105 protein-coding genes and 4 pseudogenes are annotated in these 111,002 nt (G+C 71.7%); 60 read left to right on the top strand and 49 right to left on the bottom strand.

The genetic code is table 11. The features are described 5' to 3' along the window. The first annotated feature begins 407 nt into the window (after positions 1–407). Both BEK98_RS40490 and BEK98_RS40495 read left to right on the top strand, forming a co-directional pair. On the top strand, positions 408–1,106 hold the full coding sequence (locus BEK98_RS40490; protein ID WP_425276654.1) for a MarR family winged helix-turn-helix transcriptional regulator: 699 nt from the start codon (positions 408–410) through the stop codon (positions 1,104–1,106). Between the two features lie 18 nt (positions 1,107–1,124). Beyond that, the gene (locus tag BEK98_RS40495) at positions 1,125–1,658 is read left to right on the top strand and encodes a DUF7919 family protein (protein WP_094221797.1); all 534 of its coding nucleotides are present in this window, start codon (positions 1,125–1,127) and stop codon (positions 1,656–1,658) included. A gap of 37 nt (positions 1,659–1,695) precedes the next feature. Here the strand turns inward: BEK98_RS40495 and BEK98_RS40500 are convergent, their stop codons facing one another. Next, positions 1,696–2,460, bottom strand: coding sequence for a VOC family protein (locus BEK98_RS40500; RefSeq protein WP_094221798.1), 765 nt, complete (start codon positions 2,458–2,460; stop codon positions 1,696–1,698). 158 nt (positions 2,461–2,618) lie between these two features. On the opposite strand from BEK98_RS40500, the gene BEK98_RS40505 reads away from it, so the two are divergent. Further along, positions 2,619–3,452: a class I SAM-dependent methyltransferase gene (locus tag BEK98_RS40505; RefSeq protein ID WP_094221799.1), complete on the top strand. Its 834-nt coding sequence runs from the start codon at positions 2,619–2,621 to the stop codon at positions 3,450–3,452. On the opposite strand, the gene BEK98_RS40510 is transcribed toward BEK98_RS40505, so the two are convergent. Next, the gene (locus tag BEK98_RS40510; protein WP_094221800.1) at positions 3,449–3,841 is read right to left on the bottom strand and encodes a VOC family protein; all 393 of its coding nucleotides are present in this window, start codon (positions 3,839–3,841) and stop codon (positions 3,449–3,451) included. The two genes, BEK98_RS40505 and BEK98_RS40510, sit on opposite strands and share 4 nt — an antisense overlap. A gap of 70 nt (positions 3,842–3,911) precedes the next feature. Here BEK98_RS40510 and BEK98_RS40515 point away from each other — a divergent pair, with 70 nt between their 5' ends. Then, on the top strand, positions 3,912–4,451 hold the full coding sequence (locus BEK98_RS40515) for a GNAT family N-acetyltransferase (protein ID WP_094221801.1): 540 nt from the start codon (positions 3,912–3,914) through the stop codon (positions 4,449–4,451). 27 nt (positions 4,452–4,478) lie between these two features. Here the strand turns inward: BEK98_RS40515 and BEK98_RS40520 are convergent, their stop codons facing one another. Beyond that, on the bottom strand, positions 4,479–5,162 hold the full coding sequence (locus BEK98_RS40520; protein WP_094221802.1) for a glycerophosphodiester phosphodiesterase: 684 nt from the start codon (positions 5,160–5,162) through the stop codon (positions 4,479–4,481). Positions 5,163–5,566: 404 nt separating this feature from the next. Here BEK98_RS40520 and BEK98_RS40525 point away from each other — a divergent pair, with 404 nt between their 5' ends. From BEK98_RS40525 to BEK98_RS40545, 5 genes are all read left to right on the top strand, one after another. Beyond that, a complete protein-coding gene (locus BEK98_RS40525; protein WP_094221803.1) occupies positions 5,567–6,964 on the top strand; it encodes a DUF6421 family protein in 1,398 nt (465 codons plus the stop codon). Positions 6,965–7,002: 38 nt separating this feature from the next. After that, positions 7,003–7,767 (top strand): SDR family NAD(P)-dependent oxidoreductase, encoded by a 765-nt coding sequence (locus BEK98_RS40530; RefSeq protein WP_094221804.1) that lies wholly within the window; start codon positions 7,003–7,005, stop codon positions 7,765–7,767. After that, a complete protein-coding gene (locus BEK98_RS40535; protein ID WP_094221805.1) occupies positions 7,764–8,834 on the top strand; it encodes a threonine aldolase family protein in 1,071 nt (356 codons plus the stop codon). Before BEK98_RS40530 ends, BEK98_RS40535 begins: the two co-directional genes overlap by 4 nt. Positions 8,835–8,912: 78 nt before the next feature. Continuing rightward, positions 8,913–9,506, top strand: coding sequence for a transglutaminase-like domain-containing protein (locus tag BEK98_RS40540; RefSeq protein ID WP_094221806.1), 594 nt, complete (start codon positions 8,913–8,915; stop codon positions 9,504–9,506). A gap of 10 nt (positions 9,507–9,516) precedes the next feature. Further along, positions 9,517–10,227 (top strand): B3/B4 domain-containing protein, encoded by a 711-nt coding sequence (locus tag BEK98_RS40545; protein WP_094221807.1) that lies wholly within the window; start codon positions 9,517–9,519, stop codon positions 10,225–10,227. A gap of 39 nt (positions 10,228–10,266) precedes the next feature. Here the strand turns inward: BEK98_RS40545 and BEK98_RS40550 are convergent, their stop codons facing one another. Beyond that, positions 10,267–10,995, bottom strand: coding sequence for a lysophospholipid acyltransferase family protein (locus BEK98_RS40550; protein WP_094221808.1), 729 nt, complete (start codon positions 10,993–10,995; stop codon positions 10,267–10,269). A gap of 190 nt (positions 10,996–11,185) precedes the next feature. After that, positions 11,186–11,602, bottom strand: coding sequence for a DUF4395 domain-containing protein (locus BEK98_RS40555; protein WP_094221809.1), 417 nt, complete (start codon positions 11,600–11,602; stop codon positions 11,186–11,188). 75 nt (positions 11,603–11,677) lie between these two features. Here BEK98_RS40555 and BEK98_RS40560 point away from each other — a divergent pair, with 75 nt between their 5' ends. The 5 genes from BEK98_RS40560 (at position 11,678) to BEK98_RS40575 (ending at position 14,836) form a co-directional block, all read left to right on the top strand. Next, positions 11,678–12,091 carry a thioredoxin family protein gene (locus BEK98_RS40560; protein ID WP_094221914.1) on the top strand — a complete coding sequence of 138 codons (414 nt, stop codon included), beginning with the start codon at positions 11,678–11,680 and terminating at the stop codon, positions 12,089–12,091. 83 nt (positions 12,092–12,174) lie between these two features. Next, entirely contained in the window at positions 12,175–12,255 is an 81-nt protein-coding gene (locus BEK98_RS51455) for a putative leader peptide (protein WP_373560402.1), read from the top strand. Between the two features lie 49 nt (positions 12,256–12,304). Further along, the gene (locus tag BEK98_RS40565; protein ID WP_094221810.1) at positions 12,305–12,814 is read left to right on the top strand and encodes a flavin reductase family protein; all 510 of its coding nucleotides are present in this window, start codon (positions 12,305–12,307) and stop codon (positions 12,812–12,814) included. 218 nt (positions 12,815–13,032) lie between these two features. Further along, positions 13,033–13,821: an electron transfer flavoprotein subunit beta/FixA family protein gene (locus BEK98_RS40570; RefSeq protein ID WP_094221811.1), complete on the top strand. Its 789-nt coding sequence runs from the start codon at positions 13,033–13,035 to the stop codon at positions 13,819–13,821. Between the two features lie 52 nt (positions 13,822–13,873). After that, positions 13,874–14,836 (top strand): electron transfer flavoprotein subunit alpha/FixB family protein, encoded by a 963-nt coding sequence (locus BEK98_RS40575; protein WP_094221812.1) that lies wholly within the window; start codon positions 13,874–13,876, stop codon positions 14,834–14,836. Positions 14,837–14,893: 57 nt separating this feature from the next. Here the strand turns inward: BEK98_RS40575 and BEK98_RS40580 are convergent, their stop codons facing one another. After that, positions 14,894–15,802, bottom strand: a complete 909-nt coding sequence (locus BEK98_RS40580; RefSeq protein WP_094221915.1) for an endonuclease/exonuclease/phosphatase family protein — start codon at positions 15,800–15,802, stop codon at positions 14,894–14,896. A 193-nt stretch (positions 15,803–15,995) separates the two neighbouring features. On the opposite strand from BEK98_RS40580, the gene BEK98_RS40585 reads away from it, so the two are divergent. Both BEK98_RS40585 and BEK98_RS40590 read left to right on the top strand, forming a co-directional pair. Then, complete coding sequence (locus BEK98_RS40585; RefSeq protein ID WP_094221813.1) at positions 15,996–17,294, top strand: DUF6986 family protein; 1,299 nt, start codon at positions 15,996–15,998, stop codon at positions 17,292–17,294. Between the two features lie 232 nt (positions 17,295–17,526). After that, complete coding sequence (locus BEK98_RS40590; RefSeq protein ID WP_094221814.1) at positions 17,527–19,050, top strand: InlB B-repeat-containing protein; 1,524 nt, start codon at positions 17,527–17,529, stop codon at positions 19,048–19,050. 36 nt (positions 19,051–19,086) lie between these two features. Here the strand turns inward: BEK98_RS40590 and BEK98_RS40595 are convergent, their stop codons facing one another. Together BEK98_RS40595 and BEK98_RS40600 are read right to left on the bottom strand one after the other, a co-directional pair. Further along, complete coding sequence (locus BEK98_RS40595) at positions 19,087–19,881, bottom strand: hypothetical protein (RefSeq protein ID WP_094221815.1); 795 nt, start codon at positions 19,879–19,881, stop codon at positions 19,087–19,089. 7 nt (positions 19,882–19,888) lie between these two features. Further along, positions 19,889–20,950 (bottom strand): LacI family DNA-binding transcriptional regulator, encoded by a 1,062-nt coding sequence (locus BEK98_RS40600; protein ID WP_094221916.1) that lies wholly within the window; start codon positions 20,948–20,950, stop codon positions 19,889–19,891. Positions 20,951–21,162: 212 nt separating this feature from the next. Between BEK98_RS40600 and BEK98_RS40605 the strand changes: the two genes are divergently transcribed. Then, positions 21,163–22,116, top strand: a complete 954-nt coding sequence (locus BEK98_RS40605; RefSeq protein WP_094221816.1) for an ROK family protein — start codon at positions 21,163–21,165, stop codon at positions 22,114–22,116. Between the two features lie 198 nt (positions 22,117–22,314). Here BEK98_RS40605 and BEK98_RS40610 read toward each other — a convergent pair whose 3' ends face one another. After that, positions 22,315–24,339, bottom strand: coding sequence for an NPCBM/NEW2 domain-containing protein (locus tag BEK98_RS40610; protein WP_208643370.1), 2,025 nt, complete (start codon positions 24,337–24,339; stop codon positions 22,315–22,317). A 209-nt stretch (positions 24,340–24,548) separates the two neighbouring features. Further along, the gene (locus BEK98_RS40615; protein WP_094221818.1) at positions 24,549–24,902 is read right to left on the bottom strand and encodes a hypothetical protein; all 354 of its coding nucleotides are present in this window, start codon (positions 24,900–24,902) and stop codon (positions 24,549–24,551) included. Positions 24,903–25,026: 124 nt separating this feature from the next. Here BEK98_RS40615 and BEK98_RS40620 point away from each other — a divergent pair, with 124 nt between their 5' ends. The 8 genes from BEK98_RS40620 to BEK98_RS40655 all read left to right on the top strand — a co-directional run bounded on the left by BEK98_RS40620 (position 25,027) and on the right by BEK98_RS40655 (position 32,975). Beyond that, on the top strand, positions 25,027–25,353 hold the full coding sequence (locus BEK98_RS40620; RefSeq protein WP_094221819.1) for a DUF6191 domain-containing protein: 327 nt from the start codon (positions 25,027–25,029) through the stop codon (positions 25,351–25,353). Between the two features lie 8 nt (positions 25,354–25,361). After that, complete coding sequence (locus BEK98_RS40625) at positions 25,362–25,565, top strand: hypothetical protein (RefSeq protein WP_208643371.1); 204 nt, start codon at positions 25,362–25,364, stop codon at positions 25,563–25,565. A gap of 144 nt (positions 25,566–25,709) precedes the next feature. Beyond that, the gene (locus tag BEK98_RS40630; protein WP_094221820.1) at positions 25,710–26,765 is read left to right on the top strand and encodes an NUDIX hydrolase; all 1,056 of its coding nucleotides are present in this window, start codon (positions 25,710–25,712) and stop codon (positions 26,763–26,765) included. Positions 26,766–27,012: 247 nt separating this feature from the next. Next, positions 27,013–28,827: an ABC transporter family substrate-binding protein gene (locus BEK98_RS40635; RefSeq protein WP_094221821.1), complete on the top strand. Its 1,815-nt coding sequence runs from the start codon at positions 27,013–27,015 to the stop codon at positions 28,825–28,827. A gap of 105 nt (positions 28,828–28,932) precedes the next feature. After that, the gene (locus tag BEK98_RS40640; protein WP_094221822.1) at positions 28,933–29,919 is read left to right on the top strand and encodes an ABC transporter permease; all 987 of its coding nucleotides are present in this window, start codon (positions 28,933–28,935) and stop codon (positions 29,917–29,919) included. Continuing rightward, entirely contained in the window at positions 29,912–30,820 is a 909-nt protein-coding gene (locus BEK98_RS40645; protein WP_094221823.1) for an ABC transporter permease, read from the top strand. Before BEK98_RS40640 ends, BEK98_RS40645 begins: the two co-directional genes overlap by 8 nt. Further along, positions 30,817–31,917, top strand: coding sequence for an ABC transporter ATP-binding protein (locus tag BEK98_RS40650; RefSeq protein WP_094221824.1), 1,101 nt, complete (start codon positions 30,817–30,819; stop codon positions 31,915–31,917). Before BEK98_RS40645 ends, BEK98_RS40650 begins: the two co-directional genes overlap by 4 nt. Continuing rightward, positions 31,914–32,975 (top strand): ABC transporter ATP-binding protein, encoded by a 1,062-nt coding sequence (locus BEK98_RS40655; RefSeq protein ID WP_094221825.1) that lies wholly within the window; start codon positions 31,914–31,916, stop codon positions 32,973–32,975. The genes BEK98_RS40650 and BEK98_RS40655 overlap by 4 nt, the downstream gene beginning before the upstream one ends. On the opposite strand, the gene BEK98_RS40660 is transcribed toward BEK98_RS40655, so the two are convergent. From BEK98_RS40660 to BEK98_RS40670, 3 genes are all read right to left on the bottom strand, one after another. Then, positions 32,948–33,994, bottom strand: a complete 1,047-nt coding sequence (locus tag BEK98_RS40660) for a BUD32 family EKC/KEOPS complex subunit (protein WP_094221826.1) — start codon at positions 33,992–33,994, stop codon at positions 32,948–32,950. The genes BEK98_RS40655 and BEK98_RS40660 overlap by 28 nt on opposite strands. Positions 33,995–34,004: 10 nt before the next feature. Then, positions 34,005–34,721 carry an MBL fold metallo-hydrolase gene (locus BEK98_RS40665; RefSeq protein WP_094221827.1) on the bottom strand — a complete coding sequence of 239 codons (717 nt, stop codon included), beginning with the start codon at positions 34,719–34,721 and terminating at the stop codon, positions 34,005–34,007. Positions 34,722–34,783: 62 nt separating this feature from the next. After that, entirely contained in the window at positions 34,784–36,139 is a 1,356-nt protein-coding gene (locus BEK98_RS40670) for a dipeptidase (RefSeq protein WP_094221828.1), read from the bottom strand. A 131-nt stretch (positions 36,140–36,270) separates the two neighbouring features. On the opposite strand from BEK98_RS40670, the gene BEK98_RS40675 reads away from it, so the two are divergent. After that, complete coding sequence (locus BEK98_RS40675) at positions 36,271–37,518, top strand: geranylgeranyl reductase family protein (RefSeq protein ID WP_094221829.1); 1,248 nt, start codon at positions 36,271–36,273, stop codon at positions 37,516–37,518. On the opposite strand, the gene BEK98_RS40680 is transcribed toward BEK98_RS40675, so the two are convergent. Beyond that, positions 37,508–37,963, bottom strand: coding sequence for a nitroreductase family deazaflavin-dependent oxidoreductase (locus tag BEK98_RS40680; protein ID WP_094221830.1), 456 nt, complete (start codon positions 37,961–37,963; stop codon positions 37,508–37,510). The two genes, BEK98_RS40675 and BEK98_RS40680, sit on opposite strands and share 11 nt — an antisense overlap. 149 nt (positions 37,964–38,112) lie before the next feature. Between BEK98_RS40680 and BEK98_RS40685 the strand changes: the two genes are divergently transcribed. After that, on the top strand, positions 38,113–38,802 hold the full coding sequence (locus BEK98_RS40685) for a TetR/AcrR family transcriptional regulator (RefSeq protein ID WP_094221831.1): 690 nt from the start codon (positions 38,113–38,115) through the stop codon (positions 38,800–38,802). Between the two features lie 33 nt (positions 38,803–38,835). Here BEK98_RS40685 and BEK98_RS40690 read toward each other — a convergent pair whose 3' ends face one another. Continuing rightward, entirely contained in the window at positions 38,836–39,873 is a 1,038-nt protein-coding gene (locus BEK98_RS40690; RefSeq protein ID WP_094221832.1) for a medium chain dehydrogenase/reductase family protein, read from the bottom strand. A gap of 181 nt (positions 39,874–40,054) precedes the next feature. Here BEK98_RS40690 and BEK98_RS40695 point away from each other — a divergent pair, with 181 nt between their 5' ends. The 3 genes from BEK98_RS40695 to BEK98_RS40705 all read left to right on the top strand — a co-directional run bounded on the left by BEK98_RS40695 (position 40,055) and on the right by BEK98_RS40705 (position 42,679). Then, positions 40,055–40,705, top strand: a complete 651-nt coding sequence (locus tag BEK98_RS40695) for a TetR/AcrR family transcriptional regulator (protein WP_094221833.1) — start codon at positions 40,055–40,057, stop codon at positions 40,703–40,705. 91 nt (positions 40,706–40,796) lie between these two features. Continuing rightward, on the top strand, positions 40,797–42,017 hold the full coding sequence (locus tag BEK98_RS40700; RefSeq protein WP_094221834.1) for a sensor histidine kinase: 1,221 nt from the start codon (positions 40,797–40,799) through the stop codon (positions 42,015–42,017). Beyond that, a complete protein-coding gene (locus BEK98_RS40705) occupies positions 42,014–42,679 on the top strand; it encodes a response regulator transcription factor (protein ID WP_094221835.1) in 666 nt (221 codons plus the stop codon). Before BEK98_RS40700 ends, BEK98_RS40705 begins: the two co-directional genes overlap by 4 nt. Here the strand turns inward: BEK98_RS40705 and BEK98_RS40710 are convergent. Further along, positions 42,640–42,924, bottom strand: a complete 285-nt coding sequence (locus BEK98_RS40710; RefSeq protein WP_094221836.1) for a DUF6332 family protein — start codon at positions 42,922–42,924, stop codon at positions 42,640–42,642. The two genes, BEK98_RS40705 and BEK98_RS40710, sit on opposite strands and share 40 nt — an antisense overlap. Before the next feature lie 148 nt (positions 42,925–43,072). Continuing rightward, positions 43,073–44,554 carry an MFS transporter gene (locus BEK98_RS40715; protein ID WP_094221837.1) on the bottom strand — a complete coding sequence of 494 codons (1,482 nt, stop codon included), beginning with the start codon at positions 44,552–44,554 and terminating at the stop codon, positions 43,073–43,075. A gap of 85 nt (positions 44,555–44,639) precedes the next feature. Between BEK98_RS40715 and BEK98_RS40720 the strand changes: the two genes are divergently transcribed. Then, positions 44,640–45,038, top strand: coding sequence for a MarR family winged helix-turn-helix transcriptional regulator (locus BEK98_RS40720; RefSeq protein ID WP_094221838.1), 399 nt, complete (start codon positions 44,640–44,642; stop codon positions 45,036–45,038). Positions 45,039–45,045: 7 nt separating this feature from the next. On the opposite strand, the gene BEK98_RS40725 is transcribed toward BEK98_RS40720, so the two are convergent. Both BEK98_RS40725 and BEK98_RS40730 read right to left on the bottom strand, forming a co-directional pair. Then, positions 45,046–45,789, bottom strand: a complete 744-nt coding sequence (locus tag BEK98_RS40725; protein WP_094221839.1) for a maleylpyruvate isomerase family mycothiol-dependent enzyme — start codon at positions 45,787–45,789, stop codon at positions 45,046–45,048. 49 nt (positions 45,790–45,838) lie between these two features. Then, a complete protein-coding gene (locus BEK98_RS40730; RefSeq protein ID WP_094221840.1) occupies positions 45,839–46,849 on the bottom strand; it encodes a sugar ABC transporter substrate-binding protein in 1,011 nt (336 codons plus the stop codon). A 163-nt stretch (positions 46,850–47,012) separates the two neighbouring features. On the opposite strand from BEK98_RS40730, the gene BEK98_RS40735 reads away from it, so the two are divergent. Further along, on the top strand, positions 47,013–48,059 hold the full coding sequence (locus BEK98_RS40735; protein WP_094221841.1) for a LacI family DNA-binding transcriptional regulator: 1,047 nt from the start codon (positions 47,013–47,015) through the stop codon (positions 48,057–48,059). A 57-nt stretch (positions 48,060–48,116) separates the two neighbouring features. Here the strand turns inward: BEK98_RS40735 and BEK98_RS40740 are convergent, their stop codons facing one another. From BEK98_RS40740 to BEK98_RS40760, 5 genes are all read right to left on the bottom strand, one after another. Then, on the bottom strand, positions 48,117–50,633 hold the full coding sequence (locus tag BEK98_RS40740) for a M48 family metalloprotease (protein WP_107428321.1): 2,517 nt from the start codon (positions 50,631–50,633) through the stop codon (positions 48,117–48,119). A gap of 15 nt (positions 50,634–50,648) precedes the next feature. After that, a complete protein-coding gene (locus BEK98_RS40745; protein WP_143684225.1) occupies positions 50,649–51,176 on the bottom strand; it encodes a hypothetical protein in 528 nt (175 codons plus the stop codon). A 191-nt stretch (positions 51,177–51,367) separates the two neighbouring features. Next, a complete protein-coding gene (locus BEK98_RS40750; RefSeq protein WP_208643372.1) occupies positions 51,368–51,610 on the bottom strand; it encodes a hypothetical protein in 243 nt (80 codons plus the stop codon). 90 nt (positions 51,611–51,700) lie between these two features. After that, a complete protein-coding gene (locus tag BEK98_RS40755; RefSeq protein WP_094221844.1) occupies positions 51,701–52,387 on the bottom strand; it encodes an SDR family oxidoreductase in 687 nt (228 codons plus the stop codon). A gap of 59 nt (positions 52,388–52,446) precedes the next feature. Further along, a complete protein-coding gene (locus tag BEK98_RS40760; protein WP_094221845.1) occupies positions 52,447–53,217 on the bottom strand; it encodes a DUF899 domain-containing protein in 771 nt (256 codons plus the stop codon). 307 nt (positions 53,218–53,524) lie between these two features. On the opposite strand from BEK98_RS40760, the gene BEK98_RS40765 reads away from it, so the two are divergent. Next, positions 53,525–54,196: a nuclear transport factor 2 family protein gene (locus BEK98_RS40765; protein WP_208643373.1), complete on the top strand. Its 672-nt coding sequence runs from the start codon at positions 53,525–53,527 to the stop codon at positions 54,194–54,196. A 37-nt stretch (positions 54,197–54,233) separates the two neighbouring features. Here the strand turns inward: BEK98_RS40765 and helR are convergent, their stop codons facing one another. After that, on the bottom strand, positions 54,234–56,387 hold the full coding sequence (helR, locus tag BEK98_RS40770; protein WP_094221847.1) for an RNA polymerase recycling motor ATPase HelR: 2,154 nt from the start codon (positions 56,385–56,387) through the stop codon (positions 54,234–54,236). A 312-nt stretch (positions 56,388–56,699) separates the two neighbouring features. On the opposite strand from helR, the gene BEK98_RS40775 reads away from it, so the two are divergent. Both BEK98_RS40775 and BEK98_RS40780 read left to right on the top strand, forming a co-directional pair. Beyond that, entirely contained in the window at positions 56,700–57,416 is a 717-nt protein-coding gene (locus BEK98_RS40775) for a DUF899 domain-containing protein (protein ID WP_167444371.1), read from the top strand. A 256-nt stretch (positions 57,417–57,672) separates the two neighbouring features. Further along, positions 57,673–58,068, top strand: coding sequence for a luciferase domain-containing protein (locus tag BEK98_RS40780; RefSeq protein ID WP_167444372.1), 396 nt, complete (start codon positions 57,673–57,675; stop codon positions 58,066–58,068). 17 nt (positions 58,069–58,085) lie between these two features. Here the strand turns inward: BEK98_RS40780 and BEK98_RS40785 are convergent, their stop codons facing one another. Beyond that, on the bottom strand, positions 58,086–58,865 hold the full coding sequence (locus tag BEK98_RS40785) for a DeoR/GlpR family DNA-binding transcription regulator (protein WP_067010898.1): 780 nt from the start codon (positions 58,863–58,865) through the stop codon (positions 58,086–58,088). A 123-nt stretch (positions 58,866–58,988) separates the two neighbouring features. Here BEK98_RS40785 and BEK98_RS40790 point away from each other — a divergent pair, with 123 nt between their 5' ends. Further along, on the top strand, positions 58,989–59,870 hold the full coding sequence (locus tag BEK98_RS40790; RefSeq protein WP_094221849.1) for an SIS domain-containing protein: 882 nt from the start codon (positions 58,989–58,991) through the stop codon (positions 59,868–59,870). 25 nt (positions 59,871–59,895) lie between these two features. Further along, positions 59,896–60,768, top strand: coding sequence for a class II fructose-bisphosphate aldolase (locus tag BEK98_RS40795; RefSeq protein ID WP_094221850.1), 873 nt, complete (start codon positions 59,896–59,898; stop codon positions 60,766–60,768). Here the strand turns inward: BEK98_RS40795 and BEK98_RS40800 are convergent. Next, positions 60,755–61,888: a methyltransferase gene (locus BEK98_RS40800; RefSeq protein WP_094221851.1), complete on the bottom strand. Its 1,134-nt coding sequence runs from the start codon at positions 61,886–61,888 to the stop codon at positions 60,755–60,757. The genes BEK98_RS40795 and BEK98_RS40800 overlap by 14 nt on opposite strands. Positions 61,889–61,966: 78 nt before the next feature. Here BEK98_RS40800 and BEK98_RS40805 point away from each other — a divergent pair, with 78 nt between their 5' ends. Further along, positions 61,967–62,689: an alpha-ketoglutarate-dependent dioxygenase AlkB family protein gene (locus BEK98_RS40805; RefSeq protein WP_094221852.1), complete on the top strand. Its 723-nt coding sequence runs from the start codon at positions 61,967–61,969 to the stop codon at positions 62,687–62,689. Between the two features lie 48 nt (positions 62,690–62,737). Next, positions 62,738–63,985, top strand: coding sequence for an ROK family protein (locus BEK98_RS40810; RefSeq protein ID WP_094221853.1), 1,248 nt, complete (start codon positions 62,738–62,740; stop codon positions 63,983–63,985). A 34-nt stretch (positions 63,986–64,019) separates the two neighbouring features. Here the strand turns inward: BEK98_RS40810 and BEK98_RS40815 are convergent, their stop codons facing one another. The 6 genes from BEK98_RS40815 to BEK98_RS40840 form a co-directional block, all read right to left on the bottom strand. Further along, on the bottom strand, positions 64,020–64,550 hold the full coding sequence (locus BEK98_RS40815) for an SMI1/KNR4 family protein (protein ID WP_094221854.1): 531 nt from the start codon (positions 64,548–64,550) through the stop codon (positions 64,020–64,022). Between the two features lie 46 nt (positions 64,551–64,596). Beyond that, a complete protein-coding gene (locus BEK98_RS40820; protein ID WP_094221855.1) occupies positions 64,597–64,779 on the bottom strand; it encodes a DUF1272 domain-containing protein in 183 nt (60 codons plus the stop codon). A gap of 119 nt (positions 64,780–64,898) precedes the next feature. After that, positions 64,899–65,807: a phosphotriesterase family protein gene (locus BEK98_RS40825; protein WP_094221920.1), complete on the bottom strand. Its 909-nt coding sequence runs from the start codon at positions 65,805–65,807 to the stop codon at positions 64,899–64,901. Then, positions 65,804–66,388 (bottom strand): DUF4865 family protein, encoded by a 585-nt coding sequence (locus BEK98_RS40830; protein WP_094221856.1) that lies wholly within the window; start codon positions 66,386–66,388, stop codon positions 65,804–65,806. The genes BEK98_RS40825 and BEK98_RS40830 overlap by 4 nt, the downstream gene beginning before the upstream one ends. 41 nt (positions 66,389–66,429) lie before the next feature. Beyond that, entirely contained in the window at positions 66,430–66,819 is a 390-nt protein-coding gene (locus BEK98_RS40835) for a (R)-mandelonitrile lyase (protein ID WP_094221857.1), read from the bottom strand. 17 nt (positions 66,820–66,836) lie between these two features. After that, positions 66,837–67,400, bottom strand: a complete 564-nt coding sequence (locus tag BEK98_RS40840; protein WP_244202195.1) for a TetR/AcrR family transcriptional regulator — start codon at positions 67,398–67,400, stop codon at positions 66,837–66,839. 182 nt (positions 67,401–67,582) lie between these two features. On the opposite strand from BEK98_RS40840, the gene BEK98_RS40845 reads away from it, so the two are divergent. The 3 genes from BEK98_RS40845 to BEK98_RS40855 are packed head-to-tail and all read left to right on the top strand — an operon-like array spanning position 67,583 to position 71,174. Next, positions 67,583–67,873, top strand: a complete 291-nt coding sequence (locus tag BEK98_RS40845) for an SHOCT domain-containing protein (protein ID WP_094221859.1) — start codon at positions 67,583–67,585, stop codon at positions 67,871–67,873. Then, a complete protein-coding gene (locus BEK98_RS40850; protein ID WP_094221860.1) occupies positions 67,870–68,616 on the top strand; it encodes an ABC transporter ATP-binding protein in 747 nt (248 codons plus the stop codon). The genes BEK98_RS40845 and BEK98_RS40850 overlap by 4 nt, the downstream gene beginning before the upstream one ends. Next, the gene (locus tag BEK98_RS40855) at positions 68,613–71,174 is read left to right on the top strand and encodes an ABC transporter permease (protein ID WP_094221861.1); all 2,562 of its coding nucleotides are present in this window, start codon (positions 68,613–68,615) and stop codon (positions 71,172–71,174) included. The genes BEK98_RS40850 and BEK98_RS40855 overlap by 4 nt, the downstream gene beginning before the upstream one ends. A gap of 71 nt (positions 71,175–71,245) precedes the next feature. Here the strand turns inward: BEK98_RS40855 and BEK98_RS40860 are convergent, their stop codons facing one another. Further along, positions 71,246–71,821: an ATP-binding protein gene (locus BEK98_RS40860; protein WP_094221862.1), complete on the bottom strand. Its 576-nt coding sequence runs from the start codon at positions 71,819–71,821 to the stop codon at positions 71,246–71,248. 216 nt (positions 71,822–72,037) lie between these two features. Next, positions 72,038–72,361, bottom strand: coding sequence for a hypothetical protein (locus BEK98_RS40865; protein ID WP_094221863.1), 324 nt, complete (start codon positions 72,359–72,361; stop codon positions 72,038–72,040). Positions 72,362–72,745: 384 nt separating this feature from the next. Between BEK98_RS40865 and BEK98_RS40870 the strand changes: the two genes are divergently transcribed. Continuing rightward, positions 72,746–73,870 carry a PLP-dependent cysteine synthase family protein gene (locus BEK98_RS40870; RefSeq protein ID WP_094221864.1) on the top strand — a complete coding sequence of 375 codons (1,125 nt, stop codon included), beginning with the start codon at positions 72,746–72,748 and terminating at the stop codon, positions 73,868–73,870. A 16-nt stretch (positions 73,871–73,886) separates the two neighbouring features. On the opposite strand, the gene BEK98_RS40875 is transcribed toward BEK98_RS40870, so the two are convergent. The 3 genes from BEK98_RS40875 to BEK98_RS40885 all read right to left on the bottom strand — a co-directional run bounded on the left by BEK98_RS40875 (position 73,887) and on the right by BEK98_RS40885 (position 76,361). Beyond that, positions 73,887–74,861: an alpha/beta hydrolase gene (locus BEK98_RS40875; protein ID WP_425276655.1), complete on the bottom strand. Its 975-nt coding sequence runs from the start codon at positions 74,859–74,861 to the stop codon at positions 73,887–73,889. Between the two features lie 145 nt (positions 74,862–75,006). After that, entirely contained in the window at positions 75,007–75,471 is a 465-nt protein-coding gene (locus BEK98_RS40880) for an SRPBCC family protein (RefSeq protein WP_094221865.1), read from the bottom strand. Between the two features lie 59 nt (positions 75,472–75,530). Next, positions 75,531–76,361: a DeoR/GlpR family DNA-binding transcription regulator gene (locus tag BEK98_RS40885; RefSeq protein ID WP_094221866.1), complete on the bottom strand. Its 831-nt coding sequence runs from the start codon at positions 76,359–76,361 to the stop codon at positions 75,531–75,533. 304 nt (positions 76,362–76,665) lie between these two features. Here BEK98_RS40885 and BEK98_RS40890 point away from each other — a divergent pair, with 304 nt between their 5' ends. Then, positions 76,666–79,002 carry a hypothetical protein gene (locus BEK98_RS40890; RefSeq protein WP_425276656.1) on the top strand — a complete coding sequence of 779 codons (2,337 nt, stop codon included), beginning with the start codon at positions 76,666–76,668 and terminating at the stop codon, positions 79,000–79,002. Here BEK98_RS40890 and BEK98_RS40895 read toward each other — a convergent pair. From BEK98_RS40895 to BEK98_RS40910, 4 genes are all read right to left on the bottom strand, one after another. Continuing rightward, on the bottom strand, positions 78,999–81,437 hold the full coding sequence (locus BEK98_RS40895) for a right-handed parallel beta-helix repeat-containing protein (protein ID WP_094221867.1): 2,439 nt from the start codon (positions 81,435–81,437) through the stop codon (positions 78,999–79,001). The genes BEK98_RS40890 and BEK98_RS40895 overlap by 4 nt on opposite strands. Positions 81,438–81,547: 110 nt before the next feature. Then, complete coding sequence (locus BEK98_RS40900; protein WP_094221868.1) at positions 81,548–82,153, bottom strand: Rv1733c family protein; 606 nt, start codon at positions 82,151–82,153, stop codon at positions 81,548–81,550. Between the two features lie 169 nt (positions 82,154–82,322). Further along, complete coding sequence (locus BEK98_RS40905) at positions 82,323–83,147, bottom strand: MOSC domain-containing protein (RefSeq protein WP_094221869.1); 825 nt, start codon at positions 83,145–83,147, stop codon at positions 82,323–82,325. Between the two features lie 67 nt (positions 83,148–83,214). Further along, on the bottom strand, positions 83,215–83,649 hold the full coding sequence (locus BEK98_RS40910; protein ID WP_094221870.1) for a DUF6643 family protein: 435 nt from the start codon (positions 83,647–83,649) through the stop codon (positions 83,215–83,217). Between the two features lie 296 nt (positions 83,650–83,945). Between BEK98_RS40910 and BEK98_RS40915 the strand changes: the two genes are divergently transcribed. Next, positions 83,946–85,271 carry a TerD family protein gene (locus BEK98_RS40915; RefSeq protein WP_425276657.1) on the top strand — a complete coding sequence of 442 codons (1,326 nt, stop codon included), beginning with the start codon at positions 83,946–83,948 and terminating at the stop codon, positions 85,269–85,271. Positions 85,272–85,276: 5 nt separating this feature from the next. On the opposite strand, the gene BEK98_RS40920 is transcribed toward BEK98_RS40915, so the two are convergent. Then, positions 85,277–86,452, bottom strand: coding sequence for a glycosyltransferase (locus BEK98_RS40920; RefSeq protein ID WP_094221872.1), 1,176 nt, complete (start codon positions 86,450–86,452; stop codon positions 85,277–85,279). A gap of 57 nt (positions 86,453–86,509) precedes the next feature. Here BEK98_RS40920 and BEK98_RS40925 point away from each other — a divergent pair, with 57 nt between their 5' ends. Together BEK98_RS40925 and BEK98_RS40930 are read left to right on the top strand one after the other, a co-directional pair. Then, positions 86,510–87,304, top strand: coding sequence for a glutamate racemase (locus BEK98_RS40925; RefSeq protein ID WP_094221873.1), 795 nt, complete (start codon positions 86,510–86,512; stop codon positions 87,302–87,304). Positions 87,305–87,398: 94 nt separating this feature from the next. Continuing rightward, positions 87,399–87,944: a hypothetical protein gene (locus BEK98_RS40930; RefSeq protein WP_094221874.1), complete on the top strand. Its 546-nt coding sequence runs from the start codon at positions 87,399–87,401 to the stop codon at positions 87,942–87,944. A 110-nt stretch (positions 87,945–88,054) separates the two neighbouring features. Here BEK98_RS40930 and BEK98_RS40935 read toward each other — a convergent pair whose 3' ends face one another. Beyond that, entirely contained in the window at positions 88,055–89,020 is a 966-nt protein-coding gene (locus BEK98_RS40935; protein ID WP_094221875.1) for an O-antigen ligase family protein, read from the bottom strand. Positions 89,021–89,319: 299 nt separating this feature from the next. Here BEK98_RS40935 and lnt point away from each other — a divergent pair, with 299 nt between their 5' ends. The 4 genes from lnt (at position 89,320) to BEK98_RS40955 (ending at position 94,361) form a co-directional block, all read left to right on the top strand. Beyond that, a complete protein-coding gene (lnt, locus tag BEK98_RS40940; RefSeq protein ID WP_094221876.1) occupies positions 89,320–90,930 on the top strand; it encodes an apolipoprotein N-acyltransferase in 1,611 nt (536 codons plus the stop codon). Between the two features lie 67 nt (positions 90,931–90,997). Further along, positions 90,998–91,477, top strand: coding sequence for an NUDIX hydrolase (locus tag BEK98_RS40945; protein WP_094221877.1), 480 nt, complete (start codon positions 90,998–91,000; stop codon positions 91,475–91,477). A 54-nt stretch (positions 91,478–91,531) separates the two neighbouring features. Further along, positions 91,532–92,332, top strand: a complete 801-nt coding sequence (locus BEK98_RS40950) for a 3-hydroxybutyrate dehydrogenase (RefSeq protein ID WP_094221878.1) — start codon at positions 91,532–91,534, stop codon at positions 92,330–92,332. Between the two features lie 76 nt (positions 92,333–92,408). Then, the gene (locus BEK98_RS40955; RefSeq protein ID WP_208643374.1) at positions 92,409–94,361 is read left to right on the top strand and encodes a helix-turn-helix domain-containing protein; all 1,953 of its coding nucleotides are present in this window, start codon (positions 92,409–92,411) and stop codon (positions 94,359–94,361) included. A 49-nt stretch (positions 94,362–94,410) separates the two neighbouring features. Here the strand turns inward: BEK98_RS40955 and BEK98_RS40960 are convergent, their stop codons facing one another. Then, positions 94,411–95,787 carry an MFS transporter gene (locus tag BEK98_RS40960; protein ID WP_167444373.1) on the bottom strand — a complete coding sequence of 459 codons (1,377 nt, stop codon included), beginning with the start codon at positions 95,785–95,787 and terminating at the stop codon, positions 94,411–94,413. 1,422 nt (positions 95,788–97,209) lie between these two features. On the opposite strand from BEK98_RS40960, the gene BEK98_RS40970 reads away from it, so the two are divergent. The 6 genes and pseudogenes from BEK98_RS40970 to BEK98_RS50405 form a co-directional block, all read left to right on the top strand. Next, positions 97,210–97,584, top strand: a complete 375-nt coding sequence (locus BEK98_RS40970) for a hypothetical protein (protein ID WP_094221880.1) — start codon at positions 97,210–97,212, stop codon at positions 97,582–97,584. A gap of 632 nt (positions 97,585–98,216) precedes the next feature. Then, a complete protein-coding gene (locus tag BEK98_RS49270; protein ID WP_167444375.1) occupies positions 98,217–98,357 on the top strand; it encodes a hypothetical protein in 141 nt (46 codons plus the stop codon). A 934-nt stretch (positions 98,358–99,291) separates the two neighbouring features. After that, positions 99,292–99,714 carry an ATP-binding protein gene (locus tag BEK98_RS40980; RefSeq protein ID WP_244202196.1) on the top strand — a complete coding sequence of 141 codons (423 nt, stop codon included), beginning with the start codon at positions 99,292–99,294 and terminating at the stop codon, positions 99,712–99,714. A gap of 592 nt (positions 99,715–100,306) precedes the next feature. Next, positions 100,307–101,584 (top strand): vanadium-dependent haloperoxidase, encoded by a 1,278-nt coding sequence (locus BEK98_RS48255; RefSeq protein WP_167444376.1) that lies wholly within the window; start codon positions 100,307–100,309, stop codon positions 101,582–101,584. 506 nt (positions 101,585–102,090) lie between these two features. After that, positions 102,091–102,663 carry a DUF6529 family protein gene (locus BEK98_RS40990; protein WP_208643375.1) on the top strand — a complete coding sequence of 191 codons (573 nt, stop codon included), beginning with the start codon at positions 102,091–102,093 and terminating at the stop codon, positions 102,661–102,663. Positions 102,664–102,740: 77 nt separating this feature from the next. Next, positions 102,741–103,278: pseudogene (locus BEK98_RS50405) on the top strand (IS5 family transposase); the annotation flags it as partial. An 18-nt stretch (positions 103,279–103,296) separates the two neighbouring features. Here the strand turns inward: BEK98_RS50405 and BEK98_RS51185 are convergent. Continuing rightward, a pseudogene (locus BEK98_RS51185) lies at positions 103,297–103,710 on the bottom strand (GNAT family N-acetyltransferase). Positions 103,711–103,973: 263 nt separating this feature from the next. After that, positions 103,974–104,756, bottom strand: coding sequence for a TIGR03084 family metal-binding protein (locus BEK98_RS41005; protein ID WP_094221881.1), 783 nt, complete (start codon positions 104,754–104,756; stop codon positions 103,974–103,976). 350 nt (positions 104,757–105,106) lie between these two features. On the opposite strand from BEK98_RS41005, the gene BEK98_RS41010 reads away from it, so the two are divergent. Continuing rightward, positions 105,107–105,769 carry a peptidylprolyl isomerase gene (locus BEK98_RS41010; protein ID WP_094221882.1) on the top strand — a complete coding sequence of 221 codons (663 nt, stop codon included), beginning with the start codon at positions 105,107–105,109 and terminating at the stop codon, positions 105,767–105,769. Between the two features lie 701 nt (positions 105,770–106,470). Next, positions 106,471–106,581 (top strand): annotated as a pseudogene (locus BEK98_RS50415) (short-chain fatty acyl-CoA regulator family protein); the annotation flags it as partial. A 148-nt stretch (positions 106,582–106,729) separates the two neighbouring features. Here the strand turns inward: BEK98_RS50415 and BEK98_RS51460 are convergent. Continuing rightward, positions 106,730–106,912 (bottom strand): annotated as a pseudogene (locus BEK98_RS51460) (Tn3 family transposase); the annotation flags it as partial. A 283-nt stretch (positions 106,913–107,195) separates the two neighbouring features. Between BEK98_RS51460 and BEK98_RS41030 the strand changes: the two are divergent. Beyond that, a complete protein-coding gene (locus BEK98_RS41030) occupies positions 107,196–108,380 on the top strand; it encodes a beta-ketoacyl-[acyl-carrier-protein] synthase family protein (RefSeq protein WP_094221884.1) in 1,185 nt (394 codons plus the stop codon). Positions 108,381–108,546: 166 nt separating this feature from the next. Here the strand turns inward: BEK98_RS41030 and BEK98_RS41035 are convergent, their stop codons facing one another. Then, on the bottom strand, positions 108,547–110,709 hold the full coding sequence (locus BEK98_RS41035) for an ATP-binding SpoIIE family protein phosphatase (protein ID WP_094221885.1): 2,163 nt from the start codon (positions 110,707–110,709) through the stop codon (positions 108,547–108,549). Between the last annotated feature and the right edge of the window lie 293 nt (positions 110,710–111,002).

The raw sequence follows: 111,002 nt of genomic DNA on the forward strand, positions 1-111,002 counted from the left end.
CGGGGGCCGGGGGTGCTGCGACGAGCGGACGGCCTACGGCTGAGCGGCGATCGACCTCCGAGGGTGGCCGGGCCGGCGGGCGGCCGGAGGGGCGGGGCGGTGCGGTTGAGGGGCGGTTGACGGCTGGGGGCGACGAGGTGGGTGTGAGGCACGGGACCGGGGGTGGCCCGGTTGAGGGGCGGTCGACGGCGGGGCGCGGCGAGGCGGGGGAGTGGCACGTGGCTGGGGGTGGCTCGGTCGGGGGGCGATTGACGGCTGGGGGCGGCGAGGCGGGTGTGAGGCACGGGACCGGGAATGACCCGGTCGAGGGGCGGTCGACGGCCGGGGGCGACGAGGCGGGAGAGTGGCACTTGCCTGGGGGCGGTGCGGTTGAGGGGCGGTCGACGGCCGGGGCCGACGACGGCGGTGTGCGGCACGAGGCTCGGGGCGATGCCCCCGAGGGGCAGTCGAAGGCCGGCGCCGACGAGGCGGACGGGCCGCAGGGGGCCGAGGGCAGTAGCGCTGAGGCGCACCCAAGTGCCGGAGAGGCCCCGGCGGACCGGCGGCCGGGAAGCGACAGCGAGGCCGGGTCTGACCCCAGGGCTTCCGAGAGCGGCCCAGCACGGGGCGACACCGTCGCCGCTGTCGTCCGGCAATGGCGCGCCGTGCACCCCGGGCTGGACACCGGCCCCATGGAGGTCATCGGCCGGATCAACCGCTGTGCCGCCCTCCTCCAGCAGGCCGAGGACGCCCCGCTGCGCCGGGCCGGGCTCAGCCGCCCGGAGTTCGACCTGCTCGGCGCACTGCGCCGCACCGGCCACGAGCTGACCCCGGGGGACCTGGCCCGGGAGACCTTCTCCTCCGGGGCCGCCGTCACCAAGCGGCTGAAGCACCTCACCGAACGCGGCCTGGTCGAGCGGCGCGGCGACACCCGTGACCGCCGGGTCGCCCACCTCCGCCTCACCGACGCCGGCCGCGACCTGGTGGACGGCATCCTCCCCGACCAACTCTCCTACGAGACCGCCGTGTTGTCCGTCCTCGCCCCCGAGGGCCAGGGCGAACTGGCCGCCCTACTCGCCGACCTGCTCAGCGGGCTGGAGGGGCGGATGGGTGCGCTGCGGGCGTGAAGGACAGGCTCTGACCGCATGTTCTACGAGGACCTGAGCCCCTACGCCTACTGGGACGAGGGCGACCAGTTCAGCGATGTCACCGACGGCATGCGCTTCGTCAGCTTCCGACCGCTCTACGCCCGACTCAACGTCGGATGGCTGGAAGCGGGCCGCCCCTGGTCCAGCGGCCCGGCGCCCCAGGACTTCACGGACAGGCTCCTGGCCATCCTCGGCGCCCAGGAAGTCAACGCCATGCTGGGCCTGCACGCATGCGACCTCTGCGCCACACCCCTGCCGGACTCCCACCCCTGGTACGTGCCCCGGCCCGGGCACCTGCGCGCCAGCGCCGGAACCGGTGAGATCCGCGTCCCCGGCCCCCGGGGAACCGCCTTCGCCGCGCCACTCCTCATCGGCCACTACGTCGCCGACCACGGCTACCTGCCGCCCCGGCCGTTCATCGACGCGGTGTTCGCCTTCGACCCGTACGGTCCCTGGCCGGCAAGGTTCCCGGGCATCCGGTTCCCCTGGATCCCCGACGACGCGGTGCTCCGTCACGTCGACGAGGAGTGACTCGGCGTCCCGACCGGGCCGACCGAAAGCCGACCGCTCAGCCCTCCTCGCCGGCCTGGTGCACGCCGAACGCCGCTCCCTGCGGGTCCCGCAGCACCGCGATGCGGGGGCCGTCCGGGACGGACGTGGGTGGCATGACGACGGCACCGCCCGCCTGCTGGGCGACCTCGGCCGTCGCGTCCACGTCGTCCACCGCGAAGTACGGCAGCCAGTGCGGCGACACCTCGGGCGGGAACCGGTCGCCCATGTCGGCCATCCCGCCGAAGTCCTCCCCGCCGATGCCCCACTGCGTGTACCACTGTGAGGCGTTGACGCTCCAGCCGAACACCGTGGTGTAGAAGTCCCGGGCCCGGCCGGTGTCCCGGGTCGCCAGTTCCACCCAGCCGAGCGTGCCGGGCGAGTTGAACAGGCCGGCGCCCGGGAAGGCCCGCGCCTGCCACAGCTGGAACGCCGCACCGGTCGGGTCGAGGGCCACCGCGAACCGGCCGACGTCGAAGACGTCCATCGGGCCGAGGATCACCGTCCCGCCGGCCTCCTCCACGCGCCGTGCCGCGTCGTCCGCGTCCGTCACCGCGAACGACACTTTCCAGGCGACCGGTTGGGACTCCTGGTACAGCGGGGTGAGTGCGGCGACCGCCGCGTCCCCCAGGTGTGCCACCGTGTACCCGCCCGCCTCCTGCCGCGGATCCGTCTCCGGCCGCCAGCCGAACAGTTCCGTGTAGAACCCCTTGGCCCCCTCCAGGTCGCTGGTCCCCAACTCGGTCCAGCAGGGGCCGCCGATCACCGGCTTGTCGAACTTCATGACAGCTCCTTCCGGTCGCTCGGGCCCGCTGTGTGAGAGGAGACCGAGGAGGCCCCTTCTCGCACGCTAGCCCCGGCCGCGGGCACCGGCCATCCGGAGACCACGCTCCCCCTCGAATTCGCTTGTCCGATCCCGGTACGAGAGGCGAGGCTGCCGGGATGGAGAGGGATCACGCAGCGGAAGCCGGGGCTCCCGCACTCGCCGAGGAGATCGCGGAGTACTACGAGCGGGACGGGGAGGACGGCCGGTTGCGCTCGGGCGTCGGACGCCTTGAGCTGTGGCGGACCCAGGACGTCCTGCGCCGCCTCCTGCCGCCCGCTCCGGCGCGGATCCTGGACGTCGGGGGCGGCAGCGGCGTCCACGCGGAGTGGCTCGCCGCCGACGGCCACGCGGTGGAACTCGTGGACCCGGTGTCCCTGCACGTCGAACGCGCGGCCCGTCTGCCCGGCGTGACCGCGCGCGTCGGCGACGCCCGTGCCCTGGCGGCGCCGGACGCGTCCGTGGACGTGGCCCTGCTCCTCGGACCCCTCTACCACCTGCTCGATCGGGAGGACCGGGTACGGGCACTCGCCGAGGCCCGCCGGGTGGTGCGGCCCGGAGGACTCGTGGTGGCCGCCACGATCAACCGGTACTCGGCCCTGCACGACAGCCTGAACACGGGGCGGTACTTCGACGCCGAGCGGCGGCCGCCGATCGAGGCGGCGGGCGGCGACGGCCGAATGCGACCGATCGGCGGGTCGAAGTCCCTGTTCACGACGGCCTACTTCCACGAGCCCGCCGACGTCCCGGCCGAGTTCTCGGACGCCGGCCTGACACCGCACGGGCAGTACGGCCTGGAAGGCGCCGCCTGGCTGATGGGCGACGTCTCCGACTGGCTCGACGACCCGGCCCGCCGGGACCTGGTCCTGCGAGCACTCCGACAGACCGAGTCGCAGCCGTCCCTGCTCGGCATCAGCGGCCACCTGCTCACGGCGGGCAGCAGGGCGGCCTAGATCCCCGGCCGATACCGCAACGGATGCTCCGCCGGCACCTCCACCAGCACGATCCGTGTGCCGTCCGGGTCACTGAGCCACATCTCGATCAGGCCCCAGGGTTCCCGCACCGGCGGCCGTACGATCTCGACGCCCTTGCTCAGCAGTTCCTCGTGCGCGGCGGTCACGTCCTCGACCTGCAGCCACAGCTGGACCGCCGGCGACGGCGGGGTCTGCGCGCGGCCGGAGACCTCCAGGAAGCCGCCGCCGAGGAAGTAGACGGTCCCGCGCTCCGGGCCCGTGCCGAACTCGCGGTAGACGGACAGGCCCAACTGCTCGCCGTAGAAGGCGCGGGAGCGTTCGGGGTCGGTGGGGCGGAGCAGGGTCCGGCTGCTCAGTACGTGCACCATGCATCCGGACTCTAGTGGCAGAGTTACCCTCATCCCTGGCTCAGCCGCGCCCGAGATCGGAGACCACCCCATGGACACCACCGCCACCGGACCGACGTTCCGCGACGCCACCGACGCCGATGTCGACGCGCTGGTCGGGCTGATCGAGTCGGCGTACCGGGGTGACGCCAGCCGCGCCGGGTGGACCACCGAGGCGGACATCCTGGAGGGGCAGCGGACCGATCCGGAGGGCGTGCTCCAGGTCATCAAGTCGCCGGACAGCCGGCTGCTGACCGTCGAGCAGGAAGGCCGGATCGTCGCCTGCTGCCAGCTCGAACACCGCGGCCGGCACGCCTACTTCGGCATGTTCGCGGTCAGCCCCACGCTGCAGGGCGCGGGCCTCGGCAAGGTCGTCATCGCCCAGGCGGAGCGGCTGGCCCAGGAGACCTGGGGCGTCACCGAGATGCACATGACCGTGATCTCGGTCCGTGACGACCTGATCGCCTGGTACGAGCGCCGCGGCTACCGCCGTACGGGAGAGATGACGCCCTTCCCGTACGGCGACGAGCGCTTCGGCATTCCGCAGCGCGCCGACCTGCAGTTCGAGCTGCTGGTCAAGCCCCTGGTGTGACGTTCAGCCGGGAGATCGGGCGCCGGGTCAGGCGGTGAAACGGCCCGTGCGTTTGATCTCCGGGTAGTCGGTCGTCGCGCCGTCCAGCTGGAGCGCGCGGGCGAGCCGCAGGTGGTCCTGTGTGTTGACCACCCAGCCGATGATGCTCAGCTCGGCCGCGCGCGCGTGTTCGGCGACCTCCAGGGTCAGCCGGCGGATGTTGAGACAGACCGCCTTGGCACCCACCGCGGTGGCGCGCTCCACCACGTCGGTGCCGTAGCGGCTCGCGATCAGCGCCGTGCGCACGCCCGGCACCAGCCGGGCGATCTCGGCGATCGCCTCGTCGTGGAACGAGGACACCTCGACCCGGGAGACCAGGTCCCGCCGGTGCATGACCTCGGCGAGCGCCCTGGCCGCCGCCACGTCCTTGATCTCCGCCTGCAGGGGTGTCTTCACCGCGTCCAGGACCTCCTCGAAGACCGGCACCCGCTCCCCGCGGCCCGCGTCCAGGGCGCGCAGCTCCGCGAGGGTCTTCTCGGCGATCGGGCCGGTGCCGTCGGTCGTGCGGTCCACCTCTGCGTCGTGCATGACGACCAGGGCGCCGTCCTTGCTCAGATGGAGATCGAGTTCGATCAGGTCGAGGCCGGCCTGCTGCGCGGCGACGAAGGAACGGAGGGTGTTCTCGGGCTCGACACCCATGACCCCGCGGTGACCGATGGTAAGGAAGTTCAAGGTTCAACTCGCTTCCGTCGACGGCGGCTCGGCGCCGGCGAACCCGACGGGACGTCGTCGTGCGCGCGGCAAGGCCGCAGCCTAATGGCCTGCTCCCGGGATGGACCCGCACCTGCGCGGCGGATCGGGGCGCGACGCATGCGGCGCCTGGCTCGTATGCGCCTGCCGGGTCACCCGGGGGTGGGCGAGTCCCCACGATATTGACCGGCTGGATCCGATCGGTCCCTCCGTAGCCGCACACCCTCCGCCCTCGCGACGAAAGTGACCGTCGTCACGGTTTCCGACAGGAAAAATGTCGGTGACCATGCGGATCGGCAGAATAATTTCCCGAGCTGCCTCTTGCTGGGAGAAACGGGGTATGCATACGGTGTCCATACGCGAGGTTCTCCCGTGGAGGATGGGATATGACGGAAATTCTTGTGCAGGCGGGTATCGAAGGGCAGGTTCCTTCGCTGACCAGGGTCGTTGAGCACCCGGCCTGGCCCGAGCTCAAGGATGCCGTGGAGCAGATCCGGCCATGGCAGTCGACGGACGGATCGATCGACTTCGACGCCGAGGGCGCCCCGCAGCGGGCCGAGGCCGAGGCGGCCGTGGGCCGTGTCGTCGAGGGGGTCGAGCGGCTCTCCCCGCTGCTTCCGCATGACGCCGCCTACCACGAGGCCCTCGTGAAGGACCTGCGGCGCTGGGCCGAGGGCGGCTTCCAGGTGCCGGACTTCCTCGACTCCCTGCTCCAGTTCCAGCCCGCGGCGGGCCGCGCGGACGGTCTGCAGCACCTGGTCGTCTTCCCGATGTACACGCAGAACGGCAACCCGGACCGCAACCTCGAGGCCGTCGTGCTGCGTATGGTGTGGCCGGACTGGCTGGCCGAGCTGGAGCGCACCCGCTACGACAACCCGCTCTTCTGCGGCATCAAGTTCGAGGACTTCACGGCGGGCTACGACACCAACTCCGCCGTCCTGTTCCCGGAGACCATCGCCGTGCGCGAGGCGCCGGAACGTTTCTCCTGGGGTGGCATCTTCTGCGACCGCGAGGCCGCCCGCTTCCGCCGGGTCACCGACGCGGCCGTGGACATCCTGGGCCTGGAGCTGCCCGAGGACATCGCCGCGATGGTCCACGACCAGAAGCGCTGCGAAGAGGCCTTCGTGCTGTGGGACATGGTCCACGACCGCACCCACAGCCACGGCGACCTGCCGTTCGACCCGTTCATGATCAAGCAGCGCCAGCCGTTCTGGATGTACGGCCTGGAGGAGCTGCGCTGTGACCTCACCGCCTTCAAGGAGGCCGTGAAGCTCCAGGCGGACGGCGTCCCGCAGGCCCGTGACGTGCAGTACGCGGTGCTCTTCGACCGCATGTTCCGCTTCCCGCTCACCGGTGACCGGGTGCGCAACTACGACGGCGTCGGCGGCCAGCTGCTCTTCGCCTACCTGCACAAGCACGACGTCATCCGCTGGACCGACAACAAGCTGACCATCGACTGGGAGCGCGCCCCGCAGGTCACCAACCAGCTGTGCGCCGAGATCGAGAAGCTGTACCGGGACGGCATCGACCGCCCCAAGCTCGTGCACTGGTTCGCGGGCTACGAGCTGGTCTCCACCTACCTCGCCCCGCACCCCGGCTCCAAGTGGGCCAAGGGTCCCGACGCCCTGGACCTGACCCAGCCGCCGCGCAAGCTCGTGGACGACGTGCTTCCGGACGAGTTTCCGCTGAGCATGTTCTTTGAGGCACTGTCCAAGAAGCTGAAGAACGTGATCGCCTCCACCAAGGGCATCACGGCGGACAGCGCCGAGCGGCTCGCCGCGTGAGCGGCCGCGTCCAGAACACTGCTTCAGAGGGGAAGATCATGGGGAACGGCGCGAACGGGGCGCTCAGTGGCGCGGTGATCGCGGTGGCCGGTGCGGGCGGACCCGCCGGGCGCGCGACGCTGCTGCGGCTGGCCGAGGCCGGTGCGACCGTCGTCGGGGCGGACAACGACCCGCAGCGTCTGTCGGAGGCCGTGGACGCGGCCCGGTACGCCTCCGGTGGCGCCACCGTCACCGGCGACACGGTGGACCTGCTCGACCTGCAGTCCACCCGGGACTGGGCCACCCACATCGAGAAGGACTTCGGGCGCGTGGACGGCCTGGTGCACCTGGTCGGCGGCTGGCGCGGCAGCGAGACCTTCGCCAAGACCAGCCTGGACGACTGGGACTTCCTGGAGCTGCTGCTCGTCAAGACCGTGCAGCACACCTCCCTCGCCTTCCACGAGGCGCTGCAGCGCAGCGACCGCGGTCGGTACGTCCTGATCAGCGCGGCCGGCGCGAGCAAGCCGACCGCGGGCAACGCCGCGTACTCCGCCGCCAAGGCCGCGGCCGAGGCGTGGACGCTGGCCATGGCCGACTACTTCCACAAGGCGGGGCTCTCCGAGGGCGCCGAGGGCCCCACCTCCGCGGCTACGATCCTGGTGGTGAAGGCGCTGGTGCACGACGCGATGCGCGCCGAACGCCCCAACGCGAAGTTCGCGGGCTTCACGGACGTCAAGGACCTGGCCGAGGCCATCGAGGGCGTCTGGAGCAAGTCCGCCGCCGAAGTGAACGGAAACCGTCTGTGGCTGACCGAGAAGCCGTGAACCCTCCCAGGACCGACGCGCGTCGCCACCACGACCCGCAGGTCCGCGGTTTCGCCAGCGACAACTACGCCGGGGCGCATCCGGAGGTGATGGCCGCCCTGGCCCTGGCCAACGGCGGCCACCAGGTGGCGTACGGCGAGGACGACTACACCGAGAACCTCCAGCGGATCATCCGCAGCCACTTCGGGGCCGGCGCGGAGGCCTTCCCGGTCTTCAACGGCACCGGCGCGAACGTCGTCGCGCTCCAGGCGGTCACCGACCGCTGGGGCGCGGTGATCTGCGCCGAGAGCGCGCACATCAACGTCGACGAGGGCGGCGCCCCCGAGCGTATGGGCGGCCTGAAGCTGCTCACCGTGCCCACGCCCGACGGCAAGCTCACGCCCGAGCTGATCGACCGGCAGGCGTGGGGCTGGGAGGACGAGCACCGGGCGATGCCCCAGGTCGTCTCGATCACCCAGAGCACGGAGCTGGGCACGCTCTACACGCCCGAGGAGATCCGGGCGATCTGCGAGCACGCCCACGCGCACGGCATGAAGGTGCACCTGGACGGTTCCCGGATAGCCAACGCGGCCGCGTCCCTGAACGTGCCCATGCGGACGTTCACCAACGCGGTCGGCGTCGACATCCTCTCGCTCGGCGGGACGAAGAACGGCGCCCTGTTCGGCGAGGCGGTCGTGGTCCTCAACCAGGACGCCGTCGGCCGCATGAAGCATCTGCGCAAGATGTCCATGCAGCTCGCCTCCAAGATGCGCTTTGTGTCGGTGCAGCTGGAGGCGCTGCTCGCCAAGGACCTGTGGCTGCGCAACGCCCGGCACGGCAACGAGATGGCCCAGCGGCTGGCCGAGGGTGTGCGCGCGGTGCACGGCGTGGAGATCCTCTACCCGGTGCAGGCCAACGGCGTGTTCGCCAAGCTCCCGCACGACGTGAGCGTGCGCCTGCAGAAGCGGTTCCGGTTCTACTTCTGGGACGAGACAGCCGGTGTCGTGCGCTGGATGTGCTCCTTCGACACCACGGAGGAGGACGTCGACACGTTCGTGGCGGCGCTCAAGGAGGAGATGGCGCGGTAGCCTCCGAACATGCATAGGTATGCGGTCACCTGAAAAGTCATTGACTGTCGGGTGATCGCATTCCTATGCTCTGGTGCCATGGGGCTGATCCAGAACACCGCCGACCTGTCCGCTTACCTGGCCGCCGACGAGGTCATCGACCATCACCATCCCGTGGTGCGGGAGACGGCCGCCCGACTGGCCGACGGGGTCGCGGACTCGTATGCCTATGCGCAAGCCGCATATGAATTCGTCCGTGACGTCATCCCGCACTCCGCCGACGTCGACGACCCGCGTGTCACCTGGCGTGCCTCGGACGTGCTGGAGCAGCGCACGGGCATCTGCTACGCCAAGTCGCACGCCCTGGCGGCCCTGCTGCGGGCCGAGGACATCCCCACGGCCCTGTGCTATCAACGGCTGCTGCACGACGACGGCAGCGGCCACGCCGTGCACGGCCTGGTCGCCGTACGCTTCCACGGGGCATGGCACCGGCAGGACCCGCGCGGCAACAAGCCAGGCGTGGACGCCCAGTTCTCCCTGGAGGGCGAGCGGCTGCCCTGGATCCCCGATCCGGCGTCCAATGAGGTGGACTATCCAGCCCTGTATGCTGAACCGCACCCGGCCGTCCTCAGTGCGTTGAAAGCGGCCCCGGACCGGTCGGCCCTGTGGAAGACGCTCCCCAGCACTCTCTGAGGCGAGGCAGATGACGCTCACTCTCACCGTGTCCGACGAGGTCCGCGCCCTCGCGCCCGGCTTCACCCACGTCGTGATCGAGGCGTACGACCTCGTCAACGGGCCCAGCACCGAAGCGAGTTCGGCGCTGCTGGACGACGCGGCCCGTCGGCTGGCCGCCCGCCTGGAGGGACGAGCGCCGCACGAGGACCCGCACATGGTCGCCTGGCGCGAGATGTACACCGCCTTCGGCTCCAAGCCGTCGCGCACCCGCAACTCGGCCGAAGCGCTGGCCAAGCGGGCCCTCGCCGACGGCGGCCTGCCCCGGATCAACCTGCTCGTGGACCTCTACAACGCCATCAGCGTCGCCCACCTGATCCCGGTCGGCGGCGAGGACATCGACCGCATCCAGGGCGGGATGCGGCTTGTGCGCGCCACGGGCGAGGAGGACTTCGTCACGGTCGCGGGCGGCGAGGAGGTCGTCGAACACCCCGACGCGGGCGAGGTCGTGTGGCGCGACGAGGCCGGCGTGACCTGCCGTCGCTGGAACTGGCGCCAGGGCCCGCGCACCCGCCTCACCGAGGAGACGGTCACCGGCGTCTTCCTGCTGGAGACCCTCGCCCCGATGCCGGTCCCGGAGGCGGAGGCGGCGGGTACCGAACTCGCCGAGCTGCTGGAGAAGTTCAGCCCCGGCGCCCGTATCGAGGTGCACGCTCCGGCCACGGCCGGGGCCTCCGCCTGACCGACGCGGAGTCGAAGCGGGCGGCGGCCGGTGCGGGCGTCAGCGCGCCTCGGCCGCCCGCAGCTGCTCGACCGTGGGTGCCGTACCTCCGAGGTGGGCCGGAAGCCACCAGGAGTCCTCCGTGCCCTTCGGGCGGGCGGGGTAGGCGCGCTGAGCGACGTCCAGCATGTCCTGGACGCGCTCGCGCAGGCGGCGGGTGATGGCGCCCGCGTACTGGTCGCGCGGGGCCTCGACCGGCTCGCCGACCCGGATGGTGATCGGGGTGTGGCTGCGCCGGAAGTTGCGCGGGTGCCCCTTGGTCCACAGCCGCTGCGTGCCCCACACCGCCATCGGGACGAGCGGGACGCCCGCTTCCTGGGCGAGGCGGGCCGCGCCCGACTTGAAGCTCTTCAGGGTGAAGGACTGCGAGATCGTGGCCTCCGGGAACACCCCGATGACCTCACCGGACTTCAGCGAGTCCAGCGCGTGCGCGAAGGCCGCCTCGCCCTGCTTGCGGTCCACCGGGATGTGCTTCATCCCGCGCATCAGCGGCCCGGACACCTTGTGCCGGAAGACGGACTCCTTCGCCATGAAGCGCACCAGACGCTTCTGCGGCAGGGCCGCCAGGCCGTTGAAGATGAAGTCCAGGTAGCTGATGTGATTGCTCACCAGGACGGCACCGCCCGAGCGCGGGATGTTCTCCGACCCCTCGCAGTCGATCTTCAGGTCCCAGGCCTTGAACAGCGTCTTGGCGAGACCGACGACGGGACGGTAGACCAGCTCTGCCATGGGCGGGGTGGGCCCTTTCTGCTCTGCTCGGGAAAGGGGGGGGCTCCCGGCGGGAAAGTTACGCAGCCGTAGGTTTACGGCGTCTCGCAGATCGTGCCCGAAGAACGGACGGGTAGCCAGTCCTGGTGCCCCGCGGCGGCGAGATCCTCGTCACGTCGGCCTAGTCCCTACCTCGGTCTTTAAGCCCCCTTTACTCCGTACGTACCGTGACCCTCTTCAGGAGCAGGAACATCTCGCACCCCAGGCAGTACCCGAACGCCGCGTTGAGGAAGGCGGCGGCGAGTGCGGCCCCGGTCGCCGCGAGCCCCAGCCAGGCCGGACCCAGCGTGAACCCGACGAGTCCGAGCCCGGCGAACAACAGGCCCACGGACTGCGCGAACCGCGGCGGTTCCGGCGCCTCGAACTCCGTCGGCGGTCCGAGCCGCGGCAGCACCAGCGTCCGGAACAGCCGGCCGTACGGCGACCGGCTCACCCCGCCCGCCGCGCCGAGCGCGAACGCCAGCGTCTGCCAGCCCAGTACCCAGGCGCTCTGCGTGATCAGCGCCAGCGCCAGTACGACGGTCGTCACGGCCGCCGCGAAGCGGGGCCCCCTCGCATCGATCTCCATGAATCAAGCATTCCGCAACGGAAACTCCATGGGGAGGCGGGAATCTTTGCAGTCTCATGAATGCTGGTGCAGAAGATGACCGGACTGATGGTGTGCGTGGCGGTGCTCGCCGTGGCGAGCGCCTACGGAGTGCTGCACAAGCGGCGGAGCGGGAGAGTGCGGGTGCGCGGGCGGGACGACGGCAGGCGGCTCGGAGCGGCCGAGCTGGGCGGCGAACTCGGTGAGCGGGCCACGCTCGTACAGTTCTCCAGTGCCTTCTGTGCACCCTGCCGGGCCACCCGGCGCGTCCTCGGCGAGGTCGCCGGACTGGTCCCCGGCGTCACCCACGTCGAGATCGACGCCGAGGCCCATCTGGACCTCGTACGCGAGCTGGAGATCCTCAAGACGCCCACCGTGCTGGTCCTGGACGCGGACGGCCGGGTGGTGCGGCGCGCCACCGGACAGCCGCGCAAGGCCGACGTGATCGCCGCCCTGGGGGAAGCGGTGTGAGGCCGCTCGGGCGCACGGTGAGGCATCTCCCAGATCCCGAAACGAACTTGACTGCGCACGCCACCTATCGTCAGCCTGACCCTATGCCGACCGAACTCCTTCTCTTCGGGCGGGTCCACGTCGACCTGGTCCGCACGTCGAGCGCGTGTTGTCCGCGCTGTTGACCGAAACAGCACCGGCCCCGCTCGTCACCCCTCGCAGAAGGACAACTCCATGACGGCCTCGCCCGATCTCGGCGCTTTCCAGCTCGCCTCGCCCGACCTGCTGCGCTCCACCTTCCGCCGGCACGCCGCCGGTGTCGCGGTGATCACCGCGCGCGGCGCCTCGGGCCCGGTCGGCTTCACCGCCACCTCTCTCACCTCCGTGTCCGCCGAACCCCCGCTGGTCTCCTTCGGCATCGGTACGGGCGCCTCCAGCTGGCCCGCCGTCGCCGAGAGGGAGCACATCGGCATCCACATACTCGGCGAGCACCAGAGCGACCTGGCCGCCACCTTCGCCCGCAGCGGCGCCGACCGTTTCGGCGCGCCCACGGCCTGGCGGGAGGGCCCGAACGGCGTACCCGTCCTGGACGACGTACTGGCGTGGCTCGTCTGCCGGATCGTCGGCCGCGTCCCGGCCGGTGACCACCGCATCGTGCTCGCCGAGGTGGTCCTCGGCGACTCCGCGGGCGCCGGGCGTCCCCTTCTCTACCACCAGGGCCGCTTCAACGGCCTGCGGGATTGATCACGCCCCTCCCGCCCTGCGAAGCCGTCGAGTTCCGGTTACGCTGCGTTGCGAAGGTCACAGTTCAAAGCGCTTGCTTAGCGGGCAGGAACTGGGTGTACTGACGAGTAATATTTCGGTCGGAGCGCGCGGACGCCCCGACCGGGATCGGCCGCTTGAGGCGCCTATGCTGCCTGCAAGAGGCAGCCCGGAAATGACGATGCAGTAGGAGAGCCGGCGTGAGCTTGAGGATCGTTGTCACTGTGAAGTACGTGCCCGACGCCACTGGCGACCGGCACTTCGCCGATGACCTGACCGTCGACCGCGACGACGTGGACGGTCTGCTCTCCGAGCTCGACGAGTACGCGGTCGAGCAGGCGCTGCAGATCTCCGAGAACTCGGACGACGACGTCGAGGTCACCGTTCTCACGGTCGGCCCGGAGGACGCCAAGGACGCGCTGCGCAAGGCGCTGTCGATGGGCGCCGACAAGGCCATCCACGTCGAGGACGACGACCTGCACGGCACCGACGCCATCGGCACCTCCCTGGTGCTGGCCAAGGCGATCGAGAAGGCCGGCTTCGACCTGGTCGTCTCCGGCATGGCGTCCACCGACGGCACCGGCGGTATCGTCCCGGCCCTGGTGGCCGAGCGGCTGGGCGTCCCGCAGGTCACCCTGCTCTCCGAGGTCTCGGTCGAGGACGGCACGGTCAAGGGCCGCCGTGACGGCGACGCCGCCAGCGAGCAGCTGGAGGCCTCCCTCCCGGCCGTCGTCTCCGTCACCGACCAGTCGGGCGAGGCGCGTTACCCGTCCTTCAAGGGCATCATGGCGGCCAAGAAGAAGCCGGTGGAGTCCTGGGACCTGTCCGACCTCGACATCGACGCCGAGGAGGTCGGTCTCGACGGCGCGTACACCAAGGTCGAGGCCGTGGCCGAGCGTCCGGCCCGCACGGCCGGCACCATCGTCAAGGACGAGGGCGAGGGCGGCAAGCAGCTCGCTGAGTTCCTCGCGAGCCAGAAGTTCATCTAAGGCTCGCACCCGCTGACCGCCCCTCAACTTCGTTACGCAGGAGAGCAATCCCATGGCTGAAGTCCTCGTCTACGTCGACCACGTGGACGGTGCCGTCCGCAAGCCCACCCTGGAGCTGCTGACCCTGGCCCGCCGCATCGGCGAGCCCGTCGCCGTCGCGCTGGGCAACGGCGCCGCCGACACCGCCGCCGCGCTCGCCGAGCACGGCGCGGTGAAGGTCCTCACCCACGAGGCCGCCGAGTACGCCGACTACCTGGTCGTCCCGAAGGTGGACGCCCTGCAGGCCGCCTACGAGGCCGTCTCCCCGGCCGCCGTGCTGGTCCCGTCCTCCGCCGAGGGCAAGGAGATCGCCGCCCGCCTGGCGCTGCGCATCGGCTCCGGCATCGTCACCGACGCCGTCGACCTCGAGGCCGGCGACGAGGGCCCGGTGGCCACCCAGTCGGTGTTCGCCGCGTCCTTCACCACCAAGTCCCGCGTCATCAAGGGCACCCCGGTCATCACGGTCAAGCCGAACTCGGCCGCCGTCGAGGCCGCCCCGGCCGCCGGTGCGGTCGAGGCCCTGGCCGTGTCCTTCTCGGACCAGGCCACCGGCACCAAGGTCACCGCCCGCACGCCGCGTGAGTCGACGGGCCGCCCGGAGCTGACCGAGGCCGCGATCGTGGTCTCCGGTGGCCGCGGTGTCAACGGCGCGGAGAACTTCTCGATCATCGAGGCCCTCGCCGACCAGCTCGGTGCGGCCGTCGGTGCCTCGCGTGCCGCGGTGGACGCCGGCTGGTACCCGCACACCAACCAGGTCGGCCAGACCGGTAAGTCGGTCTCCCCGCAGCTGTACATCGCCAACGGCATCTCCGGCGCCATCCAGCACCGTGCCGGTATGCAGACCTCGAAGACGATCGTGGCCGTCAACAAGGACCCCGAGGCCCCGATCTTCGACCTGGTCGACTACGGCGTCGTCGGCGACCTCTTCGACGTCGTCCCGCAGCTCACCGAGGAGATCAAGACCCGCAAGGGCTGATCGCCGCCAGGCTGTACGAGGCCCCCGTGACCGCGCGCCGGTCACGGGGGCCTCTGCTCATCCCAGGGTGACCCAGGCCTGCACGGGCAGGTGGTCGCTCGGGAACTGGCCGTCGCTGGAGAAGGTGTCGATCGCCGCCCGCCGGGTCGTGACCCCCGGCGTGGCCAGGATCCAGTCGATGCGGTCGCCGTTCGGGACGAGCGGCTTGTAGCCGTGGAACGTGCCGTACGGCGCGCCGCGCTCGGCGGCGGTGTCCCACGTGTCGACGAGACCGGCGCCGAGCATCGTGTCGTAGACCCGGTTCCTGTGCGCGGCGACGTTGAAGTCGCCGGTCACCACGACCGGCAGCGAACGGTCGAGGCCGGCGATCCGCTGGGCCATGAGGACGGCACTGTGCTCGCGCGCGGACTGCCTCGCGTGATCGAAGTGGGTGTTCAGGACGTAGAACTCCCGTCCGCCGTCGTCCAGGTCGCGGAAGCGCACCCAGGTGACGACGCGGGGGAACGCGGCTCGCCAGGTGTTCGAGCCGATCACTTCCGGGGTGCCGGAGAGCCAGAAGGTGTGGTGCTCGGCCGGGGACAGGCGGCGGGCGTCGTAGAAGATCGCCGAGAACTCGCCGCGGCTGCCGCCCTGGCGGCCGGTCCCGATCCAGTCGTAGCGCGGTCCGAGGTCGGAGTCGATGTCGCGCAGCTGCTGGTAGAGGCCTTCCTGGGTGCCCATGACATGAGGGTGTGCGCGGTGCAGCAGTGCGCGCATCACCGGTCTGCGGACGGCCCAGCTGTTGGGCTCGGCACTGCTCGCGAAACGCAGGTTGAAGGACATGACCCCCAGCGGGCGGGCCCGGTGTTCCTCGGCCGAGGCGGACGGGGCGGGCAGTGCTGTACTGGACAGGGGAGCGGTGACGGCGGCTGCGGCCAGTGCGGCCTTGAGGACCGGGCGGCGCGTGACTCGGCTGCGGTTCGGCACGGAGGCTCCTTCGACGGAACGGCCGGGCGAGTCGTGCGGGGAGAAGTGTGACATCGCGGCGTGAGAGGGGCGTGAACTCGGCGAGGTGTCGGAGTGGCGCCGCGTGGACATGGTGTTGACCAGCTCGAAGTCCCCGGATAACTTCATTCTACGGATTGTTGATTCCGTAGAGCGGAAATATGGAGGGTGTGGGATGGGTCAGCAGGAGAAGGTGGCGACGAGCCTCGCGGGCGCCGTCAGCGAGGAGATCAGCGCCTCCCTCGCGCCGGTCGACGCGGAACTGGAGCGCCGCTACCCCGGAGACCCCGGCACCCGGCAGCCCGTCCACACCGTGTACGTACCCGGTGACGCCTTCGCCGCAGACACCATCCGCTCCTGGGGCGACCAGGCCCTCGCCGCCCTCGACGAGCACGCCCCGGACGCGGCCTCCTTCGCGGCCGTCCTCGGCCTGTCCGACGACCTCGCCGAGCCCGTCTACTCCCGCGTCCGCGCCAAGCTGGAGCGCGAGCCGATCGAAGACCTGCGCGTCGACTTCGAGGACGGCTACGGTCCCCGCCCGGACGCCGAGGAGGACGCGACGGCCGCCCGCGCCGCCCGGCTGATCGCCGAGGCCTACAAGAACGGCACGGCGGCCCCGTACATGGGCATCCGCATGAAGTGCATGGAGGCCGCGGTACGCGACCGGGGCATCCGCACCCTCGACGTCTTCCTCACCGGCCTGATGGAGTCGGGCGGCCTGCCCGAGGGCCTGGTGCTGACGCTGCCGAAGGTGACGTACGCCGAGCAGGTCACGGCCTTCGTCCGCCTCCTGGAGGCCTTCGAGAAGGCGCACGGCCTGGAGGCCGGGCGGCTCGGCTTCGAGATCCAGATCGAGACCAGCCAGTCCATCCTGGCCACCGACGGCACCGCGACCGTCGCCCGCATGATCCAGGCCGCCGAGGGCCGCGCCACCGGCCTGCACTACGGCACCTTCGACTACAGCGCCTGCCTCGGCGTCTCCGCCGCCTACCAGGCCAGCGACCACCCCGCCGCCGACCACGCCAAGGCGATCATGCAGGTCGCCGCCGCCGGCACCGGCGTACGCGTCTCGGACGGCTCCACCAACGTCCTCCCGGTCGGCCCGACGGCGAAGGTCCACGACGCCTGGCGCCTGCACTACGGCCTGACGCGGCGGGCGCTCGCGCGCGCCTACTACCAGGGCTGGGACATGCACCCCGGCCACATCCCGACCCGCTACGCCGCCGTCTTCGCCTTCTACCGCGAGGGCTTCGAGCAGGCTGCGGGCCGGCTCGCGCGCTACGCCAACCGTGCGGGCGGCGACGTCATGGACGAGCCCGCCACCGCCAAGGCCCTCAGCGGCTACCTGCTGCGCGGCCTGGACTGCGGCGCCCTCGACATCGCCGAGGTCGCCCGCCTCACCGGCCTGACCCGGGCCGACCTGGAGGGCTTCGCGGCGCCCCGGCGCGGCGACCTGACGGCCTCGGCGAAGTAGCGGCGTCCCGCGACACGACGAGCCGCCCCCGGTGCCCGACGAGAAGGGCGACGGGGGCGGCTGCGCGTCCGGGCGGCGCCCCCCTGCGGCGCGCGACCCCGGTCGGGTCCGCAGGCGGCTGACCGGATGAACCTCCGGGCGACATCCCTCCCGCGACCCCGCGCTCGACGGCACGACGCGAACAGACGCTGATCATGGGGCACGTTCCCCCACAGAAAGGCTGACGTCCCCCATGCGTCGTTCCCTGCTGGTCGCCTGTACCGCGGCGACCGCTCTTCTCGCGCCCCTTCCCCTGGCCAAGGCCGCGCCGCCCGCGGACGGCGGGTACGGCCACGAGCCCTGGGTGGTGCGCACCGCCGTACTGCGCGCCAACGCCAAGGAGTTCGCGTCCCTGTGCCGTACGCAGAAGGAAGGCGTGCCGGAGACCCGTACGTTCCGGCTCTTCCCCGGCACCCGAGGCATCACCGCGATGCGCGACTACTACCACAAGGATGCGAACGGCACGATCTACTGGGACGGGTACGACCCGAAGAAGCCCGAGAACACGGTGTCCCTGTCCATCATCGGAGCCTGCACGCGCGGCGGCGGCCACACCACCCTCGACGGCGTCATCGAGATCGGCACCAAGGACTACCTGTTCACCCCCCTGCCCAAGCATCCGGGCAAGTACCGCCTGACAGAGATCGACACGCTGAAGCTGCCCCCCAGCGGACGGCCCGGCGACACCGTGACCCTGCCGCGAGCCGGCCGTCCCGGGCACCCGGAGAAGACGCCCAAGGCCGACAACAACAACCCGGTCGCGATCGACCTCCTCGTCCCCTACACCCCCGCGGCCGTCACCGAGCTCGGCGGGGTGCCGGAGGTCCAGGCCCGGATCCGCTACGGAGTGAGCCAGCTCAACAAGGCTTTCGCCACCAGCCATGTGCCGGCCAGCGTGCACGTCGTCCACTCGTACCAGACGTCGCCGTCCGGCGTCGCCAACGAGGACGCCAACACCGTGCTCAACAAGCTCAACAAGAGAGCCGATCTGACGCTGGGCGCCACGGCCCACGCGTTCCGGGACGACTTCGGCGCCGACCTGGTGGCCCTGCTCGCCTCCATCCCCGCCGAGAACAGCTCGGGCTCGGCCGATCTGCCGATTCCCGTGAGTTCGAGGACCAGCGAGAGCGCCTACTCCGTCACGAGCGTCCTGTCGGTGATGGACTGGGACAACCTGGGCCACGAGATCGGCCACAACCTGGGCATGCGGCACGACCGGAAGACCGTGGCGAACAACGGGGAGACGCCGCCGGGGCCGAACGACACCAACTTCGGCTGGATCACGTCCGACAACAAGTTCCACACGCTGATGGCCTACAACACGCCCTGCCTGCCCACGTGCAAGGTCATCAACCAGTACTCCAACACCGTCAACAAGACGGCCGACGGCAAGATCCTCGGCGACGCGAAGAACAACAACGCCGGCATCGCCCAGCTCGCCACCCCGCTCGTGTCCGACTACCGCGCCACGAAGGTGACCAACCGGCACACCCTCACGATGTCCGTCTCCCCGGCAGGCGGCGGCAGCATCACCGTCAGTGAGTTCGGGCCCTACGACCCCGGCACGCAGGTGACCCTCACCGCCCACCCGGCGGCCGGCTTCGTGTTCGCGGGCTGGGAGGTCGACGGCGTGAAGCAGAGCGACACCACCACCAACTACCAGATCACCATGGACAAGAACCGCAGCGTCGTCGCGCTCTTCAACCGGGCCACGTGAGCCCACGCGCGCCCCGTCACTCCTGACCGGCGGACATCACCCCGAGCAGCCGTCGGCCGTACCGGACACGGCCGACGGCCCCGGACCCGACGGCCGCGCGTACGGCTCCAGCCCCGACTCCGTCACCCACGCGTGTTCCGCGAACAGCCGGGTGCCCCGCGCGCACAGCGCGGCGTCCGCACGAGCCCGGGCGCAGAACTCCTCCGGGGTGGCACCGAATAGCTCCCGCAACGGGGCGGACTCCCCGAGGAGTTCGGTCAGCAGGGCGTGCTGGCCGGGATGCCGGCGCGGCGCACCGGCGTCGTTGTGCAGGACCCCGTGCCGGTTGACGTACGCGTACGCCCCGGGCAGCACCTGACCGTCCGTCGGCTCGATGCGTACGTCCGGTGCGGGCAGCCAGGCCCGGCGGAAGTTGCCGTCGGGCAGCGGTACGCCCTCGCTCGCGTCGATCACGGCCAGTTGCCCCGGGTCCAGCCAGATGACGAACAACTCGCGTAACGCGCTAGGAGACTTGACCGGGGAGGCGGAGACATAGCCCAGGCGGCTGACGTGCGCGGAGACGCCCACGTCGAGTCCGGTCACCCGCGTCCGCACCATCGGGATGGGTGAGTCGATCCCGGACTCCCGTAACTTGTGGCGCAGTTGACCGGGGCAGGCGTTGGAGCCGACCGCGAGGACCGGCACCCGGTCGTCGTACACCAGGCGGTCCAGCGGCAGCATGCGGTCGCCGTGCAGCAGCCCGGAGCCGGCGGGCCACGCGCCCGGATAGAGCAGCGGATGGTCGCGGGGTGCCTCGGCGAGGCCCAGTTCCTCCAGGGTGCGGCCGGTCACGGGCCGCTCACCCGGCGGGCGGCAGCTCGCCGGAGCCGCGGGTGATCAGACGGGTCGGCAGCTCGATGCGCTCCGGCTGGACGAGGGTGCCGTCCAGCTGGCGGAAGAGGCGCTCGGCGGCGGTCCGGCCGAGGGCGGCCGCGTCCTGGGCGACGACGGTGACGCCCGGCTGGAGCAGATCGGCCAGCTCGATGTCGTCGAAGCCGACGAGGGCGACCGGACGGGACTGCTCGGCGAGGACCCGGACCACGGTGACCGTCACCCGGTTGTTGCCCGCGAAGATCGCGGTGACGGGGGAGGGGCCCGCGAGCATCTCCTCGGCCGCCCGGCGCACCCGCACCGGATCGGTCGCCCCGAGCGACATCCACCGCTCCTCGACCGGTATCCCCGCGTCCTCCATGGCGGCCCTGTAGCCGCGCAGCCGCTCGGCCGCGGTGTGGATGCGGGGCATGTCGCCGATGAACCCGATCCGGCGGTGGCCGTGCGCGATCAGGTGGGCGACACCGTCGCGGGCGCCGCCGTAGTTGTCGGACAGCACGACGTCGGCGTCGATCTTCCCCGCGGGGCGGTCCACGAACACGGTGGCCACGCCCGCCCTGATCTCCGGCTCCAGGTACCGGTGGTCGTCACCGGCCGGGATCACCACCAGACCGTCCACCCGCCGGGCGCACAGTGCCAGCGCCAGCTCCTGCTCCCGCTCCGGGTCCTCGGCGCTTGAGCCGTTGATCAGCAGGGCGCCGTGCGCCCGGGCCACCTCCTCGACCGCGCGGCTCAGCGGGCCGTAGAACGGGTCCGCGAGGTCCTCCAGGACCAGGCCGATGCTGGCCGTACGGCCTTTGCGCAGGACGCGCGCGCTGTCGTTGCGGCGGAAGCCGAGCGCGTCGATCGCCTCCTGGACGCGGCGCTCGGTGTCCGGGGTGACGCCGGGCTCGCCGTTGACCACGCGGGACACCGTCTTCAGGCCGACCCCGGCGCGCGCGGCCACGTCCTTCATCGTGGGACGGTTGCCGTAACGCGTCCCGGAGAGGCGGTCGGCGGGGCGGTCTGCGCGGCGGGTGGTCTCGGGCACGATGCGGCGTCCTGTCCTGTCGTCCGGGTTGTCCACGGGGGTGATGCGGAGATCCGTCGTTTGTATGAGGATGTGGCGTCGAGCATAGAGCCTGGACAACGTTGTCAGATGCGCGAGAGACTGTCCACCGCTGTCTCCGGCCTGCGCCCCCACCGCTGGACCGGCCTGCCTCTTTTCTGGTTCTCAAGGTTCAACGGGGAGATCTGACTCTGATGCACACCGACCTCGTGGCGGCCCTGGACATCGGCGGCACCAAGATCGCCGGCGCGCTGGTGGACGGTCACGGACGGATCCAGGCACGCGCACAGCGTGCTACGCCCGCCCATCAGGACGGCGAAACGGTCATGCGGGCCGTCGAGGGGGTGCTCGGCGACCTCGCCGACTCGCCCCTGTGGGGACGCGCCGGCTCGATAGGCATCGGCAGTGCGGGCCCGGTGGACGCCTCCGCGGGCACCGTCAGTCCGGTGAACGTGCCGGGCTGGCGTGACTTCCCGCTGGTCGAGCGGGTGCGCGCGGCCACCGGGGGCCTGCCGGTCGAGCTGATCGGCGACGGGGTGGCGATCACCGCGGCCGAGCACTGGCAGGGCGCCGCGCGCGGCCACGACAACGCGCTGTGCATGGTGGTCTCGACGGGGGTCGGCGGCGGCCTGGTCCTCGGCGGGCAACTGCATCCCGGCCCGACCGGCAACGCCGGGCACATCGGGCACATCAGCGTCGACCTCGACGGCGACCCGTGCCCGTGCGGCTCGCGCGGCTGCGTCGAGCGCATCGCGAGCGGCCCCAACATCGCCCGCCGCGCCCTGGAGCAGGGCTGGCGGCCGGGCCCGGACGGCGACACCTCGGCCGCGGCGGTGGCGGCCGCCGCCCGGGAGGGCGACCCGGTCGCCGTTGCCTCCTTCGAGCGGGCCGCGCAGGCCCTGGCCGCCGGGATCGCGGCCACCGCGACCCTGGTGGAGATCGACATCGCGGTGATCGGCGGGGGCGTCGGCAAGGCCGGCGACATCCTCTTCACGCCCCTGCGCAAGGCCCTCACCGACTACGCGACCCTCTCCTTCGTCCAGCGTCTGACGGTCACGCCCGCGCAGATGGGCACGGACGCGGGTCTGGTCGGCGCCGCGGCAGCCGCGTTGGCTCGTAGGCCGGATGCGACTGCGGCGGGGGTTTGAGGGCGGTTCGGCGGCTGAGGGGTACGTCCGCGCGGATGGGTACGGTTGCGGGCTCGTCAGCGTCGCCGCGGCCGCGTTGGCCTGTAGGCCGGACGCGACCGCGGCAGGGGGCTGAGGCAGGCTCGGCGGCTGTGCCCGGCGTCCGTTCTCGGAGCCGCGGTCGGCAACCGAGCCCGGCGTGCGCGTTCTGAGCCGGGGTCAGCAGCTGAGCCGGGCGTCCGCCCAGTCCGCGTGGTCCGAGTCGATGCCGTCGCCGCCGTCGGTGACGACGAGGCGGACCACCTGGGCCCCGGTGACGTCGGCGGTGAGCGGCTGGGCGGGCTGCGCGTTGGTCAGCACACCGGTCGAGGCGACCTTGGTGCCGTCCGCCCAGATCTCGAAGGCGACGGTGCCCTTCGTGCCCTTCTCGTCGTCCACGCCGACGTCCGCGGTGACCTTGCCGCACGCCTTGCCGGTGTAGAAGGAGACCTCGCTCTCCGCGTGGACGCCGAGCCCCTTGGCGTACACCACACCGCCCAGGGTGATGGGGTGACCGTCGCCCGCGGCGCTCTCCCCGTTGCTGGTGTCGCGCTCGACCGGACCCCAGCCGCTGGTCGCCGACAGCCAGGGCAGATCGCTGAGGTACGACGTCCCGGTGGGCGGCGGCAGTACGACGGTCGCCGTCAGCGGGAGGGTGCTGGTGACGCTCTCTCCGGTGGGTGAGCGGTAACTCGCCTTGAGGACAAGGCCGTACGACCCCGTCGGCGTCCCCGCCGGGGCGTTCACCGTCCAGCCGGTGCGCAGGGACCTGCCGGTGGTGAGGACGGTCGCGGTGGTCGCCGAGGTCGCGCGTACGGTCCATCCGGCCGGGCCGGTCAGCGACACGGACACCCGGCGCGCGGGCGTCCGGCCCAGATCGGTGAAGTCGGTGGTCAGAGCCGCCGGGGTGCCCGTCTCCACGAACGGGCTCCCGTCCAGGCCGAGTTCCGCGGCCGGCGGGTGGGTGGCCCAGTCAGGGTCGGCCGAGACCCGCAGCAGGACCGTGCCGTGGGCCGGGACCGTGGCCGCGAGGGTGCCCGCGGTGTTGTAGCTGCGGTGCTGCCACAGGTCGCGCAGGGTGTAGGCGGGGGCGTCGGGCAGGCCGACGGCGCTCGCGGTCGTGGCGATCCGCTGGGCGGTGCCGGACTCGTTGAACAGGGCGACGGCGCGGCTGCCGTCCTTCATCTCCTTGGCGACGACCCAGCGCCCGCCCGCGGAGGACACGACGGTGCCCTGCTTGCCCAGCGGGTCCTGGTCGACGGCGATGACCTCCTTGTTGTCCAGGATGTCGAAGGTCGCCTGTGAGGCCGTGCGCAGGTCGGTGCCGATGAGCAGGGGCGCGGCCATGACGGACCAGAGGGAGAAGTGGGAGCGGTACTCGGTGTCCGTCATCCCGCCGTTGCCGACCTCCAGCATGTCGGGGTCGTTCCAGTGGCCGGGCCCGGCGTACGGCGCGAGCGGCAGGTTCTGCTTGAGGATCGACAGCATCGAGCCCCAGCTGTCGCTGATGTCACCGGTGGTCCGCCACAGGTGGCCGACATCCCCCGCCCACTCCCAGGGCTTGTTCTCGCCCCACTCGCAGATGCTGTAGACGATGGGCCGGCTGGTCGCCCTGAGCGCGTCGCGCATGGTCCGGTAGCGCAGCTTGGCGTCGACGCCGAGGTTGTTGCAGTTGTCGTACTTGAGGTAGTCGACGCCCCAGTCGGCGAACTGCTGCGCGTCGCTGTACTCGTGGCCGAGCGCACCCGGGAAGCCCGCGCTGTTGCAGGTCTTGATGCCGGCGCTGGTGTAGATGCCGAGCTTGAGGCCCTTGGCGTGGACGTAGTCGGCGACGGCCTTGATGCCGTTCGGGAAGCGGGCCGGGTCCGGCACCAGCTTGCCGTTCGCGTCCCGGTCGGGCAGGGCCCAGCAGTCGTCGAGGTTCACGTACTGGTATCCGGCGTCCTTGAGGCCCTTGTCCACGAAGAGGTCCGCGATCCCCTTGACCATGGCCTCGTTGAAGTCGGCACGGCAGTGCGTGGAATTCCAGTTGTTGAAGCCCATGGGCGGGGTGAGGGCGAGGCCGTCGGCCAGGGAGGGCGCGGCGACGGGGTGCCGGGCGGGGGCCGCGACGGCGGGGGCGGCCAGGCCCGCCGTGCACAGCAGCCCCGCGGTGAGCGCTCCGGCCACTCTTCGGCGGGTGGTGCGGGTGTGAGGGCGACGCATCGTTGACGTTCCTCCGGCTCGCGCGAGGTGGAATGACGGCATGTACGTGTCACCGGTGCGCGCTTACGGTAGGACGTGTCGGACTGTGTTGGAAGAGGTGCGTCAGAGTTGTTCGATACTCCGTCATATCCCTTGACGGCAGGGGGTTTCGGGGGACGGCGGAGAGGCCGGGCGTTCGGTTCTGTTGGTTCGTCCGGCCTCCCGCGGCCTCACCGGAACTCGTGCACGACCTCGATCCGGCCGACGATGTGGGCGTTGAACTCGTCCAGCTCCTCGGCGGGCACCCACAGCTCCAGGATCGTCTCGCCGCCGGCCCGCTGGACGGGGTAGCGGGCGACGAACTCCGCGTCGACCTCGAAGCGCGTCACGAACCCGGCACCGTCGTGCCGGACGTTCCAGTCCCGGGCGATCCTGATGGCGTAGTCCTCGTTGAGCACCGGGTAGAAGATCGGCTGCTCGGGCAGCCGCGGCGGCCACGCCCTCCAGTCCAGCTCCCGGACCAGGTCCAGCTCCTTGGGACCGGTGGGGCGCCAGAGGGTGGTCGTCGGGCGGGGGCTGGTCATGGCCGTCGTTCTCCTGGTCGTGGTCCGCCGGCTTCCGGTAGACCGGGAGCTGGACGATACCTGCGGCGTGATCACCGCGGCCACGGGGTTTCCACCGGGGCCGCGGCGCCCGGACACTCGGCCCATGGGGTTCGCCGTCTTCATGACCTTGCCGGGGCTGGTCATCCTGCTCACCGCCCTGGCCTTCGCCGACCAGCTGCTGCTCCGCGCCGGTCGTGCGGGCCTGCTGCCCTGGCGCAACGCGGCGCGGGCCGGGCAGATCTCGGCCACCGGATTCGAGCAGCTGCACGGGGCCCTGTCGCCGGGCAAGCAGCATGAACTCAAGGAGCGGCAGTCGGCGCTGGTGCTCCGGGACGACGAGGAGGACGGGGCACCGCCGCATCGGAGCACGGTCGATCCGACGACCGGAATCGCCGTGATCCGCGTGACCCCAGGGCCGTTCCACAGTTGATCCAGGGCATGAAGAAGCGCAGCATGCTCGCCATCGCCACCCTCGCCACCGGATTCGTCGTGGCCGCCGTCACCCCGTCGCACGCCGCGTCGCACACCCCGGACAAGGGGCCGCTCGGTGACCTCAACGTCTCCGGCACCCTCGACCACGTCGACCACCTCGTCAGCCGGGACAGCTTCGCCGTGGCCGACCACGCGCAGGGGCAGGAGTAGCCCGGCCCGGTCCCCGGGCCCCGTGCCGGTGTCCCCGACGTGCGGGACACCGGCACGCGCGTGTGCGCGCCCTCAACGGGATGTGGTTTCCGTGGCAGGGTGGAGCGGGCAAGCCACAGGGGGCCAACAGAAGAGGGGGAGTCCGTGACCGTCGTCTGGATCAACGGCGCGTTCGGTGCGGGGAAGACCGCCACCGCACGGGAACTGATCGAACTGATCCCGAACAGCGCGCTCTTCGACCCCGAGGTCATCGGGGGAGCGCTCTCGCACCTGCTGCCGCCCAAGCGCCTCGCCGAGGTCGGCGACTTCCAGGACCTGCCGATCTGGCGCCGGCTCGTGATCGACACGGCGGCCGCGATGCTCGCCGAGCTGGGCGGGACCCTGGTGGTCCCCATGACCCTGCTGCGCCAGGAGTACCGCGACGAGATCTTCGGCGGTCTCGCCGCCCGCCGGATCCCCGTACGGCATCTGCTCCTCGCCCCGGCGGAAACGATCCTGCGCGAGCGCATAGCCGGGCGGGAGATCCCGCCGGACCTGCCCGACGGCGAGATACGGCAGCGGCAGTGGGCGTACGACCACATCGAGCCCTACCGGGCCGCCCTCGCCTCCTGGCTCACCGCCGACGCCCACCTCGTGGACACCAGCGCCCTCACCCCGTACGAGACCGCCGTGCGCATCGCCGACGCCGTCGGCAGCGGCGCCGTGGGCCCCTGTGACATCGTGCAGACCCCCGAACCCACCGCCGAGACTCTCGCCGCCGGGGTGCTCCTCTTCGACGAGCAGGACCGGGTGCTGCTCGTGGACCCGACCTACAAGCCCGGCTGGGAGTTCCCCGGCGGGGTCGTCGAGCGCGGTGAGGCTCCCGCCCGCGCCGGGGTGCGCGAGGTCGCCGAGGAGACCGGGATACGGCTGCGGGAGGTGCCCCGGCTGCTCGTCGTGGACTGGGAGCGGCCCGCGCCCCCCGGCTACGGCGGGCTGCGCCTCCTCTTCGACGGCGGCCGCCTGGACTCCGCCGAGGCGGCCCGGGTGCTGCTGCCGGGGCCGGAGCTGCGCGCCTGGCGCTTCGCGACCGAACAGGAGGCCGCCGACATGCTGCCGCCGGTCCGCTACGAGCGGCTGCGCTGGGCGCTGCGGGCCCGAGAGCGCGGCGCCGCGCTCTATCTGGAGGCCGGCGTGCCGGTCGCCGGACAGGCTGCCTGACATACCGTCAGATCCCCGCCGCATCCGTGATGTTGGCGGGGATTTTGTCTTCTCTGGGTCGTGATCTCGCCTCTTTGCGCGAACTGGGAGGTTCCGAGGGGAAAGCGAGGGTGAATTGTCGCCGTCCCGGTATGAACAGGAACCTGAAGAAGGTACACAAGCGTTCTAACGTCGTTGCGCAGCTCAGTTTCCTCGCGGCCGCCGGCCGCTGTGAAAAGGCCGGGCAGCTCCCGGCCGGAGGAGGGACATGCGCGCGCAATCCTCGGCCCTCGCCAGGGGACTCACCCTGGCCGCCGGGCTCACCCTGATCCTCGCCGCCTGCAGCAGCGGTGGGAGCGGTACGCCGCACCAGGGCGGTTCGGCCGGTCTCGCGTCCTGCTCCACCCAGGGCAAGGCGAACACCTGCAACTCCGGCACCACCAAGGCCGGCGGAACGTTCACCTATGTGCTGGAGAAGAACATCCAGCAGTGGAACGTCCAGGACACCAACGGGAACACCTTCGAGAACGGCGAGGCCCTGGAGGTGGTCCTGCCCCAGGTCTTCGTGCCCCACCCGGACTTCACCGTCGCCGTCAACACCGACCTGGTGACCTCGGCGACCCAGACGGGCGCGAGCCCGCAGACCCTCGTCTACAAGATCAACCCGAAGGCCGCGTGGAACGACGGCACACCCATCACCGCCGACGACTTCGTCTACTACTGGCGCACCAACGACGGCAAGGACTGCCCGCCGCCGCCCGCGAGCGACTCCACCCAGACCAAGGGCTGTCTGCCGCAGTCCACCGCCGGATACGACCGCATCAAGTCCGTCACCGGCTCCGACGGCGGCAAGACCGTCACCGTCGTGATGAACAAACCTTTCTCCGACTGGAAGCAGCTCTTCGGCGCTGGCTACCCCCTCTACCCGGCCCACGTCGCCGAGAAGCTCTCCGGCGCCAAGGCGGGCGACGCCGCCCATATGACGGCCGCCCAGCTGACCCAGGGCTGGCAGTACTTCCAGAAGACCCCGCCCACCAAGTACGCGACGGCGGGCCCGTACAAGATGCAGGAGTGGGTCGACAACGACCACGCCACCTATGTCCCGGACCCCAAGTGGTGGGGTGCGAAGAAGGCTTCGCTGCAACGGCTGATCTTCAAGGTCATCACGGACGCCACCCAGGAACCGATCGCGCTGCGCAACAACGAGGTGCAGGGCATCTACCCGCAGCCCGAGGTCGACCTCGTCAACCAGGTCAAAGACATCCCCGGCGTCACCTACACCATCGGTAACGGGCTGACCTGGGAGCACTTCGACCTCAACCTGCACAACCCGGTGCTCGGCAAGTACACCGCGCTGCGGCAGGCGATGTTCACCGCGATCAGCATCAAGGACATCGTCGCCAAGACCGTCGGCCAGTTCGACCCGGCGGTCAAGCAGCTCGGCAACCACAACTTCGTTCCCGGTCAGGCCGGTTACCAGGACCTCGTCACGTCCACCGGGCAGGGCTCCGGTGACCTCGCCAAGGCGAAGAAGCTCCTCACCGACGCGAAGTTCACCGGGGTGGGGACCGCGCTGAAGACCCCGGACGGCAAGGCGGTCGGACCCTTCAACTGCCGCTACACCACCGGCAACCAGATCCGGCAGAGCGAGTGCCAGATCCTGCAGAGCGACCTCGGGAACCTCGGCGTCAAGGTCACCATCAAGCCGATCGGCGCCGCCGACCTCGGCACCGTGCTGGCCGGGCACCAGTACGACATCATCGTCTTCGCCTGGGTCGCCTCGCCCTTCCCGAGCGCCAACGCGCAGCAGACCTGGATGACCGGGGGCGGCGGCAACTACGGCGGCTACAGCGACAAGCAGGTCGACCAGCTGATCAACCAGGCCGTCGGCGAGACCGACCAGACCAAGTCCGCCGCCCTGCTCAACCAGGCGGACAAGATCATGGTGGACGCCGCCTATGTGCTCCCGCTGTACCAGAAGCCGACCTTCCTCGCCGCGCAGACACGGTTCGTGAACATGCGCAACAACTCGACGAACGTGGGCCCGGCGTACAACACCGGCGAGTGGGGCCTGAAGAAGTAACCCCCGCCCGCAGCCACCGTCGTGTCCCGGCCCCGGTCACCCCGGGGCCGGGACCGGGGCCCGCACTCCCGAGAACCGGGCCCGTCCTCCCGAGGGAAGAACCGCATGCTCGCCTACACCGTGCGCCGCATCCTGGTCTCCATACCCGTCCTGATCGTCTCGACGTTCATCGTGTTCCTGGTCGTCGTCAACTCCGGTGATCCGGTCGCCAACTTCGCCACCTCACGGCAGCCCGCCCCCAGCAAGGCCGCCGTCACCGCCTTCGCCCGGCACATCCACGCAGACCAGCCGGTCGTGGAGCGCTACTGGAACTGGATCACCGGAGTGCTGCACGGCGACTGGGGTCCGTCCGTGCAGACCAACCTGGACATCGGGCACGACCTGTTCACCCGCTTCCGGGTCACCGTCACCCTGGTCGCCGCCGCCATGCTGATCGCCCTCGTGCTGGCCGTGCTCTTCGGGGTGTTCAGCGCGCTCCGCCAGTACAGCGCCGCCGACTACACCATCACCTTCTTCGGCTTCCTGTTCCTCGCCATGCCGGTCTTCTGGTTCGCCGTGCTGCTCAAGCAGGCCGGGATCTGGATCAACGAGCAGACCGGCAGCCAGTTCCTCGGCACGATCGGCGAGAAGTCGCCGTACCTCGACGTCGACACCGGCTGGAACGAGTTCACCGACCGCATCGGTCATCTCGTCCTGCCCACCATCACCCTCGCCCTGGTCTCCTTCGCCTCCTGGACCCGCTACACCCGCGCCTCCATGCTCGAGGTGCTCGACAGCGACTACGTACGGCTCGCCCGCGCCAAGGGCCTGCGCCGGGCCCGGGTGATGACCCGGCACGCCCTGCGCACCGCCCTGATCCCGCTCGCCACGGTCACCGCGCTCGACATCGCCATCATCCTGGGCGGCGCCGTGATCACCGAGACGATCTTCCAGTGGCACGGCATGGGGGAGATGCTCGTCCAGGCGGCCACCACGCTCGACGTCTACCGGACCATGGCCTGGCTGCTGCTCTCCGCCGTCGTCGTCATCGGCTTCAACCTCGTCGCCGACCTCCTCTACGCCGTACTCGACCCGAGGATCCGCTATGACTGACACCGAGGCGGGCACCCAGCGACCGCGAGTGGACGGCGAGTTCACCGTACGGCAGCGCACCCAGACCCAGCTCGTGCTGCGCCGCTTCCTGCGCCACCGGGCCGCCATGATCAGCCTCGCCGTCTTCCTGCTGATCGTGCTGTGGGCGTTCGTCGGCCCGCACCTGTGGCACTACTCGTACCGCAAGTACACGCCCGACAACTCCCAACCCCCTTCCTGGAAGCACCCGTTCGGCACCGACGCCTCCGGTTACGACGCCTACGCGCAGATCATGCGCGGCACCCAGACCTCGCTGAAGATCGCCATCCTGATCGCCCTCGGCTCCACCCTGGTCGGCGCGGTCTGGGGCGCCGTCGCGGGCTTCTACCGGGGCTTCGTCGACGCGGTGATGATGCGCGTCGCCGACCTGGTGCTGACCCTGCCGCTGTTCGCGATCGCCCTGGTGATCTCCTCCCGCAGCGGCGGCTCCTGGTACTGGATCGCGGTGGTCATCGCGGGGCTGACCTGGGCGTATGTTGCGCGGGTCGTGCGCTCGAGCGTACTGTCGCTGCGGGAGAAGGAGTTCGTGGAGGCGGCCCGGGCCCTCGGCGCCTCGGACGCGCGGATCATCTTCCGGCACCTGCTGCCGAACGCCCTCGGCCCGATCATCGTCAACGCCACGGTCCTGGTCGCCACCGGCATCCTCACCGAGACCGCCCTGTCCTTCCTGGGCTTCGGTGTCCAGCCGCCCGACACCTCCCTCGGCCTGCTGGTCGCCCAGGCGCAGACGGCCGTGGACACCCGGCCCTGGCTCTTCTACATCCCCGGCGCGTTCATCATCGCCATCGCCCTGACCATCAACTTCATCGGCGACGGGCTGCGCGACGCCTTCGACCCCCGGCAGCAAAGGGTGCGACAGTGACGGTCATCGACCCAGGAGAAGAGTCCGGCGCGGTCCTCGACGTGACCGGCCTGAGCGTGGAGTTCCCGACCGAGGACGGGATCGTACGGGCCGTGCGCGGCGTCGGCTACCGGCTGGAGCGGGGCGAGTCCCTCGGCATCGTCGGCGAGTCCGGTTCGGGCAAGTCGGTGACCGCCCTCGCCGTGATGGGGCTGCTGCCCCGCTCGGCGCGGGTGCGCGGCTCGGTGCGGTTCGAGGGGGCCGAACTGCTCGGGCTGAGCGACAACCAGCTGTCGGACGTGCGGGGCCGCGGCATCGCGATGGTCTTCCAGGACCCGATGACCTCGCTCAACCCGGTGTATCCGGTCGGCTACCAGATCGCCGAGACGTTGCAGCGGCACCACCCGGACCTGACGAAGCGGGCAGCCCGCGAGCGGGCCGTCGAACTGCTCGGCACGGTGGGCATCCCGAGTCCCGAGCGGCGCGTCGACGCCTACCCGCACGAGATGTCCGGCGGGATGCGCCAGCGCGTCGTCATCGCCATCGCCATGGCCAATGACCCGGACGTGATCATCGCCGACGAACCGACGACCGCACTCGACGTCACCGTGCAGGCCCAGATCCTCGACGCGCTGGAGACCGCCCGCGCCGAGACCGGCGCGGCCCTCGTCCTGATCACACACGATCTGGGGGTGGTCGCCGGCCACACCGACCGGGTCGCCGTCATGTACGCCGGACGGATCGTGGAGACCGGCCCGGTCGAGGACATCTTCTACGCCCCGCGCATGCCCTACACCCTCGGCCTGCTCGGCTCCCTGCCCCGCCTCGACCGCGAGGAGGAGCGGCTGACCCCCATCACCGGCTCCCCGCCCTCCCTGCTGAACCTGCCCCCGGGCTGCCCCTTCGCCCCGCGCTGCCCGCTGCGCCGGGAGGTGTGCGACAGCACCGAGCCGCCGTTGCACCAGGCGGGACCCGTCGGCCACCTCAGCGCCTGCCACTTCGCCGCCGAGCTGGTGGGCGCCGGAGCGGACCAGGTCTTCGACGCGGTCGGCGCCGACGCCGAGGCGCTGGCCCGCTTCGCCGACACCGCCCCGAGCACCGAGGAGGACCCCGCATGACCGCGCCCGCCGCACTCCTTCCGCCGCTGCCGGGCCACGGCGGCACCGGGGAACCCGTCCTCCAGGTCCGGGACCTCGTCAAGCACTTCCCCGTCCTGTCCCGGGGAGTCGTCCGCCGCCGCGTCGGCGATGTGCACGCGGTGTGCGGGGTCTCCTTCGACCTGCACGAGAACGAGACCCTGGGCCTGGTCGGGGAGTCCGGCTCCGGCAAGACCACCCTCGCCCGTACGGTCCTCAACCTGGAGCGCGCCACCTCCGGCAGCGTGCGGTACGGCGGACGCGAACTGACCGAGCTGAGCCGACGCCGGATGCGGCCGCTGCGCCGGGACCTGCAGATCGTCTTCCAGGACCCGTACGCCTCCCTGGACCCCCGGATCTCCGTCCACGAGATCATCGCCGAACCCCTGCGGATCCACGGCCGGTACGGCACCCGGGGCGCCGACGAGGTGCGCGAGCTGCTGCGGCTGGTCGGGCTCAACCCCGAGCACGGCAACCGCTTCGCGCACGAGTTCTCCGGCGGCCAGCGCCAGCGCATCGGCATCGCCCGGGCCCTGGCGCTGCGCCCCCGGGTGATCGTGCTGGACGAGCCCGTCTCGGCGCTCGACGTGTCGATCCAGGCAGGCGTTCTCAACCTGCTGATGGACCTGCAGAGCGAACTCGGGCTGTCCTTCCTGTTCGTGGCGCACGACCTGTCGGTGATGCGGCACGTCGCCGGCCGGGTCGCGGTCATGTACCTGGGCCGTCTGGTGGAGATCGCCCCGGCCCGGCAGCTGTTCGCCCGCCCCGCGCACCCCTACACCCAGGCCCTGGTCTCCGCGATCCCGCTGCCCGACCCGCGCAAGGAACGCGCCCGGAAACGGATCACCGTGCAGGGGGACGTACCGAGTCCGGTCCGCCCGCCGAGCGGCTGCCGCTTCCGCACCCGCTGCCCCAAGTTCGCCGCCCAGCTCACCGAGAGCGAGCGCACGGCCTGTGTGGAGGAGGTGCCGGCCCTCGCCGACCGGGGCAGCGGGAACCCGGTGGCCTGCCACTACGCCGAGAGCATCGAGTTGTTGTAGGCGCGGCGCAGGTCCTCGTGCGGGTAGGGGGTCAGCCGGCTCTCCCGCACGAGCAGCCGGCTGAAGTCGCCCATGGTGGCGGCGACGGGCGCGTACCGGGTCAGCAGCCCGGCGGCGGACCGGGGGACGCCCTCGGGCCGGGCACCGGCGGCCAGGGCCCGGATGTACTCCTCGCGCTCCTCCCGGCCGTATCCGTACAGCGCGGTGACGAGCCAGATCACCAGGTGGTAGGCGGTGTAGACGCGGTCGTAGTGACGGTGTTGGGCGAGGAACTCCCGCTCCTCGCCGTCCAGTTGGAACGTGGAGCCGAGCGCGAGGCCGAAGTCGGTGAGGTACAGCGTGCGGCCGTCGGTCAGGATGTTGCGGAAGTGGGCGTCGAAGTGCAGGAGTCGATGCCCTTCCAGTGCGTCCGTCAGCTCCGTCAGACCCTCGGCCACCCGGGTGCACGCCGCGTCGGCGCGGTCCGTGCGCAGTTCGGCGTCCAGCCAGTCGTGCAGGGTGTGCGGGACGTACTCCAGGAACAGGGTCAGGCTCGCGGAGGCCGTCCGCAGGGCCTCCAGTCGCTCCCGTGCGCCCGTGCCCCAGTAGTCCACGGCTCGCTCCACGTCGGCGAGTTCGTCCGGGAGGGGCTGCGGCTCGTCGGGCAGCACCCGCCAGTGGTGCAGCAGCGGAAAGCCCGGGAACCCTCCGGCCAGCACACCCTCCGTGGTCAGCGTGTGCGCGGCCAGCTCCCGCCAGGCGGTGTATCCCGGGCTGCCGATGCCGTAGTGGCAGTACGGCGGCAGTCCGAACAGGTTCGCCGTCGAGCGCTCGTTCCCGGGCAGCCGCTCCAGGTCCGTCAGCGGCACCCGCTTGACGAACACCGGCCGGCCGTCGACCAGGAGGCGTACGGCTCTGCCGCCGATGCCCGTGCCGAGCGGCTCGCCCGCCGCCACCCGCTCGGCCAGCGCCCGGTCGTCCAGCGGGGCGAGGGAACGCGCGATGCGGGTGTGGGCGGCGAGTCGCTCGGGGGAGGTCATGCCCCCAGGATCAGCCGGTGGCCGTCTGGCTGTCCGCCGCTTTCCGAAGTGCGGCCGAAGCCTTGCCCACCACCGGGTCACCGTGTCCGAAGCAGGCCACGTCCGCGTCGAGGGCCGCCAACCGGTGGAAGGATTCCATGAGTCGGGGCCGGTCGAGGTTGAACACGCCCGGCATCACCGCCCCGTCGACCGGCGAGGCCGCCACCGCGTCACCCGTGAACAGCACGCCCTCGTCGGGCAGGAACAGCGCGATGCTGCCGTCCGTGTGCCCCGGTACATGGACCACCCGCGCACCACCGCCGAAGTCGAGCACATCACCGTCGGACACCGGCGTGACGCTCCGCGGGCGCACCGGCTCGCCCTCGGGAAGGTGCCGGGACACCTCCGCGTGGATCGGCAGCTCCCAGTCCTCGAACCGCGGGGGCGGGCCCGGGCGTTCACCCCGGAGGAACGGCGCGTCCAGGTGATGGGCCAGTACCTCGGCACCGCTGAGCGCGGCGAACTCGCCCGCTCCGCCCGCGTGGTCCTCGTGGAAGTGGGTCAGCACGATTCGTCGTACGTCCCCGGGGGCGCGGCCCAGGGCGGTGATCGCGTCGGCGATCGCGCGGCCCGCGCCGATCGTCCCCGCGTCGATCAGCGTCGACTCCGCACCGTCGTGCCAGAGGTAGGCCTGGCCGACGGTGAAGCGCAGGAGGTGGAGGCGGGGGAGCAGTTCGATGACGTCCATGCGCCGACGGTAGGCAGCGCCCCCGCCCGTGGGCGAGGGCGATCTGCCGTCGGCAGAACGGTTCAGTCCGCCGCGTAGTTGCTCAGGAAGTGCGCCTCGGCGACCGACAGCCGCTCCAGCTCCTCGGGGGACACGCTCTCGTTGACCGCGTGGATCTGGGCCTCCGGCTCGCTCAGGCCGATCAGCAGGATCTCCGCCTCGGGGTAGAGGCCGGCGAGGGTGTTGCACAGCGGGATGGTGCCGCCCTGACCGGCGTACTGCATGGTCTCGCCCGGGTAGGCGACCGCCATCGCGTCGGCCATCGCGCGGTAGGCCGGGCTGGAGGTGTCGGCGCGGAACGCCTGGCCCTGGCCGATCTGCTCGGTGCTCACCTGGGCGCCCCACGGGGTGCGCGTCTCCAGGTGGGCGCGCAGCAGCTTGGTGGCCTCGGCGGCGTCCACGCCCGGGGGCACCCGCAGGCCGACCAGGGCGCGGGCGCTGGACTGGACCGACGGGGTGGCGCCCACCACGGGCGGGCAGTCGATGCCGAGGACGGTGACGGCCGGGCGGGCCCAGATGCGGTCGGCCACCGAGCCGTCACCGATCAGACCGACCCCGTCCAGCACCTTGGCGTCCTTGCGGAACTGCTCCTCGGTGTACTCCAGACCGTCCCACTCCGCCGTGGCGTCGAGGCCGTCGACGGTGGTCGAGCCGTCCTCGGCGCGCAGGGAGTCCAGGACGCGGATCAGCGCGCCCAGCGCGTCGGGGGCGGCGCCGCCGAACTGGCCCGAGTGCAGGTTGCCGGCGAGGGTGTCGATCCGGACCCGGACCAGCGTCATACCGCGCAGGGTGGTGGTCACCGTCGGCAGGCCCACGCGGAAGTTGCCCGCGTCGCCGATGACGATCGCGTCCGCCTCCAGCAGCTCGGGGTGCTGCTCGGCGTACCGCTCCAGGCCGCCCGTGCCCTGCTCCTCGGAGCCCTCGACGATCACCTTGACGTGCACGGGGACGCCGCCGTTCGCCTTCAGGGCGCGCAGCGCGAGCAGGTGCATGATCGCACCGCCCTTGCAGTCGGCGGTCCCGCGGCCGTACCAGCGGCCGTCCCGCTCGGTCAGCTCGAACGGCGGGGTGGACCAGCCGGCCTCGTCCAGCGGCGGCTGGACGTCGTAGTGCGCATAGAGCAGAACCGTTTTGGCACCCTTGGGGCCCGGCAGGTAGCCGTACACCGACTGGGTGCCGTCGGGGGTGTCGAGGACGGCCACGTCCACGAAGTCCTCGGCGCGCAGCGCGTCGGCGATCCAGTTCGCGGCGCCCTCGCTCTCGCTCTTCGGGAACTGCGCGAAGTCCGCCACCGACTTGAAGGCGACCAGTTCGGTCAGCTCCGCCTTCGCCCGGGGCAGCAGCGAGGCGACGGTCTCGGCGACCGGATTCGACGACATGGGCACGCTCCTCGTGGGTGCGACGTTGTACGGCTGGGTAGACCGATCCTCCCACAGTGGCCTGCGACGACGGTCGCCGTAGGATGCGGGGGACAGGTGCGGCAACGGCTTGATCGGAGCAGTAGACCATCGTGAGCGGCGAGAACTCTTCGGCGGACGACGTGCAGCGGGTGTGGGATGTCGTCGTGGTGGGCGCGGGACCCGCGGGGGCCTCGGCCGCCTACGCGGCGGCGGTCGCGGGGCGACGCGTGCTGTTGCTGGAGAAAGCCGAGCTGCCGCGTTACAAGACGTGCGGCGGCGGCATCATCGGCCCCTCGCGTGACTCCCTGCCGCCCGGCTTCGACCTGCCCTTCCAGGACCGGGTGCACGCGGTGACGTTCTCGAACAACGGGCGCTTCACCCGCACCCGCCGCTCCAAGCAGATGCTGTTCGGGCTGATCAACCGGCCCGAGTTCGACCAGCAGCTGGTCGAGCACGCCCAGAAGGCGGGCGCCGAACTGCGTACGGGCGTCACGGTGCAGCGCGTCGAGCAGCACGGCTCGGCGGTGCCGGACCGGCGCACGGTCGCCGTGGTCCTCCAGGGCGGGGAGACGGTCCTGGCCCGCGCGGTCGTCGGCGCCGACGGCAGCGCCAGCCGGATAGGGGCGCACGTCGGGGTGAAGCTGGACCAGGTCGACCTCGGCCTGGAGGCGGAGATCCCGGTCCCGGAGACGGTCGCCGAGGACTGGAAGGGGCGGGTGCTCATCGACTGGGGCCCCATGCCGGGCAGTTACGGCTGGGTCTTCCCGAAGGGCGACACCCTGACGGTCGGCGTCATCTCGGCGCGCGGCGAAGGCGCCGCCACCAAACGGTACTTGGAGGACTTCGTCGCCCGGCTGGGCCTGTCCGGCTTCGAACCGAGCATCTCCTCCGGGCACTTGACCCGCTGCCGCGCCGACGACTCGCCGCTCTCCCGCGGCCGGGTGCTGGTCTGCGGTGACGCGGCGGGGCTGCTGGAGCCGTGGACCCGCGAGGGCATCTCCTTCGCGCTGCGCTCGGGCCGGCTGGCGGGGGAGTGGGCGGTCCGGATCGCCGAGGCGCACGACGCCGTCGACACCCGTCGCCAGGCTCTGAACTACGCCTTCGCGATCAAGGCGGGGCTCGGCGTGGAGATGAGCGTCGGCAAGCGCATGCTGGCCGCGTTCGAGCGTCGGCCCGGCGTCTTCCACGCGGCCCTCACAGGCTTCCGTCCCGCCTGGCGGGCCTTTAAGGACATCACGCAGGGCTCGACGTCTCTGGGTGAGCTGGTCCGGGCACACCCGCTCGCCCAGCGCGCCCTGACCGCGCTGGACCGGGGGCAGGCCGCGGCGGCGCCCGCGGAGGACGCCGTCACTTCGTGACGGTGATCCGGAAGACCGGGTGGTCGGGGGCGATCGCGAGGATCTCCTCGTCGGAGGACTTGGCCGTGACGCCCGCGAAGTAGTCCTTGACCTCCCAGCCCCACTTCTCCAGGTAGGTGCGCAGGATCGGGAGCTTCTCGTCGTCGGGAAGCTCCACCGCGGTGAACGCGCGCACCTTCCGGCCCACCCGCAGCTCCCCACCGCCGGCGGGCCGCATGTTGCGCACCCACTGGGAGTGGCCACGCGCCGAGACCAGGTACTGCCCGCCCTCGTAGGTGTGCGGGTTGACCGGGACGCGCTGCATCGCGCCGCTCTTGCGGCCGCGCACGGACAGCTCGGCGGAGCCCGCGATGCTGAGCCCGTGCCGGGCGAGCCAGCCGACGAACCCGTTCACGCGCACGGTCATCGGGCTGCCCTTGAAGTAGTACGGCGAAGACGACGACATGGTGACTGACCCCCACAGTTGGGAGAGCGGTGCTCTCGCTTGACTCCAGTGTGGGGGAGACGGGCACGCCAATGCAAGAGCACTGCTCTCGTTTTTGTCCAGCGCTCTTGTTTGTGTGCACTGCTCTGCCGTCGTGGCACACTGCTGGCATGAGCACCGCACAGGGCGCCCGCGCGCGGGCCAGGATCGAAGTCACCGCCGCCATCAAGGACGAGGCGCGCAGACAGCTCGCGGCGGAGGGCGCGGCCAAGCTCTCGCTACGGTCCGTGGCCCGCGAGCTGGGCATGGTCTCCTCGGCGCTCTACCGCTACTTCCCCAGCCGCGACGAGCTGCTGACCGCACTGATCATCGACGCCTACGACTCCCTCGGCGAGGCGGCGGAGGCGGCCCACGCGACGGCCGCCGACGCGGACCATGTGCGGCGCTGGACGGCCGTGTGCGAGCGGGTGCGCGCCTGGGCCCTCGCCCACCCGCACGAGTACGCCCTCATCTACGGATCGCCCGTCCCCGGCTACGCCGCCCCCGAGACCACCGTCCCGGCCGCTTCCCGGGTCGGCCTGCTCCTCATCGGCATCGTCCGCGACGCCCACCGGCGCCCCGGCCTCGCCGACCTCCCCCTCCCCGGCGAGCTGCGCCCCGAGGCCGAGCGCATGGCGGCGGACCTCGCACCCGACCTGCCTCCCCAGGCGGCCGTGGCGCTGGTGGCGGCCTGGGCCGAGCTGTTCGGGCTGGTCGGGTTCGAGCTGTTCGGGCAGTTCCACCGGGTGGTGGAGGACCGGGAGACCTTCTTCCGGCACGCTGCCGCCCGACTCGCCCACGGCGTGGGCCTGCGCCCCTGACGCCCGTAGGCCGGGCCCGGCTCCCGGCCTCACCTACGCCTCGGGAATCAGGACGACCTTCCCGGACACCGTGCCGGACTCCGCCAGCCGCATCGCCTCCGCGACCTCGGTGAGCGGCAGCCGGGCGGCGATCCGGGCGGTGACCTCGCCGCGCTCCAGGGCGTGGAAGACCTGGGTGAGGTCGGCCCGCAGCCGGGTCCGGAAGCGGTCCTTGTTCAGGGCGCGGCCCGCCCACACGTTGAAGAAGTAGGCGTGGCGGCCGTTCGGCAGCGCGTTCCACCACCACACCCGGCCGAGGATCTTCAGGACGGGCCACTGCTTGGAGCCCGTGTCGTCCCGGGTGGTGGCGCTGCCGTAGGCGACGAGGGTCCCGCCGGGGGCGAGCAGCCGCCAGGAGTCGGTCACGCTGCGCCCGCCGAGGTGGTCGAAGACAGCGTCGACTCCGCCGGGGGCCAGCTCCCGGACCCGGGCCGGGACATTCTCGGTGCGGTAGTCGACAGGGGTGACGCCGAGGTCGCGCAGGGCCTCGTGGTGGCGCGCGGACGCCGTGCCGATCACCTTCAGGCCCGCCGCGCGCGCGAGCTGGACCAGGACCGTGCCGACACCGCCGTTCGCGCCGTGGACGAGGACCGTCCCGCCGCTGCGCACCCGGGCCTGGCGGTGCAGCATCTGCCACGCGGTGATCCCGTTGACCACCAGCGTCTCCGCCTCCGCCGCGCCGATCCCGGCCGGCACCTCCACCGCGTCGGCCGCGTCGAGCACCACATGGCTGGCCCAGCCGCCCACCTTGACCAGCGCCGCCACCCGCTTGCCGACGAGACCCGGCGCGACGCCGGTGCCGGCCGTGAGAACCGTGCCGACCAGGTCGTAGCCGGGCACGAACGGGAACGGCGGCTGGTCGTAGTAGCGGCCCCGGCGCATCTGCTGCTCCGCGAAGGACACCCCGGTGGCCTCCACCCGCACCACGATCTGCCCGGCGCCCGGCAGCGGGATGTCCCGGTGCCGGAGCTGCAGTTCCTCGGGCTCGACCGTGCCCGGCAGGACGACCTCGACGAGTTCCTTGCTTTCCATGACGACCTCCGGATCGGGGAAGGGGTGCCGAAGCTGCTGCGCTAGGGCGCTTCGCTTGAGTTAGAAGCTATAACTAAAATGACTCCCCCTACCTTCGGTGTCAAGCTCTCGCCGACAGGTTTCGTTACGACCTCTCTCGCCAGTGATAGGTTGAAACCCCAGGGCGAGGAGGGTGAAGGCGATGGCTGCAGGCGCGGCAAGTCCACGGGAGCGGTACCGCAGCCAGGTGCGGGCGGAGATCAAGGCGCGGGCCTGGGAGCAGATCGCCACCGCCGGGGCGTCGGGGCTGTCCCTCAACGCCATCGCCAAGGAGCTGGGCATGAGCGGCCCGGCGCTCTACCGGTACTTCGGCGGCCGGGACGACCTGATTACCGAGCTGGTCCGGGACGCCTACCGCAGCCTGGCGGACACCTTCCGTGCCGCGGCCGACGCGGGCTCGGGGCTGCCCGGCCTGGCCCGGGCGCTGCGCCGCTGGGCGCTGGAGGACCCCCAGCGCTACTTCCTCGTCTACGGCACGCCCGTCCCCGGCTACCGGGCGCCGGACGACACCACCGCCATCGCCCGGGAGATCATGGCGGCCCTGCTCGACGTGTGCGCGGCCGAGGAACCGGGGACCGCCTCACCCGACGCGCTCGAAACCCACCTCGCCGACCACCACCAGTGGGCCGGTGACCACCCCGCCCCGCCGTCGGTCCTGCGCCGTGCCCTGGCCGTCTGGACCCGTCTGCACGGCGTCCTCTCCCTGGAACTCGCCGGCCACTTCACGGGCATGGGCTTCGACCCCGAGCTGCTGTTCACCGCCGAGGTGGAGGGGCTCACCGGCGGGCGCTGAGCGCACGAGCGGTCGTACTCCCCGGGGAGTACCCGTGATCACCTCGCCCGGCTGACGTCCGCGCGGCCCGTCGGCGTCTAGCGTGGCGGGCATGGAAGAGCAGCGCGGAGGCGGTCCCTCGCACTGGTGGCGGTACGGGCCCCCGTGGGGGTACCGCCCCGACGGACCGGAGCCGCACCCCGCCCGCCTGCCCTGGCGCTCCACCGCGCTGATCACCGTGTTCGTCCTGGTCGGCTCCAACTTCGCCGCACACTCGCAGCCCCACCGAGTACAGCTCGACGGCTACGCGCGCGTGCTGCTGCTCGTCGCCTCGCTCCTGCTGCTGTGGCGGCACCGCCATCCGGTGGCCGTCGCCTTCGGTACGGCGACGGCGGCCCTGGTCTACCTGAGCGCGGGATACCCCTACGGGCCGGTCTTCCTGACCGTCGCGGTCAGCTGCTTCAGTGCCGTCGTCGCCGGGCACCGGCGGGCCGCCTGGGCCGCCGTCGGCCTGCTGTGGGCCGGGCACGCCCTGGTCGCGCTCTGGCTCTACCGCTGGCTTCCGCCCCGGGGCGACGCCGCGGCGAGCGTGGGGCAGGAGATCGTCGTCGCCACCTGGGTGCTGGCCATCGTCGCGCTCTCCGAACTCGGCCGGGTACGGCGCGAGCAGTGGGCGCGGGAGCGCGCGGACCGCGCCCAGGCCGCCGAGCGGCGAGCCGATGAGGAGCGGTTGCGGATCGCCCGGGAGCTGCACGACGTCCTCGCGCACAGCATCTCCGTCATCAACGTCCAGGCGGGCATGGGCCTCGCGCTGCTGGACAGCGACCCCGAACAGGCGCGCGCCGCGCTCACCACCATCAAGGCCGCCAGCAAGGAGGCCCTCGGCGAGGTGCGCCAGGTCCTCGACACCCTGCGCGCACCGGGCGCCGCACCGCGCGCCCCCGCGCCCGGTCTGGACCGGCTGCCGGAACTGGTCGAACAGGCGGCGGCCGCCGGACTGACCGTCGACGTCCAGGGCGGGGCTCCGCATCTGCCGCCCGGCGCCGACCTCGCGGCCTTCCGCATTGTGCAGGAGGCCCTGACCAACGTCGTACGGCACTCCGGATCTCGGCACGCGCGCGTGCGGTACGAACACGGCGGTGGCGAACTCCGGCTGTGGATCGACGACGACGGGCCCGCGACCGGAGCCGACGCCGGCGGCAGCGGGAACGGGCTGGCCGGGATGCGGGAGCGGGCGGCCGCGCTGGGAGGCACGATCGACGCGGGCCCGCGCCCCGACGGCGGCTTCCGGGTGCTCGCCGTACTGCCCTTGCACACCAGGGAGGACCAGTGATCCGGGTACTGCTCGCCGACGACCAGTCGCTCGTGCGGGCCGGTTTCAAGGCGCTGCTCGACGCACAGCCGGACATCGAGGTGGCCGGGGAGGCGGCCGACGGCGAGGAGGCCCTGCGCCGGGTGCGCGAACTGCGGCCCGACGTCGTCCTGATGGACATCCGCATGCCCCGGCTGGACGGCCTGGCCGCGACCCGCCGCATCACCGGGGACACGGAGTTGAAGGACGTGAAGGTGGTCATGCTCACCACCTTCGAACTCGACGAGTACGTCTTCGAGGCGATCCGTTCGGGCGCCTCCGGATTCCTGGTGAAGGACACCGAGCCGGACGAACTCGTGCGCGCGGTAAGGGCGGTGGTCGAGGGAGACGCGCTGCTGTCCCCGGGTGTCACTCGCCGGCTCATCGCCGAGTTCGCGGCCCGCTCCAAGGCGCCCGCGGCGGCCGACACGCTCGTCCGGCTCACCGAGCGGGAGCGGGAGGTGATGGCGCTGGTCGGCATCGGCCTGTCCAACGAGGAGATCGCCCGCCGCCTGGTGGTCAGCCCGCTCACGGCCAAGACCCATGTGAGCCGCACGATGGTCAAGCTGGGCGCCCGGGACCGCGCCCAACTCGTCGTCCTCGCCTACGAGTCGGGACTGGTACGGCCCGGCTGGCTCGGCTGAGCCGCCCGCTGGAAGCGGACCAGCACACTCACCACGCGGGCCATGAAGACCACTGGTGCGACCCCGATGCCGAGCCGCAGCAGGGTCTTGGACAGCAGATGCGGCAGGTCGAAGAGGAGCGCGGGCCCTGCCAGAGCGCCGAACAGCACCGCTGCCGCGAAGGCGGCGCTGACCAGTGCGTAGCCGATCTCGATCGTCGCCGCGTCCCGTTGGGCGTTGGTGCGGCGTCCCCCGTATGCGTACATTCCCCCAGCCTCACAGACGGGCGCCCGGCGGAGCAACCAGCCCCGCCGGGCGCCCGCGCCCCCGAAGGGGCGCGGGGAACTGTGCGCGACCAGCCACGACGGCGCGGCCGACATCCGACCGCCCGTCGCGGCACTCCCGGCGGAGCGCCTAGTCGCGGACCGCCACGCGCTCCGCTTCTGCCTCCTGCACGGTGGATCCGGTGACCACGATCGACGGCTGGGTACGCCGGCCGCGCAGCCCGGTGAGGGTGATCAGCAGGCCGACCACGGCGATGCCCGTGACGACCATGAAACCCGGCCGGTAGCTGTCGAGGACGCCCTGCGGGGTGACGTCGGCCGGCGCGGCCGCGGTCACCACGGCCGTCACGACGGCCAGGAAGATCGCGCCGCCCACCTGCACCGAGGTGTTGAGCAGCCCGGAGACCATGCCCTGCTCGTGGTCCTCCACGCCGTTGGTGGCCTGGATGTTGAGCGAGGGGAAGACCAGCGCGCAGGCCGCGCCGATCAGCAGCATCGAGGGCAGGATGACGGCCGCGTACACCGGGTCCAGGTCGACCTGCAGGAACAGCGCGTACCCGACGGCCATCAGCGCGAAGCCGGCCGCGATCAGCCGCTGGGTGCCGAACCGGTCGACGATGGCGCCGACCTTCGTCGACGACACGGCCACCAGCGCGCCCGCCGGCAGGAAGGCGAGCGCCGTGTGCAGCGCGGACCAGCCGAGCAGGGACTGCATGTACAGGGTCGTCAGGAACTGGAAGCCGACATAGGAGCCGAAGAAGGCCACCGCGCCGAGCTGGGCGCGGACCTGGGTGCCCGAGCGCAGCACCCCGAGCCGGACGAGCGGGCTCGGCGAGCGCCGCTCGACCAGGACGAACGCGGTCAGCAGGACGGCGACGGCCAGGAACGACAGCAGCGTGCGGGCGGAGGCCCAGCCCGCCTCGGGTGCCTGGACGACCGTGAAGACCAGCAGCAGCATCGACGCGGTACCGATGACGGCGCCCGGGATGTCGTAGCCGGCGTGGTTCTTCTCGCGTGCGCTGCGCGGCAGCAGCTTGAGGCCGGCGGCGAGGGCGATCAGCGCGATGGGCGCGGGCAGCAGCATGGTGAAACGCCAACTGGCCTCGGTGAGCAGGCCGGAGAGGACCAGGCCCATCGAGAAACCGGTGGCGGCGCAGGTGGTGTAGATGGAGAGCGCGCGGTTGCGCAGCGGGCCCTCCGGGAACGTCGTGGTGATGATCGAGAGGCCGGCCGGGGCCGTGAAGGCCGCGCTCAGGCCCTTGATGAAGCGGCTGGCGATCAGCAGCGGACCCGAGTCCACGAGCCCGCCGAGGAGCGAGGCGAGCGCGAAGACGCCGAGGGCCACCAGGAACACCTGGCGCCGGCCGAGCAGATCGGCGGTGCGGCCGCCGAGGAGGAGCAGCCCGCCGTATCCCAGGATGTAGCCGCTGACGATCCATTGCAGCGTCGACGTGGACAGATGGAGGTCCGAGCCGATGGACGGCAGCGCGACGCCGACCATCGACACGTCGAGCGCGTCCAGGAACATCGCGGCGCACAGCACCAGCAGGGTGCCCCACAGCCGGGGAGTCCAGCGTCCCTCGGAGGAGGGGGTGGTGAGCGGAGAGGTCATGCCGACGACACTACATGCGCATGCATCGAATGCAAATGCATTTAATTACGATGCAATAATCTCGTTTCTCTGCTACGGTGCGCTCATGGCAGCGAACAGGCCTGAGCAGGCGCTTGTGGAGCAGTGGCGGGACATGCTCGCGCTGCATGCCCGCACCCAGTGCGAGCTGGACCGGACCCTGCACGGACACGGCCTGTGCGCCAGCGACTTCGAGGTCCTCGACGTGCTCGCCGAGTGCGCGGGATCGGGCGGCGGTGGCGCCTGTCGCGTCCAGGAGATCGCGGAGCGGGTCCATCTGAGCCAGAGCGCGCTGTCCCGGCTGATCGGCCGCCTGGAGAAGGACGGCCTCGTCGAGCGGGCCATGTGTCCGGAGGACCGGCGCGGGGTGCGCGTGGTGCTCACGGACAAGGGGCGCGCGCTGCACGGCGAGGTACGGCCGATGCAGCGCGCGGTGCTGGCCCGGATGCTGACCGAGGAAGGCTGACGGGACGTCAGACGATCCCGGACCGCTCCCGCCACAGCGTCGCGAGAGAGGGATCACCCGTCACGCTCGGCACCGGCGTCCGATTCCACAGTGCCAGGTACAACTGGTCGGCAGGGCCCGCCAGTTCGGCTTCCGCCTCCCCGGATCCGTCCCGCGAGGTGACAGGCGGCTCCGCCGACAGCCGTACGGTCCACACCGCGTCCGCACCCGCGTCCACCGCCCGCACCCGCAGCGTGCGCGGCCGCTCGGTGCGGATCCGGCTGCGGGACCGGGCGTGGAAGCCGCGCAGCAGCTCGTCGATGCCGTCGGCCGCGAACTCCGTCGCGATCGGCGATGGCGTACCGCCCCGCGCGGCCTCGGCGTCGTAACGGTGGACGGCCGTCTCGTGCGCCTGCCGCCGGGTCCAGAACGTCAGTGGTGACGGGCAGGGGGCCGGGTGGAAGGTCCAGCACTCCAGGTCGGCCGGCGCGGCGGCCAGGGTCTCGACCAGCAGGCGGTGGCTGTCTCGGTACCAGGCCACCAGCCCGGCGCCGTCCAGATCCGGGCCGTCGGCGAAGGGGCGCGGTGCGGTGTGCCCGTCGGCGACGAACGCCGTGGCCCACCGGTGCACCGCGCCCGTGTGCCGCAGTAGGTCCCTGACCTGCCACTCCGGGCAGGTCGGCACCTTGGCGTCGGTACCCGCCCGCTCGGCCGCCGCGGCCAGCAGCCGGCCCTCCCGGTCCAGGATCTCGAGGAATTCGGCAGTCTCCATGGGGCCGAGTGTGCCGGATGGAGCGGGCTCGAAGGCGCCCGATCCCGGCTCAGCGGGTTCCCTGGGCGGCGAACCGGGCGATGGTGTCGACGTTGGACTTGTCGACGAAGGCCGGACCGGTCAGCACCGGCTCCTCACCGCCGCCGCTGTAGTTGCCGTTGGTCTTGTAGAGCCACAGCGAGTCGACCGCCAAGTAGCCCTGGAGGTACGGCTGCTGGTCGACGGCGAACTGGATGCTGCCGTTCTTGACCGCGTTGACCAACTCCTTGTTGAGATCGAAGGTCGCGACCTTCGCCTTGCTGCCCGCCTCCGACACCGACTGCACGGCCGTCAGCGCGTAGGGGGCGCCGAGCGTGACGACGTAGTCGATCGAGCTGTCCTGCTTCAGCTTGGCGGTGATCGTGGACCTCACCGACGGCATGTCGGTGCCGTTGACGTAGAGCGTGTCCGTCGTGCCGTTGAACGTCTTCTGCACGCCCTTGCACCGGTCCTCCAGGTTGACGTCGCCCTGCGCCTGGATCACGCACACGGCGTGCTTCGCGCCGGTCCCGTTCAGCTTCGTACCGAGCGCCTGGCCGGAGACGGACTCGTCCTGTCCGAAGAACTCCAGCAACCCCTGCTTCTTCCACTCGGCCAGCCCGGCGTTGAGGCCGACGACCGGGATGCCGGCCTGTTCGGCCTTCGCGACCACGGCCTTCATCGCGTCCGGCTTGGCCAGGGTCACCGCGATGCCGTCGACCTTCTGGTCGATCGCGTTCTGCACGAGGGTGGCTTGGGTGGCGGCCGTTTCGCTGTTCGAGTAGATCAGCTTCACGTTGTCCTTGGCCGCGGCGGCCTCGGCGCCCTTGCGGATGGTGTCCCAGAAGGTGTCGCCGGCGGGCGCGTGGGTGACCATCGCGATCGTCATCCGGGGGGTCGTGGCCTTCCCGGCCGACGCCCGGCCGGCCGCCTCCTCGGCCTTCTTGCCGCCGGAGCTGCTGGAACAGCCGACGAGGACCAGGGTCGCCGCCGTGGCCGTGGCGAGGACGGGGGTGATGCTGCGGGTGAGACGGTGGTTCATGGCGCGTGCACCTCGCTGTGCTTCGTCGTCATCGGCGTTCCGCTGGGATCTTCATCAGCGTTCCACAGGACTCTTTGTCAGCGTTCCACCCGAATCTTTGTCCAGGCAACAGAACCTTTTAAAACGCTTTAAGTGCTGGTACTATCGGACCGGTTTCGCCGACATGTCAAGGGTGTCGCAGCAGGAGAATCCGGCAGGAGGATCAGTGGCCGACGCAGGTTCCCGCCCCCGGCTGGAGGACGTGGCGGCGCGGGTGGGCCTGTCCACCGCCTCGGTGTCCCTGGTCCTGCGCGGGGTGCCCGGCCCGAGCGAGCGCACCCGGCAGCGCGTCCTGAAGGCCGCCGCCGACCTCGGGTACCAGCCCGACCGCACGGCCAGCCTGCTGGCCAGCAGACGCAGCCGGCTGCTCGGTGTCATGGTCGACGTCCACAGCCCGTTCCACGCCGAACTCGTCGAGCACCTGCACACGGCGGCCGAGGAGTTCGGCTACGACCTGGTGCTGAGCACCCAGACCCGCACCCGCGACGAGCACACCGCCGTCGAGACCCTGCTCGCCTTCCGCAGCGAGGCGCTCATCCTGCTCGGCCCGGTCGCCCCCGCCGACACGCTCGCCGCCCTGCACCGCAAGGCGCCCGTGGTCGCCGTGGGCCGCCGTATCCCCGGCGCCCAGCTCGACGTCGTACGGACCGCGGACGACGACGGGGTCGGCCAGGTCGTCGACCATCTGGTCGCGCTCGGGCACCGCTCGATCGCCCACGTCGACGGCGGCAAGGGCGTCATCGCCACCGACCGGCGCCGCGGCTACCGGGACGCCATGCGCCGGCACGGCCTCGCCCAGCACGTCCGGATCCTGTCCGGCGACAACACCGAGCGGTCCGGGGAACGCGCGGCCCGGCACCTGCTCGACGAGGGCGAACTGCCCACCGCCGTGGTGGCGTTCAACGACCAGTGCGCCATCGGCGTCCTCGCCGCCCTGGCCCGTGCGGGCGTGGCCGTCCCCGGCCGGGTCTCGGTCGCCGGCTACGACGACGACGCGCTCTCCCGGCTGAGCCTCGTCGATCTCACGACGGTCAGCCAGAGCGCGGAGGACCAGGCGCGGCACGCGGTCCGGGCGGCCGTGGAGCGGCTCGACGAGGGACGCGAGGAGCCGCGCGAGGTCGTGCTGGCACCGCGCCTCGTGATCAGGGGGAGTACGGGACCGGCGGTCTGACGGGGTCGGCTGTCGTGGCCGGCGTGCGTGAGGCCGGCCGGCCGCGGCCGTGAGGTGTCAGCCTCTGAGCCAGATCTCCCAGGCGTACTGGTCCGCGGGGAGTGCGAGAGCCACGGAAGCGACGTCGGCTGCGACGAGGACGACGAAGGCCGTGGGCAGGGTCCGGGCGAGGATCCGGGCAGGTATCCGGCACCCGCCCGCTGGGCGCGTGTCGCGCGGTGCGGGGATCCGGCTCCGGGCGAGCGCTCCTGCGGCGGCTCCCAGCAAGGCTGCGGGAACTACGGCCAGCAGCCCGCGCAGGGTGATGATCCGCAGGTCCCCCGCGAGGACCTCGGGATCGAACGGGACGGAACAGTGGCGGGCGGACGCGCCGAAGAGGCGGGTACAGCCGACCACCGCGAAGGCCGGCGCGCGGCCGAGAGCCGCCGCCAGCGCGGTCAGCGATACGGCGGCCAGCACCAGTGCGGGCCGGTGCCTTCGGACAGTCGCGGAGAGCACCATGGCCACGGCACCCTGGGCGACGCATGCGAGGGCGATGTAGGTGTGCCAGTAGACGGCCGGGAACCCCGTGTCCTGCTGCGTTCCGGAGTAGTGCAGGACAGCCGGCGGCAGTGCGGTGCGCGCGAGGAACGGCAGAGCCGTGCCGGCGGCGACCACGGAGATCCCGCCGGCCAGGCCCACGAGCAGAGCCGCCCCGATCTGTGGCCGGACCTCCGCATCGGTGCCGCTCACCCTGCCGGAGAACAGGAGGAAGGCGAGCGGCACGAGCCAGAGCAGCATCAGGCCCACCAGGGCGGTCGGGAGCTGTCCCTGCACGGTGAGCGGCGTCCAGGTGAAGCCCGTCCAGCGGCCGAGCACCGTGTACCAGCCGATCGAGGAGCCGATGTCCGGGGCGTCCCCCAGGACGGGCTGGAACGCGTTGCTCGCGTCGACTCGCCGGAGGGAGTACCAGACGGCGAACCACGGGGCGAAGGAGACGACGGACGTGGCCACCACCGCGTACAGGGCTCTCCGACCCCGGGCCCGGGGAAGCAGGCCGCGCGCCGCGGAGACGAGCCAGACCGTGACGCACACGGCCCCGGCCAGCAGAACCGGTCCCGTTCTCAGCAGCCAGGCAAAGCCCTGGACCTCGATCGTGGTGGCAGGCAGCTCGGTTCCGTCCGTGATCAGAGGCAGGCTGGCTCCGGCGAGGTACCCCCCGACGAGTCCGGTGGGAAGCGCCGGCCATGCGGCCCTGGGGGACCGGGGTTCCAGGTCGGACGCCGCGACGGCGCGCCACACGGCTGCGGCGAGCACTCCCGTGAGTGCGGCGCCGATGGCGCAGCCGACCGCCAGGTTGCCCGCAAGGGTGTTGAGTTTGCCCAGGAGCAGCCGGAACAGGGTGTCCACCAGGTCATCGGCGCTGGCTGTGAAGACGCCCGCCACGACTCCGGCAGCCAGCATCTCCCACACGGTCGGGCGGGTGAGCAGGGCCGGTTCGCGCAGGACGCGCTGCCGCGTCTCGGGCGTCGGCCAGTACCCCAGCCGGCGGGTGAGCCGGGCGAAGGCGGCGCGTGCGGAGCCTTGGCCCGAGGTGGGCCGGTCCGGTAGCCCCCGGGGGATCGCCGCTGCCCCCTCGTACCCGACCTGCGCCGCAGCCGTGGCGTCGGCGTGCAACTCGCGGGCCCGCAGGACCGAGTTCCGCACCAGGCGGACGAGCAGGGTGAGGGCGGCTGCCAGCCCCAGGGCATGCGGCGCGTCCACGAGGTACTGCAGGGCGCCTGAAGGGAGCACGGGTGGCCCGCCGGACCAGGCACTGTGCAGGGCCAGCGCTCCGAAGGGCATCACCGCGACGATCAGGAAAGCCCACCCGATGCCGAAGGCCAGATAGGTCTTGTCCACGTCGCGATTGCGCAGGTGCGCCAGTTCGTGCACGATCACGGCGCGGAACAGGTCGCGATCGGCGTGGAAACACTTCGCCAGACCGTCATCGATGATGACGCACCGTCGCCGGGGCAGGCCGAAGGTGAGCCCGTTCTTCGAATCTGCCCAAGCGTCCAGCAGCCAGACGGGCTCGGGCTGCACGTCGACCGCGCGGCACAGATCGGCGAGGTACTCCGCCATCTCCCGCTCTTCCGGCTTGTCCTTCGAGGGAAACCGCGACAGCGTCCGCGAGCGCAGGCTCGGCAGGGCCGGAAATCTTTCGCACCTGCTGCGGGTCACCCACCAGGGGTGCGAGAGGTAACAAGCCAACGACACGGCGCACAGCAGCAGGAACCCGATGCCGACCCACTGCGCCTGGTCGACGAAGGCAGGCTGCTGACAGGCAGACAACAGGCGCCGCGACTCCTCGTAGCCCTGGTTGGTCTGGTCCGGGAGCGAGATCCGGCGGTCCTGGAAGCACCGGCTGAAGGTGCCGAAGAAATAGTCCGCGTTCTGCGGGACGAGGAAGTAGGCCTGAAGGAACACATACAGCCCACCCGCACCCACAGCCGCGATCAGAAGGACGAACCGGCTGGTCGTACCGCCGGGAAGCCCGGGTGACGCCTCCTGTCCGGCACGCCGCCCGGTGAATGCTTCTCTGTTCGTGGTCATGGCGGTGCCGCGGTGCTAGCCGGTCGGCCGCGGAGCGCGGCACCGGCCTATGATCGCGTCCGCTATCAGCCGGGAACTCTCCGGAGCGACCCCACAGTCGTGGAGGGTCGTTTCCACCACGTGCCTGAGCGGTTCGATGTCCTCCTGCCGCAATTCGATGGCGGCGGTCCCGGAGGATGCGCCCTCGGCGGCGTCGTCCGGTGCGGGTGCGTCCTCGGCGGCGTCATCCGGTGCGGGTGCGCCCTGCGAGCGCTGTCCGACACGGAAGATCCGTCGCAGGGCCGAGACGGTGCCTTCCCTCGTGACGTGCTGGAAGCGGATTTCCGCCAGGCATTCGACGGCTTTGGCCGTGGCGGCCAGGACGACCGGCGTCAGGATGAGTTCGACCGCTTCGGATCCGAACCCGAGCGGCGACCTCCGTGACCCCTTTCCGGACACCGCCCGTCGAGGATCGGCGAAGTATGCCTGGCTGACCGCCGAGAACATCGGCACTTCTTCCGGGGCTAATTCCTTGATCACATCCCTGGCGATTTCCGTGATCACTTCTCGATGGGGTGCGTCGAGTGCCCGTCTGCGCGCCACAGTTCCTCCCCCGTCCGTGACCCACCCATGACGTCACGTCATTATCAAGGCCCGCGCCGCTGACCGAAACAGATCGCCTTGCCTCTCTGGGCGCACGGCTGCGCTGTGGGGCGCAATGCGCACATGGGGGGAGCGCACCAGGACAGTGCCGGCTACTCGACAGCCGGATCCTCCTGTGCGTGCCGCACCGCACACTTCACCGCCTGCTCCACCTCGTACCGGCTGGCCTCGGTCGCCTCGGCGTGCGCGGTGATCGCCGCCTGCACGGCCTCCGACGCCGTACGCCAGCGGCGCCACTGCTCGTCGTACTCGTCGCCGGTCAGGCCGGCCAACCTTGCCCGCTCCTCTTCGGCGGAACGTTCCAGCTTGATCAATTCGTCCGGGATGTCTGCCATGACCGGATAGTAAGCGCGCAGTGCGCAGGGTTCGCGCTGGGCGCTCGGCATTTGTTTGTGTTCGCAACAAATCCCCTTGCGGCACAGGGGTCAGATCGCCTCAAGTCCCTTGCCCGTCACGGCCAGCAGTGTCCTGTGGCGGTGTTCCTCGTCGGCGGCGATCGACACGATGGCGCGGGCGACCCCGGCCGGGCCGAGTGGTACCGGGAAGTGCTCCTTCAGGTAGGCCTCGGCCGACTGGCCGGTCCCGGCGCCGTACGCGGCGGCCGCGGCCTCGCCGATCGGGGTGCCGGCCAGTAGCCGGCCCGGGACCAGGGCGACGAACCGGATCCCGAGTCCGCGGGCGTCGGCGGCGGACTGCAGGCAGTCGGCCAGGAACATCTGCATCCGCTTGGCGCCCGCGTAGCCGCCCGACAGCGGCGAGCCGCCGAGCGCGGCGCCGCTCGACACGATCACCACGGTCGAGTGCGCACGCAGCGGGCGTACCAGGGCGGCACGGCCGACCTCGAAGGCGATCTTCATATCGACGTTCCACGGGGCCGAGAACGGCTCCCAGCTCTGTTCGTCGACCGGCGCCATCCGCGGGCGGGTACCCGCGGCGACCACGACGAGGTCCGGGTCGGCCTCGGCGAGGAGCGCGGCGACCTGTGCGGGATCCGTGGCGTCCCGCTCGTGGCTGGCGGCCAGGACGCGGGCTCCGGCGGCGGTGAGGGCGTCGGTGGTGGCACGGCCGACGTCGCCGCCGGCACCGATGACAAGGGCGTTGCGGATGGTCATGACGTTCCTTCGTGATCGGGAGAAGCCGCGGATGTCCCCCGCGCGGATCCCGGGTTGTCCTACTCGTCGTTGTCGTACTCGTCGTGGCGGTGCCACCACAGGCCGGTCTCGTTGCGGCCCAGCGGTGCGCGGTCGAGCCACTGGTACATGGCCCAGAGGCCGTCGAGGCCGCGCTCGTACGTCGAGTAGGTGTGGTACACGACGCCGTCCTCGCGCACGAACGCGCTCATGCCCGGTCCCTCGCGCCGGTAGGTGTCCCAGTCCGTGCCCACGGTCGCCGCGAACTCGGCCAGCCGGGTGCCCTGTTCGCCGGGCGGCAGCCGGAAGTCCCGGTTCTCGCGGTAGTTGTAGGTGACGGCTCCCGACCGCCACTCCTCCTCGGTGTGCGCCACTCCGAAGTCGTGGTTGAAGTCACTGCCGTACGACGACGCCCAGGGGAAGCTCCAGCCCATCCGCTCCTTGTACGTCCGCAGTTTCGCGAGCGGGGCCCGTGACACCGCGCAGAGCGTGACGTCGTGATGCGCGAGGTGGACGACGGAGCCGTCGAAGCCGTCCGCGATGGCCGAGCAGGACGGGCACCCCGCCTTGTAGTCGGGGCCGAACATGAAGTGGTAGACGAGGAGTTGCGAGCGTCCGTCGAAGAGGTCCTCCAGCGAGGCCGTGCCTTTGTCGGTCTCGAAGCGGTACTCCTTCTCGACGCGGACCCAGGGCAGCTCCTGCCGCTGCCGCGCCACTTCGTCGCTCTGGCGCGTCAGGGCCTTCTCGGCCGCGAGCAGGTCCAGCCGGGCGGCGAGCCACTCCTCATGTGTTCCGGTCTTGTGGTCGGTCATGGTCTCTCTCGCTCTCACATCGGTGGCGTCGGGCAGGGAACGCAGAAGGGCGCGACCTGGCACGTTCCGCCCCCGAGAGCCTCGCCGGCTGCACCTTCATCCTTCTCCGCCCCGCCGAAGATGGCCCGCGCAACGGGCTCCCGGCCGACGTCGCGATTACCTCTGGTGATCAGGAGTGCACCAGCCGCGATGTTCGTCAGGGGGTACGGGCCTGGCTGTACCCATCGCGACCAACCGCTGCCTGAACGCGCTGCGCGACACGGGCCGCCAACCGCAGCCGCGGCAGCCGGCCCGTCCTCCGCTCGACGTGCCCGAGCCCACGCGCCGCTCCGAACCGGCCCGGTTCGAGCCCTACTCGGACGCCCTGCTGGAGGACCTGCCGGACACCGCCCCGGGACCGGAGGCCCGCTACGAGACGAGGGAGGCGCCGGCGCTGTCCTTCGTGGCCGGACTCCAGCGCCTGCCGCCGCGCGACGTGCTCGGCTTCCGTACGGCCGAGGTGGCCGACCTGTTCGGCAGCAGCGGAGTCTCGGTGAACAGCGCCCTGCAGCGGGCGCGTACGAGCCTCGACGACCAAAGGCCCGCACGCGACCGCGACCGGGCGCCGCTGCCCCGCTCACCGCGTGAACGCCGGCTCGCGGGGCGGTTCGTGGACGCGCTGGAGAACTCCGACGTCGACGGGCTCGTCGCGCTGCTGACCGAGGACGCGTGGCTGACGATGCCGCCCGAGCCCCTGGAGTACCAGGGACACGCGGCCATCTCCCGGTTCTACCGGACCCTCCCCCGGTGGGGCGGTCAGGCGTTCCGTCTCGTACCCACGCGCGCGAACGGCCGGCCCGCGTTCGGCTCCTACCTCTGCGACCCCCCACAGCCCGATCGCGCACCGTACGGGCTGGTGGTGCTCACCCTGGAGGGCGACCGGATCTCCGCCGTCACCCGCTTCCCGCTGTTCGGGCTGCCCAGAACACTCCGCGACTAGGTCATGGGGTTCAAGTCGCCGTGTCCCTCGGCCGACGTCAGCTCGTGAGGATGACGAGTTGCTGGGTCGCCCGGGTCATCGCGACATAGCGGTCGACCGCTCCTTCGATGCCCGTGCCGAACTCCTCCGGGTCGACGAGGACGACCAGGTCGAACTCGAGCCCCTTCGACAGCTCCGGGGTCAACGACCGCACGCGGGGCGACGCCGCCCGGAACGTGGGATCGCCGATCACGCAGGCGATCCCGTCGGCGTGCGCGGTGAGCCACGCGTCGAGGACCGAGTCCAGCTCCGCGACGGATCCCTGGACCACGGGGACGCCGGTCGCGCGGATGGAGGTCGGCACGTTGGCGTCCGGGAGCGCGGCCCGGATGACCGGCTCGGCCTCGGCCATGACCTCTTCCGGCGTCCGGTAGTTGATGCTCAGGGAGGTCACGTCGATCCGGTCGAAACCGACCCTTTCCAGCCGTTCCCGCCAGGACTCGGTGAACCCGTGCCTGGCCTGGGCCCGGTCCCCGACGATGGTGAAGCTCCGGGACGGGCAGCGCAGCAGCAGCATCTGCCACTCCGCGTCGGTCAGTTCCTGGGCCTCGTCCACGACGATGTGCGCGAACGGTCCCGCGAGCAGGTCCGGGTCGAGCGTGGGCAGCTCGGACTCGTCGACCAGATTGCGCTGGAAGTCCGCTCGGCGCAGCTGCGTCATCAGGCCTTCGCCGTCGTGATCGGCCGCGATCAGATTGTCGACGACCTGGGCCATGCGCTCACGCTGGGCGGCGAGAGCGGCTTCCTGCCGTCGCTTGCGCCGCGCCGCCTCCGGGTCCCCGAGCCGCTGCCGTGCGGCGTCCAGGAGCGGCAGGTCGGACACCGTCCAGGCCTGCGGGTCGTCCTTGCGCCGCAGCTTGCGTACGTCGTCGGGGCCGAGCCAGGGCGCGCACATGCGCAGGTAGGCGGGGACCGACCAGAGGTCCCCGACGAGGTCGGCCGCTTCTAGCAGCGGCCAGGCCCGGTGCAGGGTGGTGACCAGCTCCTCGTCACGCCGCAGCGCCGCGCGGAGCTGGTCGAGGGTGACGTCCTCCCTGTCGAGCTTGTCCAGCAGGATCGCGACCAGCTCCTCGAAGACCTGGTCCCGACCGTCGTTGTGCGCGGTGCCCGGCTCCGGAGCCTGGAACGCCTCGGCCCAGTCCTCGGCGCTCAGCCGGACGTCGCCCCAGTCGGTCGTGACCGTCATCCCCACCGTGGGCGGCTCCTCGTAGAACCTGACGGCCTTCTCGATCGCCTTCACCATGTCCGCGGACGACTTCAGCAGGGCCACGTCCGGATCGGCCTCGACCGCCGCTCCGGCTCCCTCGGCGACCAGGTCCCGCAGGGTGCAGGTCTGCACGCCCTCCTCTCCGAGGCTGGGCAGGACGTCGGCGACGTAGGCCAGGTAGGGCTCGTGCGGACCGACGAACAGCACGCCGCCCCGACGGTGACCGAGGCGGGGGTCGGAGTAGAGGAGGTGCGCGGAGCGGTGCAGAGCGACCACGGTCTTGCCCGTACCCGGACCGCCGTCGACGACGAGAGCCCCGCGGGATCCCGCCCGGATGATGGCGTCCTGGTCGGCCTGGATGGTGGCGAGTACGTCCCGCATCCGGGGCGAGCGGGTGCTGCCCAGGCTGGCGATGAAGGCGGACTGGTCGTCGAGCGCGGCGTGTCCCTCAAGGCCGTCGGCGGCGAACACCTCGTCCCAGTAGTCGCTGATCCGGCCCCGGGTCCACCGATACCTGCGGCGGCTCGCCAGCCCCATCGGGCTGGCGTGGGTCGCCGCGAAGAACGGCTCGGCCGCGGGGGAGCGCCAGTCGATCAGCAGCCGTCGACCCGCGCTGTCGGTGAGGCCGAGTCGTCCGATGTACACGGGCTCGGAGTCGTCCGCGCCGACAATGTGTCCGAGGCACAGGTCCAGGCCGTAGCGGCGCAAGGTGCGCAGGCGACCGGTCACCCGGTGGATCTCCGCGTCCCGCTCCATCGCCTCGCGGCCCAGGCCGCCGGGCGCCTTGCGCAAGTCGTCGAGCCGGTCGGACAGTTCGGCGATCGTCTGCTCGAGGCTCTCCGCGACGGCCGTGAAGTGCCGCTCGTCGCCGGCGATCAGCATCGGGTCGGCCTTGGGGGCGAGATGGCCGGGAAGGTCGAACGCGCTGGTGGTCAGGGGGGTCATGGCACCAGCTCCGATTTCGACAAAAGAACGCACAGTTCGTGAATCTCCCATTTCCTCAGGTTCTGGCCTCGGCCAGTGATTCTGCGCTACGACCGGGGCCTTGCCGCAAGCCCCCCTGTGCGCTATACGTTGAAAGTGGCAAGGAGTGGGTACGCCTCTTTGTCTTCGTCGCGAGCATTCTTCTTCATCACGAAAAGCCCTCACCCCGCGCCTTCACTCTGCCGAAGATGCGAGCGGGTCGGTGGCGTTCGACCCTGGAGGTACGGGGCCCGCAGCGGTGCCCGGGTCACCCCCTGGAAGGTGAACGCCACCATGAAGACACCCCCGATCGTCTCGTCGGAGGAGTGGGAGGCCGCGCGCCGGCAGCTGCTCGTGGAAGAGAAGCAGCTGACCCACGCCCGTGACGCACTGGCCGCCAAGCGTCGGCGCATGCCGTGGCTGGCGGTGGAGAAGGAGTACGAGTTCGACGGCCCCGAGGGCAGGGCGACCCTGCTCGATCTGTTCGCCGGTCGTCGTCAGCTGATCGTCTACCGCGCCTTTTTCGAGCCCGGCGTGTTCGGCTGGCCCGGCCATGCCTGCCGCGGCTGCTCCATGGTGGCCGACCATGTCGGCAACCTGGCTCATCTGAATGCCCGCGACACCACTCTTGTCTTCGTCTCGCGCGCGCCGCAGCCGGACATCGAGCGGGTGAAAGCACGGATGGGCTGGAGGATTCCCTGGTACTCGCTGACCGACGCATTCGACGCCGACTTCGGTGTGGACGAGTGGCACGGCACGAACGCGTTCATCCGTGACGGCGACCGGGTGTTCCGCACCTATTTCATCAACAACCGCGGTGACGAGGCGATGGGGAGCACCTGGAACTATCTCGACATGACCGCGCTCGGACGGCAGGAGACCTGGGAGGACTCGCCCGAGGGCTATCCCCAGACCCCGCCGTACGCATGGTGGAACTGGCACGACAATTACAGCGACGCCGAGCAGGCGCCGGAGTGGCTGGCCATCACCCGCCGAGGCGCCGAGGAATGAGAACAGGCGCGCGGGTTTGTCACACGTGAGGCTGTTCGTCATACAGCATCCGATAGGCGGAGTGTGCCCCTGAAGCACCTCTGACCAGCGATGATTTCCGGATCCCGGTGAAGCCGGATGGGGTCAACCAGGCCTCGGACGGCCCCTGTTCGCGATGCGGACACACCCGGCGGCGTCCGGAACGGTCATGGCTACAGGTCGGTTAATGCTTGCTCACGAGCTGGTTGCGGGCGGGTGAGCAGGCCATGATGGCCTCATGACGTTGGCCTCGCGCGCGCTCGCGCAACTGGCGACCTGGCCGGACCTGAGACAGGCCGTCCCGAGCTGCGGCCTGGGACAGGCCGTACGTTCGGCCCAGGGCGAGATCGCCCACTTCCACTCCGACCGTGATGTCGATCTGCGGCTGACCGACCGGGCCATCCGCCGGTTCGCCAAGGACCTGAGGCACACGGGCGCCATCCGGATCGTGCCGGGCTCGCAGTGGGTGACCCTCAGGCTCGACGCCGCGAGCGACGTCGACCTGCTGCTGACCCTCGTGAGCGTGGCGCTCCAGGCCCAGCAGGCCGGGCCCGACCCGGCCGGCCAGGCGGTGGCCGGCTGCAACGACCAGCGCGGCGCGGGGTTCGTGAAGGCCGACCGCAGCGGCTTCTGACGCCCCGCGCCGGAGCGTCACACCGCGAGGACCCGGATACCCGCCTCCTCGAAGCGGCGCACGGTGTCCTGCCCCACCGCCGTGTCGGTGACGAGCGTGTCCACCAGCTCCGCCGCGCAGATGCGGGCGAACGCGCGCTGGCCGAGCTTGCTGGAGTCGGCGGCCACGACCACCCGCTCGGCGCGCTCGCACAGCAGCCGGTTGATCGCCGCCTCCGCCTCGTCGTGTGCCGCCGCGCCGTGCGTGACGTCGAACGCGACCACGCCGAGGACGGCCACGTCGAGCGTGATCTGGCCGAGCACGCCGTCCGCGAGCGGACCGATGAGTTCGTACGACTGCGGGCGCGCGACCCCGCCGGTCACCACGATCTTGAACTGCGGGCGTACCGCCAGCTCGTTGGCGATGTTGAGGGCGTTCGTGACGATGGTCAGCGCCGGCGAGCCGGTGCCGAGGTCGCCGCGCACCGCCAGGGCGCGGGCCACCTCCGTGGTGGTCGTGCCGCCGGTCAGCCCGACCGCCTCGCCCGGCGCCACGAGATCCGCCACCGCCTTGGCAATCCGCTGCTTCTCGGAGGCGCGGCGGGCCGTCTTGTAGCGCAGGGGCAGTTCGTACGACACCCCGTGCACCACGGCACCGCCCCGGGTGCGCACCAGCATCTGCTGCTCGGCGAGCTGGTCGAAGTCCCGGCGGATCGTCGCCGCCGACACCTCCAGCTCGGCCGCCGCCTCCTCGACCTCCAGCCGACCGCGCTCGACGAGCAGTTCCAGCAGCGCCTTCCAGCGGGCGTCCCGGGACATCCGCAGCCTCCGTTCTCCGTCTCTCCGGCGACCCTAGCGCACCCCTCCCTGTGCTCGAATGCTTGATTGTGCTCGAAAGCTCGCTATATCTTGCAGGAACAATCAGCAAGGGGAGGGTGTGGCATGAGCCATGTCGAGGACGAGCTGAACAGTCAGCCCGAGTGCTGGATACGGGCGGCCGAGGAGGCGGGGCGGCACGGCGACGCGCTGCCGGGTGCGGGGGAGCGGGTCGCGATCGTCGGGTGCGGGACGTCGTACTTCATGGCGCAGGCGGTGGCCGCGCTGCGGGAGGCCGCGGGGCTGGGGGAGACGGACGCGTTCGCCGCCTCCGAGTTCCCGCGCGGGCGGTCGTACGACCGGGTCGTCGCCCTCACCCGCTCCGGCACCACCACCGAAGTGCTGGACCTGCTCGGGCAGTTGAGGGGGGCCACGCGGACGACGGCCCTCACCGCCGACCCCGCCACTCCCGTGATGACGGCCGCCGACGACCTCGTCGTGCTGGACTTCGCCGACGAGCGCTCCGTCGTCCAGACCCGGTTCGCGACCACCGCCGTCACCCTCCTGCGCGCCCACCTCGGCCTGCACACCGACGCCGTCGTCGCCGACGCCCGCACGGCCCTCGTATCTCCTCTGCCCGAAGGGCTCGTGGACTGCACCCAGTTCAGCTTTCTGGGCCGCGGCTGGACCGTCGGTCTCGCGAGCGAGGCCGGCCTGAAGATGCGGGAGGCCTCGCTGTCCTGGACCGAGGCCTACCCGGCGATGGAGTACCGGCACGGGCCGATCAGTGTCACCACCGAGGGCACGGCGACCTGGATGCTCGGCGAAGCGCCCCCCGGACTCGGCGAACAGGTGCGCACCACGGGCGCCCGGTGGGTCGAGGGCACGCTCGACCCGCTCGCCGAACTCGTCCGCGTCCAGCGCCTCGCGGTCGCCGTCGCCGCCCACCGCGGCCTCGACCCCGACCGGCCGCGACACCTCACCCGCTCGGTGATCCTCGCCGACTGACCGCACCCCGGAAGGGAGCCAAGCCGTGCCCCTCGCGACCACCGGCGAGCTGGTCAGCCGCGCCGCCGAAGCCCGCTCCGCCGTCGCCGCCTTCAACATCATCACCCTGGAACACGTCGAGGCCGTCATAGCCGGCGCCGAGTCCACCGGCGCACCCGTGGTCCTCCAGGTCAGCGAGAACGCCGTCAAATTCCGCTACGGACGGCTCCTGCCGCTCGCCCGCGCGGCCGTCGCCGCCGCCGAACGCGCGGACGTACCTGTCGCGTTGCACCTCGACCATGTGCAGAGCGACGACCTGCTGCGCCAGGCGCACGGCGCCGGGTTCAGCTCGGTGATGTACGACGCCGCCCGCCTGCCCTACGCCCAGAACCTGGCCGCGACCCGGGCCGCCGCCGACTGGGCGCACGCCCAAGGGCTGTGGATCGAGGCGGAGTTGGGGCAGGTCGGCGGCAAGGACGGCCGGCCCGCGCTGGACCCCCACGCACCCGGTGCGCGCACCGATCCCGACCAGGCGCGCGACTTCGTCGCCCGCGCCGAGGTCGACGCCCTCGCCGTGGCCATCGGCAGCGTGCACGCCATGACCACCCGCTCCGCCGCCCTCGACCACGGACTGCTCAAGCGGCTGTCCGCCGCGCTGACCGTCCCGCTGGTCCTGCACGGGTCCTCCGGCGTGCCGGACGACGGCCTGGTCGCCGCCGTCGCGGGCGGCATCGCCAAGGTCAACGTCGGCACCGCCCTGAACGCGGCCATGACCAGCGCCATCCGGGACTTCCTCGCCGCCCACCCGGAGGCCGTCGACTCACGCAAGTACCTCAGCGTGGGCAGGGAGGCGATGGCCCGGGAGGTCGCGCGCATCATCGGCGTCCTGGGCCGAGAGCCCGGTGCTAGCCCCGCTTGACGGCCTTCAGCACCACGAACTTCGGGTCGCTCGCGACCAGCCGGCTGTTCCCGAACAGCCGCTTCAGCTTGACGTGGTACCCCAGGTGCCGGTTGCCGATCACCCACAGCTCGCCGCCGGGGCGCAGCGCACGCTTCGCCCCGGCGAACATCCGCCACGCCGTCGCGTCGGTCGTCGCCTGGTGGGCGTGGAACGGCGGGTTGTTCAGGACGAGGTCCACACTGCCGGGCGCCACCCCGGCCAGCCCGTCCCCGACCCGGAACTCGGCGTGCCCGGGCACCCCGTTGGCCTTGTACGTCGCCTCCGCCGAGGCCACGGCCTGGAACGACTCGTCCACGAACAGCACTTCGGCCTGCGGATCGGCCAGCGCCACCGCCGTACCGACGACGCCGTTGCCGCAGCCGAGGTCCACCACCCGCCCGCCGCCCGTGGCCGGCAGATGCTGGAGGAAGAACCGGGTGCCGATGTCCAGCCGGTCGGCACAGAAGACGCCCGCGTGGTTGACGACCGCGCGCCCGGAGACCGTGCCGATGTCCTCCGGCAGGTCGTAGCCGTACGGCCACGGGTTCGCGGGCCGCTCCAGGGCCGGGTCCGGGGTGCAGAAGATCAGCCGGGCCTTCTGCCGGGCCAGCGAGGTCCGGGTCGGCCCGAGGATCCGCTCGAACAGCTGCAGCGTGGAGGTGTGGATCTCCTTCACCATCCCGGTGCCGACGACCACCGTGTCCGCGTGCACGGCGGGAGCGAGCCGCAGCAACTGGTCCTCCAGCAGCGCCAGGCTCTTCGGCACGCGCACCAGCAGCACGTCCACCCGCTCCGGCGGCGGGTCCTGGGTGGTGAGCAGGCTCACGGCACCGGGCTCGACGCCGGCCCGCGCCAGGTTCGCCCGGGTCGCCTCCTGGCTCAGGAAGGAGTCGGTGATCTGCGTCGGCCGGTGCCGCGCGAGCGCCGTCACGAGGGCGCCCCAGCGGTCGCCGACCACCACGACCGCGCCCGAGAGCGGCACCCCCTCCTCGGCCAGATGCCGCAGCAGGTACGCGTCGGAGGCGTCCCAGGCACGCAGCGGGTCGCGGGGATCCTCGGGGAAGCGGGACAGCTCGAACTCGCCCCACGGAGTCGTCATACGGTCGTTCATCGCCCCCCAGGCTAGCCGAGCCGCAGCTCAGGCCCGGTCGGACGGCGCTCGGGCAGGATGGAGCGCATGGACGTGGAATTGTTTCCGCGGGAGCGGGCCGAGGTCGCACCGGGCGCCGTGCACGTCCCGCACTGGCTGCCCGCCGAGCGGCAGCGCGCGCTCCTGGCCGCCTGCCGTGACTGGGCGCGCCCCCCTGCCGGGCTGCGCACGGTCCACACGCCCGGCGGCGGCACGATGACCGCCCGGCAGGTCTGCCTGGGCTGGCACTGGGGTCCCGTACGCCGGTGCCCGAACTGCGGTCGAGCCGTACGGGACAATCCCGGGTGCCCTGGCCGGCACTGGTACCCGTACGCCTACGGCCGCACGGTCGTCGACGGCGACGGCGCCCCCGTGAAGCCCTTCCCGGCCTGGCTCGGCGAGATGGCCCGCGCCGCCGTGGCCGACGCGCTCGGCCCGGAAGCGGTACCGGCGGACCCGTACGACATCGCGCTGATCAACTTCTACGACGGCGACGCCCGCATGGGCATGCACCGCGACGCCGACGAGAAGTCGGACGCTCCGGTGGTGTCGCTGAGCCTCGGCGACACCTGCGTCTTCCGCTTCGGCAATACGGAGACCCGTAAGAAGCCGTACACCGATGTGGAACTGCGCAGCGGCGACCTGTTCGTCTTCGGCGGGCCCTCCCGGCTCGCCCACCACGGCGTGCCCCGCGTGCACCCCGGTACGGGGCCGCCGGAGCTGGGTCTCGCCGGGCGGCTGAACATCACCCTGAGGGTGAGCGGGCTGTAGATCGCGGGACCGGCCACGACAGCTGCGGATCATGGGAGACTCACCCTCATGAGCGGCACGGCGGACCCCCGGAAGGCGGGGGAAGGGACCACCTCGAGGGCGCGGCTGGACCGGGGGCGCGGTGCGCTCGGACCCGCGCTGGAGCTGGTGCACACGGGGCGGGCGCCGACCCGGGCCGTGCTCACCGCCGAACTCGGGGTCACCCGGGCGACGGCGGGGGCGGTGGCCGCCGAGCTGGAGGCGCTCGGGCTGATCCGGGTCGACGCCCGGCCGGGCGCGGCGGCCGGCTCCCAGGGGCGCCCCTCGCACCGGCTGGAGGTCGCCGAGGACGGCCCGGTCGCGCTGGCCGCGCAGGTCCATGCCGACGGGTTCCGGGCCGCGCTGGTCGGCCTCGGCGGGCGGATCGTGGCGACCGCGCCCGGCTGCGAGACCGTCGACGCCGACCCGGCGAAGGTGCTGGGCTCTGTGGTGGAGGCCGGCGCCGAACTCCTCCGTACGACGGGCCGCCGCTGCGTCGGCGCCGGACTGGCCGTCCCCTCCGCCGTCGCCGAACCCGACGGCCTGGCCCTCAACCCCCTCCACCTGGCCTGGCCGGTGGGGGCACCGGTCCGCCGGATCTTCGCCGAGTGCGTCCGCGCCGCGGGCATCACCGGCCCCGCCTTCGCGGGCAACGACGTCAACCTCGCGGCGCTCGCCGAACACCGTCACGGTGCGGGCCGGGGCGCGCGGGACCTGCTGTGCGTGGCCACCGGACACCGGGGCGTCGGCGGGGCCCTGGTCCTCGACGGCCGCCTCCACACGGGCAGTTCGGGCCTGGCCCTGGAGGTCGGCCACCTCACCGTCAACCCGGAGGGCCGCCCTTGCCACTGCGGCAGCCGGGGCTGTCTGGACGTCGAGGCGGACCCGCTGGCCCTTCTCATCGAGGCGGGCCGCGACCCGGGCCCCGAGGTCTCCCTGCTCCAGCAGGCCAACGACCTGCTCCGCACCCAGTACGCCGACCCGGCCGTCCGCACCGCCGCCGAGGCCCTGATCGACCGCCTCGGCCTGGGCCTCGCCGGCCTGGTCAACATCCTCAACCCCGACCGCATCATCCTCGGCGGCCTGCACCGCACCCTCCTCGACGCCGACCCCGAACGCCTGCGCGCGGTCGTCGCCGACCGCAGCCTGTGGGGTCAGAGCGGCGGCGTCCCCATCCTGCCCTGCACCCTGGACCACAACAGCCTGGTCGGCGCGGCGGAGTTGGCCTGGCAGCCGGTGCTGGACGATCCGCTGGGGGCGCTGGTCGAGGTCGCGTAGGGGACCCCGCGCAGCCTCCGACCGCGCCACCGGTTCACCGGCAGAGCCGGGATATCTCCTCCTCGAAGCCGCCGAACTCCTCGCGGGCGAGCCCTATCAGGGTCGCGGCCGGTTGCCTGCGTTCGGGCGCGAACCGCTCGGCCACCGCGGTCAGTTCGGCGTTCGGGCGGGAGTCGATGCCCGTGTCGTAGGCGTCGATCGCCTCCAAGGGGCCGACGCCGTCGGCCAGGATCCACAGGAAGTCGGACAGGTCACGCGCGACGACGCCGGTCTCGCCCTCGGAGCCGAGGAAGACGACGGGCTGGTCGGCGAGTTCCCGGCCCGGGCGGACCAGCCAGAACGCCGCGTACCCTCCGGTGCCGTCCATGCCGAACACCCGGAAGACATCGCCGCTCACCTCCTTGTTGCCGGTCCACGACCGGAACCAGTCGGTCGTCTCCCCGGCGGAGACGAACGCGTCGAAGGGCTCGAAGTCGACCCCGTCCCCGTCGTCGTACTCGAACGGCTGGGCAAGGGCCGCGGCGAGCGCGACGGGAAAACGGCGGTCATCATCGGTCGAGGTCATACGCGCAGGTTAGCCAGCGGCACTGACAACGGAACGGGGCTCGGACCTACGACGCCACGCGCCGGGGCCGGGCGACCAGCTCCCCACCGCAGTTCGGACAGATCTGCCCCATCGCCTCACCGCACGCCACACAGAACGTGCACTCGTACGAGCAGATACGCGCCGGACCGTCCGCGGGCAGCCCGGCGGTCTCACAGCGCTCGCAGCGGTCGCGCATCTCCAGGGCCATGGCGGTCTCACTTCCTCGGGCAGCAGGTCGGCGGTGTACCGACTCCCATCCTCCGGACCGCCGCCGACGCCGAAACCGTCCCGAGGGACAGAGATCCACACGATCGGGCCACCGGCCGGTCACTTCCAGTCGACCGCGAACGCCCGCCCGGGATGCTCCATGAGAATCCGGTCCACCAGGCCCGCCCCCACCGCCTCCGTCAACCGCGACCGCACCCGGCGCAGCAGGTACGGCATCCCGGGCCCGCCGTCCACCGACCGTGCCCCGGCGACCACCGTGTCCCCGCCGAGCAGCAGCCGGTCCCCGTACCCGGCCTCCGCGAGGGCCCGGACCGCCTCCGGCATCCGCCAGTCGGTGGCGTGGTGGGCGCGGGACGGCCCGTCGAAGGCCAGCCAGCACCCTGAGGCGGCGGCCTCGCGCAGCACCACCGGGTCGGGGGAGCGGTTGAGGTGCCCGAGGACCACCCGGTGCCCCGGCACACCCAACTCGCCGCACAGCAGGTCGAGTACGTCCAGTGCGCCGGTCCCCAGCTCCAGGTGGACGGCGATCGGCGCACCGGTGGCGCGGTGGGCCTCGGCCGCCGCGGTCATCGTCCAGCGGGCGTGCGCGTCCAGGGCGTGGAAGCCGCCCGCCACCTTGATCAGCCCGGCCCGGACCCCCGAGGTGCCGATGCCCTCCGTCAGCTCGGTGACGAACAGCTCGGACAGTCCGCCGCGCAGCCCGTCGAGCGACTCCGGGGCGTAGTGCGCCGCTTGGTGCAGCCCCGTCGCACAGACCAGGTGCACCCCCGTGGCGCGGGACAGCCCCGGCAGGTCCGCCGTCCGCCGGCCCATGCCGTACGGCGTCCACTGCACGACGGACCCTCCGCCCGCCGCCCGGAACGCCGCCAGCTCGGCCCGCGCGGCGGACACGTCGTCCAGCTCCAGGCCCGGCAACTGCGGGCTGCGCAGAAAGAGATGATCGTGCGCGTCGCACACGCCCAGCTCCTCGGGACGCAGGTCACCGAGGACCGTACGGACGGTGCTCACCACTGCCGCCCACGCGGCAGGTCACCCCGGCCGGGCGCCGACAGGTGCAGCACCTCGAACACGTCGCCCTCGGCCTTGAGCGTGTCGTGCGCCCAGAGAGAGAAGTGGACCACCTCCCACGCGCGCGTGTCGACCGCTGCCGCAGCCAGCACCGCCCCGTCCTCCGCGGCCAGCCGCCCGGTCTCGCTCGCCGCGTCCGCCATGAACGCGGCCAACTCCACGCCGTCCGGCACCGGTCGCCGCCGCCGCACGGCATACGCGGCGAAGGAGCCGGCGGCGGCGCCCTCCTCGAAGGCCAGGCCTGTCCACTGACGTATCGCGGGCCGCCCGAAGTCGTCGACAGGTCCCTGGAAGGCGCCTCCCCAGAGGAAGCTGTTCATGCCCTCCACGGTGTTCCAGAGGTAGAACGGCCCGTACTGGTTCACCGGCGAGCCGTGCACCCCGCGCTCGCGCAGCACGTATGTCTTGATACCGAGGCCGTCCCAGTCGTCCAGGAGATGCGCGACGCGGGCGACGCGGGAGCGGATGATGCCCATGTCGTAGTCCGCGGGGAGGGTGAACTCGTACTGCATGGCGTGCATGTCGCGATTCCCTTCTCAGGCGGGGGTGTTGGTCATGTGTCTCAGGCGGGGTAGTCGGTCACGTGCTCGTGCCACTCGGTCGTCGTGCCGTCCTCCGCGGCCTCCACGACCGCCAGGTGGGTCATGAAGGTGCGCGGCGCGGCACCGTGCCAGTGCCACTCGCCCGGCTCGATCCACACCGTGTCGCCCGCACGGATCTCCTCCACGTCACCGCCCTTGCGCTGCACCAGCCCCTCGCCCTCCAGGACGTGCAGCACCTGGCCGTGCGGATGCCGGTGCCAGGCGGTGTGCGCGCCGGGCGTGAAGTGGACGTTGAACAGGCGCAGCCGGGACGGGGCGGCGGGTGCGGCTATCTCGTCCAGCCACACCGAGCCGGTGAAGTTCTCCGCCGGACCCTGCACGCTGTCGGGGCGCCGTCTGGTGATGTGCACGGAAATCGGTTCTCCAGTCAGGGAGTTCGGGGTGCGAGCAGGGACAGCAGGCCACGGACGCCGGCGTCGAACGCGGCGGGGGAGCCGGAGGCGCGGGCGAGTACGTAGCCGCCCTGCACGGTCGCGAGCACGGCCGCGCCGATCTCCTCGCCGTCCAGGCCGGGCGCGAACTGCCCCTGTCGCTTGCCCTCTTCGACGATCCCGGCGATCCGCGCGCGGATCCACGCGATCGTCTCGTCCACCGGCGCGCGCAGCTCGTCGCTCGCGATCACGTCCGGATCCATGGTCAGCCGGCCGATCGGACAGCCGCGCAGCACATCGCGCTCGCGCAGCAGATACGCCTCGATGCGCTCGTACGGCGTGCCCGGCCCGTCGAGCACGCCCTCGGCGGTGGCCCGCAGCTCCTCGGCGGTCCGCCGGATCGCCGCCAGCGCCAGGTCCGGCTTGCCCTTGAAGTGGTGGTACATGCTGCCCTGGCCGGCCCCCGCACGCTCCAGGATCGCCTTGGGGCTCGTGCCCACGTAGCCGCGCTCCCACAGCAGCTCGCGGGTGGACTCGATCAGTCGCTCCGAGGTGCTCATGGGATCACTGTACATACTAGTAGTTACAATCCACCAGTCCTTCGGGAGCAGCCGAGTCCCACCGTCGTACTCCCGCGGAGGTACGCGCACTGCCGCCGGCCGCACGACGACCCGGACCCCCTGCCGGAGGGAGCCTCGTGGCATCACCCCGAGACCCTGCCGACAAGGGAGTTGAACCCGAGATGCAGACCCTGGCGAACTGGGACGGCGGACCCGGCCCGTGGATCCTGTTCTTCCCGCTGATCTGGGCGGTCGTCGTGATCGGCGCCGTCACCTTCCTGCGCCGCACCGTCTGGCGCGGCCGCGGCGGCCCCTGGCGGCCCATGGACGGCGCACGCCCGGCCGGCGACTCGCCGCTCGCGGTCCTCGGCCGCCGCTTCGCCTCCGGCGAGATCGACGAGGACGAGTACTGGCGCCGCCTCTCCGTCCTGGAGGAGCAGTTCGGCCGCATCGGCAAGGGCGGTGCGGCATGACCACGACCGCCCTGCGCACGGCGGCCCGCGTCGTGGGCGCGGTGAAGGTGTACGGCGGTGGCGACACCGCCGTACACGCCCTGGACGGCGTGGACGTCGACTTCCCCGCCGGCCGCTTCACCGCGATCATGGGCCCCTCGGGCTCCGGCAAGTCCACCCTGATGCACTGCGCGGCCGGCCTCGACACGCTCACCTCGGGCGCCGCCTACATCGGCGACACCGAGCTGGGCGCGCTGGACGACCGCCGGCTGACCCTGCTGCGCCGCGACCGGGTCGGCTTCGTCTTCCAGGCGTTCAACCTGGTGCCGACGCTGACCGTCGAGGAGAACATCACCCTGCCCCTGGACCTCGCCGGACGGTGGGGTGACCGGGAGTGGATCGACGCGCTCGTCGGTGTCGTCGGGCTCGGCGACCGGCTGCACCACCGGCCCTCCGAGCTGTCCGGCGGACAGCAGCAACGCGTCGCCGTGGCGCGGGCGTTCGCGGGCCGCCCGGACGTCGTCTTCGCCGACGAGCCGACCGGCAACCTCGACTCCCGCTCCGGCGGCGAGGTCCTCGCCCTCCTGGGCCGCGCCGTACGGCAGATGGACCGCACGGTCGTCATGGTCACCCACGACCCGGTGGCCGCCGCCCACGCCGACGAGGTCCTCTTCCTCGCAGACGGGAGGCTGGTCGACCGCATGGCCTCCCCGACCGCCGACAAGGTCCTGGACCGCATGAAGGCCTTCGAGGTGCGGTCATGAACGCATCGCTCCGGCTCAGCCTCACCTCCCTGCGCGCGCACCGGCGGCGCTTCGCCGGCACGTTCCTCGCCGTGTTCCTCGGCGTCGCCTTCCTGGCCGGCACCCTGGTCATGGGCGACACGCTGCGCGCGAGCTTCGGCTCCATGTTCGGCGAGGCCACCAGCGGTACGGACGCCGTCGTACGCGGCGCCGACGCCATCACCACCCCCGGCGAGGCCCAGGGCGTACGGCGGCCCGTCGACACCTCGCTGGTGCGGACCGTCGAGCGCGTCCCCGGCGTGGCGGCCGCCGCCCCGAACATCCAGGGCGCCGGCCAACTCGTCGGCGCCGACGGAAAACCCGTCGGCGGCCAGGGCCCGCCGACCCTCGCCGGCAACTGGATCACCGACCCGAAGCTCAACCCGTATCAGCTCGCCGAGGGCCGCCTCCCCGCGCGGTCCGGCGAGGTGGTGGTCAACCGGGGAGCCGCGAAGAAGGGCGGCCTGAAGATCGGTGACACCACCACCCTGCGCACCCCGGACCCGGTCAGGGTGACCATCGTCGGCCTCGCGACCTTCGTCGGCCAGGACGGCATGGCCCAGGTGACCTTCACCGGCATGACCCAGGCCGACGCCGAGAAGTACCTCACCGCGCGGCCCGGCCAGGCGGCGGGCATCCAGGTGCGGGCGGGCCCCGGGGTGAGCCAGGAGGAACTGGTCCGGCGGCTGACTCCCGTGCTGCCCAAGGGAGTCGAGGCCATCACCGGCCAGCAGTCGGCGCAGGAGAACAACGACATGATCTCCAGCCAGTTCCTGACCCTCTTCACGACCTTCCTGCTCGTCTTCTCCGGCGTCGCGCTGCTCGTCGCCACGTTCTCCATCCACAACACCTTCGCGATCGTGGTCGCCCAACGCACCCGCGAGAACGCCCTGTTGCGCGCCCTCGGCGCCTCCCGCCGTCAGGTGTCCGCGGCCGCTCTCGCCGAGGCCTGCGTCGTCGCCGTCACGGCCTCGGGCGCCGGGCTCGCGGGCGGCATCGGCATCGCCGCCGGGCTTCAGGCGCTGTTCCCGGCGATCGGATTCCCCTTCCCCGACGGCGACCTGGTGATCAAGACGCTGTCGATGGCCCTGCCGCTCGCCGTGGGCATCGTGGTCTGCCTGGGCTCCGCGCTGCTGCCCGCCGTACGGGCCGGCCGCACCGCCCCGCTGACCGCCCTGCGCGAGACGGCCGTCGACTCCTCCGGTGCGTCCCGTTTCCGCGCGGTCGCCGGAACGGTCCTCGGCGCCGCGGCTCTCGCGGCGGCCCTCACCGGCGTTCTCGTCTCACCGTCCGTGTGGCCGGCCGGCCTCGGCGCGCTGCTGGCCCTGGTCTCCTTCGTGGTGCTGGGCCCCGTCGCCGCCACCACGGCCGTACGGCTCCTCGGCGCACCCCTGGACCGGGTCCGCGGTGTCACCGGCGCCCTCGCCCGGCGCAACGCCCTGCGCACCCCGAAGCGGACGGCCGCCACCGCGAGCGCGTTGATGATCGGCGTGGCCGTCGTGTCGCTGTTCACCGTGTTCGGCGCCTCGCTGAAGGCCACCATGGACCAGACGGTGTCCCGGTCCTTCGCGGGCGACGTCGCCGTCAGCACGCCCTCGTTCGGCGCGGGCGGCAGCGGGCTCAGCCCCCGGCTCGCCCCCGCCCTGCAGCGGCTGCCCGAGGTGGACACGGCGGTGGGACTCGGCCGCGGGGTCGCCGAAGTGGACGGCAGGGGGCGGGCGTTGACCGTGACCGACCCGGCCGCACTCGCCCGCACCTTCGACCTCGGCACGGTCACCGGATCCCTGCGCGACCTCGGCACCGACGGCATCGCGCTGACCCGTGCGGAGGCCGACCGCCAAGGTCTGCACACCGGCGACACGGCCCGGCTCACCTTCACCGACGGCAGGACGCAGAACTTCACCGTCCGTGCCGTCTACGGCCAGTCCGAACTCGCCGGCGACTACGTCATCACCCGCGCCGCCTGGGCACCGCACCGCACCCAGGACGCCGACACGCTGATCGCCGTCACCTTCGAGCACGGCGTGAGCGCCGACGCGGGCAAGGCGGCCGTGCGGAAGGTGGCCGCCCGGTACGGCAACCCCGAGGTGCAGACCCGGGAGGAGTACGCGCAGTCCTCGGCCGGCGGCATCGACATGATGCTCACGCTCGTCTACGCCCTGCTCGCCCTCGCGGTGGTCATCGCCCTGCTGGGCATCGCCAACACACTGACCCTGGCGCTCCACGAACGCACCAGGGAACTGGGCCTGCTGCGGGCCGTCGGCCAGACCCGGGCCCAGCTGCGGGCCATGGTCCGCTGGGAGTCGGTCCTGGTCGCCGCCTTCGGCACGGCCGGCGGACTCGCGCTCGGCAGCTTCCTGGGCTGGGTCCTGGTCAAGGCCTCCGACGGCGCGAGCGACACCGCGTTCGCCTTCGCACTCCCACCCGCCCGACTCGCCGTGGTCGTCCTGGTCGGCCTGGCGGCCGGCGCCCTCGCGGGCCTGCGCCCGGCCCGTCGAGCGGCCCGCCTGGACGTACTGCGCGCGATCGCCACCGAGTGAGACGCCGTGCGGCGCCGCCCTTCGGAAGTGCAGCGGTAGCCACCGCGGCAGGCGATCGACTCACCGCCCGGTCAGCCGGGGACGGCCGACCGGGCGGGAGCGGGTGCCGCGGCGTGGGCCACCACGGGGGTCGGAGCAGCGGCGACCGGGGCCGGTGCCGGCTGCACCTCCGTGAGCCGGGGCACCGGCTGCGGCTCGGCCGTGGGACGCGGCGAGCGAGCCGGCTGCTGCAGATGGGCCACGGCCGTTGCGGGCAGCGTGAACCACACGATCTTGCCGTCGTCGCCGTCCGGGCGTGCCCCCCAGCTCTCGCTCATCGCGGCCACCATCGCCAGGCCCCGCCCACAGGTGGCCAGGGGGGAGGCGTCCGTCGTGTCGGCCACCACCGGAAGGCGCGGATCGTGATCGCGCACGGAGACCGTGAGCCGGTCCACCAGCAGTTCCAGCTCGACGGTGCACGACTTGTCGGGCCGGGCATGCCGGTGGACGTTGCTGAGCAGCTCGGTCACACCGAGCGCGGCCCGGTCTATCAACGGGTCCAAATGCCAGTAGCGCAACTGTGCAGATACGATTCTGCGGACCTGACCGATCCGCGACGGCAGGGCTTGGAGCTCCACCGTGCAGTGCCTGCTTGGATGACTGATCACGGCTGCGACTCCCCGATGTGAGGTCCGGAGGAACCGGAGGAACACGGAGAACAACGGATCCAGCAGGGTGCTTGCGTCCAAACGTCCGCCTGCTGTCGTGGCCGGCGGGCTGGTTCGCAGCGTTATCGCCGGTAAACCCAGAGTGACGTGAGACCAGCGTGACGCAGCGCGTGCACTCCCGCAACTCGCCGCGACCAGACGCAGGTCAGGCCCGGCTCAGCCGCCGCGCCCGGCCGCCCGGCGCACCGCCTCGATGAACCGCCGCGCCGCGGGTGGCCCCGGCTCGCCCGGAGCGGGGTCCTGCTCGCCCAGCGTCAGCAGGTACCGGTTGCCGTTGAGATCCGCCAGCGCCCGGTCCTCCGGGGCGAACCACGGCTTGGAGGCGCGCACCGCCTGCACGGGTGCGCTGTCGATCTCGCTGCCGTAGCTGTTGAGCAACTCCACCCTGCCGTCGCTGATCCGGACCTTTCCGGCCCGGGTGAGCGAACGCATCCGCTTGCCTATCCGCACGCCCGTGGCCGTGAACTCCGGCTCCGCCATCCTTCGCCGCCCCCTTGTGCGTCGCTCGCCGGACCCCGGCCCGCGTGGGTCCGGATCCGGCCCGTGTCCGGTCGTACCGGCTCTGCTGGTCCAGTGCGCCCCTGTTCGTGATCCAGTGTGCGCCCGTGTTCGGGACGATCGTCCCGTCCGGTGCAGTCTGCCCCGATGCGGTCTGGAGCACCAGTACGCACGGGGCGCGTGCGACGGAGGGCCGGAGCACTCGCGCCAATGCGCCCCCCGGGGGCCACCCGGGGGCGTGCCCCAGCCTGTCTTTGGGTGGCTCAAAGATGCGTTTATGCAGGTGGGAAGCGGTGCGGAAGGTGCTTATGATCGAGGTGCCGGCTGCGCGAGGCGCGGTCGGTGCCCAGCCTAAGGAGCCCCGCCGTGAGCACCACCCCACAGACCCGGACCGGCGCCACCCTCGACGTCGACCGCAGCGACGCCGCCTACCGTGACTGGCTGAAAGATGCCGTCCGCAAGGTCCAGGCCGACAACCAGCGCTCGGCCGACACGCACCTGCTCAAGTTCCCGCTGCCCGAGCGGTGGGGCATCGACCTTTACCTGAAGGACGAGTCGACGCACCCCACCGGCAGCCTGAAGCACCGGCTGGCCCGCTCCCTGTTCCTCTACGGTCTGTGCAATGGCTGGATCCGCCCGGGCCGCCCGGTGATCGAGGCGTCCAGCGGCTCGACGGCCGTCTCCGAGGCCTACTTCGCCAAGCTGATCGGTGTGCCCTTCATCGCGGTCATGCCGCGCACGACGAGCGCCGAGAAGTGCCGTCTGATCGAGTTCCACGGCGGACAGTGCCACTTCGTGGACGACTCCCGGAAGATGTACGAGGAGTCCGCCCGCCTCGCGGTGGAGACCGGCGGCCACTACATGGACCAGTTCACCTACGCCGAGCGGGCCACCGACTGGCGCGGCAACAACAACATCGCCGAATCCATCTTCCGCCAGCTGGAGTTGGAGCGGTTCCCGGAGCCTGCCTGGATCGTGGCCACGGCCGGCACCGGCGGCACCTCGGCGACCCTCGCGCGCTACGTCCACTACATGCAGTACGACACCCGCATCTGTGTCGCCGACCCGGACAACTCCTGTTTCTTCGAGGGCTGGACGACCGGTGATCCGGACGTCACCTGCGACTGCGGCTCCCGCATCGAGGGCATCGGCCGGCCGCGCATGGAGCCGAGCTTCGTGCCCGGCGCCATCGACCGGATGATGAAGGTCCCGGACGCGGCCAGCGTGGCCGCCGTACGCGCCCTGGAGCGGGCCATCGGCCGCAAGGCGGGCGGTTCGACGGGCACGGGCCTGTGGAGCGCGCTGAAGATCGTCTCCGAGATGGTGGCCGAGGGCCGCACCGGCAGCGTGGTCACCCTGCTGTGCGACCCGGGGGACCGCTACCTCGACAAGTACTACTCGGACACCTGGCTGGAGGAACAGGGCCTGGACATCGCCCCGTACACGGCGGCGATCGAGTCCCTGCTGGCCACGGGCGTGTGGCCGGACTGAGCCGGTCCTTCGCGTCCTACCACTCCACGGTCCCGAGGGCCTTGCGCAGCACCGCGACGGCCTGGGCCACGGCCGCACGGGTGGCCTGCGTGCCGCTGAGCGGGTTCAGCATCATGAAGTCGTGCGTGATCCCGTCGTAGCGGACCGTCGTGACCGGCACACCGGCGGCCCGGAGCCTGGCCGCGTAGGCCTCGCCCTCGTCGCGCAGTACGTCGGCCTCGTCGACGACCACGTACGCCGGCGGGAGCCCGGCCAGCTGCTCCAGGCTCGCCCGCAGCGGTGAGACCGTGATCGCCGAGCGCTGGGAGGCCTCCGGCAGATAGGCGTCCCAGAACCACTCCATCGACCTGGCGGTGAGGAAGTAGCCCTGGGCGAACTGCCGGTAGGAGGGCGTGTCCATCCCGGCGTCCGTGACGGGGTAGTAGAGCGACTGGTGGACGAAGCGGAAATCGCCGCGCTCCTTGGCCAGCAGGGCCAGGGCCGCGGTCATGTTCCCGCCCACCGAGTCGCCCGCCACCGCGAGCCGGGAGGCGTCGAGCCCGCGCGGGGCGCCGTGGTGGACGATCCACTGGGCGGTCGCGTAACCCTGCTCCAGGGCCACCGGGTACTGCGCCTCGGGCGAGCGGGTGTACTCGACGAAGACGACGGCGGCCCGGGCTCCGACCGCGAGTTCGCGCACCAGTCGGTCGTGGGTGTCGGCGTTGCCGAGGATCCAGCCGCCCCCGTGCATGTACAGCACCACCGGCAGCGGCTCCGCCACACCCGGCGGCCGTACGATCCGAGCCCGCACGCCGTCGACGTCGAAGGGCACGGTGACCCACTCCTCGTCGACGGGGAGCTTCTCGATCGGTTGCGCCTGGATGTCGTCGAGGACCCTGCGGGCCTTCTCCACGCCGATCTCGTACAGGAAGGGCGGCTGGGAGGTGGCGTCGGCCAGTTCCCGGGAGGCGGGCTCCAGAACGACGTCGCCGATGGCGGGCTGGGCAGTCATGACGGAATTCCTCGCGTTCGTCCGGATTGCATGGCCCTCTCCAGCATGGGTGCGGCCTGCTCCGGTCGCATCCGTGGACTGCCGGCCCGGGCGCGGCGAACCGTTCACTCTTCGTGCTGATCGCGGGGGTCCGCGGCGGCGTGCGCTATCCGCCCAGCCGCCGGTCCAGTGCCGTCACGGCGTTCCGGAACGCCTGGCCCACCCCGGGGCGGGCCAGGCGGCACACGAGGCGGAACGCGGCCGTCCCGTCCAGGGCGAAGGCCATCCGGATCCGGGTCCCGGTACCGGCCGGGGTGAGCCGCCACTCCTCGATCCAGGCGCGGGCCCCCGGGGTGTTGGTCACGTCGACGCGGTAGGCGTACACCTCGGGCGCCTTCGCCACCAGCACCGACTCCTCGAAACGGGTGCCGCCCCGGAGCCGTACCTCGCGCCCGCCCTCGGTCGGCCGGGCCGAGGACACCGCCGAGAACCACTCCGGCCAGCCGGGCACGTCCTCGGCGAGCGCGTGGAAGACCGCGTCAGGGGCGGCCGCGATGTCCCGGGTGAACACGAGCCGTACGGGGGCGGTCTCGACGAAGTCGATCTCCACCGGGCGCAGACGGTGAGCCATGGCGACGAACTCCCTCGTGAAGGTGGGGCGTTGCGCCGGGCAGTCTAGCTGACGCCCTGTCAGATGTCCTCGTCCTCTTCCGGTTCGCCCGCCACCACCAGCCGCCGCAGATGCTCGGAGATCTCCGCCCGCGCCTCGGTGGGCAGGCCCGCGTCGGTGACCAGCGTGTCCACCTGCTCCAGCGCGGCGAACGAACTGAGGCCCACCGTGCCCCACTTGGTGTGGTCGGCCACCACCACGACCCGGCGCGCCGACTGCACCAGCCGCCGGTTGGTCTCGGCCTCCGCGAGGTTCGGCGTGGACAGGCCCGCCTCGACCGATATCCCGTGCACCCCGAGGAAGAGCAGGTCGAAGTGGAGGGCGGTGATCGCCTGGTCGGCCACCGGGCCCACCAGTGAATCGGACGGGGTGCGCACCCCGCCGGTCAGCACCACCGTGGCCGCGCCCTGGCGCTGCCCCGAGGTGCGCTGCGCCGAGTGGAAGACGTCCGCGACCCGCACCGAGTTCGTCACCACGGTCAGATCGGGCACCTCCAGCAGGTGCTGCGCGAGCGCGTAGGTCGTCGTACCGCCGGACAGGGCGATCGCCGTACCCGGGGTGACCAGCCGGGCGGCGGCACGCGCGATGTCCTCCTTGGCGGTCAGCTCCAGACCCGACTTGGCCTCGAAGCCCGGCTCATGGGTGCTCGCCTCGACCACCGGGACCGCGCCGCCGTGCACCTTCTCCAGCACGCCCTGGCGGGCCAGCGCGTCGAGGTCGCGGCGGACGGTCATGTCCGACACGCCGAGCTTGCGGGTCAGTTCGTTGACCCGCACGCCTCCCCGGCGCCGGACCTCGTCCACGATCAGGGCGCGGCGCTGCTCGGCGAGGAGGTTCTGATTCTCACTCACGTACGCTCCGGTCCTTTCGCCGCAATCCGTCCGACACGCCCGCCGCACCTACTCCGACCTGGACATTCCATCCGTCTCCGGTGCGCGGCGGTCCCATCCTTTCACGGGAGGGTACCGGTTGTGCCACTACCTGTTACGACGCGCTCATGTCATTCGGGCACATCCGGGCATCACGTCTCCCACCCGTCGTCACACGGATCGGGGAGATTCCGTGACGAGAGGTGTACGCCGCCCCCGAAACGGAGATCCTGATGCGCGCACGAACACATGCCTTGAGGCGCGTCACGGGGGAAGTGCGAGAACAGTGGAACGTGCACAGGAACGCATCGCCGCGCGGGAGACGGACCGCCCCGCCGCGCAGGCCACACAGGCGGAGCCCGAGCTGGAACTCCTGGTGCACGGTGTCGGCGGCACCACCCCGGAGAAGATGCTCGACGACCCGCGCACCGTCCGGATCACCGGCGACGACACGGCCGCGGTCTTCCGGCGCGCCGATCACACCGCGGACGCCCCGGCCGGGCAGGGTCCGCACAGCGAGCCGGTGCAGGAGGCGTACGTCTGGTGCAACCTCACCTCCGGCGACGGCAGCCGCGCCCTATGGCTCCTCTTACTGCCCTTCATGGTGGTCAACCTCGCCCACTGGATGCGCCCCGCCGCCGACGGCCGCGGACGCACCGTGCGGTTCTACGGCCTCCTGGTGCGCCTGGCCGCCCTCACCCTCACGGTGCTGCTGGTGGCCGCGGCCTGCGAGGTCGCCCTCGACCTGGTCGCCTGGCAGTGCGCGGGCGTCGCCGCTTGCGCCCACCGCCACTCCTGGCTGGGCTTCCTCTCGCCGGCCGCCACCGATGACGGGTGGTGGAGCCTGCCCGGCCGCCGGCTCGCCCTGGCCGCGTCGGTCCCGGCCGCGCTCACCGCCCTGCTCTGGTACCTCTCGCACCGCACCTGGAGCGCGTACGAGTCCCACCGGCCGATGTCCCGCGACCCCGAGCCGGAGACCGACGGCAGCGCCCTCGCCCGGCCCGGCTTCTGGTACGGCCGGCGCCTGGTGGCCCGGCTGCGCGCGGCCCACACCGCGGCGGGCCTGCTCACCGTCGCCGCCGCGGTCGTCACACCCGCGGCCCGCTTCGACCACCGCTCCGGCGGCCCCGCGGCCCTGGACGCACTCAGCTGGATCCTCGCCGCGGCGCTGCTCGGCTGCGCGGCCGCCGTGGTGGGCGTGGTCTGCCGCCGGGGCCGCAGCGAGAACCGCCTCGACCAGCAGCTCGACCGCCACCTCGTACGCCGCCTGCCGCTCGGCGCCCTCGGCCTGCTGCTGCTCACCGTGCTGTACGCCGGCTGGTCCCGCCCCGGCTGGCGCTCCGCCGGGCGGCTGCCCGGGGACCCGGCCTTCGGCGGCCTCATGCTGGCCCAGGGCCTGCTCGTCGTCGTCCTCATCGTCGTCGCCCACGACCTGTACCGCCGGCACCCGGACCGGCACGCCGGGATGCGCGGCCTCGGCGGGCCGGCAGTCGCGCTGCTCGCCTGCGCGCTCGGCGGTGTCATGTCCGGCGGCGTCGCGCAGCGGGTCGCCGACTGGCTGGACGGCACCCGGGCCCTGCTCGACGGGCCTCCGGTGTTGCTGACCTGGCAGGCGTCCGCGATCCCGCCGATCCTCGCGGTGCTGCTCGCCGTCGCCGCCCACCTGGCCCTGCGCACCGCACGGCTCGCCCGCGCCGAACGCGACCGCGTACGCGACGAGCACCCCGGCGAGCCCGAGGACCCGTCCCGCACCCGCGCCATCGCCCAGGCCCGCGCCATGGCCACCCTGACCGACCGGGCACCGCTGGTCATCGCCGTACTCGCGGCCACCACCCTGCTGCTCGGCGCCGCCGCACTGGCCGGCGCCCTGGCCACCGGACAGCCCCCGGAAGGCGCGGCCCGGCGGACCTACGACGTCGTCCAGGCCGTGGCCGAGACCTCGCAGACGCTCGGCTCCTGGCTGGTCGGCGTCGGCTTCCTGCTGTTCGTCACCTGGGCCCGGCGCGCCTACCGGGACGCCTCCGCCCGGCGCACCATCGGCATCCTGTGGGACGTCGGCACCTTCTGGCCGCGCGCCGCCCATCCCTTCGCCCCGCCCTGCTACGCCGAGCGCGCGGTGCCGGACCTGACCTGGCGGATGGCGACCTGGACCCGGCACACCGGCGGCCGCCTGGTCCTCTCCGGCCACTCCCAGGGCAGCGTCCTGGCCGCGGCCGCGGCCTGGCAGCTGACCCCGTCCGTACGCAAGCGGGTCGCCCTGCTCACCTACGGCTCCCCGCTGGAGCGCCTGTACGGCCGCTGGTTCCCGGCCCACTTCGGCCCACGGGCCCTGACCGCCCTGCACGCCGACGTGGCCTGCTGGCGCAACCTCTACCGCCGCACCGACCCCATCGGCGGCCCCGTCCGCCTCCCCGGCGACAGCGGCCCGCAGGTCGACCACGAGCCCCTGAGGGACCCGCTCGCCTACGGCCGCACTCCCCAGCACCCGCTCCCGGCCCCGATCCTCGGCCACTCCGACTACCAGGCGGACCCGGCCTTCGCGCGGGAGAGAACCCGGCTGCTGGCCCGACTGCACCCGGACCTCCCGGGGCAGCGCCCGGTACCGGGGGCGCCGGGCTCTTAGGGCAGCTCCGGCAGGTCCTCCGCGTACAGCAGGGTCAGGTCGTCGGTGCTGGGGTCCGCCAGCTGCGCGACCCGGCTCGCATGCCGTTCCACCATCGCCTCGAAGGTCTGGCGCGCTGTACGGCCGTTGCCGAAGGCGGGGCCCTTCGGGATCGCCGTGAAGTACTTCAGCAGGGCCTCCGAAGCACCGGGCGCCAGCCGGTACTCGTGCTCGTCGGCCTGCTGCTCCACGATCCGGAGCAGTTCGTCGGGGCCGTAGTCGCTGAAGGTGATGGTCCGGGAGAAGCGGGAGGCCACACCGGGGTTGACAGAGAGGAACCGCTCCATCTCGGCCGTGTAGCCGGCGACGATCACCACCACCGCGTCCCGGTGGTCCTCCATCAGCTTCACCAGCGTGTCGATGGCCTCCTTGCCGAAGTCCCGCCCGGCGTCCTCCGGGGACAGCGCGTAGGCCTCGTCGATGAACAGCACACCGCCGCGCGCCCGTTCGAACGCCTCCTGGGTGCGGATCGCGGTGGAGCCGATGTGCTCGCCGACCAGGTCGACCCGGGACACCTCGACCAGGTGGCCCTTCTCCAGGACCCCGAGGGAGGCGAGGATCTCGCCGTACAGCCGGGCGACCGTCGTCTTGCCCGTGCCGGGGGAGCCGGTGAAGACCAGGTGCCGTTTGACCGAGGCCGCCTTCAGACCCGCCTGCTGCCGACGCCGGCCCACCTCGATCATGTCGGTCAGCGCCCGCACCTCGCGCTTGACGCTCTCCAGGCCCACCAGCGCGTCCAGCTCACCGAGCACGGCCTTCGACGTCCGGGCCGGCTTCTCCGGCTCGGCCGCGGCGACCAGCGGCTCCTGCTCCGTGGTGCGCTGCCCGGGGATCGCGCCGAGCAGTCCGGGCGAGGGGGAGGAGGCCTGTACGGCCGTCTCGTGGGCCGGCGGTGGCTTCAGGCTGCCGCTCTCGTCGCTCGTGCAGTCCTCCACGACCGGGCCCGTCCCGGCCCCCGTATCCGGCCCCGCGTCGGCGAACTCGTAACCGCCGCGCGCACACCGCTCCGTACGGCACTTCCTCAGCGTCGTACGGCAGCCGTCGATCACATGGAAGCCGTAGCCGCCGCTGCCGCTGACCCGGCAGTTCAGGAAGCTGCCCCGGCCGCCCGCGGACACATAGAAACCCGCCTCGGCCGGGGAGTCGACCGTGCACCGCTCGATGGTCGGGTCGGCGCCCTTGGTAACGATCACACCGGTCTGGGTGCCGTCCACAGTGCAGTTGCTGAGCGTGCCGCCGCTGCCGTGGTCGCGGAACCAGGCGCCGGTGGCGGCCTCCCGGATCCGGCAGTCGTCGAGCTGCGCGGTCGCGCCGTCGCTCACCGACACGGCCGTGTTGCGCACCTGGGACAGATCGCTGTCCACGACGTCCGCGCGCGAGCCGCGGTCCAGCACGAACAGCGCGTCCGGCACATCGTGCACCCGGCAGGACTCGAGCACCGCGGTGGCGCCGTCGCTCACCCACACTGCCGGATAGTCGCCGGTACTGTCGAAGATCTCGCACTGGTTGGCGTCCACCCGGGTGCCCGGGTCCCACACCGACAGACCGTTGCGCCCGAACTGACGGACCGTCGTCCGGGTCAGGGTGAGCACCGAACGGGAGCGCAGATCGACCGCGTTCTCCGGGATGTCGTGGATCCGGCAGTCCGCGAGCGTGAGCACCGCGTCCGTGTCGAGCGTGACACCGTCGGCCGTGGTGCGGTGCACATCGCAGTCGGTCAGGTGCGCCGTGGCCCGCTGGGTGACCTGCACCCCGGAGCCCCGGACCTCGTACACCTCGCAACCGACCGCCTCCAGCGCGGAGTTCTCGCCGGTCGCGGTCAGCCCGGTGCCGGAGGCGTGGTGCACCCGGCACCGCTCCAGGCGGGGATGGCCGCCGCCGCGGACCGCCACACCCGCCTGCCCGGCCGCGACGACCTCGCACTCCTCGAACACCCCGCCACCGCCGTCGAGGACGGCGATGCCGATGCCGGCCGGGTTGTCCACGGTGCAGCGCCGTACGGTCGGACGCGCCCCGCCCCGCACCTCGATGCCCGCGGCGGACCGGGTGACGATCCGCACGTCCATCAGCTCGGGCGTGCCCTCCTCCACCAACAGGGCGGGCGCCGCCGCGTCCTGACCCTCCACGTGCAGGTCCTGCACCACCGCGGAGGCCCGCACGGTCAGCGGCACCCCGTCCACGGGCGCGATCCGCACCGAGCCCGGCGATCCCTCCGGCCCGCGCAGGGTCACCGACCGCTGGACGACGAGGTTCTCCCGGTAGGTGCCGGGGGCGATGGTGAGGACGTCACCGTCGGCGGCGGCCTCCAGGGCTGCGGCGAGCGAAGCGTACTCACCCGTGCGGCGCCGCCACCGCGATGTACCGGTGTGCGTCACCTGGACCGTGCCCTGTGCCATGGCGTTGCTGTGCCCCCACCTCGTAGTACGCGGGTTTTGATGCCGAAGCGAGTCGGCCGGTCCACCGTAGCGTGCGCGCGGGTGGTGGGTTGACCAGAGACGGAAGGCCGTCAGCTGCCGGTGCCCGCCTTGCCCCAGTCCGGGCCCGCCCGGTCCCAGGCCTGGTCCCAACGCGCGTACCGGCGGCGGACCATGCGCCAGACGATCAGGCGCCGGCCGCTCTCGACCAGGCCCGCGGTCAGCAGGGCCGCGCCGAACCCGGCGAGCACCGCGTGCGTCGTCGCCGTGGGGGAGTCCAGCGGGCGGGCCGTTATTCGGCCGTGCGGATCCGTCCAGAGTCTGAAGTGGTCGCCCGCGTGCGGGGACTTGAGGTTCGCCAGGGCGGGTCCGTGCTGCCGGGTGCCGTCCGGTGCCGTCCAGTCGGCGACGACGCGGCTGCGGGTTTCGTGCGCGGCGCTGGTGTCGGGGTCGGTCTCCACCGGGGCGCTGCCCAGCCCGCGGACCACGGTGGCCGTGACCAGGTGGCGGGTGTGCTGCTGCTCCCGCACGGAGCGCTGCAGGGAGTCCTGGGCGGCCGCGCCGACCAGGCAGCCGATCACGGGCGCGGCCACGGTGACCAGCACCAGCGCCACGAGGGCCGCCCAGGCCTCGGCCAGATCGGTCGCGCGGCGCAGCGGATTGCGCCGCCAGCGCCACAGGCCGCGGATTGCTCGCACGTCCCCACCCCCATTCCGCTCCGTGACAACCCCCGACGGAGCCGCTCACCCCCCGGCCCGGGCTGGGAGAGAGCGAGATCACTCCTGGCCCCGGGCCTCTCACGCAATTCTCACGACGTCTCAACGACCGGGCCCCGCCCCTGGGTTCCCCGCCCGCCGGGCCGTTTCGCTACGACAGCACCCGCACCGGGTCCCCGACCCGGATCGTGCCGGGCGTGAGGGCCACCAGGTTCTGGCCGAAGAGCAGCCGGGTGCCGACCCTGCGGTGCCGTGCGAGGGTGCGCAGGGGCTCACGGCCGCGTACGGCGGTGTCCTGGTCGGTCGTGGTGACGACGCAGCGCCCGGAGGCCTTGGCGACCCGGAAGACCACCTCGCCGACGGCGATCCGCGTCCAGTGGTCCTCGGCCCAGGCCTCGGTGCCCGCGACGACCACGTTGGGCCGGAAACGGTTCATGGGCAGCGGGCCCTCGGCGGCGTCGTCGCCCTGGGCTATGAGGGAGTTCAGGGCGTCGAGGGAGGCGACGGTGGTGACGAGCAGGGGGTAGCCGTCGGCGAAGCTCACCGTCTCGCCCGGCAGCGCGTACTCGGGGTCGACGGGACGGCGGGTGGCCGGATCGTCCATGTGAACAAGACGGACATCGGCACCCAGATAGCCGGAACACCAGTCGTGAGCCGCGTCGGAGGCCGAAACCGCTTCCACCTTCGTGCCGAAGACGTGCGTCGGCACCGTAGCCGTCGGCTCCGGGACGGCGACCGTGAGCGGCTCCTGACCGGGCGCGGACAGAAGAACGCCGCCGCCGGGCACCGGCTCGGCGGCGGCCAGCGCGAGACGCGGCTGCTCGCGCTGTGTGACGACCTTCCCCCCGTCGTCGATCAGGGCCCAGCGGCGGTCTCCGGCCAGGCCCCAGGGCTCCACCACGGCTTCCCGGGGCGTGACACCCCGGAACGCCTTGACCGGATGGACGTGGATCGACTGCAGTTCGGCGTTCCCCATGACGCCATCGTGCCAGGTGGCACCGACAGCCGGGGGTGTGCCGGTCGGCAGCTGCGGTGCCGGCCGGTCAGTAGCCGCGGTACTGCTGGTTGTTGTACGGGTCCTGGTAAGGAGCCGGTGCGGGGCGCGGCGCGGCGGGGCGCATCGCCTCGTACCCCGTGCCGGCCGCCATCGGACGCGGCTGCTGCGGGGCCTGCGGGCCGGGATAGCCGCGCGGCGCGCTCGCCTGCTGCGGGATGTACGCCGTGGGCGCCTGCTGCAGCGGGGCGGGCTGGACCTGCGGATAGCCGTAGGAGGGGACCTGGTGGGACGGTGCCGCCGGGAGGGCGGGCAGTGCCGACGGCAGCGCGGGCAGGCTGCTGCCCGTGTCGTACGCGGCGGGGACCCGGATCGGGGCGATCTGCGGGGTGCCCCGCTCGGCCACGAGCGAGTCGTAGATCGGGGTGTCCGGGAAGGAGGCGGAGTAGTAGCCGCCGCCATAGGTGGAGCGGGGGGAGGTCATGGCACATAAGTTAAGCCCACGATGTGCTGGTTGGGGAGACCGATAAGAGGGTTGTTTTCCGTGTCGGCAGTGACTCGGGATCCCCAATCCGAGCGAACTTGGCAAAAATGGACGCCGTGCAAGGTTTGGATCGTGTAAATGCCGAGTTCCTGTCGGGTTACCGGCGGTTGACCGGCGATCTTCCTGTGCCGCTCATGGGAGTTCGCTGTCCCCGGGAATAGGTTGGGCGGGTAGGGATGATCCCGGGAGCCCGGGCAGGTCCGGGACGCCGAGACGCGATGGGGGCGGACATGTCAATGCCGAAAGGATCGAATGCGCCGGTGCCGACCGCGGCCCTGCGCGTCGAATTGGGCTGGCGCTCCGGACCCGGCGTGCCCGACGCGGACGCCTCGGCGCTGCTGCTAGCGACCGGAAAAGTTCGCTCGGACGGGGACTTCGTCTTCTACAACCAGCCCGCGCACCCCTCCGGCGCGGTCCGTCACGAGGGCAAGCGGACCGCCGCGGGGCGCGTCACCGACACCCTTTTCGTGGACCTCGCGCGCGTGGAGAGCGGGATCGAGCGGGTGGTCCTCGCGGCCTCCGCGGACGGCGGGACGTTCGGGCAGGTCCCGGACCTCTACATCGAAGTGACCGATGCCGCCGGTGGCGCGGTCGTCCGCTTCGACAGCCCCGGCGCGACCGTGGAGACGGCCTTCGTGCTCGGCGAGTTCTACCGCCGCCAGGGCGGCTGGAAGTTCCGCGCCGTCGGCCAGGGCTACAGCAGCGGACTCGAAGGACTGGCAACGGACTTCGGTATCACCGTCGACGAACCGCAGCACAGCGCGCCGCCTCGCACGGCCGCCGCACCGCCTCCGGTATCCCCTGCCGCGCCACCGGTCCCGCCTCCGGCATCCCCCGCCGTGCCACCGGTCCCGCCTGCGGCGACCCTGCCGCCGCCGACCACCGCTCCCGTTCCCCTGCCGCCGCCCCCGGCGACCCCTCCGGCCGCACCGGTCCGCCTCTCCAAGGTCACGCTCACCAAGGCGGCCCCGTCCGTCTCCCTGGCCAAGCAGGGCGGCACCTCCGGTGCCATGCGGGTCAACCTCAACTGGCAGGTGCGCAAGCAGTTCCCGGGCTGGGGCGGCCGATGGGGCGCCGGCCAGCGGGACCTCGACCTCGACCTGTGCGCCCTGTACGAACTCGCCGACGGCCGCAAGGGCGTCGTACAGGCACTCGGCAACGCCTTCGGGTCCCTGCACCGGCCGCCGTACATCCACCTCGACGGCGACGACCGTACGGGCGCCGTGGCGAGCGGGGAGAACCTCACCGTCAACCTCGACCACAAACAGGACTTCCGGCGCATCCTGGTCTTCGTCACCATCTACGAAGGCGCGGCCTCCTTCGGCGACCTGCACGCCACGGTCACCCTCCAGCCCCAGCACGGTGCCCCGATCGACTTCTCGCTGGACGAGTGCACGGTCCCCTCCACGGTGTGCGCACTCGCCCTGATCACCAACACCGGCGGCGACCTCGTCGTCCAGCGCGAGGCGCGCTACCTGGTACCGGAGCGCGGGGTGAGCCCGCAGCGGACCATAGACCGCGCCTACGGGTGGGGCATGAACTGGACCCCTGGACGCAAGTAGCCGGGTCAGCTCTCGTCGGGCACGGCGTCCGGACGCGCGTACGTGCGGCCCTTCCAGGCCGCCCCGCGCCCCCGGTAGTGCTGCACGGCGGAGTCGACCGTCATGAGCAGATAGAGGAACGCGATGAACGGCAGCAGCGGTGCGAGCCACAGCGGCTGCCCGTAGTAACGGAGCATCGGCACGTACGTCCCCGTCATCACCGTCCACGCCGCCGCGCCCACGACCGCCGTGGCCGTACTGCCCGCGACCGCGCCCGACACCACGGTCGCGGGCGGCACCAGGTACACCAGGGCGAGCCCGGCGACCGTGCCGAGCAGCAGCAGCGGGTTGTGCCGCAGCTGGGCGTACGCGCTGCGCGAGACCATCCGCCACAGGTCGTGCAGCCGCGGATAGGGGCGCACGCTGTCCACCCGGTCGGCCAGCCCGAGCCAGATGTGACCACCGCTGCCCTTCACCGCGCGCGCGAGGGCTACGTCGTCGATGACGGCATGCCGGATGGCGTCCGGGATCCGTGCCTTCTCGGCCATGTCCGCGCGCAGCAGGACACAGCCGCCGGCGGCCGCCGCCGTCCGCGACCCCCGCAGGCCGATCCACCGGAAGGGATACAGCTGCGCGAAGAAGTAGACGAACGCCGGGACCACGAGCCGTTCCCACAGGCTCTCCACCCGCAGGCGCGCCATCTGCGACACCACGTCGAACCCTCCCGTGCGGGCCGCCGCCACCAGCTCACGCAGGCTGTCCGGAGCGTGCGCGATGTCCGCGTCCGTCAGGAGCAGATATTCGGGGCCACGCGCGCGTGCGAGGCCGATGCCGTGCCGCACCGCCCACAGCTTGCCCGTCCAGCCCGCGGGTGGCTCGCCGGGGGAGTCCACCGTGAGCGGCAGCCCGCCGTGCCGCCGCGACAGCTCTCGGGCCAGTTCCCCGGTGCCGTCCGCGCTCCCGTCGTCCACGAGGAAGACCTCCGCCCGCCCCGGATAGTCCTGCGCGAGCAGCGACGGCAGACTCGCGGGCAGGACGCCGGCCTCGTCACGGGCCGGCACGACCACACAGACCGACGGCCATGCGGCAGGATCCCGACGCGGGGGCAGCCGGACATCCGTGCGCCAGAAGAAGCCCTGGCACAGCAACAGCCAGCACCAGGCGGCGAGGGATACGACGGCGGTCCACACGATCGCGCTCACGGGCGCAGTCTGCCCCACCGCACCGGCTTGCAAGGTCGTATCGTCTATCGTGGCCGGGTGAAGATCGCGCTCATGGACTCCGGAATCGGCCTGCTGGCGGCCACCGTCGCGGTACGGCGCCTGCGCCCCGACGCTGATCTCGTCCTCTCTCTCGACCCCGACGGCATGCCCTGGGGGCCGCGCACGCCCGAGGACCTCACCCGGCGTGCCCTGGCCGTCGCCGAGGCCGCCGCGGCCCGCCGGCCCGACGCCCTGATCGTCGGCTGCAACACGGCCACCGTGCACGCCCTGCCCGCCCTGCGCGACCACCTGGAGCCCGACATCCCGGTGATCGGCACGGTCCCGGCGATCAAGCCGGCCGCCGCCGGCGGCGGCCCCGTCGCCATCTGGGCCACGCCCGCCACCACCGGCAGCCCCTACCAGCGCGGACTCATCGAGGACTTCGCCGACGGCGTCAAGGTCACCGAAGTGCCCTGCTGGGGGCTCGCCGAGGCCGTGGAACACGCGGACGAGGCGGCCATCGACGCGGCGGTCGCCGCCGCGGCCGCGCTGACCCCGCAGGATGTCACGACCGTCGTCCTGGGCTGCACCCATTACGAGCTGGTGGCGGAACGTATCCGCGCCGCCGTCCAGCGTCCCGGTGCCGCACCGCTCGTGCTGCACGGCTCCGCCGGCGCCGTGGCCGCCCAGGCCCTGCGCCGAATCGGCGAGCAGCCCGCCCCCGAGGCCCCGGCCGAGGGCACGCTGACGGTGCTGCTGAGCGGACGCGAGGGCACGCTGCCCGCGGCCGCGCTGCACTATGCCGAAGGACGGCTGCTGCCGGCCGCCGGCCCGCTCGCCGACCGGCGGTGACCTGGGGCGGGCGCTTCCACGGGGTGGGCCGCCCGGCGCGGTCACCCTCTGCGAGCCGGTACCCGCGGAGCGAAACCTGAGTAACCTCATAAACATGAGGAAGCACCGCGACGCCGAGGACGCCTCGCACCCCGACGTGTGGACGGGGCGTGCCACCAACCGGGTGCAGTGGCTGCTGGCGCTGGGCGGCGCGGCCTGCATGGCGCTCGGCATCGTGCTGGCCGTGGACTCGGCCTGGACCTCCGGCGTCGCCCCGCTGGTGATGTCCGTCGTGGGCTGCATCGCCGCCGGTCTGCTCGTCCTCTTCGGCACGCTCGCCTTCGTGCACGTGGACCTCAAGCTCGACAAGGAGTGCGTCGAGGTGCGCTGTGGCCACATGGGCGTGCCGCGCCGCCGCATCCCGCTCTCCGAGGTCGCCGGGGCCGACTTCACCGCCCATGTCACCCCGCGCCAGTGGGGCGGCTGGGGCTACCGGTGGCGCCCCGAGAAGGGCACCGCGGTCGTCGTCCGCCGGGGCGAGGGCATCGTGCTGCGTCTGTGGGACGGCCACACCTTCACGATCACCGTGGACAACGCGGAAGCGGCGGTGCGGGCCATCAGGGACCGGCTGCGGACGATCACACCCGGCACCGCGCGCTGATGCCGGCAGGCTCGTTCGGGCACACCGAGTAGGCGGGCTCATTCGGGCACACCGAGACAGCAGGCTCGTTCGGGCACACCGAGAAAGCGCCGGAACACCGGAACGCCTCCCTACGGCTCCGGGTACTCGCCGGCCCACGGCCGAGCCGTAGCCCATCCCGCCAGGAGCCCCGCGCCCGCGGTCACCGTGGTGAAGCTCAGCGCGTTGCCGACGGAGGCGATGGCGGCCAGAGCGGTCAGGGCCGCGCCCGCGGTGAGGGCGACCGGTGTGGAGCGCGGGGTGCGCCACAGGGCGTACAGGGCCCAGCCGAACCCGGCAGCCAGCAGGAGCACCCCGACCAGGCCCTGTTCGGCCGCCTGCTGGAGCAGCGCCGAGTGCGGTCTGCCGTCGGGCAGCACGGCCTGTGGCGCGGTGTCGCTCAGCTCGCCGAAGCGGCCGGGGCCGACGCCCAGGCCCGTGTCCCGGCGGGCCAGCCGCAGCGCGTCCTGCCACAGCTGGACCCGGTGCGGGGTGAACCGGCTCTCCAGCGCCCCGGCGAGGCCGCCGGGCAGGGCGTCGGCGGCGACCGCCCAGATCGTCCCCGCCACCAGGGCCGCCGCGAGCGCGAGCCCCGCGATTCCGACGCCTCGGCGGGGCATGGAGCCCGCGGCGAGCGAGCAGAGCAGTACGGCGGCACTGGCCGCGCAGCCGACGGCCGAGCCCACTGCGGCCCCGGTCAGCACGATTCCGACGGCGAGCAGCCGCAGCCCGAGCCGCGACGCGGGCCCGCGCGCGGCCCAGGCGGCGCAGCACGCCGCGCCGGTGGCCAGTGCCAGCAGGGCGGCGGTGGCCCCGGCGTGCCCGAGCGGGGCGGCGTACCGGGGACCGGGGGAGAGGTCGGGCAGCAGCACGGCCAGCGCGAGTCCGGCCGCCGCGCCGGCGCAGGGCGCGGCCACCGGAAGCAGCGCCCCGGAGATCCGGCCCGCGGCGTAACCGGCGACCACGGCGAGTACCGCGAGCAGCACCCCCTCGGGCCGCCCGTCGTGGGCCGCCGCCGTGATCAGTGACCAGGCGGCGCACGACCCCAGCAGGATCATGCCCGCCCCGTCAGAAACGTTTCGTCTACCCCTGAAAGCGTCCGCACCGGTCGCGGACCTCGTCCCCGTCGACCCCACCCGTCGCCCCTCGCACCCCGGTCCCCCGACCTGTGGCAGGCCCCGGCCGCACGCACCGGGACCGGCCGCACCGCTGAGGCTCGGGCACACCGTAACGGCTGATGACCGATTTGGGCACGAGCGGCGCAGGAACATCGTGATTCCGCCACGGCGCAGGTGAGGGGCACCGCTCGTCCAGCCCGTGCTGTCGGCCCCAACGTCAACCGCCGTACACTCCCCGGGTGACCGTCACCGCAACTTCCGTGGACCAGTCCGGCCGGCTCGAGTCGCCCCCCGCGCCGAGCGCGCGCGGCCGCCGGCTGCAGCGCCTGGTCCCGGCCGCCGCCTCCGCGCTCTGCGGAGTGCTGCTCTATGTCAGCTTCCCGCCGCGCCCCCTGTGGTGGCTGGCCCTGCCTGCCTTCGCCGGCTTCGCCTGGGTACTGCGCGGCCGCACCTGGAAGGCGGCGCTCGGCCTCGGCTACCTCTTCGGACTCGGCTTCCTCCTGCCGCTGCTCGTGTGGACCGGCGTGGAGGTCGGCCCCGGCCCCTGGCTCGCGCTGGTCGCCATCGAGGCGGTCTTCGTCGCCCTCGTCGGCGTCGGAGTCGCCGCGGTGTCCAAGCTGCCCGCCTGGCCGGTGTGGGCGGCCGCCGTCTGGATCGCCGGCGAAGCGGTACGCGCGCGCGTGCCCTTCCGGGGCTTCCCCTGGGGCAAGATCGCCTTCGGCCAGGCGGACGGCGTCTTCCTGCCGCTCGCCGCGGTGGGCGGCACCCCGGTGCTCGGCTTCGCTGTCGGCCTGTGCGGATTCGGCCTGTACGAGGTGGGGCGCCTGATCGTCGAGCGCCGCCGCACCCAGACCCTCCGCCGTGGGGCCGCGGCCGCCGCGCTGCTGAGCGTCGCCGTACCGGTGGCGGCAGCGGTCGCCGCCCAGCCGCTGGTGAGCGACAAGGCCGAGGACGGCACCGCGACCGTCGCGGTCATCCAGGGCAACGTGCCGCGCGCGGGCCTGGAGTTCAGCGCCCAGCGGCGGGCGGTCCTCGACTACCACGCGCGCGAGACCCTCAAGCTCGCCGCCGACATCAAGGCGGGCAAGGTCGCCAAGCCCGACTACGTGCTGTGGCCGGAGAACTCCTCCGACATCGACCCCTTCACCAACTCGGACGCGGCCGCTGTCATCGACGAGGCCGCCAAGGCCGTAGGGGTGCCGATCTCGGTCGGCGGGGTCGTCGAGAGGGACGGCAAGCTGCTCAACGAGCAGATTCTGTGGGACCCGGTCAAGGGACCGACGCAGACCTACGACAAGCGGCAGGTGCAGCCGTTCGGCGAGTACCTCCCGCTCCGCGGGCTCGTCGGCGCGATCAACAAGAACTGGACCAGCATGGTCCGCCAGGACTTCAGCCGGGGCAGCAAGCCGGGCGTGTTCGACTTCGACGGCGCCAAGGTCGGCCTCGCCACCTGCTACGAGGCCGCCTTCGACTGGGCCGTGCGGGACACCGTCACGCACGGCGCGGAGATGATCTCCGTGCCCAGCAACAACGCCACCTTCGACCGCAGCGAGATGACCTACCAGCAGCTCGCCATGTCTCGCATCCGCGCCGTCGAGCACAGCCGGACTGTGACCGTGCCGGTGACCAGCGGCGTCAGCGCGATCATCATGCCGGACGGGAAGATCACCCAGAAGACCGGCATGTTCGTGCCCGCCTACCTCGTCCAGAAGGTCCCGCTGCGCACCTCCGAGACGCCCGCGACCAAGCTGGGCATCCTGCCGGAGATCGCCCTGGTCCTGGTTGCCGCGGGTGGGCTCGGCTGGGCGATCGGGTCAGGGATACGGGCCCGGCGCGCGGGTGACGCGTAGCCATACGTCCGCAGTCCGCCCAGGGAATCCCGCGGACTGAGGGAACCGGCCCGTTAGGGTCGGTTCCATGGCTACTCCCGACTTCATCCGTACCATCAGGGCCTCGGCGGGCCACCAACTGCTCTGGCTCCCCGGGGTCAGCGCCGTCGTCTTCGACGACCAGGGCAGGATCCTGCTGGGGCAGCGCGCGGACAACCACCGGTGGGCACTGCTCTCCGGCATCCCGGAGCCCGGTGAGCAGCCGGCCGCCGCCATCGTGCGCGAGGTGTACGAGGAGTCAGCCGTACGGTGCGTCGCCGAACGGGTCGTCATGGTGAAGTCCGGGGACCGGATCACGTACGGCAACGGCGACGTCTGCCAGTTCATGGACATCACCTTCCGCTGCCGGGCCGTCGGCGGCGAGGCACGGGTCAACGACGACGAGTCGCTGGCCGTCGGCTGGTTCGAGGTGGACGCGCTGCCGACGATGGACGAACACCAGCTGATCCGGATCAAGCAGGCCCTGTCCGATGAACCCACATGGTTCGACACCACGAGTTTTGAATGAAGTATGGGGTGTGACCACATGTGGTCAGGTAGGGGCGCTGCTTAGGGTCGGCTCATGACCCAGTCCAGCCCCCTGCCCGGCCCCCACGCACCCTCGCTCGACCTCGGCGGCCGTACCGCCCTCGTCACCGGCGCCGCAGGCGGCATCGGCGGCGCCTGCGCGCTGCGGCTGGCGGCCGCCGGGGCCAAGGTGAGAGCCGTCGACCGGGACGCGTCGGGCCTGGACGCACTGGCCGAACGGGCCCGGGACCTGGCGGGCACCGTCGAACCGCACGTCCTGGACCTCACCGACCTGGACGCCGCCGAACACGCCGCCGCCGGCACCGACGTCCTGGTCAACAACGCCGGGCTGCAGTTGGTGCGCCCCATCGAGCAGTTCCCGCCCGACGTCTTCCACACGGTGCTGACCGTGATGCTGGAGGCGCCGTTCCGGCTCATCCGCGGCGCCCTGCCGCACATGTACGCGCAGGGCTGGGGCCGGATCGTCAACGTGTCCTCCGTCCACGGACTGCGCGCCTCGGCCTTCAAGGCCGCCTATGTGGCCGCCAAACACGGCCTCGAAGGCCTCTCCAAGACGGCCGCCCTGGAGGGCGCCCCCCACGGTGTGACCTCGAACTGTGTGAACCCGGCCTATGTGCGCACCCCCCTGGTCGAGAAGCAGATCGCCGACCAGGCCCGGGCACACGGCATCCCCGAAGAGCGCGTCCTGTCCGACATCCTGCTCAAGGACAGTGCCGTCCAGCGGCTCATCGAACCGGAGGAGGTCGCCGAGGCCGTGGCCTACCTGTGCGGCCCGCAGGCGTCCTTCGTCACCGGTACCTCCCTGGTGATGGACGGCGGATGGACGGCCCACTGAGCGGGCCGGCAGGGCCCGGCCGGAGAGTTTTCCACAGGCCCGACGGGTCGGGCGGCCGATGCGGAATCCTGTGACCATGTCTCGCGATCACGTCCAGCCGGCCGAGCGCCCCACCACCGAGGGCGCCACCGGGGTGTCCGACGCCGGTGCGGGGGCCCCGTACCTCGAGCTGCTGGCCCGCGACGCCCCGGTGGAGGCGTACGAGCAGCCGGTGCTGCTCGCCCGCGCCGAGGGAGGGCCGGCCGACCGGATCGCCGCGCTGGAGCGCGCCAAGCTCCTCGCCCTGCGCGTGCGTTCGGAACTGGAAGGGCGCCGCCGGCGCGAGGCGGAACTGTCGGCGCTCTTCGAGACCGCCCACGACCTGGCCGGCCTCAGGGACCTGGACGCCGTCCTCCAGGCGATCGTGCAGCGCGCCCGCTCCCTGCTCGGCACGGACATCGCCTACCTCAGCCTCAACGACCCGGCACGCGGCGACACCTACATGCGCGTGACGGAGGGCTCGGTCTCCGCCCGCTTCCAGCAACTGCGCCTCGGCATGGGCGAGGGGCTCGGTGGACTGGTCGCCCAGACCGCGCGGCCGTACGTCACCGACGACTACTTCCAGGACGACCGCTTCCAGCACACCCTCTCCATCGACGCCGGCGTCCGCGACGAGGGCCTGGTCGCCATCCTCGGCGTACCGCTGATGCTCGGCCCGCACGTGATCGGCGTCCTCTTCGCCGCGGACCGGCGGGCCCGCGTCTTCGAACGCGAGCAGATCGCCCTGCTCGGCTCCTTCGCCGCGCTCGCCGCGGCCGCCATCGACACCGCCAACCTGCTCACCGAGACCCGCTCGGCCCTGGCCGGACTGGAGCAGGCCAACGAGATCATCCGGGACCGCAGCGCCGTCATCGAGCGCGCCTCCGAGGTGCACGACCGGCTCGCCGAACTCGTGCTGCGCGGCGGCGGAGTCCACGACGTGGCCGCGGCCGTGTCCCAAGTACTGGACGGAACAGTCGAGTTCACCGAGGCCGGTACGGCACCGGCCGAGCCGCTGGAGGCATCCCGCGCCGAGGGGCACGCCGTACGGCACGACAGCGACTGGATCGCCGCGGTGACCGCCGGCGGCGAACTCCTCGGCGCGCTGGTGCTGCGCGGCCACCCCGGCCTGGACCCGGTCGACCAGCGCACCCTGGAACGCGCGGCGATGGTCACCTCGCTGCTCCTGCTGGCCCGCCGCTCCGCCGCCGAGGCCGAACAGCGTGTGCGGGGCGAGCTGCTGGACGACCTGCTGGACGCCCGCGACCGGGACCCGCGCCTGCTGCGCGAACGCGCCGCCCGGCTGCACGCCGACCTGGACGCCACCCACGTCGTCCTCGCGACCCGCCTCGACGGCCCGGCGGCCGACGCCGACGAGGAGGCAGCCGCCCGCCGCCGCCTGTGGTCCGCCGCCTCCCACCTCGCCGCCACCCGGCAGGGTCTGGCCGCCGCCCGCGACGGCGGTACGGTCCTGCTGCTCCCGCTCGCCACCGGTGACACCGCCACGGACCTGGCCCGGCGCACCGCCCGCCACCTCGGCACGGCCGTCCACCAGCCCGTCACGGTCGGCGCCTCCGCCCCCGTCACCGACCTCGCCGCCCACCCCGACACCGTGGCCGCCGCCTACGCCGAGGGCCGCCGCTGCCTGGACTCGCTGCACCTCCTCGGCCGTGACGGAGACGGAGCGGCGGCCGAGGACTTCGGCTTCCTCGGCCTGCTCCTCGCGGGCGAACGGGACATCGGCGGCTTCGTCGACCGCACCATCGGCCCGGTCGTGGCCTACGACGAGCGCCGCGGCACGGAGTTGCTGCGCACCCTGGACGCGTACTTCGCCTGCGGGCTGAGCCCGGCCCGCACCAAGGACGCACTCCACGTGCACGTGAACACGGTCGCCCAACGGCTGGAGCGCGTCGGCCGCCTCCTGGGCGAGGACTGGCAGAGCCCCGCCCGCGCCCTGGAGATCCAACTGGCCCTGCGCCTGCACCGGTTGGCGGCACCGAGACGGCACTGACCGGCCCCCGCAGGGGGGGCCGGTCCTCGGCTCGCGCCGTCCGCGCGGGTCAGGCAGACCGTGCCTCTGCCGCCGGACTCACGGCCGTCTGATCGCCGTCCCCGGCCTCCACCTGGGCGAGATCCCGGTGCCGTGTCTCCCGGGCCACCCCCACGGCGATCAGCGTCAGCACGGCGGCCGCGATCACGTACAGGGCGATCGGGGTGGAGCTGCCGTAGTCGGAGAGCAGCGCGGTGGCGATGAGCGGGGCGGGCGCACCGGCCGCCACCGAGGCGAACTGGGCACCGATGGAGGCACCGGAGTACCGCATCCGGGTGGCGAACATCTCGGCGAAGAAGGCCGCTTGGGGCGCGTACATGGCACCGTGCAGCACCAGTCCGACGGTCACGGCGAGCACCAGGTACCCGAACGAGCCGGTGTCGACGAGCGAGAAGAACGGGAACATCCACAGCCCCACGCCGGCCGCGCCCAGCAGGTACACGGGCCGTCGCCCGACCCGGTCGGAGAGCGCGCCCCAGGCCGGGATCACGGCGAAGTGCACGGCGGAGCCGATGAGTACGGCGTTCAGCGCGGTCTGCTTGGAGACGCCGGCGGACGTGGTGGCGTACACGAGGATGAAGGCGGTGATGACGTAGTAGCTGATGTTCTCCGCCATGCGGGCGCCCATGGCGACGAGCACGTCCCGCCAGTGGTGCCGCAGCACGGAGACGACCGGCAGCTTCTCGGCCTCGCCGGTCTGGCGCGACTCCGACCGCTCCAACGCCTCCTTGAAGACGGGTGATTCATCGACGGAGAGACGAATCCACAAGCCGACGATCACCAGCACACCGGAGAGCAGGAACGGGATCCGCCAGCCCCAGGTGCCGAAGGCGTCGTCCGAGAGCACGGCGGTGAGCAGCGACAGCACACCGGTCGCCAGCAACTGCCCGGCGGGCGCCCCCGTCTGCGGCCACGCGGCCCAGAATCCACGCCGCCGCGCGTCCCCGTGCTCGGACACCAGCAGTACGGCGCCACCCCACTCGCCACCCAGCGCGAACCCCTGCACCAGACGCAGCGCGGTCAGCAGCACGGGCGCGGCGGCGCCGACGGTCGCGTGCGTCGGCAGCAGCCCGATGGCGAAGGTCGCCCCGCCCATCAGCAGCAGGCTCAGCACCAGCAACTTCTTGCGGCCCAGCCGGTCACCGTAGTGCCCGAACACGAGCGCCCCCAGCGGGCGGGCCGCGAAGCCGACGGCATACGTCAGAAACGACAACAGCGTCCCGACGAGCGGATCGGAGTCCGGAAAGAACAACTTGTTGAACACCAGCGCGGCGGCGGAGCCGTACAGGAAGAAGTCGTACCACTCGATGGTGGTGCCGATGAGGCTGGCGGCGACGATGCGGGGGAGGTGGGACGGGGCTGGTGGAGCGGTTGCGGGCGACGACATCGGTACCACTTCCTGGCGTTCGACGGGGACGTTTGCGTGTCGCCACACCGTAGGAACGGGCAGGTGAGAGGCGTATGTGGTGGGGCACCATAGTTTTGGGCATGGGAGTGCGTGCGGCAACCATGGAGGTGGTGTCGGGGCCTCCGCGGTGGCCTCAACGAGGGCGCGAAGGGCGCTGCCCGAATTGCACTGTTTGGTAATGATTTGGAGGTGCCGTGCTGACTCCCGTGCTGGTTTGGTGCCGACTACGCAGCGTAGAAGTCTGACATGGACCGCAGATCGGGCGTCGCAGTGGCGGGTTGGCCTGCGGGGCGCACTGCTCTCGGGCCGCGGCTCACGCGAAGCCCCGGAGTTGTAAGCGCCTTGCTTGGATGGCCCGTCGACACCTCTACTACTTAGTGGCCGGGTCGAAAAGCGCCACTCCTGCTGGGCCGCCGCTCAGCGCCAAGAAGCAGTCGAAGCCGGATAGGGGTGCCGCTGGTGCATCGCTCGCGCCCCGGCGTGACGTTGGCACCGTCTGGCACTGCGCTCTGCAGCCTCCTCTGGCAGGGGCTATCCGCTAGCCAGGCGCGACTTCCTGGCCCGGGCTGAACTCGGATCTGCATCCGGCCACGGAAAGCGAGACCGGCCGCGCGGGGGAGTAGCCACACGCCTTGAGCCGTGACGGTCCCACCTGGCACAGGTAGGCGGAACCGTCTTCTGGCGCCCACGTGATCCGAAACGATGCCGTTTGTGCAGGTGGGGGCCTTGTGATCCCGGTGCGTCGATGGTGTTCGTGATACGGGTGTGACAGAAATGGCGATGCAGACCCCTGGCTGGGTCGCCCCGATCACGCCCAGTACGCCGCCTGCTGCGCAGTCCCGTCGTCGCCCTGCGGGGAAGGTGGATTTGGGAGTGGATACGCACCGGGATGCCCATGTGGCTGCGGCGCTCTCCGTGATGGGGACGGTGCTTGCCACCGGCGAGTTCCCGGCCACCGAGGCGGGATACCGCGATCTGACGAAGCGGGGCGGTGATCGGGCCACTGCTGCCCAGGATCGGGCGTCGGGCCCGGCCCCCCGGGTGTAAGCGCCATCCTGACCGGGTGTGCCCTGCCGAAGAGGGGCAGGCCGCTTGATGCACTCCGTACTCAGCGAGAAAGCACCGTGGCACCGCTGTGGATGCGGACCGCCGATGCCACCTCTTGGATCTGCTCCCGGACGTGTGACGGCGGGAATCGGCGTACGGGTTCTCCAGTACCCCCTCACACGCCCTGCCTCAAGAGCGGGCGTGGCTGCCCGGCGGACTGGTCTGCCACCGTGCCCGCCACCAGCGGCTCGACCACTCCTATCTGGCAGCGCCGGTACGAGCCCACCAGGGCGCTTCTCAATTTCACTCCCCACCAGGTGCTCTGGCCGACCGGCGGTAGCGAGGGATGAACGGGTGCCGCTCTGCTCGTTCGCGGTGCCGACCGGGGCGGTTCTCAATCTCTTCGGCAGCGGCGTCCATGCGCTGCGAACGCTGCGCGGATCGGTCCGGCCCAACCCCGTCACCTGGCTGCTGTGGGCCCTCGCACCGGGCGTGGCCTTCGCCGCCCAAGTCGCCTGCCACGCGGGCCTGCCCGCGCTCACCACACTCAGCGTGGGGCTCGGCCCGCTGCTGGTCTTCCTGTGCGCCCTCAGCCGCCCGGGGTTCCGAAGCGCCCGCCCGAGCCCGCCCGAACTCTGTTGCGCGGCCCTCTCCCTTGGCGCACTGGTCGGTTGGTGGATCACCACGGAGGCAAAGACCGCGCTCGCCCTGAGCATCCTGGCCGCCTGACCTTCACCACCGCAGGCTTCTCCTGCTACCTGCTGACGCTCTGCGGCACCCTGGTGATCCTGCTGTGGCGCCGGTCGGGCCAGTCCGGCCCTGGCACGCCCCCGCCCTGACTGTGAGTGGTGCCCGGCACGTCCTCGGACAGGGGCACCGCTCACCTCTGGGTGCCCCCGGCCCTCAGCAGCCGCACCGAGCCCTCGCCCGCGCCAGGTGCCGATCATGTGGACGGGCGCGGCCCAGTCGATCCGTTCCGCAGATCCGCAGCCGCTCCTTACCACGTCTCAGCTCGGGTCATAGCCGGGTCCCGACGCGATTCGGCCTGGTCGATGCGGATGGCAAGTCCAAGTTCATGCCCCGCAGCCTGCGCACTTTCTTCGCCTCGACTGCCTTGGCCCAGGGTGTCCCGAGCCACGAGGTCTCGGGCTGGCTGGGCCACTGGTCGGTCAAGACCACCATCAACATCTATGGGAAGCCGGATGTAGAGGATCTTCGCGGAGCCGCCACCACATGGGATGGCCGGTACGGGGCTGCACAGGGGGAGGAGGCGTGAACCACGAGGACTACCAGCCGAGCGACTTGTCGAGAGCGAGCCGAAGCCCGCTAGATTCACCCTGGCGATGTGACACCTCACAGGCATGCTCGTGGTCACCGTCGTCGCCCGATGCCACCACACCGCACGGCTCCGGGATCGGCGGGACCGTCCCGACAAGGGCTCCCGGCCGATGGGCGCGGCGGCCTCGGAGGTCGACACCGGCACCTCCATGACCGAGGGCTGATCGGCACCAAGCGAGCGGAGGTTGGTGGTCGAAGCGGCCCACGCCGGCCGGCAAAGATCACCTCCGCGGCCAGGCTGATCAAGGTGAAGGCCATCCGGGTGCACGGCCAGCGGGTCGAGGGGCGGGTTCAAGCAGCCATCCGATCGATCTGTCCGCTGTGGTCCCACACATCGCGAGGCCGGTCAGCTGCTGTGGCTGCATCGCCTGCACGACCTGTCATCGGGGGACTGCGTCGGTATCGGGGCAGTTCTGCGACTCGGTCATGGGGCTCTGGCCCACATCCGTCACGCGACCTCCGCAGTGGCAGCTCGGCCACCCTGCGCCGGGCCCCTCGGGTGCCGGTCGCGTACACGGCGGGCATGGCTGGAGGAGGGGAAAGCCGGCGCCCTGGTCCTTCCCGCGACGCGCCAACGGTATCCGGACCCTGGTCACTCTCGCCCCCGCTCCGGCGAACCGGCCCAGTTCGCAGCTGACTTCATGCGTGAGTGGGCTGACGGGGCGTGCACGACTCCTCTTTTTCCCCGAACTCCTTACCGCCCGGAAGAGAGGATCCAGCACGTCTGCATGGCGAGGACCGCGACCCAGCCGAGATGCGGGCAGGGACGTCCGTCCCGCCCTACGGCGCGACGCTCCCGCAGGGCCGTCCGGAAGCCCGCGGGCGAGGGGACCGAGCTGCCGGTGCCCGGTCCGGCCGTGCGGCCGCGAGCTCTGGGCAGAGGCGGCTGAGCCCAGACAGTCGCCGACATTGACATGACTCGCAAGAATCCGAACAAAAGGGGCGAATAGCTCGAACCGTCCGGCGTGCGTCGTCCGTGGAACTGAATGAGCGCGCCCGCGCAGGATCAAGATCTGGCCTACCGACCGCCTCGAAATTGTTTGCTGTCACGCCGTTCCGGTCCCCGCACATCCACGGAAGAGCCAGAAGACCATGTTTGTGACCGACTCCGCCAGCCCGACTTCACTGCTCGGCCGGCCCTGCCGCCGCCAGGCACTGCTCACCCTGCCGGCGCAGGAGGCGCACGTCTCCGCCGCTCGTCACTTCGCGGCTGATTTGCTGGAGACCTGGAGTGTGCCCGCGGGCGAGCGGGACTCCGCCGTTCTCATCGTCGACGAACTCGCCGGCAACGCTGCCCAGTACGGCCATGAGCGCATGAGCCTGCTGCTCGCCCTCGACCACGAAACTCTGCACATCGTGGTCACTGACTCCGGGCCGGCCGTGGAGCGCCATCGCCCCGATATCGCCCCGGACGAACACGGCCGTGGCACTGGCATCGTCCAGTACCTCGCCCAGTCGACCGAGGTCCGCCAGACACGCGGCGGCCGCGAAGTCCGCGCCTGCCTGAGGTGCTCGCCATGACCGGGCCGGGCGCTCCGCACGAGCTGCGACCCCCTGTCGGGGCCGGTACTGCAGCACGGCGACGGGCTACCGGGGGCGGCCGCGGCGCCGGGTCACCCGGCGCCGCAGCCGAGTGGGCCTTCGCGACCCACAAGCCATGCCCCATCGACGGCTGCCCGGGCCCTGCCCAGGTGCCTATGCGGTCCGCGGCACACCCATCGGCCCTCGATCACGGCGGCCCCCACCACGACACGGTGCTGTGCCAAAGCTGCGGAGCCGGCCCCTGCGTACCGGCGGAGGTCTGAGCGTGGACGTCAGCCCGAACAGCGGCAAGGACATCGACGCCCCGCCCGGCCCCCGAACGCGCCCGGCTGCTGCCACGCCGGACCGCCCTCATGGACCGGATGGCCTTGGTCGAGCCCGCGGCCCCGGCCCGGTCGCAGCTGCCGCAGAACCCGCCGAACAACTCGTCCTCCCCGACCGCCGCCATCCCGACCCGGTGGCCGGCCCGCACCACCCCGACACCATCACGCCCACGTGGCTGGCCCAGATGAGCCACGTGCATGACCGCCAGTTGCCACAGCCCGCCACCAGTGACAAGGAGCCACAGAACATGGGTGGAAAGCAGAAGAGCCTCGCCATACTTGCCGGAGCCGCGCTGGCGGCCGGACTCACCAGCCCGGCCTTCGGGTCCACCACCGCTCACTCGGCGGCCTTGCACACCGCCGCGAAGGGGTCGGGGATGCCGGTCGTGGAGTGGAACCGCCAGCTCATCACCATCCTCAGCGATCCGATGGCGCAGCCGTCCACCGTCCAGTCCACGCGCAGCTTCGCGCTTCTCCAGGCTGCCGAGTACGACGCGGTGGTATCGATCACCCGGGCCGGCCCCGCCTACGTGTTCTCGGTGTCGGCGCCGGCAGGCGCTCGTGCGGATGCCGCGGCGGACCAGGCGGCCCACGATGTGCTGGTCGCCCTGTACCCGGCCAAGCGCGCAGGCGTGGACCAGCGGCTGAGCAGCCAGTTGTCCGCGATTCCGGGTGGCCCGAGCAAGCAGGCGGGCATGGGTGTGGGAGCCGAGGTCGCCCGCCGACTGATCAGCCTGCGGTCCAGCGACGGGTCCTCGGCCAAGCCGCCGCGGTTCCGTCCCGGCGACAAGGCCGGTGCCTACCGGGCCACCCCTCCCAACTTCCCGGCACCGGTGTTCACCAACTGGGGCTCGGTCAAGCCGTTCGTACTGGCCAGCGGACACGAGTTCCGCCCGGCGGCACCGCCGGCCGTCAACAGCGCCGCGTACGCCACCGCCCTGAACGAGGTCAAGAGCCTGGGGAGCAAGACCAGTACCACCCGCACCCCCGATCAGACCGCGGCCGCGAAGTTCTGGGCGGCGGCACCCGTCTGGAACGTCTGGAACCAGGTCGCGCAGGGCCTTGTCACCTCCCAGAACGCGACCCTGGAGAAGGCGGTGAAGGTCTTCGCCCGGCTCGACCTGTCCCTCGCCGACACCACAATCGCGATGTACGACGCCAAGTACGCCTACCGCATATGGCGGCCCGTGACCGCCATCCGGCTCGGCGGTACGCACTACAATCCGGGCATCGTCGGCGATCCCCACTGGACCCCCTTGCTGCCGACCGCACCGGATCCGTCCTATCCCGGCGCTCACGGCGCTCTCAGCCAGGCTGCGGCAACGACGCTCGCCGGGGTCTACGGCGCGCGGCATCATCTCGCGGTGACGTCGAAGGGCGTCACCCGAACCTTCGCCGGCTTCCAGGACGCCGCCACCGAAGCGTGGCTCAGCCGGATCTGGTCCGGCCAGCACACCTCCCTCGACAACCGCGCGGGCCAGCAACTCGGCACCCAGGTGGCCGATTGCGTGGCACGTCATCTCTGACCGCCCCCACCGCGCGACAACCACGCACTGCATGGCAGTGGCCAGACTCCAGTGGTCCCGGCGCATCGGGTGCCACTGGCTTCTGGCCGCGCTCAGAGAGCAGCCATCCTCCGCGCCGAGGGCCCGCGGCTGTTGGCAGCGCCCGAGCATCCGGGGCCAACTGGGAGATGAGGTCCGCTGCGGTCGTTTCCCGCGACTGCCGGGACGCGCCGTCCGACACCATGGAACTCATGAAAGGAATGGCTGCGGCGGCAGTGCCGGCGGTTACCGCCGTGCCGCTGGCTGCTGCAAGCGGCTGTCCCAGCCGGACAAGCTCGGCCCCTGTCTGGAAGACGCCAAGGGGCGCACGTTCTGCCTCCCCAAGGCCGCTGAGTCGACTAGGCCGACCGGCGGCGGAGCATGCGCGCCTGCCTGGCCGCCGCCCACTTCCCGCACACACTCAAGGCGGCGCCGCTGCTTCGCGGGTGACACGAGCAGCAAGATCGAATCCGATTGATCGGGGACTGATGACCAGACACACGGGCGCGCGGATGCGGCGTCCCGCACGTACGGTGGAGGGCCTGTTGGCTGCTTTGCTGCCGGTCGCGGTCGCGGTGGGGGTGTATGCGTTCGGTCGCACGCACACACCCGACTACACCAGCGGCCTGTTCGGGCGGCACGGCGTCGGCGTCAACGATCTCAAGGCGCTCCTTGGTAGCGCTCTCATGGCACTCGCGGTCGTCCAACTGCTGCTCGGGCTGTGGATGTACCGGCGCCTACCGGGAGCGGGGGTTGCGCCGCACCGGGTGCACCCCACACACCGGCTCATTGGCCTCCTTGCCTTTCTGCTCTCGCTGCCCATCGCATACCACTGCATCACCGCCTACGGAGTTCAGATCACGAGCAGTCGAGTGGCGGTGCACTCCATTACGGGCTGCGTCCTGTACGGCGCGTTCGTCGCCAAGGTACTGGTGGTACACAGCCGCCGACTGCCCGGTTGGGCGCTTCCGGCCGCCGGCGGCGCCCTGGTCACCGCCATCGCACTGATGTGGTACACAGCCGCCTTGTGGTTCTTCGCCGGCTCCGCCCCCGGCTTCTGATGGTGCTGTCACCGAGGCCCGCCATGGCTGCACGGCAGCCCTGTTGCAGATCGGACATCGCGTTGCTCCGTGCCAACGCCTCTCTCGGTCGTGCAGGCCGCGCCGACCTGCTGGACTTGGACGACTGTGCCGTGGACGGCTCGCACATCCGGGCCCTCAAAGGGGGGACCACGTCGGTCCCTCACCGGTCGATCGGGCGCGCCCCGGCTCCAAGCACCACCTCATCGTCGACCGGCACGGAACCCCGCTCGCCGTCACGCTCACCGGCGGCAACCGGCACGACGTCACCCAGCTTCTGCCCCTGCTGAACGCGGTTCCCCCGATCCGGGGCCTGCGGGGACGCCCCCGGCGCAAGCCCCGGTGTACGCCGACCGGGGCTACGACTTCGACAAGTACCGCCGCCTGCTGTGGAAACGCGGCATCAAACCCGTGATCGCCCGACACGGTGCCGCCCACGGCTCCGGACTGGGCAAGTTCCGCTGGGTAGTCGAGCGCGCCTTCGCCTGGCTTCACCAGTTCAAACGACTCCGCATCCGCTACGAAAGACGAGCTGACCTCCATCAGGGCCTGCTCGAACTGGCCTGCAGCCTCATATGCCTCCGCCGCCTGCGGACCTCGTTGTGCAACGATCAGTCAGTCGCCCAGGACCCGCTCCCACAGCAGCCCGTCCCGCCAGCTCCCGTCGAGAAAGATCGAGGAGTGCGCGACGCCGTACGGACTGAACCCGTTGCGGCGCAGCACCCGCTGCGACGGCAGATTCTCCAGATGGGTGGACGCCTCGGCGCGGTGCAACCCGAGTTCGTCCGTCATCACCCGGAGCACAAGCCCGACGGCGCGCCCGGCGTGCCCTTGATCCTGGGCGAAGCTGGCGATCCAGTATCCGGCCAGCAGTCTGTCGATCCGCTCCGCCTGGCCCTCCGGGGTGAAGAAGTCGGCCGGCTGGGCCGGTTCTCACGGCCGGAAGGCCTCGAAGTCCCGCACCCGATGCGCGGCTATCGGGGCGGCGTCGGCGGGCTCGATCAGGCGGATCCTGGTGCTGCTGCGCATGGGCTGATCCTCGTCGCGGTGCATCGGATGAGACCGGCCAGCCTATGCGAGCCGCAAGAGCCGACACTTCTGGCCAAGTGCTTCATTCTGAAACGATCAGTTAGAGCCTGTCGGGCGGCCAGCTGATTACGCCGAGCATGGGCCGCTGACGGCCTCGGAGTTGTCGCACTGGCACACACCACGTGATCGGGACCGTCGCCGTGTCTGGAGGGCAGATCGCAACCGTCACGCGTCTCGCATGCCCCAGGCACCCCGACACGCTTTCAGAGGAAGACGCGCGCCACCTCCAGCCACTTCTGGGCGTCCTCCCCGGTCGCCGTCATGTTGGTCTCGGCCCAGGAGCGACGCCGGGTGACACACAGGCAGAAGTCAACAGCGCCGCCCTGTACCCGTTGCGCGGCAGCCTCAGGGCCCCACACCCAGGTCCGTCCGTCAGGTGCTGTCAGCTCGACGCGGAAGAGGTCCGCCGGCTCAGGCAGTCCGACCGCGGCGAAGGACAGCGCCCGTCCCAACACCCCCAGCGACGCCACGTGCTGCAGTCGATCCGTCGGGCGGTGTGCCACGCCCACAGCATCGAAGACGTCCTGCCCGTGTGCCCAGGTTTCCATCAGACGAAGGGGCGCCATCAGGGCCGGGGTCACCTCCGACATGTACCAGGGGAATGTGTGGTCCCATGGCGTGTCGCGCAGTGCCGCCGCCAGTTCCGCTCGACCGGCCCGCCACTCGTCCAGAAGTACCGACCGCGGTTTGGCCGCTCCCGCGGCGGCGGCCTTGTCTGCATACCCGCTGCCTTCGGCTTCCGCCCGCCCGAGCTCGGCGCCGAACGCGTCCGGAGTGCGTAAGGCGCTGAGTGCGTTCGCGTCCGCCCACGCGAGGTGGGCTATCTGGTGGGCGACCGTCCAGCCCGGTGCCGGTGTCGGTATGGACCAGTCGTCCACTGCCCTGACCAGGACGTCGAGCTCGTCACCCTCAGCCACCAGCGCGGACAGGACACCGGCGTCATCCACATCGGGGACGGCGAGGTTGTAGTTCAACATGTGCGCCATGGTGCCACTCCTTCCTGACCGTCGGCGGAGAGGAAGTGTGCGGGCGGACTCCGGTGTCGCCGGAGTCTGCCCGTAGTGGGGCTCGTGGCACCACGGGACCACCGTGCTTCCTCGACGGGGGCGCAGAGCGTGTCGGGCTGGCTGGTCATGCGAGACACCTGACGGGCCGCGGCCGGCGGGCCGGTTAGAGGACCGCCCGTCGTGCTGTCCGTGTCCTGCCACCCGGTTGCCGTGGCGCCCGCCCGCCCAAGTTGACGGTGCATGGTCAGGGGTTTCACCCGGACGACGGAGCGGGCAGGATGAGGCGGCCATGACATACCCATAGGTGCTGACCCGAAGGGAACCGTCTCGTGTTCCGTAAGCCAAGCGCCCTGCTCGCCGCCTCCGCCCTGCTCCTCCTCGGCACTGCGACGCAGGCCGCGGCCGACACCTCGCCCCCTGCCGCGCCGTCGGCCGCCTGCACCTACACGCCGGCCGTTCCCGCAGACAACTTCAAGGGGATACCGGTCTTCGACCCGGTGAAGGCTGCCAAGCCGTACAGCGCGACGCTGCGTACCGGCCAGGGCGCGATCACCTTCAGGGCGCTGACCGACAAGGCTCCCTGCACCACGTACTCCTTCAAGTTCCTCGCCCAGCGCGACTACTTCGACCGCTCGCACTGCCACCGGCTCACCACCGCGCGCATCTACGTGCTCCAGTGCGGCGACCCGACCGGCACCGGGAGCGGCGGACCCGGTTACTCCTTCCCCGACGAGAACTTGACCGGGGCGACCTACCCTGCCGGGACGGTGGCGATGGCCAACGCTGGGCCCAACACCAACGGAAGCCAGTTCTTCTTCGTCTGGAAGGACACCAAACTCTCACCCGCCTACACGCCGTTCGGCAAAGTGACCGCGGGCCTCGACGTGCTCCAGAAGATCGCGGTGGGCGGCGAGGACGACCAGAACGGGCCGGGAGACGGCTTTCCGACGCTGCCGGTGAACATCAAGCGCGTACAAATCAAGAGCAGGTAGTACGGTCCGGCGCCGGCCCGGTCCTTGCCGGAAAATTCGTCCGTCCCGGTCATGGTTGGCGTCGTACGAGTTGGCCGACGAGATCCCCCAGCGGGGAAGAAATGAACAGCAACCAGCGGCGTGAAACAGGCTGTCTCAGCCCGGACGTGACCGCCTCAAAGGGCCTGCTCACGTCCGGCGCTGCCGGCTCGTGTACCGCTCCCGACGGTGATGGGGAACGGTCGCCCGCGCATCGGGACGTTGACTACAGTCTGTGAGACCTGCTGGTCGTCGCATCTCCTCCCTGATGATGCGTAGAGCCCTCGAATGTTGCCCCAGCCAGCACGCTTGAGTTCCCGTGCTGGTTCGGTGCTGACTTTGAGGCCGCCGCGGCGGCAAAACCGCAGGTCCTAGTCCCGATTGAATGAGTTGTCGTACCACTCGATGGTGGTGCCGATGAGACTGGCGGCGACGATGCGGGGGAGGTTGGCGGGGGGTGGGGGAGCGGTTGCTGCGGAGGCCATGTGCGCCAGGCAGGCGCCGCTCGTGGGTGCGGTGCACGTTCGTCCAAAGAGACGCGCCAGCCTTGTGACCTGCGGCGATGGGTGGCTGCGAGTCACTGACCTGGGCGAATTGCCTTTCGGCTGGCGCACGCTCGTACCCGTTGATGCGGCCGGAAGTCCCAGAAAAGTCCGGGGTGAACGACACGTTCGAAAGCTCCCCTTGGGCTCGGCTCCGCGATCCGCCATGCCCACCGACTCGTCCGATCCGACGGGCTCGACCTGGCCAACTCCTCCGTCGCGACCGCGATCGGTGTGAGCTGCCGTGTCTGCGGATGCCTCGCCTTCCTGGGTGCGGATGATCATGTCGCTGTCGTCCAGGACGTGGTTGACCGGGCGGACAGTCGGCAGGGCCTGGCGGGTGAGCTTGAGCGGGGACAGTCGGGCCACGTCCTCGGCGCTGATCTTGTGCCCCTCCGTGGCCCTCCCGGCCGAACATCCGCAGCAGGTCGTAGGCGCGGACCTGGTTGGTGACCAGGGAGCCGGCCACCCGCAGCATGTCCGGCCAGGCGGTGAGCACCTGCTTGACGTTCACCTTGTTGCGGGCCAGCGCCTTCCGGCTCGCCGGGTTTCCTCGCGTCATCGGCTCCTTCTGGTCGGTCAACGACCGCAGCGACCAGGTCTCCTGCCTGACGGTAAGTCAGGTAGGACCGGCGGAACGCTCTGACGGCGCCTGTTTCAGCGGTGTGTGCCGCGTCACGTAATCCAAGGGTCGCCGAAGTTGTCTGCATCACAGCGGAAATGTCCATTTAGCGTCCATGCTCAAAACGGATACGGGTTCCCGAAGTGGGGCCTATTGGCAACCTCTTGGGCGCGAAGTTTCAAAGTGACCCATGACACAGCACTCGCGACATTCCCGCTTGTTCCCCCCGGAAAGGTGCCCCATTATGGCCGCTTACCTCTGTCCTCCTGCCGTGATTCACGGCGAGCACGCCGTGGAGACCAGTCAGATCGTTGCGGAGGTGCGCAACCGGCATCCGCACGCGGCGTGGGCGCCGCGGATCGACGGCATCGCGGCCAGCACGGGCATCGAGACCCGCGGGTGGATGCTGCCGCTGGAGACCGCCGTCGCGCCCGGTAACGGCGGTGGCCTGGGGGCTGTCGGCCTCGGGTCGGCCCAAGAGGCGTTGGCACACGATGGGTTCACCCAGCAGGACGTGGACCGCGTGATCGCCGCACTTGACGCGATACCCACGCCACAGACTGTCCAGGAGCGCACCGCGCCGGCCTGGGAGGCCGTGCAGTCCTACGGGGAGCGTGCGGCGCGCGGGGCCCTGCAGATCGCCGGGCTGGACGCCGCGGACATCGACTGCCTGATCACCAGTCACTCCACCACCCCGGCGCTGCCGGGTCTGGACATCGCCCTGGCCAACAAGCTTTCGCTCCGCAACGACGTGATGCTGTTGCCGGCCACGCAGTGGGCCTGTATCGCGGGGACCCGCTCCCTGGCACTGGCGGCGGACCTCGTAGCCGCGGACCCCGACCGGGTGGTCCTGGTCGTGATCGCGGAGGCGTTGAGCACGACCTACCAGCCCGCGGACGACACCCTCGAGTCCCTGATCGTCCGGTTGCTGTTCGCGGACACCGCGGTCGCCGCGGTGGTCACGGGTCGCCCGAGGCGCGAGTCGGTGCTGCGGCTGGACGCAGCCTGGCACCACACCCTGCCCGGCACCCAAGACCTGCACCGCCTGGAGACGCGGTCGGACGGCACCCACTTCGTGATGGACCGGCGCGGGCCGCGCGCCGTACAGGAGACGGTCACCGCGATGTGGGAGTGGCTGCGTGTCCGTTACCAGGACCACCCCGACTCCTGGCACCCCGACGTGCTGCTCGCGCACCCTGGCGGGACCCGGGTGCTCGAGTACATGGAGCAGACGATGCCCGACGCGTGGCCGGCGGGGCTGCTGGACTACAGCCGGGACAGCTACACCAGCGGCAACCGCGGAGGCGCCGCCGTGTTCGACATCATGCGGCGGGCGCACGACGCCGGGCAGAAGCCAGGCAGTCGCGCCGTGCTGTACGCGGCGGCACCGGGCCTCACCGCCACCGCCCTGGAAGGGGAGTGGCTGTAGCGCGTGCCCGCGCCACGCGGACCAGTAAACGGGCCGTCCGCATCACCGGTCATGCCACCGGTACCGCTGAGGGCACCGTCCGTACCGTCGGTGGCGTCGGGTGACGGGTACGCCGCCCGTAGCCTCGTCGCCCGCACGCCGGCCGCGCCCTCGCCCCTGAGCCGCGTCACCTCGCGACTTCCGCCCAGACCACCTTGCCGGTGTCCGTCCACCGCACCCCCCACCGGGTGGTGAGCCTGTGCACGATGTGCAGGCCACGACCGCCGTCGTCGAGGAGGCCGCCCCGGCTCAGACGTGGCCTGCCGTTGCCGGTGTCGCCCACCTCGCACAGCAGGCCGTGACCGGCCCTGATCAGCCGTACCGTGATGGGACCGGTGGCGAAGCGCACCGCGTTGGTGACCAGCTCGCTGATCAGCAGCAGGGCGTTGTCCCGGGTGTCGTCCCTGGTACGCCATTGCCGCAGCAGCGCGGAGACCTGCGCGCGGGCACGGGCGGGGGCGTCGTCGCGGGCGGGCAGCCGCCAGGTCGCGGTGTCTCCCTTGCGGTAGCCGATCATGCGCGCGATCAGCAGGGTCACGTCGTCGCGCTGGTGCACGGGTGCCAGCGCGGAGACGACGTGCCGTGCGGCCTGCTGCAGGGCGTCCCAGGGGTGCACCGTGGACACGGCGTCCGCCAGCCTGCTGATGCCCTCGTCGATCGACACGGCCGGATCCTCCACCAGGCCGTCGGTGTAGAGGGCGAGCAGGGAGCCCGGGGGTGCGGCGAACGTGTGCACGTGGAACGGCTCCCGCAGCGCGAACTCGGTGCCCAGGCCGGGATGGGGGTGGACCGCGAGCGGGCCCGCGTGCCCGTCCGGGGACACCAGGACCGGGGGGAGGTGTCCGGCGCTGGACAGCGCCACGTGGTGGCTGACCGGGTCGTAGAGGGCGATGCAGCAGGTCGACCCGAGGGCGCTGTAGCCGGCTGCCAGCCCGGACTCCGCGTCGTCCAGCAGCGCCACGGTCTCGTCCAGGTGCTCCAGCACTTCGTCGGGCGCCAGCCCCGCGGACAGCAGCGCGCGGGCCTCCATGCTCAGCTGGCCCATGGTTGCCGCAGCTCCCAGGCCGTGCCCGACGACGTCACCGACCACCAGTGCGGTACGGCCGTCCGGCAGCGGAAAGCTGTTGACCCAGTCGCCGCCGACGCCCGCGCTGTCGGGGGTGGCGGGCTGGTAGACGCTGGCGATCTCGATGGTGTCGCCGCCGGTCCGGGGCAGCAGCCGGCGTTGCAACGCCAGCACCTGCTTGTGCTCGCGCTGGTGCTGACGGGCCAGGTCGACGTGATGGACGGTCCTGGCCACCAGTTCCTGCAGGTCGAACAGCTCGCTGTCGCGGAAGGGGGAGTCCGCCCGCCGCCAGACCTCCGCCACGCCCAGTACGACAGGCGGCGCGCCGTCCAGGACCAGCGGTATGCATGCCACACCCGCCGACCGGCCACCGGGCACCAGGGCGCGCAGCACTCGCGGACTGCCGAGTACCCGCTCGACCGCCTCCCGGTCGGGTATGACGATGGCCTGCGGGGCATCATCCCGCCGTACCGCTTGTGCCAGCAGGCGACTCGCGTCGCTGGGAAGATCGTCGCCCGGAGTCACGTAGCCCTCGGGCCACGCCCGGTCCGGCACCAGAGCCGCCCGCCGTAGCCGGATGCGCCCCTGCGCCTGCTCGGTGACTCCCTCGCCTGTCCACACGGCGAAGTCGAGGTCGACGGCGGCCACGTCTCCCCAGGCCAGCAGGGACTCCGCCAGCGACTGCGCGGTCTCGCCGATGTCCAGCGAGGTGCCGATCGCGGTCTCGGCGGCGTACAGATGCAGCCTCCTGGCCATGGCGATCACGGAGACGGTCAGGCCCTCCTGAGGCACCGCGGCGGGCAGGATGCTCAGCGAGACCACCAGCTCCGACCCGTCGCCGCGATGCAGGCGCTGTATCCGGGCCACGTGCGCTTCACCGGTTTCCAGGACCTGCCGCAACCGCCGTGAGACCGTCGGTACGTCCCCGGGAGGCAGGAGATCGACGAAAGGGCTTCCGACTACGGCGTCCAGACCCGCGAATACGGGGGCATCCAGATTGCAGCGGCTGATTCTCAGATCCCTGTCCAGGTTGACCACGCCGAGAATCTGATCCTGACGGCTGGCTGCCGCGTTGTCGGATACGCGTCGGCTGGTGGTGCGGTCCCCCTGCGCGTCGGCAGGACCGGCGGCCGCTGCCGCTCCGCCGCTCGGGATATAGCGCCCCAGGGCGCTGCTGACCAGGTCGAACGGCGAAGAAGACGAAGGGGACGGTGTGGAGTGCATGCGGCTCTCTCAGCAATCCCCGGCGCAGCGCCGGGGCCGTACTCGGACCCGTCCGACGGGGCCCCGAGATCCCCGACGGCACACCTCATTGAATAACACCGGGAGTCGCTTCGCCCACATCAGCGGATCACGTGGTGAACGCGGACAGTAAGGCATGCCGCGGTCGGCGAGGCCTTGCACACTTTGGCGGGCGATCGGTGTCATGACGTGCTGATCTACACCGACGCAGCCCCCGCGCCGCAGCACGAAAGCCCAGCCAAGGCGGAACGGTGCGGACGATCACGGCCTCCCCC

Source organism: Streptomyces diastatochromogenes, assembly GCF_002242805.1.
GTDB lineage: Bacteria > Actinomycetota > Actinomycetes > Streptomycetales > Streptomycetaceae > Streptomyces > Streptomyces diastatochromogenes.

What these genes read in the sequence shown, in the direction of transcription:
- BEK98_RS40505 (WP_094221799.1), top strand. Translation starts at nt 2,619, where the DNA reads ATGGAGAGGGATCACGCAGCGGAAGCCGGGGCTCCCGCACTCGCCGAG.
- BEK98_RS40510 (WP_094221800.1), bottom strand. Translation starts at nt 3,841, where the DNA reads ATGGTGCACGTACTGAGCAGCCGGACCCTGCTCCGCCCCACCGACCCC.
- BEK98_RS40955 (WP_208643374.1), top strand. Translation starts at nt 92,409, where the DNA reads ATGTCTCGCGATCACGTCCAGCCGGCCGAGCGCCCCACCACCGAGGGC.
- BEK98_RS40850 (WP_094221860.1), top strand. Translation starts at nt 67,870, where the DNA reads ATGACCACGACCGCCCTGCGCACGGCGGCCCGCGTCGTGGGCGCGGTG.
- BEK98_RS40670 (WP_094221828.1), bottom strand. Translation starts at nt 36,139, where the DNA reads ATGTCGTCGAATCCGGTCGCCGAGACCGTCGCCTCGCTGCTGCCCCGG.
- BEK98_RS40525 (WP_094221803.1), top strand. Translation starts at nt 5,567, where the DNA reads ATGACGGAAATTCTTGTGCAGGCGGGTATCGAAGGGCAGGTTCCTTCG.
- BEK98_RS40640 (WP_094221822.1), top strand. Translation starts at nt 28,933, where the DNA reads ATGCTCGCCTACACCGTGCGCCGCATCCTGGTCTCCATACCCGTCCTG.
- BEK98_RS40990 (WP_208643375.1), top strand. Translation starts at nt 102,091, where the DNA reads ATGACCAGACACACGGGCGCGCGGATGCGGCGTCCCGCACGTACGGTG.
- BEK98_RS40500 (WP_094221798.1), bottom strand. Translation starts at nt 2,460, where the DNA reads ATGAAGTTCGACAAGCCGGTGATCGGCGGCCCCTGCTGGACCGAGTTG.
- BEK98_RS40810 (WP_094221853.1), top strand. Translation starts at nt 62,738, where the DNA reads ATGAGCGGCACGGCGGACCCCCGGAAGGCGGGGGAAGGGACCACCTCG.
- BEK98_RS40715 (WP_094221837.1), bottom strand. Translation starts at nt 44,554, where the DNA reads ATGACCTCTCCGCTCACCACCCCCTCCTCCGAGGGACGCTGGACTCCC.
- BEK98_RS40840 (WP_244202195.1), bottom strand. Translation starts at nt 67,400, where the DNA reads ATGAGCACCTCGGAGCGACTGATCGAGTCCACCCGCGAGCTGCTGTGG.
- BEK98_RS40665 (WP_094221827.1), bottom strand. Translation starts at nt 34,721, where the DNA reads ATGGACGTCATCGAACTGCTCCCCCGCCTCCACCTCCTGCGCTTCACC.
- BEK98_RS40685 (WP_094221831.1), top strand. Translation starts at nt 38,113, where the DNA reads ATGAGCACCGCACAGGGCGCCCGCGCGCGGGCCAGGATCGAAGTCACC.
- BEK98_RS40845 (WP_094221859.1), top strand. Translation starts at nt 67,583, where the DNA reads ATGCAGACCCTGGCGAACTGGGACGGCGGACCCGGCCCGTGGATCCTG.
- BEK98_RS40820 (WP_094221855.1), bottom strand. Translation starts at nt 64,779, where the DNA reads ATGGCCCTGGAGATGCGCGACCGCTGCGAGCGCTGTGAGACCGCCGGG.
- BEK98_RS40615 (WP_094221818.1), bottom strand. Translation starts at nt 24,902, where the DNA reads ATGACCAGCCCCCGCCCGACGACCACCCTCTGGCGCCCCACCGGTCCC.
- BEK98_RS40735 (WP_094221841.1), top strand. Translation starts at nt 47,013, where the DNA reads ATGTCAAGGGTGTCGCAGCAGGAGAATCCGGCAGGAGGATCAGTGGCC.
- BEK98_RS40635 (WP_094221821.1), top strand. Translation starts at nt 27,013, where the DNA reads ATGCGCGCGCAATCCTCGGCCCTCGCCAGGGGACTCACCCTGGCCGCC.
- BEK98_RS40830 (WP_094221856.1), bottom strand. Translation starts at nt 66,388, where the DNA reads ATGCACGCCATGCAGTACGAGTTCACCCTCCCCGCGGACTACGACATG.
- BEK98_RS40855 (WP_094221861.1), top strand. Translation starts at nt 68,613, where the DNA reads ATGAACGCATCGCTCCGGCTCAGCCTCACCTCCCTGCGCGCGCACCGG.
- BEK98_RS40680 (WP_094221830.1), bottom strand. Translation starts at nt 37,963, where the DNA reads ATGTCGTCGTCTTCGCCGTACTACTTCAAGGGCAGCCCGATGACCGTG.
- BEK98_RS40540 (WP_094221806.1), top strand. Translation starts at nt 8,913, where the DNA reads ATGGGGCTGATCCAGAACACCGCCGACCTGTCCGCTTACCTGGCCGCC.
- BEK98_RS41005 (WP_094221881.1), bottom strand. Translation starts at nt 104,756, where the DNA reads ATGGCGCACATGTTGAACTACAACCTCGCCGTCCCCGATGTGGATGAC.
- BEK98_RS40720 (WP_094221838.1), top strand. Translation starts at nt 44,640, where the DNA reads ATGGCAGCGAACAGGCCTGAGCAGGCGCTTGTGGAGCAGTGGCGGGAC.
- BEK98_RS40760 (WP_094221845.1), bottom strand. Translation starts at nt 53,217, where the DNA reads ATGACCGACCACAAGACCGGAACACATGAGGAGTGGCTCGCCGCCCGG.
- BEK98_RS40740 (WP_107428321.1), bottom strand. Translation starts at nt 50,633, where the DNA reads ATGACCACGAACAGAGAAGCATTCACCGGGCGGCGTGCCGGACAGGAG.
- BEK98_RS40495 (WP_094221797.1), top strand. Translation starts at nt 1,125, where the DNA reads ATGTTCTACGAGGACCTGAGCCCCTACGCCTACTGGGACGAGGGCGAC.
- BEK98_RS40555 (WP_094221809.1), bottom strand. Translation starts at nt 11,602, where the DNA reads ATGGAGATCGATGCGAGGGGGCCCCGCTTCGCGGCGGCCGTGACGACC.
- BEK98_RS40725 (WP_094221839.1), bottom strand. Translation starts at nt 45,789, where the DNA reads ATGGAGACTGCCGAATTCCTCGAGATCCTGGACCGGGAGGGCCGGCTG.
- BEK98_RS41035 (WP_094221885.1), bottom strand. Translation starts at nt 110,709, where the DNA reads ATGCACTCCACACCGTCCCCTTCGTCTTCTTCGCCGTTCGACCTGGTC.
- BEK98_RS40790 (WP_094221849.1), top strand. Translation starts at nt 58,989, where the DNA reads ATGAGCCATGTCGAGGACGAGCTGAACAGTCAGCCCGAGTGCTGGATA.
- BEK98_RS40950 (WP_094221878.1), top strand. Translation starts at nt 91,532, where the DNA reads ATGACCCAGTCCAGCCCCCTGCCCGGCCCCCACGCACCCTCGCTCGAC.
- BEK98_RS40945 (WP_094221877.1), top strand. Translation starts at nt 90,998, where the DNA reads ATGGCTACTCCCGACTTCATCCGTACCATCAGGGCCTCGGCGGGCCAC.
- BEK98_RS40690 (WP_094221832.1), bottom strand. Translation starts at nt 39,873, where the DNA reads ATGGAAAGCAAGGAACTCGTCGAGGTCGTCCTGCCGGGCACGGTCGAG.
- BEK98_RS40625 (WP_208643371.1), top strand. Translation starts at nt 25,362, where the DNA reads ATGAAGAAGCGCAGCATGCTCGCCATCGCCACCCTCGCCACCGGATTC.
- BEK98_RS40755 (WP_094221844.1), bottom strand. Translation starts at nt 52,387, where the DNA reads ATGACCATCCGCAACGCCCTTGTCATCGGTGCCGGCGGCGACGTCGGC.
- BEK98_RS51455 (WP_373560402.1), top strand. Translation starts at nt 12,175, where the DNA reads ATGCCGACCGAACTCCTTCTCTTCGGGCGGGTCCACGTCGACCTGGTC.
- BEK98_RS40805 (WP_094221852.1), top strand. Translation starts at nt 61,967, where the DNA reads ATGGACGTGGAATTGTTTCCGCGGGAGCGGGCCGAGGTCGCACCGGGC.
- BEK98_RS40875 (WP_425276655.1), bottom strand. Translation starts at nt 74,861, where the DNA reads ATGACTGCCCAGCCCGCCATCGGCGACGTCGTTCTGGAGCCCGCCTCC.
- BEK98_RS40550 (WP_094221808.1), bottom strand. Translation starts at nt 10,995, where the DNA reads ATGGCAGAGCTGGTCTACCGTCCCGTCGTCGGTCTCGCCAAGACGCTG.
- BEK98_RS40785 (WP_067010898.1), bottom strand. Translation starts at nt 58,865, where the DNA reads ATGTCCCGGGACGCCCGCTGGAAGGCGCTGCTGGAACTGCTCGTCGAG.
- BEK98_RS40585 (WP_094221813.1), top strand. Translation starts at nt 15,996, where the DNA reads ATGGGTCAGCAGGAGAAGGTGGCGACGAGCCTCGCGGGCGCCGTCAGC.
- BEK98_RS40935 (WP_094221875.1), bottom strand. Translation starts at nt 89,020, where the DNA reads ATGATCCTGCTGGGGTCGTGCGCCGCCTGGTCACTGATCACGGCGGCG.
- BEK98_RS40610 (WP_208643370.1), bottom strand. Translation starts at nt 24,339, where the DNA reads ATGCGTCGCCCTCACACCCGCACCACCCGCCGAAGAGTGGCCGGAGCG.
- BEK98_RS40710 (WP_094221836.1), bottom strand. Translation starts at nt 42,924, where the DNA reads ATGTACGCATACGGGGGACGCCGCACCAACGCCCAACGGGACGCGGCG.
- BEK98_RS40575 (WP_094221812.1), top strand. Translation starts at nt 13,874, where the DNA reads ATGGCTGAAGTCCTCGTCTACGTCGACCACGTGGACGGTGCCGTCCGC.
- BEK98_RS40910 (WP_094221870.1), bottom strand. Translation starts at nt 83,649, where the DNA reads ATGACCTCCCCCCGCTCCACCTATGGCGGCGGCTACTACTCCGCCTCC.
- BEK98_RS40560 (WP_094221914.1), top strand. Translation starts at nt 11,678, where the DNA reads ATGACCGGACTGATGGTGTGCGTGGCGGTGCTCGCCGTGGCGAGCGCC.
- BEK98_RS40545 (WP_094221807.1), top strand. Translation starts at nt 9,517, where the DNA reads ATGACGCTCACTCTCACCGTGTCCGACGAGGTCCGCGCCCTCGCGCCC.
- BEK98_RS40750 (WP_208643372.1), bottom strand. Translation starts at nt 51,610, where the DNA reads ATGGCAGACATCCCGGACGAATTGATCAAGCTGGAACGTTCCGCCGAA.
- BEK98_RS40530 (WP_094221804.1), top strand. Translation starts at nt 7,003, where the DNA reads ATGGGGAACGGCGCGAACGGGGCGCTCAGTGGCGCGGTGATCGCGGTG.
- BEK98_RS40895 (WP_094221867.1), bottom strand. Translation starts at nt 81,437, where the DNA reads ATGGCACAGGGCACGGTCCAGGTGACGCACACCGGTACATCGCGGTGG.
- BEK98_RS40605 (WP_094221816.1), top strand. Translation starts at nt 21,163, where the DNA reads ATGCACACCGACCTCGTGGCGGCCCTGGACATCGGCGGCACCAAGATC.
- BEK98_RS40515 (WP_094221801.1), top strand. Translation starts at nt 3,912, where the DNA reads ATGGACACCACCGCCACCGGACCGACGTTCCGCGACGCCACCGACGCC.
- BEK98_RS40775 (WP_167444371.1), top strand. Translation starts at nt 56,700, where the DNA reads ATGAAGACACCCCCGATCGTCTCGTCGGAGGAGTGGGAGGCCGCGCGC.
- BEK98_RS40905 (WP_094221869.1), bottom strand. Translation starts at nt 83,147, where the DNA reads ATGGGGAACGCCGAACTGCAGTCGATCCACGTCCATCCGGTCAAGGCG.
- BEK98_RS40565 (WP_094221810.1), top strand. Translation starts at nt 12,305, where the DNA reads ATGACGGCCTCGCCCGATCTCGGCGCTTTCCAGCTCGCCTCGCCCGAC.
- BEK98_RS40780 (WP_167444372.1), top strand. Translation starts at nt 57,673, where the DNA reads ATGACGTTGGCCTCGCGCGCGCTCGCGCAACTGGCGACCTGGCCGGAC.
- BEK98_RS40880 (WP_094221865.1), bottom strand. Translation starts at nt 75,471, where the DNA reads ATGGCTCACCGTCTGCGCCCGGTGGAGATCGACTTCGTCGAGACCGCC.
- BEK98_RS40800 (WP_094221851.1), bottom strand. Translation starts at nt 61,888, where the DNA reads ATGACGACTCCGTGGGGCGAGTTCGAGCTGTCCCGCTTCCCCGAGGAT.
- BEK98_RS41030 (WP_094221884.1), top strand. Translation starts at nt 107,196, where the DNA reads ATGGCCGCTTACCTCTGTCCTCCTGCCGTGATTCACGGCGAGCACGCC.
- BEK98_RS40695 (WP_094221833.1), top strand. Translation starts at nt 40,055, where the DNA reads ATGGCTGCAGGCGCGGCAAGTCCACGGGAGCGGTACCGCAGCCAGGTG.
- BEK98_RS40960 (WP_167444373.1), bottom strand. Translation starts at nt 95,787, where the DNA reads ATGTCGTCGCCCGCAACCGCTCCACCAGCCCCGTCCCACCTCCCCCGC.
- BEK98_RS40620 (WP_094221819.1), top strand. Translation starts at nt 25,027, where the DNA reads ATGGGGTTCGCCGTCTTCATGACCTTGCCGGGGCTGGTCATCCTGCTC.
- BEK98_RS40865 (WP_094221863.1), bottom strand. Translation starts at nt 72,361, where the DNA reads ATGGCGGAGCCGGAGTTCACGGCCACGGGCGTGCGGATAGGCAAGCGG.
- BEK98_RS40700 (WP_094221834.1), top strand. Translation starts at nt 40,797, where the DNA reads ATGGAAGAGCAGCGCGGAGGCGGTCCCTCGCACTGGTGGCGGTACGGG.
- BEK98_RS40730 (WP_094221840.1), bottom strand. Translation starts at nt 46,849, where the DNA reads ATGAACCACCGTCTCACCCGCAGCATCACCCCCGTCCTCGCCACGGCC.
- helR (WP_094221847.1), bottom strand. Translation starts at nt 56,387, where the DNA reads ATGACCCCCCTGACCACCAGCGCGTTCGACCTTCCCGGCCATCTCGCC.
- BEK98_RS40660 (WP_094221826.1), bottom strand. Translation starts at nt 33,994, where the DNA reads ATGACCTCCCCCGAGCGACTCGCCGCCCACACCCGCATCGCGCGTTCC.
- BEK98_RS40930 (WP_094221874.1), top strand. Translation starts at nt 87,399, where the DNA reads ATGAGGAAGCACCGCGACGCCGAGGACGCCTCGCACCCCGACGTGTGG.
- BEK98_RS49270 (WP_167444375.1), top strand. Translation starts at nt 98,217, where the DNA reads ATGCTCGTGGTCACCGTCGTCGCCCGATGCCACCACACCGCACGGCTC.
- BEK98_RS40815 (WP_094221854.1), bottom strand. Translation starts at nt 64,550, where the DNA reads ATGACCTCGACCGATGATGACCGCCGTTTTCCCGTCGCGCTCGCCGCG.
- BEK98_RS40655 (WP_094221825.1), top strand. Translation starts at nt 31,914, where the DNA reads ATGACCGCGCCCGCCGCACTCCTTCCGCCGCTGCCGGGCCACGGCGGC.
- BEK98_RS40915 (WP_425276657.1), top strand. Translation starts at nt 83,946, where the DNA reads ATGCCGAAAGGATCGAATGCGCCGGTGCCGACCGCGGCCCTGCGCGTC.
- BEK98_RS40645 (WP_094221823.1), top strand. Translation starts at nt 29,912, where the DNA reads ATGACTGACACCGAGGCGGGCACCCAGCGACCGCGAGTGGACGGCGAG.
- BEK98_RS40590 (WP_094221814.1), top strand. Translation starts at nt 17,527, where the DNA reads ATGCGTCGTTCCCTGCTGGTCGCCTGTACCGCGGCGACCGCTCTTCTC.
- BEK98_RS48255 (WP_167444376.1), top strand. Translation starts at nt 100,307, where the DNA reads ATGGGTGGAAAGCAGAAGAGCCTCGCCATACTTGCCGGAGCCGCGCTG.